This is a genomic window from Leptolyngbya subtilissima AS-A7 (assembly GCF_039962255.1).
Classification (GTDB): domain Bacteria; phylum Cyanobacteriota; class Cyanobacteriia; order Phormidesmidales; family Phormidesmidaceae; genus Nodosilinea.
In genome coordinates this window covers 172,103-287,445 of the sequence record NZ_JAMPKY010000005.1, presented here as the reverse complement: position 1 = coordinate 287,445, position 115,343 = coordinate 172,103, and the positions used below count along the sequence as shown (strand labels likewise).

Below are 115,343 nucleotides of genomic sequence, written 5' to 3'. Positions count from 1 at the left end.
CTTGGCGGCAATTCTGAATCCCCCTACCCTTAAGGGCGAAAGTCAGCTGCGTGACTGGCTCAAGCGGGTACAATCCCTTCATTACCCCGGCAACACCACAGGAGACACCAGCGGGCCATGACCGAGCGCCAAACTGATCGACAGAGTGAGCTCCAGGGGGCGATCGCACGCATTGGCAAAACCCTCAGCGGCGTGGTGGTAGGGCAAGAACCCCTGGTGCAGGAGCTGTTAGTGGCCCTGCTGGCGGGGGGGCATGTCATTCTCGAAGGGGTGCCCGGCACCGGCAAAACCTTGATGGTGCGAGCCCTGTCGCGGCTGATCCAAGCCGACTTTGGCCGCATTCAGCTCACCCCCGACATTCTGCCGTCGGATATTTCGGGCACCAATGTCTTTGATCTTACCAGCCGCACCTTTACCCTTAAAAAAGGCCCGGTGTTCACCCAAGTCCTTTTAGCGGATGAAATCAACCGCACCCCGCCCAAAACTCAGTCGGCCCTGCTCGAAGCCATGGAAGAACAGCAGGTGACGCTGGATGGCACTAGCCATCCTTTACCCGACCTGTTTTGGGTAGTGGCTACCCAGAATCCGCTGGAGTTTGAAGGCACCTATCCCCTACCCGAGGCCCAGCTCGATCGCTTTCTCTTCAAGCTCGTGGTCGGCTACCCGGCCCCAGCGGCAGAAAAGCAAATGCTGCTCAACGCCCAGTCCGGGTTTGAGGCCAAACGGCTGGATATTGGCCAACTCAAACCGATCGCCGCCGCCAACCACATTCTCGCCGCTCGTCAGGCCGTCAAAGCCATGACCGTTCAGGAAAATATCCTCGACTACCTGCTGGCTCTGGCTCACAAAACCCGCCAGCACGCGGATCTGGAGCTGGGCACCTCCCCCCGATCCACTGTGCAGTGGCTGGCCGCTAGCAAAGCTCACGCCTGGATCAACGGGCAAGAATTTGTCACCCCCGACAACGTCAAGGCCGTGGCCATGCCCTTGCTGCGCCACCGATTAATGTTAGGGGCCGAGGCGCAACTGGATGGATTGACCTGCGATCGCGTCATTCAGGGCGTACTCGACAGCGTAGCGGTGCCTCGCTAATGGCAATCATCCCCACCGGGCGCACCTACGGATTACTGCTGGGGGGTGGGCTCGTCGTCACCCTGCTCACCAATTTTTTTGACAGTCCCAACCGGCTTGCAGCAGCCCTGCTCGCCCTGCTGCTGTTCGATGTCGCAGTCCTAGCGGTGATGTTTTGGGATGGGTTCCGAGTCAAATCTCGGCGCGCCACAATCAAGCGGGATCCGCTCCACCGCCTATCGATCGGACGCGATAACCCTATTTCTTTACATGGGGAATCTTCTACTCCTGTGCGCCTGCGTCTGTTCGACAACTACCCCACCGCCTTCGACGGCACCACCATGCCTCTTGAGATTTTCCTCAGCGGCCGGGAACCCGAAACCCTCACCTTTACCGTCAACCCCAAGCAGCGGGGCGAATATCCTTGGGGCGACCTGCAAATCCAGCAGCGCAGTCCCTTAGGCCTGGCCTGGACAGACTGGACGATACCAGCTGCCGAAACTGTCGCCGTATACCCCGATCTGATTGGCCTCAATCAACTTTCCGTCAAACTCGCCCTCCAAGCCACCGGCACCCTCAAACAAAAGCGGCGCATGGGTGTGGGCACCGAGTTTGCCGAGCTGCGCGAGTACGGCACTGGCGACGACCCCCGCTTCATCGACTGGAAGGCTACCGCCCGCCTCAGTCAGCCCCTAGTGCGGGTACTAGAGCCAGAGCGCGAGCAAACGTTATTAATCCTTTTAGATCGCGGTCGATTGATGACCGCCCAGGTACAAGGGCTCAATCGCTTCGACTGGGGCATGAATGCGGCGCTATCGCTGGCGCTGGCGGGAGCGAGCCGGGGCGATCGCGTTGGTCTGGGCATATTCGATCGCACCCTGCACACATGGCTTCCTCCCAAGGGCGGGCGAGCCAACTTTCAGCAGATGATCGATCGCCTCACCCCCATTCAGCCCGTGCTCGAAGAATCGGACTATCTGGCCGCCGCCACCCAAGCCGCCCAGCAGCAGCACCGCCGCTCCCTGATTGTGCTGATCACCGACATTGTGGATGAAACCGCCAGCGCCGAACTGCTCTCGGCCCTGGCCCGGCTGCGCCCACGTCACCTGCCCTTCTGTATTACGCTGCGGGATCCGGCGATCGATCGCCAAGCCCACCAATCCACTACCGAAGTCGATGCTGCCTACCAGCGGGCCGTTGCGTTAGATTTGCTCAACCAGCGCGAGGCCGCCTTCGCTCGCCTAAAACGGCGCGGGGTGCTAGTGCTCGACGCCCCAGCCCACCAAATTTCAGACCCGCTGGTCGAAAGCTACCTACGCATCAAAAGCCAGGGCAAGCTATAAGACACATCTAAACCTCAAAAATTCATGTAGGGCGCACCGACATCCAGCTCAATGCTCTATGACCTGTGGCTCAACCCTACAGCGTCGGCGATGCTAGACAGCTGATGCTCCTCTAGTTTGGCCAACAGTCCTGCTAAGACCCGCCTCACCATCCAGGGGCCTTCATAGATCCAGCCGGTATAAACCTGGAGCAGCGTAGCCCCGGCGGTGATTTTCTCCCAGGCATCAGCGGCGGTAAAAATTCCCCCCACCCCCACAATCGGTAGGGTGCCCCCAGTGCACTGGTAGATATAGCGAATCACCTCGGTCGAGCGCGATCGCAGTGGAGCGCCGCTAATGCCCCCCGCCTCGTCTACAACGGCGTTACCGGTCTGTAGCAGGGTCTTGGTTTTGAGGCTCTCCTTGGCGATCGTGGTGTTGGTGGCGATAATGCCCGCCAATCCGTAGGATTGGGCTAGCTCGACAACGGCGTCAATGTCGGGCCAGGCGAGGTCGGGGGCAATTTTAACGAGCAGAGGTTTGCGATCGCTGTTCTCCTCCTGTAGCGCCGCCAAAATGGGGCCGAGCTGGTCGGCCGCCTGTAGCGACCTGAGCCCCGGTGTATTGGGTGACGACACATTCACCACAAAATAGTCGCCGTAGGGGTAGAGCTGTTGGAAGCTAAACCGATAGTCTTCAGCGGCATCGGCCAGCTCAGTTACCTTCGACTTACCCAGGTTGATACCGATCGGAATTGTAGGCCGCTGGGTGCTCCAGTAGGATCCTAGGCGATTGGCTAGAGCCGCTGCCCCTTGGTTGTTGAAGCCCATGCGGTTGAGCACGGCCTCATCCTTCACCAGGCGAAACAGACGGGGCTGGGGGTTGCCCGACTGAGGGTGGCAGGTGACGGTGCCCAATTCGGCCAAGCCAAAGCCGAGCTGAGCCCAGGCCCGTGCCGCTAAACCATCTTTATCAAAACCCGCCGCTAGACCCAAGGGATTGGTAAAGTCTAACCCCCAGCAAGTCTGGGTCAGGCGCGCGTCAGTGAGGCAAAATTGCTGCCGTAGCCAAGGATGGAGTTGGGCGACTACTGCTCTCTCCCTCGGCCGCCCTAACCGGCTGAGCAAATCCATGGTGCGGTGATGCAAAAACTCTGGGTCGAGCGTCACCCCGTGAAACAACAGGGGACGCACAAGCTGACGGTAGGGATCTTTCACAAACGACAGTGGTGTATGCAAATAGAGGGCGGGTAGACTAATATTCTGGCTAGGGGTGAGATCTGGTGATGCCCACAACCTGCGCATTACAGAGCACGCCAGGAGCACATGGTCAACGGTCTTTGGGTTAGCAGCACCGCGTCGTCTGTGGTTGGCTTTCCCCATTAAAGCAGCCCTGGACGGCTGCTAGGACTAATTGGCAGATCTGGGTGGAGTCTACAGAGATTAAGTCACTGCACTCGGCAGGTTATGGCTCTAGCCAGTATCCTGGCCGAGGGGTAGCCCGGCGACTCGGTTAGCTCCCTGGGCACCTAGGGATCGGCCTGGTGGGCCAGATATCTGTTTCTAACCCCCTTTCCTGCAACCGAGGAGATTGTTGACGCCCATGGCGCAATCCCAACCCCACGATTCTTCCTCTGACCGGCACGACCATCAAATTATGGCCCTGTCGCGCATTCTCAAATCGCTGCGGGGCAGCACCACCGCCGAGGAAGCGGTGACCCTGGCCCTCGACCATGTGCGCCAGGAGATGGATTTTGAAGTGGCCTGGGTGGGTTTGTACGATCGCATCAACCACCGCCTGGTCACCAAGGGATGCCACAGCCCTCGACCGATGCGAGCGATTCGCACCATGATCAACCTCACCCCTGGGGATGTGATGGAGCAGGTGGTGGTGCAGCAGCGCCCCCTAATTGTGGCCGACCTGCAAAACGAAATTCGCGCCGGGGAGTGGGGCACGATCGCCAAGCAGCTGGCCCTGCAAAGCGCCATCATCTTCCCCATCAAGCGTCAGGATGTTTGCTTTGGCCTACTGGTGCTGGCGTCTCCCGACTGGGGCAAGAGTGCCTCCCTAGGGGAACGCTCCTACCTAGCCATCGTGATGGGGGAACTGGCTGAGGCGCTGCACCAGTTCGAGTCTGAGCAGCAGCGGCAGCAGACCAAGCGCCTTGAGCAACCTCTACTGGCTCTAATTGGCCGTTTGGGCAGTTTGCCCGATATTGATAGCCAGCTCAAGGAGGTGGTGCGCGAAACCCAGCGGTTTGTTGCGCCCCAGCGCACCCGCGTCTTTTGGTTTGAGCCCAAGGGCAACTACTTTTGGCAGCGCACGCCGGGGTTAGCGCCCCGCCCTACATCACTCGAAGACGAGCGATCGCTGCACATTGCCGTCGATGAGGTGCGCGGTCTCTACCAGGCCCTCTGTAACCAGCAGCTCGTGGTGGTGGGCGAGAGCCGGGGCGCCCTTAAAACCATCATCTCCGATCGCCTGATGCAGCAGCTCAAGGCCGAATCTCTAATGATTGCCCCCATTAGCCGCCAGGGCGACCTGATGGGCTTTGTCTCGGTAGAGGGCACCACCCCCCGCATTTGGAAGGAGCCCGAAAAGCAGTTTTTAATTGGCGCGGCGCAATTGCTTACCGTGGCGCTACCCGCCGCCACCGCCAGAGAAACCGTGCGCCAAACCGAGCTCGATCAGCACCTCACCACCGGCGTTATCCAGGGCATCCATGGCGATGTCGATTGGCACCACACCCTACAGACCTGCTTTGAGGTGCTGCAAGACCGGTTGAGCATTCAGCAGTTTTTTGTGCTGCTGTTTAACCCCGATCGCAACGGCTACGATCTTTGCTTTCAGAGCCAGGCCAACCGTCCTCGGGGGGTGCCGATGCTGTGGCCGTGTCTCGACGATATCGACTGGGAAATGCTCGAGCGCAGCTCCTCGGCCATCAGCATTGATAACCTCTCCCACGATCTCAAGCTCATGGCCTGGCGACCCTCCCTGCTGGAGCTGGGTGCCCAGGCGGTGCTGGCGGGCAACGTGGCCCCGGGCAACGCCCCCGAGGGCATGGTGCTAATCTGCGACACCATTAGCCGCCAGTGGACCACGACTGAGCAGTCCTTGTTTGAGGCCGTAGCCCGTCAGATCGGCGTGATTTTGCACCAGTGGCAGCTCCAGCGCCAGCTCGACCAGCAACAGCACATTTACGAATCGATTCAGTGGGGCCTACAGGCGCTGCACAAAGGCCTGCACCCGGACCAGCTTGAGCAAACTACTCTCCAGCACGTCATGCAGCTGCTGCACGGATCGGCAGTGCTGCTGCTCAGCTGGCCGCCCGGTAGCCCTACCGCTGCCGTTACTCAATTTGTCAGCCAAGACACCAGCGTCAGCGTTAAGAGCAACCATCCAATTCCGGTGGGCTCTGACGCTGTGATCAATTGGGCGCTTCAGACCGATGGCATGCTGCCCCTGACGGTCAACGAGCTGCCCACCGAAACGACCGACTGGTTTATTGCGCCTCTGGGCAGCCGCCTGCTCATTACCGCCTTGAGAACGGCTCCGTCCCATGTGGTTACGGGCGTAGTAGTCGCCGTATCACCCGCTCACCGGCAGTGGGCCAACCACCACCTCACCATCTTCAAGCTGCTTACCAGTCAGCTGGCCTGGTCACGTCGACACTTAGCCATGACAGCAATGCTGACTCAGCAGCGCCAGGATCTCGAAAATCTCAATTGGTACAAACACCACCGCTTGGAGGATCTCTACCGAGTGTTGGGGCAGACGGCCCAAAATTTAGCCCATCTTCAGGCCAAAGACACAGCGATCGCGGGTGAGCTTCAGCTGCTCCACGATCAGCTTACCGCCGTGATGGAAAATGCCGAAACCATTCTAGTAGGCGAGCGCTGGCAGCTGCACCAACAGCACCAGACCATGCCATTAATTAGCTTGCTTAACCGCCTGATCGATCGAGTCAACCCGATTCTAGAGACCCGTCAGCTCTGGTCTAAGGTGCACAACGAGAGCAACGTCGTGCTGGGCGGCGACATGCTCAAGCTAGAGCTGATTCTCTATGAGGTGATGGTGGCCGCCTGCAACCGCTCCCCGGTGGGAGGACGCATTGATCTCTGGTGCCGGGTGCTCAACCTCGACTGGCTCGAGCTGTCGGTCACCGATGACGGCCAGTGCTCACCGCGCCTGCTCGCAGAACTCAGCCAGAGCAATCCCGCCGATGTGCTGGCCCCCTCGGCTCTAGACGGCCCCCCAGGGCTGCATCTGGCAATCTGCAAACTGCTGATCGCTCAGCTGGGGGGTGAAATTAGCTTTTCGATTCTTGACGATGGTCGTACCCACAGCCGGCTGCTGCTGCCCCTCGCCGCCTATCCTGAGGCGCACAAACCAAAGCCTCAGCTCAATTCGGTGATGCCTACAGAAGCTAGCTCCACGAGTCTAACCTGATCCATTTGACCAGATTGGGCTGCGTAGTGGAGAGAACAACAAAAGCAAAAGAATGGGAATAGAAGAGCGAAGAAATGCCCAAGAAGCTTGAATTCGAATCTTTCGGGGCTGTCCTAACCCAGACTTTACCTGGCTTACCCTAAGCAATTGCCGCCCTGCCTTGAGCAGGGCGGCAATCAACCAGATACTTAGTCAACCTTTTTCCATCGGCTAAGGGTTCAAGGATGTGCTCTACACCTTGTACCCTTAACCCTACACTTCAACCCTTAGTTTTGCGCAGTATCGGCGATCGGGCTCACAGCTACCTGCGCACCATGGTTTTGCAGCATGGGTGTCTGAATAACCGCGTTATTAGCAATGGTAAACAAGGGGTTCGACAAGATACCCGCCAGAGACGTTGCCACTACCGCCAAAATCAGACTCACCTGCATGGGGCGCAGACCCGGCAGATCCCAGCGAATGGCGGGATAGTTCTTCACCGCATCAGACATTTCCTGGGGTTCTTTGACCACCATCATCTTGATAACGCGGATGTAGTAGTAGATGGAGATCACGCTGGTCACTAGGCCTACCAGCACCAGACCGTAGGCTCCAGCTTGCCAACCCGCCCAAAATATGTAGATTTTGCCAAAGAACCCGGCCATGGGCGGGATGCCCCCAAGAGAGAGGAGGCAAACGCTGAGACCTAGGGTGAGCAAGGGATCTTTTTGGTAGAGGCCACCGTACTCACTGATTTGGTCAGTGCCCGTGCGCAACGAGAACAAGATCACGCAGGTGAAACCACCCAGGTTCATAAACAGGTAGACCAAAAGGTAGTAGAGCATGCTGGCGTAGCCCGCGTCGGTGTCTACCACCAGACCAATCATCAAAAACCCAGCCTGGCCAATGGATGAGTAGGCCAGCAGACGCTTCATGCTGGTTTGCGCCAGGGCCACCACATTACCCAGCACCATACTGAGAATAGCCAGGGCGGTGAAGACAAAGTGCCACTGCTCCGACACCAGCGGGAAGGCAGTAACCAGCAGACGAATGGCGAGGGCAAAGCCAGCGGTCTTGGAACCTACCGACAGAAACGCTACTACTGGGGTCGGGGAGCCTTCGTAAACGTCGGGAGTCCACTGGTGGAAGGGAACGGCGGCAATTTTGAAGGCAATACCGGCAATCACAAACACCAGGGCAACCACTAGGCCAATGGGGGCTTGGGTGCCATCGCCAACGATGCTGGTGGCGATCGCCTCTAACCGCGTTTCACCCCCCGACAGGCCGTACAGCAGGGATGAGCCATAGAGAAAAATTGCCGAACTCGCCGCCCCAATCAGCAGGTACTTGAGCGCCGCCTCGTTGGAACGGGGGTCGCGCTTCATGTAGCCGGTCAGCAGGTATGACGAAATACTGAGGGTCTCTAGGGCGACAAAAATCATCACCAGCTCGCTGGCCCCCGAGAGAAACATGCCTCCCAGAGTAGCGGTGAGCAAAATTACCAGAAATTCAGCGAGGGAGGTGCCCGACTGCTCGACGTAGCGAATCGCCATTGGCACCGTCACCACCGCTGAGAGGGCGATAATGCCGCGAAATACGATGCTCAAATCGTCAGCGTTAAAGGCCCCTAAGAAGCCAACGGGGTTGACCATTGACCACTGCAGCACGAGGGCAGCGGTGGCCCCCAGCCCTCCGGCCATCGCCGCATAGGGGGTCCATGAGGAAGAGGAGCGACCCTGGATCAGATCGCCGACTAGAATCACCAAGATCGTGACTACCAGAACGGCCTCTGGCCAGATAGTGCCAGCGTTGAGCTGTGCCCCGAGGTTGACGAGATCCATGGGTTCTTTTTCCCGCAAGATTATTTTTTACCGTACCAGGTCAACCGTACGGTGACCAGGGGCTAAGACTCAATGATCATCCTCAGGTTGACGATCGCCCATCGTCCCAATTCCACTCAACATGCGAGGGAATTGATGGCGTGCCCTGGGCCGATGGTAACGCGATCGCAGCCCTCCGACCAGAGAACTTTTCCTTTGCGCTGCCCTAAGCCGCAAATTGAGTAGGGCTGGACGATAGCTAACAGAATGATCTATTTATGTAGCTTATGGTTGATTCGCTCAACCTTAAGCACTGCTGAAGGCTGCCAATGATTAAGTTTTCATGGCTAAACACACCAGCAGTTCGGTAGGTGTGCAGTACAGTGTTGATCATCTGGCCACCACACCTGCGCCGCAAACTATATAGATAGGTTTGCCAAAAGCCGCTATAAAGCTGTAGGTTACCGAGCCCGCCCGCGATTGCTAACGATTATCACCGAAGCGCCAGCAGACCTATGTCAACCCTTGTCATTGTCGAGTCACCCACTAAGGCTAAAACGATTCGCAACTACCTGCCGTCGGGGTATCGGGTTGAGGCATCTATGGGGCACGTGCGCGACCTGCCGCGATCGGCCAGCGAGATTCCCGCTAACGTCAAGGGCGAGAAGTGGGCGCAGCTCGGGGTGAATCCTGAGGATGATTTTGCGCCGCTGTACATCGTGCCCAGCGACAAGAAAAAGGTGGTCAAAACCCTCAAAGACGCCCTCAAGCAGGCCGACGAACTGCTGCTAGCCACTGACGAAGACCGCGAGGGCGAAAGCATCAGCTGGCACCTGCTCCAGGTGCTCAACCCCAAGGTGCCGACCCGGCGCATGGTGTTCCACGAAATTACCCAAGAGGCGATTCAGGACTCCCTCAACAACTGCCGCGACATCGACAGCCAGCTAGTCCATGCCCAGGAGACCCGGCGCATCCTTGACCGCTTGGTGGGCTATACCCTCTCGCCCCTACTGTGGAAGAAGATTGCTGGTGGCCTGTCCGCCGGTCGGGTGCAGTCGGTAGCAGTCAAGGTGGTGGTCAAGCGGGAGCAAGAACGCCGCGCCTTCCGCCGGGGCTCCTACTGGGATCTCAAGGCTAGCCTGCTCAAGGATAAAAACGCTTTTGAAGCCAAGCTTTACTCTCTGGGCGGCACCCGCCTGGCCAACGGCAGCGACTTTGACGAAGCCACCGGCCGCGTAGCCGAGGGCCGCGACGTGGTACTACTCGACGAAACTCAAGCCCGCGAGCTGCAAACCCGTCTGCAAGCCGGCCTGTGGACGGTCAGCAATCTGGAAGAGCGACCCAACAACCGCAAGCCCGCCCCGCCGTTTACCACCTCTACCCTCCAGCAGGAGGCCAACCGCAAGCTCAGGCTCTCGGCCCGCGACACCATGCGGGTGGCCCAAAACCTCTACGAGCAGGGCTACATCACCTACATGCGTACCGACTCGGTGCACCTGTCAGAGCAGGCGATCGCCGCTGCCCGCGCCTGTGTCACTACCAAGTACGGCACCGACTACCTCAGCCCCAAACCCCGCCAGTACGCCACCAAATCGAAGGGTGCCCAGGAGGCCCACGAGGCCATTCGCCCCGCTGGCAGCACCTTTAGAACCCCCAAAGAAACGGGGCTAACTGGCCGCGAGGCCTCCCTCTATGACCTGATCTGGAAGCGCACCGTCGCCAGCCAGATGGCCGAGGCTCGCCAAACCAACATCACCGCCTCCATTGAGGTGGAAAACGCCCTCTTTCGCGCCACGGGCAAGCGCATCGACTTCCCCGGCTTCTTTCGAGCCTATGTGGAGGGCTCTGACGACCCCAATGCGGCGATCGAAGACCAAGAGGTGCTGCTGCCTGCCCTAGCCACGGGCGATGCCCTCAGCTGTACGGATTTGGAGGCGATCGGTCATGAAACCCAGCCCCCCGCCCGATACACTGAGGCCACCCTGGTCAAAGTGCTTGAGAGCGAAGGCATTGGCCGGCCTAGCACCTACGCTACGGTGATCAGCACGATCATCGATCGCGGCTACGTCAACCTGGTCAACAACAGCCTGATCCCCACCTTCACAGCTTTTGCAGTGACCGAGCTGCTAGAGCAAAACTTCCCCGACCTGGTGGATGTGCACTTCACTGCCCGCATGGAGCAGACCCTCGACGACATTTCCACCGGCGAAGTCGAATGGCTGCCATACCTGAAGGCGTTTTACTCCGGTGACCAGGGCCTAGAGACCCTGGTGCAGGAGCGCGAAACCCAGATTGACCCCACCGCCGCCCGCACGGTGCTGCTCGAAGATCTAGATGCCAAAATCCGCATTGGTCGCTATGGCCCCTACGTCGAGATTGGTACTGGCGAAGAGTCGGTGAAGGCCTCCATTCCTGCCGATGTGCCCCCCGCTGACCTCGATAGCGAGCAGATCGAGCGCATCATCAAGCAGAAGGTCGAAGGCCCTGACAAAGTGGGCCTGCACCCTGATACTGGGGAACCGATCTTTCTGCGCATTGGCCCCTACGGCCCCTACGTGCAGCTGGGCGAGCCCACGGACGACAACCCCAACCCCAAGCGGGCTTCCCTGCCCAAGGGCACCCAGATGGAGGCCGTCACCCTGGAAATGGCGGTGGGACTGCTGCAGCTTCCCCGCAACCTGGGTGCCCATCCAGAAACGGGCAAGTCCATCAAGGCCGGCCAGGGCCGCTTTGGCCCCTACATCGTCCACGACCAGGGCAAAGAGGGCCGCGACTATCGCTCCCTCAAGGGCGACGACGACGTGCTCACCGTCACCCTTGAGCGCGCTCTAGAACTGCTGGCCCAGCCCAAGGCCGGGCGCGGGCGCAAGAAGGTCGATCCGCTCAAGGAGCTGGGCGCCCACCCCGACGACAATGAGCAGGTGGCGGTGTTTAATGGCCCCTACGGCCTCTACGTGAAGCACGGTAAGGTTAATGCCTCGGTGCCCGAAGGGGTCGAGGTCGAAGCGGTCACCCTAGAGGAGGCGATCGGCTGGATCAACGCCAAGGCATCGACCAAAAAAGGCAAGGGTGGCAAGGGCAAGGCGACTACCTCACGCACTACCAAGACGGCAGCAGCCAGCAAAGCCAGCGGGGCCAAGAAGACCACTAGAACGACTACCGCCAAGTCGTCTACGGACACCAAGTCTACTGGCACGAAAAAGTCTGCGGCCTCAAAGACCACTAAGACCACAACTAAGACCACAACCAAGCGATCGCCCTCCAAGTCTGCGTCTAAAAAAGCCGACTCAGCCTCTGAAGCCGACGCTTAACTGCGGCAACCAACCAACAAAATCGGCAGAGATTCGATAAATCTCTGCCGATTTTGTTGGTGATGGCGACATCCAGATTTAAGGACGAACTCAACGCTTCAGGCTACGCTGGCGAGCGTTAGTAAACCACTCCCCGGTAGCGGCGCACGGTACTACCATCGGCTAGTTTCTCGTCGGTAGATAAGGACTTGGGTAATGCGCTCGGCTTGGGTAGCGCGCTCGACTTGACCGCTGGTGGGGGTGCGAACGACTCTTTGGCAGCCTTGCGAGTTAACCCATCGCTCAGGGCACGGAGACCAGAAGCGACCCAGTCAACATCGTTTAGAGGATCGGGGGCCGTAGACGGAGTTGCTGGACTGCTAGGCACATTTGGAGACGGCTTAGCACCGGCCAGGGTAAGCCCAGCACCCTTGACCTGAGCGCGCTCTGAACGATTGGCAAGAGCTCCAGTGGCTTGGGTAGTACCCAACTGACGACGAATATTGAGCAGCACCGTGAGTAGCGCCTTCTCGTTGAGAAAGGGGTAGTCAAGGCTGGTCAAAATGCGTTTGACATTGTCGGTGGCACCGCTCATCAGGGTGTCGCGATCAAACCCACAGAGAAAGTCTGTGGCTCCCTGCTGCTTAGCCCAGCGCCGCTCAGTATCCGAGATGTGAAGCTGACGGCACCGGGTCAAAAAAATGTGCATGGTGGGGAAGGTGGCGCGGCACCAGCGACAAAACTCGTAGGGGTTGAGCTCCGCTGCTTCGGCGTCTAGCACAATAACATCGGGCAAGGTCAGCCCAGCGCTAGCGATTTGGCTAATGCAGTCGGCTAGGTCACCCTTGGCAGGCTCTAGAATAACGGCCAGCTTTTGGGACTTCAGCAGCGCCTGCCACATGAGCCCCTGCAAGCGGTTGGATTGAACAATAAAGGCCAGCTTCTGCGGTGCGTCCACGGTGTGTAAAATCCCCTAAATGTGCGTCCAAATTAATTTGTAAAGGCTTGATTATGTTTATCTCGGTTCGGGCCAGACGCCAAGTATGAGGCTTAAAAAGCCCTAATTTTTGCCACCTCAGGCAGCATCTAGCTGGGGGCAAGCTAGCTAAAGCTCGATTTCAAAATCGGTTTGTCGGGGCTTTAAAGTCAACACCTTGGCGATTCGCGAAGCGACTCCAGTGGGAATTACAGCCCCAAGCAAAGTTTAGGTGGCGTAATCAGGAATATTAAATAAATGTACGGGCGGCTTGTCCTTCAAAAAAGACAACCGCGCTACATAATCAAAAGATTTGTGGAAAACAAGGCTCGACAGGCATAGTTTTTAGGAAACAGCCCTCACCTAGCGCAAATTAAGCGTGACTCTGCTTGGCGGGCTGGAGCTGCTCACCCTGTCGAGCGGTAGTGTTTACGCCCAAAACTGCATCAGATCGATAGGCGCAAATAAAGGTTTCAAACTGGTCAACTAGTACTGGGTCGCGCCAGCCTCGCTCTACTTCCTGGCGTATGATCTGGAGCGATTCTTCCATGGAGAAGGCGGGTTTGTAGGGGCGATCGTGGGTGAGCGCATCAAAAATGTCGATCAGCTGAAAAATCTGAGCCAGTCGCGGAATAGCCGCCCCGACCAGGCCATCGGGATAGCCGCTGCCATTCCAGCGCTCGTGGTGGTGACGAATGATCGGCAGTACTCCCTGCATGGTGCGTAAGGGACAGCAGATGGTCTCGCCAATGGCGACATGCTGCTCCATAATGGTGCGCTCGGCCACGGTGAGGGGGCCGGTTTTGAGCAGCACGGCATCGGGAATGCCCACCTTGCCAATGTCGTGTAGGTAGCCTGCCCAGGCGAGATCGCGAATGTGGCTTGGGCAAAGCCCCAGATATTCGCCAAAGGCGCGCCCGAGGCTAACCAGGCGATCGCAGTGATCCCCCGTATTTGGGTCGCGGCTCTCAATGGTGCGAGCAATGGAAAACAACACCTTTTCGGCATGGTCGAGATCTTCGTTGAGGCGCTTTTGGTGAATCAGCGACTTGACTCGGGCCGAGAGTTCGAGCTGATCAAAGGGTTTTGTTAAAAAGTCGTCGCCTCCCGATTCAATGCCTTGCAATCGGGCTTCGCGATCGCCCAAGGCCGTGACAAACACCACCGGAATCAGCCGCGTGTTTTCGTTCTCTTTGAGCTGACGACACACCTCAAACCCGTCGAGGCCGGGCATCATCACATCCAGCAAGATCAAGTCAGGCTGGTGCTGTAAGACTCGGTTTAGGGCACTCTGCCCGCAGCTAGCCTGCTCTACTTGGTAGCCATCGATGGTCAGCAGCGCTACAGCAGTCATGCGGCTAGGGGCGTGGTCGTCGACCACAAGCACGCGGGGTGGCAGAGGGTTTCGGTAGGGCACAGCAAGAACCTTAAAAATGGCGACAACCGATCAACAGAGCGAACCTACAGCCTATCGAGGGGACAGCTTTTTTTCATATGGGGGCAGCCACCGCTTGCGCCAGCGCGACGTTGGTACTAGGTTTGACGCAGCCTGCTCCCGCTGGCGGCGCTGCCGAATCGCATCGGCGCTGGCGCCCAGGGTAGGGTCGCGATAGGGGACTGCGGCACGAGTCAGCAAATGCTCCTGCTCTTGCAGCGACAGCGGCATTAAGCCCTCGGGGTTTACCTGAACCAGAGTACCCGGCCAGCGGCGGCCAAGAGCATTCACCGGCCCAATGGAGAGCCCGGCTAGCTGAAAAGCCACCCGCACCGCAGCAGCGCTGGAATAGGTGACCAGGCGACCCTGAGGATGCAAACAGGTCGCTACCTGCTCAATAAACTCTACCGTCCACAATTCGGGACAGCGGGGCGGCGAAAACGGGTCAAAGAAAATCGCGTCGGCTTTAAACCCCGACGAGGCGATCGCTTGAATGCGCTGGCGGGCATCGCCCCACAATAGGGTGGCATCGAGCCCAGGGCGAGTCGCTTTGCCAGTAGCGGCCAGCTCCCGCAGGCAGGTTTGCACGGTTGTAGGCCACCCGTTAATTAAACCGGCCTCTATAGCCTGACGTGGCACGCGAGCATCGAGCTCTAGAGCCACCAACCGCACTTGGCAGGCAGGGTTGACCTGAGCAACGGTGGATAGAGCGGCGGCGGTGTTATAGCCGAGCCCGTAGCAGACATCGAGCACGGTCAGGGTTGGGTTTAAGGCCAGACTGGCTAAGTTGGTGGCGTCTACATAGGTGGTTTTAGCCTCGGCGTAGGCCCCGTCGCGGCTGTGGAACCACTCGCCAAAATCTTCTGAAAACAGCGTCATCGACCCATCGGCGGTGGGTTCAAGAACTAGAGCTCCAGTGGGAAGTGACATGGGCTGCTAAGTAGGGGAATAGAGAAAACAACCGAGTTGGCAAGCTCTCAGCCGGACTCTGGAGCAAATTGAGGACTATTCTGCAAAAGCTATTTTGCTCTGGAAGCGCTCCAGGTTGGCAGCCAGTCTGGGCGCCAGGGCGACGAGGGTAGATGTCCTATAGGCTTAATTCTAAGGTATTCAAAATTTGCCTTTTCTCTATTGTCAATGGTTACCGATCGCAATCAAAGCGATAAGGGATTTTGACCCCAAGCCTCGCGGTTTTAAGCGAGAATACCTATAGTTAAGAAACGTTTTTGTTGCTAAACCCCTGGCTTGCACTCCGGGTTGGCAGCACCTAGATTTTGCAGGAGGTTCTCCATGGTTGTAGCGGCACCAGCGCAAAAGCGCCTCACGGTTCAAGTCGAAGGGGTAGCTGACGACACCACCACCATTCGCTCGCTAGACTGGGATCGCGATCGCTTCGACATCGAGTTTGGCCTGCAAAATGGCACCACCTACAACTCTTTCATTGTTCGCGGCGAGAAAGTCGCCCTGGTCGATACTTCCCACGCTAAGTTTCGGGAGCTATATCTCAAGACTCTGACCGGCGAAATCGACCCTAAAACCATCGATTACCTGATCATCAGCCACACCGAGCCCGACCACAGCGGCCTGGTGCGCGACGTGCTAGAGCTGGCTCCCCAGGCGGTGGTGGTGGGCGCTAAGGTGGCGATCGCCTTCCTCGAAGATCTGGTGCACCGCCCCTTTGAGCGCCTGATCGTCAAAAACGGCGACACTCTGGAGCTAGGCAATGGCCACACCCTGGAGTTTATCAGCGCCCCCAACCTGCACTGGCCCGATACCATCTTTACCTACGACCACAAAACTGGCGTGCTGTTCACCTGCGACGCCTTCGGCATGCACTTTTGCAGCGATGCCCCCTACGACGAAAATCTAGAGCTGGTTTCCCCCGATTTTCGCTTTTACTACGAGTGCCTGATGGCCCCCAACGCCAGGTCGGTGCTCGGGGCGATGAAGCGCATGGAAGCCCTACCTCCAGTGAGAATGGTGGCCACGGGGCACGGCCCTCTGTTGCGCTACAACGTGGCGGAGCTGACTGGCCGCTACCAGCGCTGGAGCCAGGAGAAGACTAAGGCCGAAGACCTGGTGGCGGTGTTCTACGTATCGGATTACGGGTATAGCGATCGCCTCTCCCAATCCATTGCGCGCGGCATCACCAAAACTGGCGTCGCCGTTGAAATGATGGACATGCGCTCTGCCGACCCTCAAGAGGTGACGGAGCTGGTGGCCCGGGCCAAGGGCTTAGTCGTCGGCATGCCCCCCGCCTCTGGGGTCGGGGCCAGAGAAACCCAGACCACCCTGGGCACCATTCTGGCAGCGGTGCACGGTAAGCAAACCATTGGGCTCTACGAGTCCTATGGTGGTGACGATGAGCCGATCGATCCCCTCGCCAACAAGTTTCAAGATCTGGAGCTAATTCAGTCTTTTGCGCCCATTCGCATTAAAGACAACCCCACCGAGGGCACCTATCAGTCCTGCGAAGAGGCCGGCACTGACCTGGGCCAAGGCCTCGCCCAGGCGGGCAAGCTGAAAAAGCTGAAATCCCTCGATGTCGACCTAGAGAAAGCGCTAGGCCGTATCAGCAGCGGGCTGTACATCATCACCGCTAAAAAGGGTCAGGTCTCCAGCGCGATGCTAGCCTCTTGGGTGGCCCAGGTTAGCTTTCAGCCCCTGGGCTTTTCGGTGGCGGTGGCGAAAGACCGCGCCATTGAGTCGCTGATGCAGGTGGGCGACACCTTTGTGCTCAACATTCTCGAAGAGGGCAACCACCTGGGCCTGATGAAGCACTTTCTCAAGCGGTTTGCCCCCGGTGCCGATCGCTTTGCCGGAGTGCGCACTCGCCCCGCCAACAACGGCTCGCCGCTGCTGGCCGATGCCTTGGCTTACATAGAGTGCGAAGTCACCAGCCGCATGGAGGTGAGCGACCACTGGATCGTCTACTGCACGGTGCAGGACGGCAAGGTGTCCGACCCTGATGGCCAGACCGCTATCCACCACCGCAAGGTTGGCAACTACTACTAAGCCGAGATCGGTATGAGCTAGGACAGGCGGGATGCCTATCCCACAAGAGCTAGAAGATATTCAAAGTTTTGTGGGATAGCCGTCTAGGCTGTCCTACCCCTAGCTGTCTACCGTTATGTGCAGAGCAAAGCTACAGACAACTCGACCTTGCACTGCCCTGGGGCAATGATGTCTTCTAAGATGAAGTACTCCAGGTTCTTTGAGGTCTATTGTTGCCGTCCTTTGCTGCGATCGCTGTCACCCCCGCCGGGCTCAAATCCCTGCTGCCCCTGGTTACAGGTCTCCCCGCTGACCTATGGCTACCTCGCAGCCTAGCCGCCGAAGCAGAGTCTTTAGCGATCCAAGCTCGGGTTTACGAAGGTTCCTTGCCCGAGACCATTGCCGAACTCTGGCCTACTCAGGATGGGCTCATCTTCGCCCTGGCTAGCGGGGCGGTGGTGCGGCTAATTGCGCCGCTATTGGCCGATAAAGCAACCGATCCCGCAGTGGTGGTGGTGGCTGAAACAGGTAACCAGGTGATCAGTCTCTGCGGTGGTCACCAGGGTGGTGCAGATGCGCTGGCTCATCGGATCGCCCAACTGCTGGGGGCAGAGCCAGTAATTACTGGATCCGCTTCAACTCACGGACTGCCAGGGATGGATGTGCTGGGGGTGCCCTTCGCCTGGAGCAAGGGTAGCGGCGATTGGACGGGAGTGAGTGCCGCCCTGGCCCACAGCAAACCCATTGAGGTGCTTCAGGACTGCGGCACCACCCTCTGGCAAGACCACCTGCCTGCCACCCATCCCTTTGTTTTTGAGTCGGTCCGCAATCCTGCGGCCCGGCTGTGGATCAGCCCGATTCAGCGGCAGTTTGCCCCCGACAGCGATTTTCCTAAAGCTCAGTGGCACCCAAGAGTGCTGTGGGTGGGCATCGGCTGCGAGCGCGGTACGCCCCAGGCGGTGATTGAGGCGGCGATCGCGCGGATCTGCCGGGCCGGGCACTTTGCCGAAGGGGCAATCGCCGGTATCGCCAGCCTTGACCTCAAATCTGACGAAGTTGGGTTAGTTGCCCTCTGCAAAGAACGTCAGTGGCCCCTGCGCTGCTTTACCGCTGAAGAATTGAAAACCATCCCTGTGCCCAACCCTTCCACAGTGGTGGAACAGGCGGTGCAGACCCCCAGCGTGGCAGAGGCAGCAGCGATGTTGGCGGCGGGGGGCGATCTGCGGGTGGCCAAGCAGGTGGTACGGGTTGAAGGGCAGTCGGGGGCGGTGACAGTGGCGATCGCTCAATCCGAGCGCGAATATATTCCCCACGCCGGGCACCTAGCGCTGGTGGGCACCGGCCCCGGCGATTTGAATCAGATTACGCCGGCGGCTAAGGGGGCGATCGCCCGCGCCGACGTCGTCATTGGCTATGGGCTCTACATTGACCAAATTCGTTCTCTCTGCCGCCCTGGTCAAATTGTTGAACCCTGGCCCATTACCCAAGAGCGCCAGCGGGCCGATCGCGCCATTGACCTGGCTCGCTGGGGCTTGAGCGTAGCGGTGGTGTCCTCCGGTGACTGCGGCATCTACGGCATGGCCGGGCTGGTGTTAGAGCAGCTCCAGGGCACCGGCTGGGATGGCGAAACGCCCTCGGTAGAAGTGTTCCCCGGCATTTCAGCCCTGCAGTCTGCCGCTGCTCGGGTAGGAGCACCGCTGATGCACGACTTCTGCGCCATTAGCCTCAGCGACCTGCTCACCCCCTGGCCGGTAATTGTGAAGCGGCTAGAGGCAGCGGCCCAGGCCGACTTTGTGGTGGCGCTCTACAACCCCAAATCAAAAACCCGTACCGAGCAGATCGCGGCCGCCCACAGCATCTTTATGGCCCACCGATCGCCCGATACACCGGTGGCAGTGGTGAAGTCGGTCTATCGTCCTGACGAGATGATTCACCGCACCACGCTGGCCAACCTGCTAGAGGCCCCCATCGATATGCTGACGGTGGTGCTGATCGGCAACCAGAGCACCCAGCGCCACGGCCCCTGGCTGATTACCCCCCGTGGCTACAACGGCAATCAGAGCAGACCATTTAGCACACCTGTAGATTACCCGCAGAGGTGAGGCGACCCGGGCCAATCTGCAATTAGGATTGGGAAAGATGCCTAGGCAATAGTCGATAGTCCCTTCACTCCCCCCGAGGAGGTTGACAATGCCGCCTGAGGATCTGACCTCTGCTTCCCGTAACTCCGAGGTGAACGCAACGCTGATTAGCGGTCTCAGCGCCTACGGACGACTGTATGGGTTACCCAATTCTCCCGAGCAGGTGCAGGGCCTGCTCGGCACCCTGTTACGGCTATATCTGCCCGAAGAGCCCGCCGCCCTAATCGACGTCGTAGCTCAACAGGTGCTCGATGGTCTCACCGCTGATGATCTCAAAAATGCCATTGTCGATCGCGCTACCAGTGCTCTAGCTAAAGAAACCCACCGCTGGCAGCAGCGTCTGGAGCAAGAGGCGCAGAATATTCTCACAGCCTACGTGCAGCGCTATAGGCCCGATCTCGCTCCAGACGCTCTAAGGACAATAGTCACCGCTGTCATGCCGCTGCTAGGCAAGGCAATTGCCGACCATCGGCCCCTGACCCGTTCAGAAACCTTGGGTCTAATCAGTCAGCTAGTGCAATTCTTTAATGCCAGTAGAGCGATCGCTGCCACCATCGACCCTGCCTACTTCGCGATCGCCGAAACCCTAGCCACTGCCCTAGCCCAGCGGCCCATGGCCGAGGCGGTAGGCGAAACCGTGACCGTTTACGTCAAAAGTCAAGCCCCAACCCTGATCAATATCGGAGCTGACCTGATTGCTGCGGCTCTGAGCGCGGTGCTGAAAAATCAGGTCGATTTCAACATTGACACCCAACTCAGCGTCATCGATGAAAAACTGCTGATTGAGCAGGTTTATTTTCAGCTGAATATTTTGCAGCAGTCGCCGCCCCCTTCAAAGGCCGCCTGGGCGATCGCCGACCAGGTCAACACCGCCGTCGAGCAGTACCGATACCGCAAACGCGAGGACAGCGTTGATGTCACCACTGGCCTGGTTAGTGAGGATGGCCTCTTCATCTCCAGTCCACTGACCTCCACCCGTCAACTGGGCGAGCGGCCGCCCACCGACTCACCAATCTCGGGATAGTTTGGCATCTGCCCGCAGCGCCCCCAGGCTGTGCCAAAGCTCCCCGCTGTGCAGCCAACCCACATAGCCCGAGTACAGGCAGTCATCCTCGGCAGAGGCCAAAAATACGTGATGAATGCCAAAGGGGCTGAGCCATAGACGAATATTGGTGCCGTCGGCAAAGGTGTGCCAGGGGGTGGCGCGGGCAAAATCGCGCTGGTGGGCGTCGGTCATACCAGGGATTTGACGCAGCTGCTCCACCAGGGGATGGGGCGATAGCAGCGCACTCAAGCTGTCGCCCTTCCAAAATTGTTGAATCTGCTCCACCACACGTGGGTGACAGCGCAGGGCCGCGTGGCTGATGCCCCCCAGACAGACAAATTGCCCGTTGGGCACCCGCGTACTCTCAATGGTGATGGTGCCATCGCTACCCCTATCCACATCGCCTGCAATCGATAGGGTGGTGATGGCAGCAGCGATGCGGGCGGCTAGGGGGCGGCGATCGCGCCCCAAGTCAGCGGCAATGCCAACTCCCAGCTTTAGCGGATCAAGAAGGCGACCCAAATCGGCCCCACCCACAGGGGAGCCCACCAACGTCAAAAATTCTACCCTTGGCCACCAGTCTGGATGGCGATTTAGCACCTCTAGCCAGATCAAGCCACCCATCGAGTGGCCCACAATCCGGACCGGTAGGTCGGGCTGTCGGGCCAGGGTCGCCGAAGCCAGAGCATCGACCTCATCTACCAGGGGGGAAATCCGCAGCCAGGTCATGGCGTAGTTGAGGCAGGGAGCCACAATTTGCGCGCGATCGCCCGCCAGTTGCTCCGCTAGGGTCATCATCGACTGGTTGGTGTCGGCCCAGCCGTGCTGAGCAAAGAGAATGTAGTCTCCGGGCATGGACGGTCCTAGGCAACTTCCCTGCGGGCGGCCGCCGCTGCCCCGAGCAGCGAAGCCCCGCTAAACAATAGGCTAACGCCAACATAAAAGCCAATTAGCCAAAGCGAGCCAAACGGCCAGCGATTAATGACCAAGATCCCTAGAATCAGCGTGACAATACCATTGATAGCCACAAACCACGACATAGTGCGCCCAGCCCGGTAGGTAAACGCCATGACGATGGTAAAAATGCCCTCAGCAATAAACAGTAGACCAAAAGCCAACGTCAGTGCCGCCGTCGCTTTGGCCAGGTTAAACAAAATATAGAGCCCCGCCACGAGGTAAAACACGCCCACCCCTAAGCTCAACCACAGCGCTCTAATCGCTTGTGCCTGAAACGCCTGTAAAACCTGCAAAATTCCGCTGACTACGGCTATCCACCCCAGGGCGGAGGTGAAAACAGCAGCAGCGATCGCCGGCATTAAAACAGCCGAAATACCTAAAATAATCAAGCCTATACTGAGGGCCATGACCCAGCCCGTTGCTGTTTTAGTCTCAGTACTCGGTTGAGTGTCCATAGTCATAACAGCGCCTCGTTAAATAGGATCTGCTGGTTAAAAAGGTTGACTGTACTCTATTTGAACACCCACATTTCGTACCGCCCGCATTCCGCACCAATCGGTCCTACGACGACTAGTGTTGCCAGTTCAGCAACCTTATACCCTACTTCTACGATGCACCGCTATCTCTCGCTAGGCCAGACTTTAACCCCTCAAGCCATCCCGTTCATCTAATCTATGAACTATCCTCGCGATCTAGTAACCGCCGATTGGCTAGCCCAGCACCTGGATGACCCCAAAGTTGTGGTCGCCGACTGTCGCTTTGCCCTAGCCGATGCCGAGCAGGGTCAGCAGCAGTATGCCGCTGGCCACATTCCTGGAGCTTGGTACCTCGACCTCACCCGAGATCTATCGAGCCCGGTGCAGCGCCACGGGGGTCGCCACCCGCTGCCCGATTGGGACACTTTCAGCCAGCGGCTCACAGCGATGGGGGTAGAGTCTAACGGTCCAGAGCCTACCCTTGTCGTCGCCTATGACGATAGCCGCTTTGCCTTTGCCTCGCGCCTCTGGTGGCTGCTGCGCTACCTGAGCCACGACAATGTAGCCGTGCTCGATGGCGGCTGGTCAGGCTGGGTAGAGGGTGGCTATCCTACCAGTACTGAGATCCCTGCACCTCGCTCGGGCCACTTTGTGCCTGCGCCGCGCCAAGATTGGATTGTTGATATTGAGACGGTGCGCCACTGCCGGGAAGGCACGCTACTGATCGATGCGCGATCGCCCGATCGCTATCGGGGTGAGGTCGAACCCATCGACCCAGTAGCAGGCAGCATTCCCGGCGCGGTGAACTACTTTTGGCAAGATGTTTCTGCCGAGAACGGGCACATGAAACCCGCTGATGAGCTGAGCCAACACTGGGCCGGTTTGAACGATGCCGAGGAGGTGATCGTCTACTGCGGCTCAGGGGTGACGGCCTGCGTCAACCTGCTGGCTCAAACCGTGGCGGGTCGGCCCATGGCTAAGCTCTACCCCGGTGGCTGGAGCGACTGGTGCTCCTATCTTTAACGGCTTGGTGCGGCTGACGACAGGGCTTTTTAGTCTTGCTGAAGGGGTAATGCCGGGGTGGCCTTTTCCTGATTGGAGGCAGCTTCCGAAGAAATACTGCCCTGGGCCTCTAACTCAGCAACAGTGGGCATTTTGCCATTGCCTAAATGAGCTGATTCAACACTGGCACTTTCCTCCACGCGCTTTGAGAAGCCCCAAGCAAACACCAGGGCAATCACCAGCACCATCGTCCACTCTGGGGGCACTAAATTGGAGTCAATCACCCGCACCAGCAGACGAACGCCCACAAAGGCCACGGTGATAAAGCCCGCGTCTTCTAAATGCTCAAACTCCTCGAGCCAGCGAATGAACAGCCCTGCCATAAACCGCAGAGTGATAATACCGATGGTGCCGCCTAGCAAAATTACCACCACATCCTTGGATAAAGCCAGGGCGGTGGTGACGCTATCGAGTGAAAAGGCTAGATCGGTGAAGGCAATCACCGGAATTGCCTGCAAAACAGTGGCAAATCTCGGGGCGTGGTGCTGGTCTGCGTCGTCGGTTGCAGCGGTGAAGTGCTTATACACTAGCCACAGCAGATAGGCCGCTCCCATCACTTCAAACTGCCAGAACTGAAGCACCCAGCCTGCCGTCAAAATTAGCCCAACCCGCAAAACGAAAGCGATCAGCAACCCAAAGTTGAGCGCCCGGCGCTGCATGGTTTCGCTCTCTAAGCCTTGGGCGATCGCCGCCAGGGCGATCGCGTTGTCGGCCGACAGCACCGCCTCCAGGGCAATCAGCACCGGCAGCAGTAGTAGGGTATCGACCCCAAAGTTATTAGAGATATCGAGTAATCGGTCTAGCATTAGCTCAGTTCAGCCGCCTAGAGTAGCAATTAAAATATTCAGGGTAAAAGCACCGGCTTGTCAGCCAGCCTGACCCACGGTCGCACGCCATTGAGGGAATTCCCTCGCCGCCCTCAAGCAGGCCAGCGTCACAATGGCTTTAGTCTAACGTGCCCTACTTCCTTAGAATAGTACGGTTACCATCCACCCGCAGGGGAGACCGCCTGAGTGCTAAGTTCACTGCTGACGCAATTTCGCCACCAGTATCCCCAGGGCAGCCTGACGTCAGATTTGCTCACCATCCACGACGGAATCTACGTTGTGCGGGTCTACGCGGGAGTAGACAACATAATTCTGGCCAGCGGGCTGGGGGCAAACACTGCCCTAGAGATGGCTGAAGATATAGCCACTACCCGCGCCCTAGAGCGCCTGAGCTTGACAGCTGAACTGCCCAACCTACCCCTTCCTGTGGAGGTCGATAGGGTTGAGGCGCCTGAACCAGCGATCGCCAAGCCCAGCCCGGGCTTAGCTAACCTAGAGACGATCGCCCCTCCAAACGGGTCCAACAGCGAGCCCTTGCCAACGACTCATCCGGAGCTTGCCCCACCGCCGCTCAGCCTAGTTCCCCCCGTTTTAGACCAGGGAAATATCCTAGAGCAACCGGCTGCTGAGCTACCCCTGGCGGCCGTGGCAGCTCCCACCCTGCCCCCACCAGTCGCCCCATTTCAAGCCGATCTGCCCGCTACCATCGAGGCCTCAGCCGACGAGTTGGTGGATCTAGGCGCAGAACCAGCAGCGGTCGATTTATCGGACATCATTGCCCAAACCGACGTAGAACTCCAGCGGTTAGGCTGGAGCGTTGCCCAGGGGCGTGAGTTTTTGAAGAAGACCTACGGCAAGCTATCGCGCCACGACCTCACCGACGACGAACTGTTGGAGTTCTTGCTGTTCTTAGAAACCCAATCTCCGCAGGGCAGAGCCTAACTTCCAAGGCATCAAGCCTTGGAAGTTAGAGAGATTTACATTGCTGTAAGGGGGCGAGAACCAACAGAGGTGCGATCGATCACTTGGTCGATGAGACCGTACTCCACCGCTTCTTGAGGGCTCATAAAGAAGTCGCGCTCGGTGTCTTGGGCGATTTTGTCGATAGGCTGGCCGGTATTTTTGGCGATCGCATCGTTCAGCTGCTTCTTCAGGTAAAGAATTTCCTTCGCCTGAATCTCAATATCAGTAGCCTGGCCCTGGGCACCGCCTAAGGGCTGGTGAATCATAATGCGAGAGTTAGGCAGGCTCATACGCTTGCCCTTTTCGCCTGCGGTGAGCAAAAACGCCCCCATGCTAGCCGCCAGCCCCACGCAAATAGTGCAGATCTGGGGCCGAATGTGGTTCATGGTGTCGTAGATGCCCAGGCCCGCCGATACCGACCCACCGGGAGAGTTGATGTAGAGATAGATATCTTTGTCGGGGTCTTCTGCTTCAAGAAACAGCATCTGGGCCACAATCAAGTTGGCCGAGTCAGCCGTGACCTCTTGGCCGAGGAAGATAATACGCTCCCGCAAAAGTCGGGAATAAATGTCAAACGCGCGCTCGCCACGCCCGGATTGCTCAATAACGGTTGGGATCATCGTGATAAGCCACTTCGTACGGGTTTACCTGATTCTAGCGAGTTGTGTTCCTCAGAGGGGCGGCAGATTGGAGGGATAGCCGAATCAGGGTTTGTTATCCTGACAACCATATCCCTTTCCAGGCGCAGCCATGGCCGTTAGCGTTGATCGAATTTTGCGGTGGAAGCAAACGGGCACACCCGCCCAACCCATTACCGTACTGACCGCCTGGGATGTGATGTCGGGGCAAATTGTTGACCAGGCCGGGGCCGACATTGTACTGGTGGGCGATTCGTTGGCGATGGTCGCATTGGGCTACGACACCACCTTGCCGCTAACCACAGAGGACATGCTGATCTGCGCCAAGGCGGTGCGGCGGGGGGTCAAAAATGCTCTCCTAGTGGTCGATCTACCCTTTCTGAGCTACCAGACTAGCGTTGAAGATGCCATTCGCGCCGCAGGGCAAATGCTCAAGGAAGCCGGAGCCCAGGCAGTAAAGCTGGAGGGCGGCCACGAAGGTATGGTTGAAACCGTGCGCCGACTGGTGCAGTGGGGCATTCCGGTGATGGGGCACGTGGGGCTGACACCCCAATCGATCAACCAGTTTGGTGGTTTTCGCAAGCAGGGCAAAACCGAGGCCGAGGCCGATCGCATCCTGGCAGAGGCCAAAGCCCTAGAGCAGGCCGGAGCGTTTTCCATCGTTTTAGAGCACATTCCTGTAGAGCTAGCTCGCGATATTACTAAGGCGCTGCGCATTCCCACCATTGGCATTGGCGCGGGGGTGCACTGCGATGGCCAGGTGCTGGTCACCGCCGACGTTCTTGGACTTTCGGCTTGGCAGCCACCCTTTGCCAAGGTCTACGCCAACCTCAGGCAGCAGGCCGTTGAAGCTGCCCAACAGTTTTGTACCGAGGTGCGATCGGGCCAGTACCCGGCATGAAATTCGGGGCCGTACAAATTCCTGCCAAAGCATTACGACGGTAGCCCCTATACAATATCGGGGCAGTCCCCTGCGTGAAATTCCGTTAAGCTAGAAACGCTGGCAACTGGCACAGAGACGATTTATTACGGTTGATACCCTCGCTATGACCACAACTCTTCAATTTAAGTACGACGTTAAGGATATTTCCCTGGCGGCCCAGGGCAAACAGCGGATTGAGTGGGCCGGGCGCGAGATGCCCGTGCTGCGCCAGATTCAAGACCGCTTTGCCCAGGAAAAGCCCCTGGCAGGCATTCGCATTTCGGCCTGCTGCCACGTCACTACTGAGACAGCTCATTTGGCGATCGCCCTCAAAGCCGGCGGTGCCGACGCTGTGCTCATTGCCAGTAACCCCCTCTCAACTCAAGATGATGTTGCTGCCAGCCTAGTAGTTGACTACGGCATTCCCGTGTTTGCCCTGCGCGGTGAAGACAGCGCCACCTACCACCGCCACGTCGAGACCGCCCTCGACCACCGCCCCAACATCATCATCGACGACGGCAGCGACGTGGTCGCCACCCTAGTCAAAGAGCGTCAGGCACAGCTTTCCGACATCATCGGCACCACCGAAGAAACCACCACCGGCATCGTGCGCCTGCGGGCCATGTTCAAGGATGGGGTGCTCAGCTTCCCCGCTATGAATGTCAACGACGCCGACACCAAGCACTTCTTCGACAACCGCTACGGCACTGGCCAATCGACCCTCGACGGCATTATCCGCGCCACCAATGTACTGCTGGCCGGTAAGACTGTGGTTGTGGCTGGCTACGGCTGGTGCGGCAAAGGCACTGCCATGCGGGCTAAGGGTATGGGGGCTAACGTCATCGTCACCGAAATTGACCCGGTGCGGGCGATCGAGGCTGTCATGGACGGCTTCCGGGTGATGCCCATGGCTGAGGCTGCTACCGTAGGCGATCTGTTTATTACCGTCACCGGCAACAAGCATGTCATTCGTCGCGAGCACTTTGACACGATGAAAGATGGTGCCATGGTGTGCAACTCCGGCCACTTCGATATCGAGATTGACTTGGAATCTCTGGGCGCAATGGCTAGCGAAGTCAAGCAGGTGCGCAACTTTACCCAGCAGTACATGCTCACCAGCGGCAAGTCGGTGATTGTGCTGGGTGAAGGCCGCTTGGTCAACCTAGCCGCCGCCGAAGGCCATCCCAGTGCCGTTATGGACATGAGCTTTGCCAACCAGGCCATGGCCTGCGAATACCTGGTGAAGAACCGAGGTTCCCTGGAACCCGGTCTGCACTCCATCCCCGTTGAGGTGGATAAGGAGATTGCTCGTCTGAAGCTGGTCGCCATGGGTATCGAAGTCGATAGCCTGACCCCCGAGCAAGAGATCTACATCAACTCTTGGACTGTTGGCACCTAAGCCATCGTCTCCCTCAACTAAAGCCCCAGGACGCTCGCAGCATCCCGGGGCTTTTCCATTAAATAACCCCCGATGCCGAGGCACCAGGGGCTGCTTAGAATAGGGAGTTAGTTATATTTGCGAAGCTCGTCTTATCTGTACTTAGAATGCCTCAAGGGCACGGCTGAGTCATCCCTTACACCCGCATCTTCATGGCAGGTTGTTTGAGGGGAAGATGCTCTCAAGAGTTTTGCGAACTGTGACGCCTGTCACTTACAAAGCTCCGCAAGCAAGTGTTATAAAGGTCGGCTGGCTATGGGAATATTCCAGCAGCTAAGCAAATGGGGAAACATCTAGGATGAAGCCCGGCAGCACGGACTCTCCAAAGAGCTGAGTAGGCAGCGATCGCATCTCCGCTTCCTGCCCAGGCCGATAGATTTCCACCTGCTGATCCTTTGGGTTAATTAGCCAGCCTAGACGAACACCGCTAGCCATGTATTCCTGCATCTTCTCGCGCAGAGTTGTTAGGTTATCGGTGCTCGATCGCACCTCCATCACAAAATCAGGCGCAATGGGAGGGAATCTACGCCGCTGCTCTGGGGTCAGCGCCTCCCAACGGGATAGTTCGACCCAGGCAGCATCGGGCGATCGCTTGCTGCCGACCGGCAGCTGAAAAACAGTGGACGAGCTAAAGACTTTGCCAAGTTTGCTTTGTCGATTCCACAACGCTAGGTCAGTCCCCAACTCCATTTCTTGATTGCCGTTCTCACCGCCAACAGGGGGCATAACGATCAACACTCCTTGGGCATTTTGCTCGATCGCCATCTCCGGGTTGTGAATGCAGAGTTGATAAAACTGCTCATCGGTAAAATGAACAGCCTCAAGGTTGAGTTCAAGGGGCAAATCCAGGGTGGTCATAGGATGCTCCGAAGGGACTGGGCAATCTCTAACTGACGGCGGTGTCTCTTAATAGTAGCGCTCGTCTATTTTGTAGAAATCGTCAAAAACCGTTGCAGGCGAACAACTTCACTGAGTGAACTGTCTAAACTGTTCACTAACTTGCGTCATCGGTATTGACTCTGCACGCGATTCATTGCCGATTTCAGCTTAATCTGCTTAGCTTTATCCTCCGGTTAAACCATGAGCTATAGCTTTGACATCATTGGCATTGCCCCAGTACTGCAATTCTTCAACCACCAGCAGCAGGTGGAGGCGCGGCGCGATCGCAGCCAAGCCTTCCTCGGCAGCTATTGCTGCACCCTCGATGCCTTTATCGACGCCACCGAGGCCGTGCACCGCAAGCCCGATTGGGATTGGGATGCGATCGTCAGCACCATTGTCGCCTTCTGGCTGAGCCAAGAGCACGACGTGCGTCACTGGAAACAGCAGTTCGCCGCCGCCCAGGGTAACCAAAATCTAATTGTGGCCCGTGTGGTCAACTACGATAGTCTGCGCCACGAGTTTGAAACCCTCTTCGAAGACTAGCGCTAGGGCTAAGATGCGAAGAACATGCCAGAATAAAGGCTGAATTCAACATTCAGTATTCCATAGGTTCCGTTGATCAGGCTTCTGGCTAAAATTCGCGATATCTTCCTGCACTGGTGGGGCGACTTCACCCTCCAAACCCGGCTGATGGCTGGGGCAACGCTGGTGGTGTCCATGATTACGAGTGCCCTTACCTTCTGGGCCGTCAACACCATCCAGATGGATGCCCGACTCAACGACACCCGTTTTGCCCGAGATCTGGGCCTGCTGTTAGCCGCCAACGTCGCCCCTCTGGTCAAAGAAGCCGACCGGACTGAGCTAGCCCGCTTCTCTTACAGCTTTTACCAGAGCACCTCCAGCGTGCGCTACATGCTGTACGCTGACGAGAATGGCGACATTTTCTTCGGTATCCCCTTTTCCGAAGCAGCGGTCCAAAACTCTCTCACGCTGCGGCGGCGCATGCAGCTGCCCGAGGGCTATGCCCAAAACACCGATCGCCCCCTGGTGCGCCAGCACCTGACCCCAGCGGGTGAAGTTACCGACGTCTTTGTGCCCCTCAACTACAACGGCATTCACCTAGGCGTCTTGGCCATGGGCATCAACCCCAACCCCACGGTGGTTGCCTCCTCACACCTGACCCGCGATGTCACCATTGCGGTGTTCGTCTCCATCTGGGTGATGGTGATTTTAGGGGCTGTGTTCAACGCCCTCACCATCACTCAGCCGATCAAAGAGCTCTCGCTGGGGGTGAAAAACATCGCCGATGGCAACTTTAGGCAGCGTATCGACCTGCCTTTGGGGGGCGAACTCGGTGAGCTGATCTACAGCTTTAACGACATGGCTGAGCGCCTAGAAAGCTACGAAGAGCAAAACATCGAAGAGCTTACCGCCGAAAAAGCCAAGCTCGAAACCCTAGTTTCTACTATCGCTGACGGGGCCATTTTGCTCGACAGCGATATGCATGCCGTGCTGGTCAACCCCACCGCCCGCCGCATCTTTGGCTGGGATGATCAGATTTTGGACGGGAAAAACATCCTGGAGCACTTCCCCAACGCCGTGCGGGTGCAGCTCACCCGGCCGCTGTTTCAGGCTGTCAAAGGCGACTCAGAGGCGATGGAATTTCGGGTGCCGATCACCGAGCCCAGCCATCGCACCCTGCGGATCTTGCTCAACACCGTGCTCGACCAGGCCAAAGAGAACGTCAAAGGTCTGGCCATCACCGTGCAGGATATTACCCGTGAGGTGGCCCTCAACGAAGCCAAGGCCCAGTTCATCAGCAATGTCTCCCACGAGCTGCGCACACCGCTGTTTAACATCAAGTCGTTCATTGAAACCCTGCACGAGTACGGCGAAGACCTCAGCGACGGCGAGCGCAAGGAATTTCTCGAAACCGCCAACCACGAAACCGATCGCCTCACCCGTTTGGTCAACGATGTGCTCGACCTGTCGCGCCTCGAGTCGAGCCGCCAGTACCAGCTCGACGCGGTGGATATCATTCAACCAATTGAGCAGACCCTGCGCACTCACCGTCTCAACGCTCGTGATAAGAAGATCGAGCTGCTACAGGATGTGGAGCCCAACCTTCCGCCGGTGATTGGTAACTACGACCTGCTGCTCCAGGTGTTTAGCAACTTGGTGGGCAATGCGCTCAAATTTACCGAGTCAGGTGGCCAGGTGATGCTGCGGGCCCACCAGATTGTGCCCCCTAGCGACGACCCCAACGAGGGCGGCTACATTCGCATTGAGATCTCTGACACCGGCATTGGCATTGCCCCCGAAGACCAGCAGGCCATCTTCGATCGCTTCTTCCGCGTTGAGAACCGTGTCCACACCCTGGAGGGCACCGGCCTGGGCCTCTCCATTGTCAAAAACATTATTGAAAAGCACAGCAGCCAGGTACACCTGGTCAGCGAAGTGGGCATCGGCACCACCTTCTGGTTTGATGTGGCCGCCTACCAACCTGAGGCGATCACGGTGTCAGCCAAAGACAGCACCCATCACGCAGCGGACAGCAAGGATCTGGCAATCGCCGCCGTCAGCCCTGCAACTCCCAGTGCGTCACTGATTGCTCCCCAAGCTGACCAAAGCTAGCCTTGGTCTACACCTCAGCACTGATCGGTAGCCAGGGCTGTAGCTGCTCAAACAGGTGTTGAACCAAAGCCAGATCCTTAACGCCAGGATGCTGTTCTACTCCACTGGAGAGGTCTATTCCGTCAGGGTTGAGGGTTGCAAGAGCCGTTGGGATATTCTCAGGAGTTAACCCGCCGGCCAGCATCCAGGGACATGCGGGCTTAAACGACACCAGAGCATCCCAATCGAGCGTCAGGCCGGTGCCGCCGAGCTGCTGGGGGTGGTAGGCATCGAGCAGCAGCGCATCAACGTAGGGCGCGTAGGTTTCGGCCCGCAGCAGGTCGGCGGCGGTACGCACTCGAATAGCTTTGATCAGGAAGATACCGGGTAGCTCAGCCAATAGCTGCTGGCAATGCTCAGGGGTTTCCTGGCCGTGCAGCTGAATGTGGCTGAGGTTAGCCCGGCGAACGATGGCTGCCATCTCCGCCAGAGAGGCATCGGCAAAGACTCCCACGGTTTTAGTTACCACCCCAGCAGCATCTAGGGCCTGGGTAATCTCGGCGAGGGCGGCAGGAGTGAGGTAGCGGGGCGACTGGGGCACGCAGATAAAGCCCAGGTGGGTGGCACCGTGGCGGGCGATCGCGATCGCCTGCTCAGTCTGGGTAATGCCACAAATCTTGACCCGCATGTTAACTCTGTTGAACATTCCGTTGGAGGGGCGTCGCCAGATTTTTATAATCCAACAATGGTTGAATGCCTAAATTAAGCGCTTAGCGATCGCCTGAGATTCTGTTTCTTTAAGACTCGATTTAATTTTCAAGACTCAATTTCGATTCTCAAGACCTAATTTTAGACCTCTAGCGGAGAAATAACATTGCTGTTTTCTACCCTGCTTGCTGCCTACACCGTGCCCACCACCCCGGAGTGGTCGTATAAAGTGGCGCTGATTATGATTACCTGCAACCTATTCGTGCTGGCCATTGGCAAGTACGCCATCCGTCGGCCTGGGGCCGGACCAGCGCTGCCTGTGGGCTTGCCAATGTTGTTTGAAGGCTTTGGCCTGCCTGAGCTGTTGGCGATCGCTAGCTTTGGCCACATTCTCGGCGCTGGCATGATTTTGGGGCTGGGCAACGCCGGGCTGCTCTAGCTGCCACCCACGCCTAGACCAACGACTTTGTAGGGTGATTGATAGAATAGAACCAGACCCCAGACCCAGGTGCCCTAGCTTTGCTAGTCACTCTTGGGTCTGGGTTGGTATTTGACAGCATTCATAGGAGCTAGGCAATGCAATCCAACTGGCGCGTTGGGGCCATTTTAGGAATTCCCCTATTTGTCGATAGCTCCTGGTTCATCATTTTGCTGCTGGTGACTGTGTCCTATGGGTTGGAACCCAGCTGGCACTCGGCCTGGGGCAACCTAGCTTGGGTGATGGGCTTTGGCCTGGCGCTGCTGCTGTTTGCTTCGGTGCTGCTGCACGAGCTGGGCCACAGCCTTGCCGCTAAGGGGCAGGGCATTGCGGTCAACTCCATTACGCTGTTTTTGTTTGGCGGCATTGCCTCCATCGACAAAGAATCGAAAACGCCGGAAGACGCGCTCAAGGTGGCGATCGCCGGCCCGTTGGTCAGCTTTGGGCTGTTCTTGCTGCTCACCGGCATCTCCCAAATTCCATCGCTACCGACCCCGGTGGGCGTGATCACCGGCAGCGTGGCTCAGATCAACCTGGTGCTGACGCTGTTCAATATGATTCCCGGCCTGCCACTCGACGGAGGTCAGGTGCTCAAAGCCGTGGTGTGGAAGGTGACCGACAGCCGCATCAAGGGCATTCGCTGGGCGGCGCGCTCCGGGCAGCTCTTAGGCTGGTTGGCAATTACCTTTGGCCTGGTGATGGCCCTGTTCTATCAGGCATTTTCTGGCTTTTGGATTGCCGCGATCGGTTGGTTTGCCCTGCGCAACGCCGCTGCCTACAACCAGGTGACTAATCTGCAAGAGGCCATGCTGGCCCTCACCGCTGCCGACGCTATGGCCCGCGACTTTAAGGTCGTTGATGCTGGCATGTCGCTGCGACAGTTTGCCGACACCTATTTACTCGAAGAGAACCGCCCTCCGGCCTACTTCGCGGCCTCTGAAGGGCGCTATCGGGGTTTGGTCACGGTTGAAGATATGCGAGCGATCGAGCGCAGCCAGTGGGAAACTTTGCCCCTGAGCCACATTGCCAAGCCGCTGCTGAGTATTCCTTCGGTGCGCGAGGGCACACCGCTGACCGAGGCCATCGACCAGCTCGAAGACTTGCAGCTGCCTCGGCTGACGGTGCTCACTCCCGCTGATGCCGTGGCCGGCACGATCGATCGCGGTGACGTGGTACGCGCGATCGCCGATCGCCTTGGACTGCGAGTCTCTCCCGCCATGATTCAGCGCATCAAAGAAGAAGGCCAGTACCCCCCAGGGTTACAGCTGTCCTCGATCGCAAAATCAGTTATTGAAGAGGCGCGGGCCTAGGGCTGCAAGGTGTAGGGTGTAAGGCTTAGGACTGCTCTTACACCCTACACCTCATACCTTATACCCCTCTAGCTCATGCCAAATTCGGAAACTAGCGCCTCATCGGAATCGTCGGCGATGGTGGCCACAATGGTCATCAGGCGAGAGATTTCGGCGGGGGAAATGTCCTTCAAAATACGGCTTGAGATCACCAACACCTGATTACCCGAGATGCCAAAGCGAGCTTCGAGGGTTTCGTTGCAGTTCTTCTCAAGCAGCAGCTTCATCATACGAGGCTCGTCTTTGGCAGGCAGCACGAGTACGGGGGACCATACGGTTAGCGTATCGGTCTCAGTTTCGCCAGTTAGCTGCGCATACACATCGACACTGCCGTACTTAAATCGCCACAGATGGCCCTCATCGGTTTGGCTAACCATAGCCCCATCCCCTTGATCCAAAGAGGCAATAACTGCCTCAATGGTGTCCACGTAGGACACAATATCCAACCCATCCTCAGCGGGTGGGGGGGAACAGGATAGATCCATATCTATTGCGTCGTCAGCCATAACAGACCCTTAGTAGCTATTGATCAACAATTCAATTGTGCGGCCGATCTGCGGTGAGGGGCGTAGTTCCTCAACTGTTAAAGCGATCGGCGTTCAACAACCGTCAAAACGTTGCGGCGATGGTCAGAGACCAGCCCTAAGCCATCGCTGCGCCTCCCCAACTGTAGCCCCTTGCGCTATCGCTGACTATCCCCCAATCGACTTTCTCGCGGCTTAACGGCAGCTGTAGACCAAGTGCAAATTATTTGAGCAAATCGCCCTCGTCAGCCCGATCAGATCCACCACCTCACCGCTGGAGTAGATATTAAATAATTGTGGTTGCTCAACACGTCGTCCCGAGGCAAGAGATTTGTAGCCACCGCCAGATGGTTAGGACGTTTTACATAACTCCTTAGAGCGATGACGATAAGCAGTGCACTGCCCCAGTTTTTGCGCGTGGTGGTGACTCGTGTTCTAAGCGCAGTGGCCAACGCTATACCCGATTCACCCCGTCGTTTCGACTTCCTGAAACTGGTCCTCTAGAGTGTCGAAGCTGTAGTCGCGCACCTTGGGCATCTCGACCGGCACCTCAAACCCCGTAACGGTGCAGGCCTGGCGGCGCTCAGGCCGCGACGAATAGCGGCAGAGGTGTTCGATAAAGTGGAACACCACTTTGGGGTCAGACCACTTCATCTCGGCCCGCTGCTTGAGAATTATTAGCGCCTCTTTGTCACTCATCGAGCTGCGCCAGCCCTTGCGCTGACGGCACGACACCCAGGCGTTGAGCACCTGAAAAATTCGGGCTAGATGATTGTGAGGAATGGCTCGCAGGTGGTACTCATCGAGAACGTCGGCGACCTCCTGGAGGCCAGCATCTTTGGCCAGCTGGGCGCTGGCGTTAAACAGCACCTCCATCTGGACGATGGCCTCACGATGGTCTCGGTACTCTTGTCTGAGGTGATGGTCTTCGAGGTAGATGGCCCCCAGGTTTTTGAAGTGGGCAGCCAGAAAGAGGGTTTTTTTGTCGCGATCGCCCAGGCCGGCGATGGTGCCATAGGCGAGGCACAGATCAGCCAAAAAAATGGATTCTTCAAACAGCAGAGGCTGCCTGCGCTTGAGCAGACTGCGCAGCAGTTTAATAAAGCTGTGGAAGCTTGGGTAGCTCATGGGTAAATGGTTCCCTGAAACAGCTGGCGGCAAACAGAAAGTTCACCACTAGATGAAGTGTTGTGGACTACGCAGACCAACCGTAGACTATCAACCGGTTAGATGTTAAGCATCGCCAAACTGACCGATCTTGCTACATCTGGCTGCACCCAATCTCTATGGCCGAATCAGCAGAGCCAGGGCGGTATTTTCAGGGAACACCCCAAGTCTAAGTCAAAACTATGAGGCCAAGACACCCTTGACCAGGTCTTCAAACAATAGCGAGCTGCCCCTCAGGCCTAAGGAGCAGCAAGCAAGTTTAATGAGGTCAACCAGTCGGCTAACCCGTTCAAAATCAGCTGTACCCCAATGGCCATGACAAATAGGCCCAGCAGGCGGCTCATCGCCTGAATGCCGCTCGCCCCCAAGGCTTTTAGCAGCAGCGTAGACGATCGCAGCGACAGAAAAATTACAACACCGATCAGCCCAATCGCGACGGCGATCGCCAGCATATTCATCACGGTGGGCACGGATAGATCGCTGCCCGCCTGAGCAGCTAGGCCAAGGGTGACAGCGATCGCCCCCGGCCCCCCCAGCAGCGGAATGGTCATCGGCATGAACGAAATATCTTTGTGCTCGCCAATGCGGTAGGCAGCATCTTGATTGTCCACCTCGTTGAGTTTGGGGTCAGAGTTCATCGCCTTCCATGCAGCGTGGAACACCACAATGCCTCCGGCGATGCGCACCACTGCTAGGGACACGCCAAAAAACCGCAGCACGCTGCCCCCAACCAGGAGGGTACTGATCAGCAGCAGCACGACATTGCGGGCAATATTCAGGGCGTACTGGTTGCGCAGCGCGGCGGGCACCCCAGTAGTCAGCACTAAGAAGATCGGCACCGACCCAATCGGATCAACCACCGGAAACAGAGCCGCAATGCCGCCCACCGTAAAGTCAAGAAAGCTTCGCACCGCTGGTTAGCCTGAGAAAACCTGGTTTTACTCTACGGCTATTTTTCTTCTCGTAGCGGTGGCTGGGCTACAGATAACCAGACTATTTCCAGGCGCGATTTTCTAGATCTCTGACCTGGCGCTCTAGGCGATCGAGCCGTCCGCGCAGCTCGTCCATTTCGGCCTGACGGGGTACGCCCAGGTCTTGCAGCGTATTGCGAAACAGCCGCTGAAACTGCTCTTCGAGCGCACCGTTGCCCTCGTTAAGCTGAGCCATCACCTCATCCATCAGAGTACGGGCCTGCTCGGGGTTAAACTTGCCCTCGCGCACCCACTCCTCGCTGACCTGCTTGACCCGCTCAGCGACCAGGGAGGTGGTGCCCACGCCAATCATCAGCAACTGGCGTAAAAGGTTGTTGGTATCCATTAAAATCTCCTTGCTATTTGCGGGGCGCGATCGATGGCGGCATCAGGCGATCGATCCAGGGGTATGACCAAGGCTGAGGGCATTCAGAGCCATGCCTTGAACCTTAACCTTTGACCTTGCATCCAATTAGCCACCCATTCATTCTGTCAGAGATCTTGTTGGCCCCTGGGTATTGAAAGCCGAACTCAACCTGACGGATGCCCTCAGCTGCCTGACAGTTCATTGACTTTGGCCCGCACCGCCTGAATGTCTTGCCACATCAACCACTTGGGACTGCCCTTATCGCGCGACGGGTTGCGCAGTAGGTAGGCCGGGTGGAAAATGGGCATACACAGGCGACCTTCCCACTCCATCCATTGGCCGCGCACTTTGCTAATGCCCGACTTCACCCCCAAAAGCGCCTTTAGAGCGGTTGCCCCGGTGAGAAGAATAATTTTAGGATCCACCATACGAATTTGCTCTAGCAGATAGCCCTTGCAGGCGGCTACCTCCGCCGTGGTGGGCACTCGGTTCTCAGGCGGGCGACACTTCACGATGTTGCAAATGTATACATCGGTCTCAGTGTTAAAGCGCACTGATTCGAGAATCTTCTCCAGCAGCTGGCCCGACTTACCCACAAAAGGTATCCCCTGCTCGTCCTCCTGCTGACCCGGGCCTTCACCAATAATCAGCACCGGGGCGGTGGGGCTACCCCGACTGACCACCACATTAGTGCGCGTTTCTGACAGGTCGCAGCGTACACAGCCCCGACAGTGGGTGCCTAGAGTCTCCAGGTCGGGGTAGATGCCTGTGGGAATGGGCACCGTGCCATCAGTGGGAATGGCATCAAAATCTACGGTGCTGGGGTCTGCGATCGCGCCTTCGGTAGCGCCAATGCCAGCGTTAAATAAGCTAAATTGCTCGTCGGCCATCGATTCTTGGGGGCAACATCATCCGCTTGGCATTTATTGTAAAGGGTCTCGGCCTGCCTTGCCGGGGCCATTGCTCAGCAGTGCCCCAGGCAAGGCGTTGTATAGTAGAAAGCTAGTTAAATTATGTTTGTTGTCCAGGAGCCTCACCCTTGACTTTCTCCGCCGAAGATTTTGCCAAAGCCCTTGAGGCCCACGACTACGACTTTCAGGTGGGCAGCACCGTGCGGGGCACCGTCATCTCCTTTGCTCCCGATGGGGCCACAGTGGATATTGGCGGCAAGTCAGCGGCCTTTTTGCCCATTCGTGAAGCAGCGGTGCGCGCCATCACCTCCTTTGAGGGCGTGCTCGAACCGGGGGGCGAATACTCATTTCAAGTGATTCGCGACCAGGATGCCGACGGTCAGGTGCTGCTATCCATCCGCAAGCTCCAGCTCAAGCAGCTGTGGAATAAGCTAGCCCAGCAGGCCGAAGAGGGCGCCGTCATGGATGTCAAAGTCACCGGCTTCAACAAGGGCGGTGTGACCGTCGATGTTGAAGGCCTGCGAGGATTTGTGCCGCGATCGCACATAGGCCGCACCTACGAAAATCTAGAAGATGCAGTGGGCCAGCGCCTCACAGTGGGCTTCTTAGAGGTCAACCCCGCCGCCAACAAGCTAGTAATGTCGGCCCGCACCGCCGCCCGCAGCCAGGTGATGAGCACCCTAGCGCTGGGTCAGCTCGTCGAGGGCACCGTCGCCAGCCTCAAGCCCTTTGGCGCTTTTGTGGAGTTTGACGGCATTAGCGGCTTGCTGCACATCAAGCAGATCAGCAAAAACTATGTCGAGTCGCTGCCCTCGGTGCTACAGGTGGGCCAGTCAATCAAAGCGGTAGTGGTGGGCCTCGACCCCGAGCGCAACCGCATTTCCCTCTCGACCAAGGTGTTAGAAAAATATCCTGGCGAGATCATTAAAGAAGCTGAAGCCGTGTTTGAAGACGCTGAGAACCGTTTGGCCGACGTCAGCCGTATGCTGAACGACAGCGAGGCCTAGGCGCTATGGGCACCGTGTGGGAACTCGACTTTTACTCCCGGCCCGTGCTGGATGAAAATGGCAAAAAACTCTGGGAAGTGCTGCTCTGCGAAGGGTTAGTTGGCACCGGAGCGAAGGCCGCTCAGCTGTTTCGCTACAGCAAGTTTCTGCCCAGCAGTGACGTCAACTCTATTGTGCTGAAGGGAGCGATTGAGGAGGCGATCGCTGAGGCCACCAGTCAGGGCATCGTTCCCCCTAGCCGCATTCGGTACTTTCGCTACCAAATGCAGAACATGATTCTGCGAGCTTGTGAAGACGCAGGCATTCCGGCTCGGCCCAGCCGTCGTACCGTGGCCTTGCAGCGGTGGTTGAGCGATCGCAACCAAACCGTGTACCCCCAGATGGACGGCTACACCAGCGCTCCTTCCCCCTCCGTAGCAGCGCCACCTCCTAGCCCCCAGGCGCTGCCCGATGCCCTGCTGGGGCAGCAGTGGACCTTTGTCACCCTTGAAGCCGCCGCCTTTGCCGATCTACCCGATTGGGAGATTGGCTTTGGGGAATCCTTTCCCCTAGACATGGCGAATCTAGCCCCCAATACCCCGATCCCCGGGCTGCTGATTTTCTCCCCCCGCGCCACCGCCCTCGCCGCTTGGATGTCGGGCCTAGAGTTAGCCTACTGGCGCATAGAATCCAGCAAAACTCCCCAAATCATCCTCGAAACCGGAGCCTCCGATAGCTGGGTTTTGGCAGGTCTGCCTGGCCCTAAGCTGCTGGCCGAAGCCCAAGCCTTTGAAGCCGCCAAAGCCAAGGCCAACCAGGTACACTTCATTGGCATCCAAGACAGCCGCGACAGCGAATCCTTCGCCGGATTCTGGCTGCTGCAAGAGCTGCTTTTGGGGTAGTTAGAAGAGGCCCCATCTCAAACGTTTCTCGCTCCCCGTCTCAAAGGTTCTTTAGAATTCTTTGGCTCTAGTCTCCCAATGCTTCAGGCAGGTCTACCCATGCCCAATCGTAAGCAGCAACCCATAGTTCAATCCCTTACCCGGTGGCCCCACTGGCGCAACCTGGGTATTTATGTGTTGCTGTTGGCGATCGCCGTGATCATGGTCTTCCCGCTGCTGTGGCTGCTCAGCACATCCTTCAAAGGATCAGCGGAGAATCTGCTAGCAAACCCACCCCAGATCCTGCCCCAGCAGCCGACCTTGGCTAACTACCGACAGGTATGGCAGTCAAACCCCTTTGGCCAATATTTTCTCAACAGCACCGTGGTGGCGGTTCTGACGGTAGCGGCAAACCTGCTACTGTGCTCGCTAGCGGCCTATCCTTTGGCGCGGCTATCGTTTTTGGGCCGCGATACCTTGCTGGCACTGATTGTGGCCACCATCATGATTCCGTTTCAGGTGGTGATGATACCGCTGTATATTTTGGCGGTTAATTTAGGGCTGCGGAACACCTACTTGGGGCTAGTGCTGCCCTACTTAGCCTCGGCCTTTGGCATTTTTCTCATGCGCCAAGCGTTTCAGGGCGTTCCTAAAGAGCTAGAAGAAGCCGCCCGCATGGATGGCTGCTCTGACCTCGGCATCTGGTGGAATGTGATGCTGCCCGCCACTCGCCCTGCCTTAGTAACGCTGGGGATCTTTGTGTTCATTGGTACCTGGAGCGAGTTTCTCTGGCCCCTGATTTTGCTCGATCGCCCCGAGCGTTACACCCTACCTCTAGGTGTCGCTCGTCTGGCGGGTAGTTTTTCCCTCGACTGGCGGCTGATTGCGGCGGGGTCGATTTTGTCGGTGCTGCCCGCCATAGTGGTGTTTGTGCTGCTACAGCGCTACATTGTGCCCACAGAAACAGGAAGTGGGGTCAAGGGGTAGTTGGGGCGGCCCTCCGGTATACGTAATTACAGCTTTATTGGTTCCTTAGATTCATCACTTAGATTGGTGCGGGCGATTTATTCACCATCGCTTCATCAGGGCCGTTGTCTAAGGGCTGCGGCACCCTTTTTCTCAGTGAGACTCTACCAACTATGAAACTTAAAACCCTGGCTGTTGCCCTGCTCTCTACCGCTGCTGCCGTTGGCCTATCCATGTCTGCGGCCTTTGCCCAAGTCGCCGAGGTCAACATCGACAGTCTTAACGTGCGCTCTGGTCCCGGCCTTAACCACGGCGTTCGCGGCACCATACCCAGGGGTGCTCAGGCCAAGATCATTCAAACCCAGGGAGACTGGCTCTATGTTGTTACCGGCCCGATTGAGGGTTGGGTTTACGCCCCCTACGTCATCGTTTTGAATCAGCCAGGGCCGGGGGTCGACTCTCCGGTAACCACCGTCATGGTCTGCAATGGCACTAACCGCACGACGGCCCGCGTGTACCGCCAAAACGGCGAACTCAAGCTGCGGGTGCACGATCGCCTCGACAACCTCACCTGGCTCGATGTTCCCGCCCGGTTGGAAACTGGCTCTGGGGCCACAACTTACGTCAACATTCGCGGTGAGCAAACGACTCGGGTGCTCCAAAGCCAAAGCTCCCCCGCCAACTGCTCGATTCAAACTACCAATCGCCCCATAGAGGCTGGGGTGGTGACCGAAATAGAGCAGCCCTAACATCAGATGCTCAAGTCCAGTTTGAGCCGCTAAAACTCTACAGCTACACTACTGCTTTAGCAACCGCTACAAGCTTGCCGAGCTTGAATGGAGAGTAAATCTGAACTCTGGACAAAACAAAGTTGCTCAGATGCAAGGTTCAAATATTTGAACCTCGCATCCGAGCAACTTAAATAGCGTATCTAGGAGTTCGCCCCAGCTAAAAACTTTAGCAAAAGTATTGGCCTAGGCTGAAAATCTCTCGCTCTATTTGTCGCCTGTGGCTTTTTCGACTAGGTCTTTGGCACCTTCAACTAGGCTCTTTTGATCAGGGTTTTCCTGCTTGTACTGCTTTAGATTTTTCTCATAAGCTTTTTGCACGCCGTTGGGATCATCAATGACCTCTACAGCCTCTTCATAGGCTTGGTCACGGGGTTCTTCGGTCATGGTTTGATCGACCGGTGGGGTTGCAGTTGCCTTGTTGTTAGCGGCGAAAGCAGGCTGGGTAGCCAATGTGAGCCAGCTCATTAGCCCAACTAGGCAAACTAGGGCGATCGCGCGTAAGCGGCGGCTAATAAATTTTTTTGAGAGCATTATGAGACTTTGCATAAAGTTCTTGAAGTCCTTAGTAATAGATAGGGAAAATCCGATTCTGTAAGGAAGCGACGGAATAGAGTCGCTGACAACTAATAACAGATGAACTGTATAATATGAGACTTAATGCTGGCGACTCTCTACCCCCAGGCACATCTTATGGGCTGAGTTTTGGCGGCAGATAGGACTTGCTTGAACAACTTAAGACTTACAGTTTCAAATCCGTTCCTAACACAGGACTTGGAATCGAGAGAAACCCATAGCACGGTTTTTACCGAGACACTCCAGTCATTTACGTTGGGGGAGCGACTGCTGTAGGATGGGTGCCTATGTAAAATTTCGGCTAGGTTCAGGCATTAGCGCTAGGTTCTTAGTGCGCTCTAGGGCTCGGGCTACCGGAATGCTTGGTGTATTGCGCCGGTGCCATGATTCCCCCATCCCAATTGCAAAAGCTCGAGCCTTGCCCCAGCGGCCCATTGCAAATTGAGCCGTTGCCAGCTCTAGCTGGGAATGATGGGGTTGCGCTACAAGCCCTAACCTTGTCCTTGGCCATACCCACCTACAACGAAGGCCAGAACATTGGCCCCCTAGTGGAACGCCTGGTCGCACTACTCGACAGCGCGATTCCCCAGGACTACGAGCTAATTGTGGTTGACGACAACAGCCCTGACCTCACCTGGAATACAGCTCTAGAATTGCAGGCTACCTATCCCCAGGTGCGGGTGCTGCGACGGCAGGATGAGCGAGGCCTGTCTTCAGCGGTGATTCGCGGCTGGCAGAGCGCCCGAGGGCGCATTTTAGGGGTTATTGACGCCGATTTACAGCATCCCCCAGAGGTGCTGCTTGGACTGTTGAAAGCCATTCAGCAAGGGGCTGATTTAGCGGTGGGCAGTCGCCACGTAGAGGGCGGCGGTGTCAGCGAGTGGAGCCTGGCGCGGCGAGTGCTGTCACGAGGGGCGCAAACGGTGGGCCTGCTACTGCTGCCTCGAGTGGTGGGTCGGGTGAGCGACCCCATGAGCGGCTATTTTATGGTGCAGCGGAAGGCGATCGCCGGTCCCCTGCTCAACCCCAAGGGCTATAAAATTTTGCTAGAGGTGCTGGGGCGTGGCACCATCGACACCATTGCCGAGGTGGGCTACGTCTTTCAAGAGCGGCAGGAGGGGGCCAGCAAGGTCACTTGGCGGCAGTACATTGACTACATTCACCACCTGCTGCGGCTGCGACTAGGGGGGCGGCTGTCGCAGCTGCACCAGCGCTTCCCCATGCAGCGATTTGTGCGCTTTGGCGTGGTGGGGCTCAGCGGCGTAGTGGTAGATATGGTGATTCTCTACCTGTTGCACAGCACCCTAGGACTACCCCTGACCCGCAGCAAAATTGGGGCGGCTGAAGTAGCAATTATCAACAACTTTATTTGGAACGACGCCTGGACCTTTGCCGATGTCAGCATGCTGCAACGGGGTTGGTCGGCTCGGCTAAAGCGGTTTTTTAAGTTCAACCTGGTATGTCTAGCAGGGCTGGTGCTTAACGTGCTGGTGCTCAACGTGATCTATAACCTGGTGTTTGGTCAGCGCTGGCCCTACCTGGCGAATTTGGTGGCGATCGCGATCGTCACCTTCTGGAATTTCTGGCTCAACCTCAAGCTGAGCTGGCGGGTGACGCAGGTGAAGTAGAGGGTTTAGGGATTGGAGGTATAGAGTACAGGGTCTTAGGCCAAGCCCTTGAACCCTATACCTTTTACCTTGAATCAGCCTTTCAACGGCAGTCGAGGGTAGCAAACACCTGGTCGGCGGTGGTCTGGGGTGCATCGCCGTGGGCCAGCACCCACACAAAACGAGCATCGTTGTTGTGCTCGACTAAGGTCAACAGGCTGGCGGCATTGTAGGTTGTGGTTCCGTCTTCAAAGCTGCCTGTCTGAATCACGACCGATACGGGTTGGTCGCAGAGGGTGCGCTCTTCAACCCGTTGCTCAGTGAGTTGATAATTGCCCTCAGTAGTAATGCTGTTTTGAAACTCCTCGACAAAGCTTTGTTGAGCGTCGTTGCCTTTGAGGTAGCTGGGTAGCTGGCCCATAGTTAGCAGTATCGAGGGCGGCGAGTCGGTGTTTGCCACCTGAATCATCTGCATACCAAACATGCCCATGTTCAAAATAGTTTGAGTCTCGCCGGGAATGGTGTAGGTAAACAGCTCTTGGCTATCGACTGAGCCTTGGTCGGGGCCAACGGTAAACCGCATAGTGCGGTTGATGAAAAACGCTAAGGTTAGCCCAGCTAACACCGTCACGCCGAGGCAGCCACCGCAGCCCAGCGCCACCCATTTAGCTGTGTTGCTTCCACCTGAAAGGTTTGGGGGGACAGGGGCAGCCTGGGTCATCAGTTAAACGCTATACAAAATGCGGTATTGCCATCATATCGCCCCAGTTTTGGGGCACTGCCGCCGATGATGAATCTTTGCGATCGCGCGATCGCAGAGATAACCCTGCCTTTGCACCATCCAGCCTGCGGGCGAGCGGCCAAGCGGGTAACAAAACGGCATAGCCAGCAGAGATTTTTGAGCAAAAAAGCCCTAACTGGGCCAAAAATGTACCTTTAGTGACTTAAAAAATCCATCGTAAGAGTGTTTATAATGCTCAATGCTCAAAAGTACTCTCTCGATAGGTAGTTTTGCTATGGCTTTTTCTCGTCTACTTGGTACTAAATTGTCGGCCTCTGTCTGGGGTCGCCTGGGTGCAGCAGCACTTTGCCTTGTGGGTGCCGTAGGCTGCACCACACCCGTAGAAGTCATGGATCCCTATGAAGAGGCTCCCTCTACCGAGCAGCCCACGCCCGAAGAGCCTGGAGCCACGATTGATGTATTTTTCGGTGATGTCGAGAGCCCAGAGGGCGGTACGGTGAAACAGCTTCGGCTGCCCGGCCCCGAGACTGGCGTGATGGTGGCCTGCGACCAAGAGGGCTTTGTGCCCTTTGCCTACAGCGACATGGGCATGGATTGGGTGGGCTGCGAAGTACCTAACCCCGATGATGCCGTCGGCCCCGAGTCGGCACTGACCGAGCCTGAGCTATCTGATGTGCCCAGCCCCGTCGGCGGCACGGTTTCTATGGTGACTATTCCTGGCCCCCAGAGCGCTGTTTCTGTACTCTGCGAAACCGGCACTCCCTTTATCTACGAAGACCAGGGCACCTGGGTTGGCTGTCAGGGCAGCTAGTCTTTCAAGCTGCAAAAGCGTTTGAATCAATTAACCCCCAGACTCTTCCAACGGGAAAAGTCTGGGGGCTATTGTTTGAAGTTGAGCCCTGCCTCAACCAGGTGGGCCTGTAGGGGCGAACGGTGTTCACCCTGATCGGGCAAGAAACCCGCTGAGCAAACAACCGTTTGCCCCTACAGAGACGGGATGCACTTGCGGTTACGCGCCCACTGCTTCCTTCGCGGCGTACAGCACCTCGGCGGTGATGCTGCCGACGCCCTGCTCGCGGGCGAACTTCTCGGTGTTGCGCTTCACCTTGCCACGCACAAAGCCGGGGATCTTTTGCAGCTCGGCCAGGCCATCGGCGCTCCAGCCCAGGCCCGCCTCAACAGCAGCATCGGCGCTCATGGTTTTGGTAAGAATCTCTTTGGTGTCGTGACCGCCAAAGAACTCTAGCAGGTGGTCTTCCATGCCCAGGGTGAAGGAGTTGTAGACCAGGTCAACAATCTGGTTGGCCCCTTCATAGCCCATGAATGGGCGATAGCCCACCGGGAAGTTTTGAATGTGAATGGGGGCAGCAATCACACCGCAGGGGATGTCGAGCCGCTTGCCCACGTGGCGCTCCATCTGGGTGCCGAAGATGGCGGCAGGTTCGAGCTGGGCAATGCGATCGCCAATTTCGCCGTTGTCTTCGCTGACCAAAATCTCGTCGCAGTACTCACCCACCCCAGCGGCAAACCACTCGGCGTCGTACTTGCAATAAGTGCCCGCCAGCACCACGTGGATGCCCATCTCGCGGGCCAGGATTTTGACCATGGCGGCGGCGTGGGTGCTGTCGCCAAACACCACGGCCTTTTTGCCGGTCAGATTCTGACAGTCAATCGATCGCGAGAACCAGGCTGCCTGGGAAACAAACCGGGTCTGCTCGTCGATGAAAGCATCGTAGTTAACATCAGCCCCCTGCTCGTTCAGCACCGTTTGAATGGCGCGAATGCAGCGGGCGGTTTCGACAATGCCCATGGGGGTAATGTCGACGTAGGGCATCCCTAGCTCTTCTTTGAGATACTCTGCCGTCAGTGGCCCCACTTCGCGGTAGGGCACCAGGTTGAACCAGGCCCGGCCCATGTCTTTAATTTGGGTCACCAGTGCGCCCTCGGGCATCACCAGGTTTACCTCAATGCCGAGCTGAGCCATCAGGGTGCGCAGTTCGCGGCAGTCGTGGTTGTTGTGGAAGCCCAGGGTGGTCATGCCAATGATATTCACCGAAGGCTTTTCGGTTTTGCCTTCGGGAAGGGTGCCCTGCTTGCGGGCTTTGGCTAGGTAAAACTGCACGATCTGCTGAAGGGTGCGATCGGCGGCTTGCAACTCGTTGACGCGGTAATGGTTCACATCCGCTAGCAGCACATCGCCCTGGGAGTCTAGGCTGGCGCGCTGCACGAAGTTAGCCAGATCCTCTTGCAGAATGCTGGAAGTGCAGGTGGGGGTGAGCACGATTAAATCGGGCTGCTCTTCTTTGTCTTTGCGGACGATGTTATCGACCACCTTTTCTTGGGAGCCGCGCGCGAGGACATTGCGATCGACAATGCTGGCGGTGACGGGGGTGAAGTCACGCTCCCGCTCTAGCATCGATCGCATCACATTAAAATAGTCATCCCCCAGCGGCGCGTGCATGATTGCGTGCACGTTCTTAAACGAGCTCGCAATGCGCAGGGTGCCAATGTGCGCCGGGCCGGCATACATCCAGTAGGCCAGTTTCATCGGGTGAGTCTCCTTGGTGGCGGTGGTCAGCGTGAGTTTGCCGAAACACCCTGAGCCGCGCAGCCCTGGTAGACCCAACGGTCTTGATTGTCGCCAACATAGGGGTGAGCCGGGGAACTCTGAGAGAATTCTTTACCTGACCGCTAAAGAAAAGCTCTACAGACTATTAGGCTCTCTAATGGTTAAGCCCAGTCTAGCGATCGCTCAACGTTCTGCCCTCACGAAAGGTGAGTTCTTGGCAACAGATTGTTGCGTTCAGTAGTTCAGCCACTTGCACAGCAGGGCTAGGATCCAAGCCCGGATAATCCGTTTGCAGATAGTCAATCACCGCATCGACTGGCCAAGGCCCCAGCGAAGTTTTGTAGTCTGAAAATTCTGCCTGAATCTCTTGCCAAGATCCATACTGCTTTTTAGATATCAGCATCTCGGTCTCGGTATAAATGATCTGAAGTTCCATCTACAAAACCGCTTCTAGGGCTTGGGCAAAGGCCTCTGGGGCATCGAGCATGAGCCAGTGGCTGGTGTTGGGTATGGCTGTCGTCGGTAGCGCTGGCCGCAACACGTGTAGGCTAAGGGGCATCGCATTGGATGGAGCCAGAACGGCATGGGCCTGAGCACCGGGCGAAGCCAGATACTTGTCGAGGGCGGCTGTAGCCTCAAAGGTGAATAGCTCACCTCCGGCACCGATCAGGGCTGCCTTTGCAGTGCGATTCAGGCGGGCCAGGATGTTGGCTTGGGTTTCAGAGGTGCCACCGGTCAGAGCGTTGCGAAAGGATTGCTCAAGCACCGATCGCCAGTCTTCCCCGACCATGGCTTGCTGCATCGGGGCCATCTGTGCCTCGTAGACCTCCGGCGGACACTGGGTACAGTCAATCGGCGGATCCACCAAGATGAGCTTGGCGATGCGGCGAGGTTGAGCGGCGGCAGCAGCAAGGGCAACGCAGCTACCGTAGCTGTGGCCAATCAGGACGATGCTTTCTAGCTGCAACGCATCCATCACTGCGAACAAAGCATTTGCACAAGCGGCAGGGGAATAGTCGTTGTCGGATGGAGGGGCAGACGCACCATGACCTGGTAGAGAAATTGCGAGCGCTGTTCTCTGCTGAACCGTCTGCTCTAGCTGTGGTTGCCACAGATCGGCGGCGCAGGCCATGCCGTGAACAAACACCGCTGGCAGAGCTGGAGTTTCGGTAGCGGCGTCAGCCACCAGCACCTCAATACTGCCGGTAGCACTGGCAATGGTGATGGAGCGCATTCCTCGGTCCTCATCTAGTGCCGGGCAAATATCGCCCTTGTCTAACCCGATGGTATGGCCTCAACTAGGCTTATGTGGGCTCGATCTCAAGCTATTCAGCAAACATTTCGGCCAGGGTTTCAAGCAGCATTCTCTGTTCCCCGACGCTGATTTGCCCGAGGCGCTTGACCAACCGGGCCTTGTCGACGGTGCGAATTTGGTCTAAAACAATTTGGCCGTTTTTGCCCTCAAAACGGCAGGCAATGCGGGTGGGATAAAGCCTGCCCTTGGTTGTCATTGGAGCCACGATCGCAGTGGTAATGTAGCGATTCATCTCGTCTGGCGAGATCACCACGCAGGGTCGTGTTTTTTTAATTTCGTTACCAACAGTGGGGTCGAGGTTGACGAGAAAAACGTCGAAGCGGTTAACTACCATTCCCATTCAGCGTCGTCCCAGTCGGTGGGGTTGAGGTCGTCGAGCAGGTGGCCATCGCGACTGTCTGCCATGGTGGCAAAGGCGGCATCCCATCCGGCTCGCTGGCGAGGGGCGGTGCGAATGACTAGGTGATCGCCCTCTACCTCTACTTCTACGTCTGCATTCAGCCCGCTCTGCTCTAGCAGCAGTTTGGGAATGCGAATGCCCTGGGAATTGCCAATCTTGACAATGCGAGTTCTAATGGCGGTGCCCATAGACGGTGTGTGCCCAGACGCGAAGTAATTACATTGTAGATACACCTACTGAGGTCGTCAAGGGAAGAATCATTGCAAATATCCGTTGAGGTAAAGATAGGTTCGACGTAGGGGCATTGCACTGCAATGCCCCTACCAGAGGATTCCGCTTGTCGAAGTGTCCTAACTAAATCAGCTGTTGCAATAGTTACAAACGTTTCTCCGTAACACTGCACCCTAGAGCATTTGAGAAAGTGTCTCCACTTTGGATGACGCAGCGGAAGGCTCGCCTAGGGTTGACGTAGTCATTCACACCGTTAAGGAGTCAGCCGATGAATTCTGTGCAGCCGCCATCTAGTCATAGTCAAGCCTGGGTTGTGCAAACCTGGCTCGCCTTTTTGCTGTCGGTGGGCAGCCTGTCGCTGGGTATCTTTTGCCTGCCGGTAGATGCCTGGGTGAAGGGCTACATGGGCATGGGCACCTTGTTTGCCCTGGGGTCTACCGCCAGCCTCTCTAAAACAGTGCGCGACCTGCACGAGGCCAGGCAGGTTACCGCCCGCATCGACGAAGCCAAGGTTGAGAAACTGTTGGCCGAACACCACCCGCTGCGCTAGAGCCTGTAACCGCTGACGACCCAAGAATTAGGGTTACAGCCCCTAGCCTGTTTTTGGGTCGGACGTGGTAACGCTGATGAGATCAGGATTGTGGCGAGAATTGATGACAGCCTTAAGGCGATCGCTTATCGCAGGCGGCAAAGTAAAACCCCAGCAAAACCTCTCTAGCGTGCCACCGCTTAAAGGAGACTGAGCGAACAAATGCAATGTAGGACAACACTAAAGCCCCAAGGAACAACGCCACCTGCTCAAAAGATGCTGCTCCGACGCGGAAAATGTTGGCCCAAAACACCCCGCCTAAGATCAGCAACCCAAACGACAGGTTGCGATACATGATATGGGTAGCCTGGTACAAATCTGCGGTAATTAGAGAGGGCCTGTTATTTTCTTTTAGATATGAGCAGACCCTCGAATAGAGATGATTCATCGTTTTTGGCATGCCAACTTTATCGTGCAGCAGCAGCACTAAGCGGTTCTCAAAATCGAGAGTTTTGGGATCAGTATCTTTGGCCAACCCTTGCAGCCACTCGCCTCTGTTGAGAAGAATTTCAGCTGGGAAATAATGAAATTCCCGCTTCGATAGGTTACATAGGGCCAAAAAAAACTTCCAGGTTACGCCCTGCGCTAGGCCCCCCAAGAGATAGCTAGCGAACGCCAGCGCAATTAACACCTGAAGGGAGAGACTAGTTGGAATCAAACTAGCAAAATCCTGCACGCTAGTTGCCGGGTTATAGAGCAAGAAGATCGCCAGCACAAGGGGCACACCCCCAAGGATGGCGGCAAAAAACTCGTAGGGCCCCAGCGCAAACTTGAATAGATCCATAACCCCAGGATGGCTAAATCAACGGCGGATAAGTTTTAGAAAAAACCCTCAAAGGCTTCCAGAGCCTCGTCTTCGAGCACGGGGCCAACCACTTCAACCGGGCGTTTGCCGTGCTTGAGCACCTCGCGGCTGCCCAAGGTCAGCTGAAAGGGAGATTCGCCCTGAAAATTGTAGAGTCGATCGCTGCCCAGCGCATACACCAGCCGCCCCACCCCGCTCCAAAAGATCGCCCCGGCGCACATAGGGCAAGGTTCAGTGCTGGCGTAGAGGGTGCAGTCTTTGAGGGTGTCTGGGCTGAGGCTTTTATCCATCTGCCGCAGCAGCACGGTTTCGGCGTGGCCAGTGCAGTCGCGCTCGGTGATTTGGTTGTTTTCGGCTTCGGCTAGCACCTGGCCTGAGGCATCAGCCAGCACGGCACCAAAGGGACGGTTGCCGGCCTCGCGGGCGCTATGGGAAAGGGCGATCGCTCGCCGCACATGGTTCAAATCCTGCTCACTCACATCGCTCATCCGCCGCCCTCCGATTGATCGCTCACCCAATCATGCCACTAGACCGGGGGCTACTTAGGGAAGCCGTTGGGAATCTCAAAGCGATCGCCCGTACGGCAATATTCGTAGCCCGCCATGCGCCCGATCGCCCCTACTTTATCGACATCGATGCGGTTATTCTCGCCCAGCACGTCGTCGCGCACAAACAGGTGCACCACCTGGCCAATCACAATGTGAAACTCGCCCACCGGCACAATTTGCAGGGTGCGGCACTCAAAGGCCACCGGCGACTCGGCCACGCGGGGCGGTTTGATCACTCGGCTGGGGGCTGGCGAGAGACTTACGTAGTCAAACTCTGACTCGCCGTAGGGCAACGGCTCGGCACTTTCTGCCACCTGGTGAGCGTAGGACTCAACCGCCAGGTTAATTACGTATTCGCCAGTGCCGCCTTCGCTGGCAGGGCGCACGTTGCGCAGGGTGTCTTTTTCGCTGCCGTCGGGCTTGAGGCTGATGCTAAACATCAGCGCCAGAGGCTTGTGGCCCGCCGCGTTGAAGTAGGAGAAGGGGGCCAAGTTGGCCACGCCCTCAGGCGACAGGCTGGAGACAAAGGCGATCGGTCGGGGCACGACACTGCCGATCAGCAGCTTGTAGCGAGTCGAGGGGTCTAGCAGTTCGGGGTCAATTTCCATGGGGGTCGGGGTGCAACAAAGGCAATCGCAGGCATTCTGCCACGTTTCGCCCGCTGTAGCTGCGCCCTACGTAGCTAACCCCGACCTATCCACCATGAATCTGGCTGTTTTAGCCAAACAACCCCACCGCTATCAAAGGCCACTCGGCATTGCTATCAGTGACCCAGCGATTGCCGCTTACGAACCGCGCTGTTCGACCTGCAGGACCAGGATGTGAACATCAGCGGGCTCTTTGACCGGTGTTTCTGGAGGAGTTACCGTAGGCCAAACTGTCTTTAACTCTTGCAAACTTTTGGTGATCGCAGTGTGGTCCTCAGCGCGGGTCTCTTCCATCTCCTGGGCAATGGTTTGGTACAGCTGGTCGGCATAGACCACGAATCCGCGCGAGTCTTGATACTCAACTGCTTCCACGATTTTGCCATCCACCACGGCAGCCTCATATTCTTCAGCAGCGGTTTTGAGAACCTGGGTGATGACTCCCAGCACAAAGTCAGGGGATTGGCGCTGGTCAGCGGGTAAGGCCTCGATCGCACCATCAATCGCTGCAGTCGACTCGTCGAACTCGGTTTTGAGCTGATCGCTCTCGGGGGCAGACTTGGTCAAATCAAGCAGCTCATTGAGCTGGTCTTTAAAGGGCGGCACATTGCGCTCGGCAAGCTGAGCCTCGACCCCACCGTAGAGTTCTTCAACTGGATGGCCAATATGAGGTTCAGCTTCCTCATAGTTACCGGCGGCGATCAGCTCTTCTGCCACCATCAAGTGGCCTTTCATCAGCGCCAGGCTGGTCATATAGTCAGCATCAGGATTGCTAGTGGCCCCAGCTTCGCCGCCCTCGCCACCTTCGCCGCCCTCGCCGCCGCCATGGGCCGCATCTGCGGTAGGAGAGGGTTCGGTACTGGCTTCACCACCTTCAGATGTTGGCCCGCCACAGGCTCCTAACGTCGCCGCTAAACCAACCGCCAGGAACAGCTCTACAGGCTTGAGTTGCTTTGCCATATCAGTGTCAATTGAGAATAAATTGCGTTTAGTCTTATCTCTATGAGCCTAGGGCTATCTGAGATCGCATGTCAATAAGATCCGAGGCGGTGGCGAAGAGCAAGACTTAAAACCTAGGCCGGCAAGACATCAAACAGCCCCATGCAGCCGTGCTCTGCGATCGCATCCTGATGGGGATGAAACATATATTGACCGGGATAGGGGTAGGCAAACTCCAGAATGTGGCGCTCGGCGGTGCCCATGGTGATCACGTCAGAATCGCCGGTTGAGGTGAGGGTGCGCCCCGTCGGAAAAATTTGAAACAAGTTGGCATGGATGTGGAAGGTCACCGCCACGTCAAACTCGACCATGTTGAGCAGATACAGCCGCACCCGCTGGTTTTGGTAGATGGGAATTGGGTGATCGCGGTAGTAGTTGGGAATGCCGTTAAAGGCATACAGCTCGTTGTGCCCATCGTTGTCAATGTCAAAGCCACCCATCACCAGCACCATCTCGTCCGCAGGTGGACGGCCCTCGGGTGGATCCACAATAAACAGGCCATAGAGCCCCTTGCTGATATGGCGCGTTACCGGGGCGACGTGGCAATGGTAGGGATGTACGCCAAATGGGCCAGCCTCAAACTCGTACACCATCGTCTGCCCATGGCGAATTGGCTGAACGCCGTCCATCTCAGCGGGGTGAATGCCGTGAAAGTGCATGCTGTGGGAATGCCCGTCTTGGTTATGAAAGATAATCCGCACCCGTTCCCCGGCTTTGGCCCGCATGGTAGGGCCTGGAACTCTGCCGTTGAGGTTCCAGCTCATGAAGGTAATGGCACTGTTGAGCTGGAGGGGTGAGCTGTTAGCCGTCACCTCAAACTCGCGCACAGGGCGGCCGTTTTCTGACTTGAGAGTGCCGTAGTCAAAGTCTCGCAGCAGGGCCATAGGGTCAAAGCTATTGTCGGTCGGCGGCCCGTAACCCTCGGGCAATGGGGGAATGCGCGCGGCCTGCGTTCGTCCCACCCAGGTTGACCCCACCACTGCCGCTGTCGCGACGGCCCCAACGCCCCCAGCCCCCCAGCCCAGAAACTGACGCCGCGACCAGGCCGTCGGAAATTTTGCGAAGGGTTGTTTAGCCATGCCAGAGAGAAAAAGCCATCTTCTTGAGAATAGTTCTTAATCACTAAAGTTGTCAGTTTCCTAGTGCCTTGAGCCCTGACCCTTTGGCGACAGCAATTGTCAACACGCTGCGCTGCCTTGAGGACGATCAGTCTGGCGGCTCACAAACTCGCTTACGTCCAGGCGGTTTAGGTCAAAGGCGGCGCGATCGCAGTACAGCAACACCATAGGTTGGCAAAGCGTTAGCGGAACCTAACCAAGCCGAGTCTCATGCTAAGTTGCATTCTCGTTAGCCTAATCCAGTGTTATTCGACTACATACGCTTTGTATATAGTCGTTGCAGTAGTACCACTATCAACGTGATTAGGAAGGTAATAGGAAGAGCGAATTTAAAGCCTTCTATGACCGAAGTATAAAGGCGAGGAGATGGGAGACAAGCATATGCATCTGTAACCAGATCGCCGCAGACTAGAAACCGCAGAACCCTGTTTCTCAGAAAAAAGCTAAATAACGAGAAAATAGCAATACTAATCCAGCCGGCCTTTTGTGACGATAAAATATCGCCCAAATATCGCTTCAGCTTCTGCAAAGAGTTTGCACCAGACGAAGTTTGTCTAATTACTGATTTATGCTGAGCAGCTAGACTTTTTTGTTCATACCACTGGGCAATGTTTTGCCCCGCCAGCCCGCCAGCCCAACCAGCAATAATAGACGCTATTACAGAGCCAAAGCCAATTGTCACAGCTGAATTAGGCGTCATTGCTTGCGATGAAAAATACCAAGGCCCAAAGACAGCAGCCCCACCCCCAGCTATCAAAGCACCTATCACTTTGGCTATGAGGTGATAGAGCCCAACTGACCGTAGTGGGTAAAAAAACAGGCACGTTGTAGCACTCAATAGTAGCCCATTAATCAACCCCAATCCCAATCCCAAGCCAGCACCGACTATTCCTGTCAAGATCAAGAGAAGCGGAAGTGGAAAAAAGCCAAAAAGAGACCCCAGTATGGCCCCTGACATCAGCCCTATTACAGTGCTTCGTAAGATGATATATTTTGCCAGTTGCCGTCTCGAGGTTGGTCGTTGACCTTTTGGACCTAATGTACCGTTGAGAGCCATGGCTTTGTTCTCAAGATGTGCCTTCGATGTATCACACAAAGTAGTGACACACCTTGCTGACTAATAGCAAAATTGTACTCTTTCAGATATCTAATATCTGCCTAGCTGTTTCAGCAGAACCGTAAGTTGGGTAGAACGCTAGCGAAACCCAATGTTGAGTTTTATTTTATTTCACCTTAATCACTTACTAACACTTTGTCTGGCCCTTGTTTGAGCCAAAGACTTTCGATACTCAGATGCCTCAGCTACTTTAGTCATTTTTATTTCGGATGTGCAAGTGCTAAGCTCTTCATCGATACGGCTCACAGCTCTAGTTATTTCTTCCAAGGATACTCTGAAAAACTCTTTTCTTGAATTGATGCTGTTCACGCGTCTGTCGTCAAACATCTTATGAAGCCTTCCTTCCAATTCTGGAGCATTGCTGCACGAAATCATCGCATGAATGTCAAACGGGAACGGTACGGATGCGGCGCTCAGCTCTCTAATGCGTTCTTCTGGATTTAGCCGTCTTGTCATACCGATTTTGTACACATCCTCACCAAATGAGCCAATGTTTGAAATGACGTAGACATGGCCTGTCTTGGTTAATTGAGCCTGTGAAACAGCTCTTTCTCTATTGGCTTCCGCCTCAGCAACTCTCTTTTCTAACTCCTCAATTTTAGACAGGAGGTTCTGCTGAAGCTTACCAGTAGCATTTTCTGCTTCTTTCTTGGCTTTCTCCAGAGCATCTTGATATTGACGCTCTTCCTTTTCCGCATCCAACCTTGCTTTTTCTAATTCTTTCTGAGCTTTTTCCTCCTCGCGCATCTGTTCACGGATCTGTCGCTGCTCCTCTTGCTCCTGATATCGCTTTTCCTGATATTCGTGTGTGAGCTGTAATTCTTGAATCTTTAAATCCAGATATTTCGGTGTAATCTCGCAATGTGTTGTTTGCGAGAGCTTATTCAAAGCCTCGTAAGCTTTTCGAATACGATTCTCCATAGTCTGTATATTGTTATATTTGACCTTGCCAACGGCAGCATCACATTCGCCGTTGAATGCTCTAAGAACTAGCTTCAAAAAGCTATCAACCATCTTGCGGCCTTCTTTCTTACTGCCAGAAACAGTCCACTCTGTATCACATATTGCCGCTTGCCTATCTTTTATAAGCCTCTTCTGGTTAGAGCGAATTTCGTCCAGTTTTTGCTTGTATTCTAAAGCTTCTTTGAAATCATATTTTGATTCATAGAAGCCAAAATCCTCAACAAAGTCTTTCTCTTCAAGCTCTGAAAGCTTCTCAGTTAAGGCTTCAATTTTACAGCTAATTTCTTGCTCTTGAATATCGGCTTGTTGCTGAAGTACCTTTATTCGATCTCGAAGTACAGTCGTTTGCGACTCTAGCTTTCTAATCTCTTCTTCCTTTGAAATTAGGCCACTATATTTTTTATCAGCGGCTTGAAGCCTTTTACTAGCCTCTTGAACACGCTGCTGAGCTATTTTGTTCTCATCTTTACTTTTCTGTAGCTGGCTGTAGAGTAATCCAGTGGCAGTAGCAAGACCAATCGAAAGAAAAAATAGTAAGAATGACATGAGCCTAAAGTTTCAATAATTCTTTTCTCTCTTCAAAGGGTTCCCCCTTAAATCAGAAAAGAAGCCAGACCTTGAAGATTTGCAAACACTCCAGAGTGGTTACATACTCGCGTCAAGGGGCTACTGGGTAACGCAGCATAAACAGAATCCCGATTCTTTGAAAAAGCTGGGATTCTCGAGTTTTGTACCCCTAGCGGCAGTAATCGTCAATTGGCTGCGCGGCTTGGACTGCGATCGGCGACCACTGACGAATCACGAACTCGCTTAGGCCCACATTGTCTGGGCGATTTGGGTCAAGCATAGCCCAGTCGGCGCGATCGCCCCAATCATACGTATAGCCCAACTGAGTCCACGGGTAGGGCAAGGCGCTAAGAGGTTCTGCGCCATTGATTGCGATCGGCTGCCCCTGATATTGATAGCGCTGATCGTACTGAGCATAAAACCAGTGCTGATAGCTAATTGGCACCGAGATAAACTCATTGGCAGTGCGAAAGCGCAGTTCAGCCTCGTGGTCAGTAATTTCGGGGTCGGGGCTAGGGCGAAAGAGAAACTGTGGATCGACCCAGATCTCAACCATTCGACGATTAGCTGCCTGGGCAGCCGGTTCAGGTGGTAAGCCGAGCACCTGGCCAAGGCGCGCCGCTAAGGGAACCTCGGCGGTTGGCGTATAGGCTTTGCAGAAGCTTTGCAGGTCGGGGATGGCCGTCACCCAGACATCGCGAGTGACAATCAGTTGATGCCCCACATTTTGGGTATAGCCCACCCAATCGGCCCAGGTCGCGACTAAAACTTGGCCCTGCTCATTCCAGGTCAGAGCGTTGTTTTGGCGCGTAATGGCGGTCAGATCTCTAAAGACTTCGTTGGGTTCTGGCGTTTTGGCGTCTTCAACGGCATCCCAATAGGCCGGTGGTGGTGCGATCGCCCCTGCTTGAGCCCGCACTGGGCTAACGCTTGCCCCACAGACTTCAACCAGGCCCAGCAACATGACCCCAACAGAAATCCGCACCGTTTTTCCAGGGATGACGACCATGCAAGACACCATAGGTATGCTCTAGCGACAGAATTTTGTCGTGTTTAGAGTACCCAGTTGCGATCGCAGGGATTGTGCCTAGTTTTGTAGGATAGCCGTCTCGGCTGTCCGCTTAGGACAGCCCTTCTACCAATACTCAGCCCCACTACAGCGGGCGATAGACGCGGTAGTTGATGTTGGGGAAGATGTTGTCTACTATCTCAATCTTTTCTAGCCAGCCGGAGTCAATTTTTTCGCGCAGAATGTCATCCCACAGCTTTTGGAAACGCATCAGGTGCGACCTGGTCCGCCGCACCGCATAAGGCACCATCGTCCCCGTACGCATAATGAAAGCCCAGTCAGACGACTGCGCCAGCAGCAGTTCCCGCGCCGCCTGGTTGAGGGCGCGCCACTCTAACTCGTCGGCAGGTTCGCGCTTGGCCAGGTCGATCATGCGCTCGGCAGCTTTGTGCAGATGGGGGTAAATCCAGGAGTTGGTCTCGTTCAGCCAGTATTCGTGGAAACCCTTGTAGCCCCAGCTCGACTGGGAGGGGCGACACACCTGCTGGGTGGGGTGACCTTGCAAATAGTCGGTCAGGTGAGTCATTTCGTAGGTGCTTTGGTCAAACCAGCTCTTGCGGAACAGGTAGTCGAGGAACCAGGGGCCTTCATACCACCAGTGACCAAACAGCTCGGCGTCGTAGGGCGACACAATAATTGGCGGGCGCTGCATCAGGCCGTGGAGGTGGCCAATCTGCTTCTCGCGGTTGTACATAAAATTAGCGGCGTGCTCGGCGGCTTTTTCTTTGGCCCAGTAGGGGTCATAGAGCTGCTTGTCGGAGAGGCCCAAGCCCTTGCCGGTGATCTTGTGATATTTGATGCCCACATTCTTGCGCTGACCGTTGGGCATGATGTAGGGCTTGATGTATTCGTATTCGGCATCCCAGCCCAGGTCGCGGTAGAACTCGCGGTACTCGGGCGCGCCGGGGTAGCCCACTTGAGATGACCACACCTGCTGCGACGACTCGTGGTCGCGGCCAAAGGCGGCGACGCCGCTCTCGGTGAAGATGGGGGAGTAGCTGCCAAATCGGGGCCGGGGTCGAGCGTAGAGAATGCCGTGGCCATCCGTTAAGAAGTAGCGCAGGCCAGCGTCGGCGACCATGCGCTCGAGACCCTCGTAGTAAGCGCACTCGGGTAGCCAGATGCCCTTTGGAGGCTGACCAAAGGTGTCTTCGTAGTGCTCAGCGGCAACCTGAATTTGCGCCCACACCGCTTCGGGATACATTTTCATCAGCGGCAGGTAGCCATGGGTGGCCCCGCAGGTGATGATGTCGAGGTTGTTGCTGTCTTGGTACTGCTTAAAGGCGGTGACCAGGTCGCCGCTGTAGCTCTCCCACACGTTGCGGACGTGGTTGAACTCTTTAGCGTAGGTTTCAGCTAAATATTGCAGGTGTCCGTTGTGGACGTGGCGCTCAACCTCCAGCTCGGTGAGTTCTTCGAGCATGGCCAGGTGGGCGTCGAAGCGCTCTTGCAGCAGCGGATCGCGCAGCATGGAAATCAAGGGCGGCGTCATGCTCATGGTGAGCTTGAAGTCGATACCGTCGCGCTTTAGCCCCTCAAACATGGTGAGCAGAGGCACGTAGGTCTCGATAATTGCCTCGTAGAGCCACTCTTCCTCCAGCACGTAGTCACTCTCGGGGTGACGCACATAGGGCAGGTGGGCATGGAGTACGAGTGCGAGATATCCAGTAGCCATAAGGTGCCGTTGAGGGAAATGAACTAAGAGCCGAGCTGTCGGGAGGGTAACCGCCGTGACCAAATTCTAGAGCAAAAGGTAAGCGCTAACGGCTGGCTGGGCTGCATCCACCATCTGGGGCTGCTTGAGGGAGTTATTTATAGGCGATCGCAGAGCCGGCACTGGTATGCCATGAAACGGTAACCCCAAAAAGTTCAGGGAGAACTCTCTGGGGAAAAGGCCAATTGCTAGGGCCAGTTCCAGGAAGCCGCTGTTGGGCTTTCACCCTGATGGATTATGGGCAACCCAAGGCTACGCTACAGCAGGGATGCGGGGCTGGCGTGCTGCATGGAATACATCGAATAAGAACCAGAGTAGTGGTGAGCAGATGGGGAGTAGAACGGTTTGGGGCAGGAGCCTATAGAGTATTAACCCAAGCCCCTCAACAAATCCAGCAAACACGGTCTATGGGAAAAGTCTCTGGTTGGATACTCTGCACGGCTTTAGTTCTGGCGGGCTGCCAGCGGGAGACGGCGGTGCCGTGGCAGTCCGCTATACTTTCGACCGAGGCGCTGGACAATCTGGCGTTGCCGACCTTCCTGGTGGATGTGGCGACAGCGGCTCGCTACCGCCAGGAGGGGCTAGCCTTTCGGCAGCAGGGAGATATGGAGCGGGCGATCGCCACCCTCAAGATTGCCGCCGCCCTCGACCCCCGCAACCCCGAAGGCCAAGTCTTGCTGGGCTGGACTCAGCACCTCGCCGGGTTTGCGGCCCCCGCCGTTTCGGCACTACAAACCGCCCTGAGCTATAGCCCAGAGCACGTGCCCGCCCTCAACGCCCTAGGCATTGTCTATCTGGTGGATGGGCAGCTAGAGGCGGCGGTAGAGACCCACACCCGCGCCGCCGAACTTGAGCCCCGCAATGAAATCGCCCACTATAACCTCAGCTTGGCCTACCAGCGGTTAGGACAGGTCGAGCAGGCCGTAGCTGAAGCCCAAACCGCCACCGAGCTAGAGCCGGGCAACCCCCACCCCTGGGTAGCGCTGGCGTTGGCCCACTGGTCAGCCGAGAACAATGCTGAGGCGATCGCCAACTACCGTCAGGCATTAGCGATCGACAGTCGCTACACAAGCCGCGACTACCTAGACCACTTAGAACAAGCCGGGTTTAGCCAGGAGCAGATCGAAGCAACCGAGGAAATTCGTCAGGCGGCGGGGCTGTAGGGGTTTCAGGGTATAAGGTGTAGGGTTTAAGAAGTGCCTTATACCTTGAACCCTACACCCTCTGTCTTTAGATAGGGATGTGCCCAGCCACGCTGTGCGACGCTTCTGTAAGTAACCCCGGTGCCCCCATGACCGCTGCGACCCTGCCTAAGCTATCGGCCCAAAACGTGCTCCATGCCCGCGCTCGCCTGGGAGAAGGCCCTCTGTGGGATGGCGACAAGCAGGTGCTCTACTGGGTCGATATTCTCAACCACCGCGTCCATGTGTTTGAGCCCAGCAGCGGCGACGACTGCCACTGGGATGTGGGCGATATGGGCAGCGCCATAGCCTTGATGGCAGGCGAGAGGCTGCTGGTGGCCATGGGCGATCGCATCACCCAGCTCGATCTCACCTCGGGTGAGGTCGAAACCCTCCACACCTTTGAGTTTGATGCCCCGGGCACCCGCTTTAACGACGGCAAGTGCGACCCCCAGGGCCGCTTTTGGATTGGCTCTATGAGCCCAGACTATCCTGGCCATGCGGCCCTCTACCGCTACGACCCCGATGGCTCAGTGCGCACCATGGAAACCGAACTGACGATCTCCAACGGGCTGGGCTGGAGCCCCGACGGCCATACCTTTTATTTGACTGACTCACCCCAGCGCAAAATTTTTGCCTACAGATTCGATGGGGCAACGGGGGAAATTAGCGATCGCACCGTTGCCATTGACCTGGGCAAAGAAGATGAATTCATCGAACCCGACGGCCTAGCGATCGACAACGACGGCAATATCTGGACGGCGCTTTGGAATGGCAGCTGCGTGGCCTGCTTTAGCCCCTCTGGAGAATCCTTGGGCCGGGTGAAACTGCCCGTGCAGCGCCCCACTTGCCCCACCTTTGGCGGCCCTAACCGACAGACCCTCTACGTCACTACCGCCTCCGTAGGGCTGAGCCAAAAGGAGATTCAGCAGGGGTTTTATTCGGGGGATTTGTTTGCGATCGCAGCCCCTGTGCCCGGCCTGCCCACCAACCCCTTTGGAGCTTAAGCCTCTGTTCATAACGTTGACCTACTGCTGGTGAGCGGTACCCACCCTGAAATCCGAACCCAAGACCAGATCGCTCTCACCATGGTCTACGTGCTGCACGTCACGACGGTCGGAAAGACGAAACTGGCTATGTGAATAAAGACCTACCCCGGTACCATGTTCCTCGCCACTGGTGCAGCTGCCAATACGTCACCTGGGCACGCCTGTCATGATGGATGCAGTGGAGCACGCGCTATTTAAGCTGAAGGTACCCGTCACTCTCATGTTCATAGGGAGGATTTCAACCTAGCCTAGTAAAGGATAGGGCGATCGCAAACGACAGCAGCCTGAGCTCTTTGCCAATGTCACTCGCTCCACACCGCTGTATAGCTCTGTGAAATCTAATTGGGAGACTCCAGAGATGAATACCGTACTGATCGTCAACCCCACCTCTGGGCCAAGTGAAAACTCTCAGCTAGTGCCCGATCTTACCAACGCTTTACACAGCCAGGGCATCCACGCCGAAATCTGCCCTACAACAGCCGAGGAAAATGGCCAAGGGTTAGCGGCCGCAGCCGCAAAATCGGGAGCAAAGCTGGTGGTTGTCGCCGGGGGCGACGGCACAATTGAAGCTGTCGCTCGGGGATTGGTGCATACTCAAACGACATTGGGCATTATTCCCCTTGGCACGCGCAATAATATTGCGGCCAGCCTAAATATTCCGACGGATATGGCACAGGCTGTGCAAGTTCTCACAGAGGGAAAGCGCAGCCAATTTGACCTAGGCAAAGCCAATAACCACTATTTTATGGAAGTAGTGGGCATAGGCTTAGAAGCCTCACTTTTTCCCTGTGGAGATGACGTCAAGGAAGGCATTAAGAGCAACTATTGGGCAGCTATTAAAAGCTTTTTTGCTGGCTTCAAAACCTTCTTGCAGTTTAAGCCACACCGTTTGGCCTTGCGCTTTGATGGCAAAAGGGCGCGGCTGAGCACCTTACAAGTCAATGTCTGCAACAGCCCTCGCTATGGTGTCGAGTTTGCTCTAGCACCCGAGGCCAAAATGAATGACGGCAAGCTTGACCTTATCTATATCAACAAGCCCTCTAAGTGGGATCATTTCCGCCAGTTTTTTGCGGCTATGCGGGGCAAACAGCTACCCCATGAACGGCTCAAAATGCATCAGGCCTCTACGATTGAAGTGAGAGCGTACCCAGCGCTAGATGTTCATGCCGATGGGGAATGTATCGGCACAACGCCGGTCGTCGTTGAGGTTGTTCCTAAAGCCCTCTGGATCTATGTGCCCACACCTGAGCTAGCGGTCACATTCACTGAACAAAACAGTGCTGCTGAGAAAAATAGCATTTTTGATTTCATCCAGCACCCTCAAGACTCTGAGCCTCAAGACTTTGAGCCTCAAACTCCTAGTTCTGAAGCCCTTGATTTTTAAGGACTTCACCGAAAGACTTACGCCCTCAAAGGCCGCCAATTCGCACTAGCCCTAGCAGGCAAACCCCGAGCCAGATACCGCCAGCAACCCAGCCGCTCAACACATCGGTTGGCCAATGCACACCCAAATATACCCGGCTAAACCCCACCCCCAGGGTCAAAATCAGAGCTAACGTAGCCGTAATCTCTAGCGGAATGTTGAGAGAGGTTAGAGCAGCGGCCAAAAGACCGTAAAACGAAATCGCGCTCATGGCGTGGCCGCTGGGGTAGCTGTAGTCCATCGGGCGTTTAGAGGAAGACCACAGGTCGGGCCTTTCCCGGCGGAAGAAAGATTTAAAAATCCCATTCAGTAACCACGACCCGCCCAACCCAATGGCCAGAACTAGGGCCGCGATCGCCCGGTCGCGGTAAACCAAAATTCCACCAACCACGATCAGCACAGGGATGGTAATCTCGCCCTGAGCTAGCCGGGTTACAGCCGTCATAACGCTATCGAGGATTGGGTTAGCTTGCGCCTTGAGCGTTAACAGGCAAAGCTCTTCAACCGGTCGCAACCAGTCTACAAACAAAATCCGGGCTAGAAAAGCGCCCGCCGTTAAAATAAATGCGCCTGAAAAAAGACCTAGAAACAGATAGGGGATAAAGGCAATGAGAGACTGGAACAACCAGTAAAGGCGGGGGCTAACCTCTGCCATTAATAATCTCCTAGGAGGGTGGATAGGCGTTGGTTAGTATTGTATGCCGTTCCCCCTTGGCACCAGACCGCTACCTTGCATGCAGCCGTCAGCTCGTACCGTTGAGCAACGTCGTGCTTAAGCCTTAGGAAATCGGTCTATTGCTCTATAATCTGACATTTTTATATCTAACATCTGGTACATCCCCGGCAGCGGGCAACAGCACTACCATGAATCCTCAGCCGTTTTCCAATTAGGTATATACCTCTCATGAACCGCAATTTAGAGACTTCTGGGGCGCAGTACCCATCCTTGTTCGATCGCATCTTTCGCGACGGCGAAGGCAACCTGGTTATCGCTCAACCGCCAAACTTACCAATTCTAGTGGCAGTGACGGCAACTGTTTTACAAGCCGTTCTTCCCGATGGCCCATTGCAAACCACCGTTGAACTGGTGGCCTTTGGCACCTGGTTCACTTGGGCCTGGCTAGAACTGTTCACTGGGGTAAACTACTTCCGCCAGTCCCTTGGGCTAATCACGTTGATTGGCTTGATTGCCCTCAAGCTCAACTTGGGATAGTAGACTGCCAGGCTAGAGATCGCCAGTTAAGGGGGGTGCAGGGTTTAAGGTGCAAGGCAAACCTTAAGCCGTATACCTTATACCAAATCGCCTTGGGAAGCCCCAGTTCAAAACAGAGATCTCGTAGGGGCATTGCAGTGCAATGCCCCTACAAACCGGGTGTAACCAAATAGGATTTGGTATTAAACCCTGAACCCTAAACGGCTCCTGTCACAATCAGCTTTGTCAAGTAGTAGCCTAAGGGCGATCAGCGCCATCCCCCTCACCAGCTGGCTCCTCTTGCTGCTGCCGCATTAGATCGACCCCGCGCGAGGTGCCTAGGCGGGTTGCCCCTACCTGCACCAGGGCCACCGCTTGGGCGGCCGTGCCAATGCCGCCAGAGGCTTTAATGCCCACCTGGCCTTGGGTCAGTTCCCACAGCTGGCGCACAACTTCGACGGTAGCGCCCCCCTGCCAGCCGGTACTGGTCTTTAAGAATGAAACCCCAGCATCCATACAAACTTCGGCAGCGAGAGCGATTTCTGGTGGGGTAAGCACGGCGGTTTCGAGAATGGCTTTGACCAGCAGACCCGTCTCTTCACAAATAGTGGCAATTTCTCGGTGAATGGCATCGGTATTGCCCGTTTTCAGCCACCCCAAGTTAATTACAACATCAAGCTCGTCGGCTCCCCGCTCAGCCGCTTCCTGAGCCTCGTAAAGCTTAGTGCCTGAGGTCGTTGCCCCGGTGGGAAAGCCAATTACCGTACAGACCTTCACCTTAGTATTGTGCAGAAGCTCCACGGCCTGGGGCACATAGCAGGGGGCAATGCAAACCGAGGCAAACCCGTAGCGATCGCCCTCAGCACACCATTGGGCCACCTGCTCAGCCGTAGTCGTAGGGCTAAGCAAAGAGTGGTCGATATAGGGCGCCAGATCTACCCCGTCATCTGCCGTTGGTCGTCGGGCCATGGGTCTAACTGCCTTTAGGTGCCGAAAATTGGTTGGGCTAGCGAGCGCTGCGGCCTTTAGCGAAGGGTAGCTGGTTGCCCATCTGAGCTATGGTGCTGCGATCGCATCTCACTATATAGCCTTCTGACAGCAGATCAGGACTCAACTGCCCGCCTACGCCATGCTGTTTGAAGAAATGTATCACCAATTTCCGCAATCTTACGCAGTCTGCAGTTGAGCAGACCAAGCCTTTTCTTTATATAGCTTAATGCTGTTGACAAATGGTCCCGGTTTAGAGATCGCTAACCAAGGAAGAGCCCGTAGTTCAAATCAGAGTTTTCTGAGAAAAAGCAATCTTTATCTATAAATACATCTATAAGTACAAAATCCAGTTGCACGATCCTGAAATAAACAATTTAGGGGTTCCTAAAGTGCAATCGCTTAAACATTAGCTTTAGCATTACTTTACTGATATTAACAGTCTCAGTGTTGTTTAAGTCAGTTACAACACTTTACTTATGTGGATGGGTTGCTGACACTGCCTTTAAGCAATAAGGGTGTTCCCCGTCTCAAAAAATACCCGCCAAAGTTGTGATTAAAGTTCAAACAAACGGTCATGTTTTGAACTCTCTACAAAATCTCTAAGATTCAAAATCTTAGGTATTCACGCCATGTTGATTCCTAGGGCTAAAGCGATAAAACAAGGATGTTGAAACAAAGTCCTACTTTAAGGATTCGCCAAATGAGCCTTGAGCCCAATGAGTTTATGTCTAAGATGGTGTCGCGCATTGGCCTCACTGCCGACGACCGTAAAGTACTTCAATCCACAGCTGATTGGGGTTTAGAAATTGCCCCCGAAATGGCCGACTATTTCTATGATTATTTAGGTCGCGATGCCGAAATGAGCACCATTCTCAATGAGTCTGAGGGCAGAATTCATCGGCTGCGCGAAACCTTTGTGGCCTGGTTCCACGAAATGTTCACCGGCATGGATAACTGGGGCGATGCCTACGCCGAGCGGCGCTGGCGCATTGGTTTAATTCACGTGCGCATTGGCATTGGCCCCCAGCACGTGGTGCCTGCCATGGCCGTGGTTGTGCATGAGGCCAGCAAGCGCGCCCTGGCAGACGGCAAAGATGAGCAGCTGCGCGATGCCCTAGCCAAAATTTGCATGGTAGATCTGGCCTTTATTGAGCAAGCCTATATCGAAGTTTCTTCGGCAGCGGTGCTGAAAGAAACAGGTTGGTCTGAGGGTCTCTTTAGACGACTTGTTGCAACCGGCGCTGGGGCAATGTAGCGCTCAGCCACACGCTTTTTCTTCAGCTTAATTCAATTTAATTCACTTCATTTTTCCTAACCAAAGAGAGAACTAACCATGGCTATTAGCACCGAAAAACTCACCAACATTTTGCAGAGCTTTGTCACCTCTACCACCGACATTCAAGGGGCAGCAGTGGTCACTCCCGACGGTCTGCCTTTGGCGGCCAGCCTGCCTGGCGGCATGGATGAAGAACGGGTTTCAGCTATGTCGGCCGCCATGCTGTCCCTAGGCGATCGCATCGGCAGCGAGCTGGCCCGCGGCGGCATCGATCGCATTTTTGTCGAGGGCGACAAAGGCTACGGCATTCTCACCAGCTGCGGCGAAGACGCCGTGTTCCTGGTGCTGGCCGACAAAGCGGCCAAGCAAGGCCTGCTGATGCTCGAAATCAAGCGCACCCTAGCCGATCTGAAAGCCGTTTTGATGTAGCGCCCCACGGCGGAGAGCACGCCCCCTTCAAAAAGGGGGTTTAGGGGGGATCTTTCACCATTGCTAGTCCCCAGACTTGCTCTGAACGCTCGTATTTGTGGTGTGCCCCCACGACGTTTCACCTTATTCTTCATTGCCTCCGCCCACCCATGGAAATCATGCGTTTAGTGGTCACCGGCCCTGTGGGGGCCGGCAAGTCCACCTTCATTCGATCCGTCAGCGAAATTGAGGTGGTAGACACCGATCGCCGCGCCACCGACGACACCCTGCTGATCAAAAAGCGCACCACCGTTGCCTTCGACTTTGGTCGCCTCCAGTTTGGCCCCGACATGGCCCTGCACCTCTACGGCACCCCCGGCCAGTCGCGCTTCGACTTTATGTGGGACATTCTGATTCAAAAGGCCCACGCCTACATTTTGCTAGTAGCGGCCCATCGACCCCACGAGTTTCGAGAAGCTCGCCGCATCATGACCTTCATGAAGCAGCGATCGCCCGCGCCCATGATCATCGGCCTTACCCACACCGACTGTTCCGGTGCCTGGGATGCCGCCAACATTGCCCTGGCCCTTGGCTACCCCGACCCCGCTCGCCGTCCGCCTATAGTTGCCGTCAACGCCAACGAAACTGCATCGGTGGCCCAGGCAGTGATTTCCCTAGTGCAGTTTACCTGGGCGGGCAGCTTAGCCCCTACGACCTAGAGCCTGCCAATGCAACGCCATTGAAATTCATTTAAACATGCGGGATTTACGGATGCGGCGTTGAAGCTAGCGGTACAAACCGTCAACTCCCCAGGCCCAACCCCACTCTTTTACTTCCCCACTTCCAACTTCCAACCCACTCACTCGCCCGCAGAAAGGGATAACACCCATGACTGTCACTGGATACCTCGCCGATTTCTCTTTGCCCGAACTGTTTCAGCTAGTAGAACAGGGCAATAAAACCGGCCTGTTAACAATCTGCACCCTAAGCGACCCCACCACCGTTGCTCGCCACAACCACCACATCTGGCTGAGTCAGGGGCAAATTGTTGCCGCTGGCAACAGCCTCGACCAGCAGGGCCTGATGCGGCTAATTGCCCAGCGGGGCTGGATGGGCGATCGCGCCGTCTCCCGGCTGGCCCAAACCTGCCAAATTCACACCCCCTTGGGCCTGTGCCTCAAAAACCAGGGCGTGCTCACTGCCGAACAGCTCAAACTGCTGTTTTACACCCAGGTAATGCGTCAGGTGTGCGCCCTGTTTGCCCTTCCCGACGGCTGGTTTCAGTTTGACCCCAAAGCCCCGCTGCCCGTCTCCGAAATGACCGGCCTGATCGCCACCGCTACCGATGTCACCCTGTCTGGGCTGCGCGCGCTCAAAGACTGGGACGCCCTCGACGAAAAACTGCCCGACCCCTCCTCAGCCTTAATCAGCGTGGTCGAGAGCAAGCCCAGCCTGCGCCTCAACCCGAATGAATGGCAGGTGTGGGAGTTTACCAACGGCACCATGGCCATCAAGGATATTGCCCAGCAGCTTAACCTACCCGTGGCTAAGGCCCAGCAGATTGCCTTTCGTCTGATTGTCACTGGCCTGGCTGAAGAGATGCCGATGGTAGCCGCCCCACCCCCCGCCGCCTTCGACCTCGCTGCCTCAACCCCGCTAGAGCAAGGGTTTGCCACCAGCGTCACTGCCGATACTGCGGGTGCCGCCCCGGTCAGCCAGTCTTTTTTGCAAAACCTCGTCGGATTTCTCAAAGGCAAGGTGTAGCCATGACCCACGATGCCCTGCGACTCCTCCAAGGCTTTCTCGGCCTGCTCAAGCTGGCCGACCTGCTTACCAGCCTCCCGGGCCTAGCCGTCATGCTCTGGCTTTGGCTCTATCACACCCTGTCCTACGACAGTGCCCTTGCCCTCTGGCTCCTCGCCCTGCTTCCCCTCTTAGAACTGAGCCGCCAGGAAGTAAACGAGTAACGCTCCGTCACCCCCAATTACCTCACCTTACTTAACCCCCTGACCCGCCATGGAAAACATTGCCCTCCAGCCTTTCACTTGGAACGACTCCCTCAGCACCGGCGTGCCGATGATTGACGCCCACCACAAAGAGCTGATTGCCGCTGTCAACGATCTAGGACTGGCGATCGCCCACCACAAAGGCAGCACCGCCATTAAAAAGCTCTTCGCCTTTCTTAAGTTCTACGCTGAGTGGCACTTTGAGCATGAAGAAGCCTGCGCCGCCAAACACAAGTGCCCCATTGCCGAAGTCAACCAGCAGGCCCACGCCACCTTTATCGAGAACTTTGGCCAACTGCACGATCGCTACAAAGCCAGCGACGCCAACGAGGCGGTCGCCATCGAAATTTATCAGCAGCTGGCCGACTGGCTGACCAGCCACATTCTCAAAATCGACACCAACATTGGCCGCTGCATTCGCAGTGCAACCCAAGGGGCATAAGCCCGGCGTTGCTGAATTGAGCAATGAGTCTGTAAATGCGATGTCCTCTCGTCGCTCTCCAAAGTCCCCCAGAAGTGGAGGACTTTGAGTTGTTTCCCCCAGAATGGGGGCTTAGCTGCGGCTCCCTCAGGGGCAGGGAGGATTGCCCTGGCTACCGGTGGTGGCCCCAGCGTTGTTGATCTGGGTAAAGGTGCCGTTGTTCAACTGATTGAGCTGGGCCAAATCGACCACTTGCAGCGTACTATTTGCCCCAACGAACAGGTTGGCGTCGAGATTGGTAGTAGCAATGCTCTGGTTGTTGGTGATTTGGGCACAGAGGGGTTGAGCTGATTCGCTACCGAGTTCTACGGCGTGATTGCCCGACTCCTGAATTTGGTTGCCCACCACGGTGAGCGTGGAAAAACGACTGGTGCCATCGGCGAAGCCAAAGATGCCGTTATTGCCAACTGTTTGGGTTTGGTTGTTGACGAGAGCAGCTCGGTCGATGGTGCCACCATCCGTGGCAAAGAGGCTCAGGCCATCTTGGGCAACTTGGCTAACTCGGTTGCTATCAGCGGTGACGGTGGCGAGCTGCCCCCCCGTTGCAGCAAAGGCGACGATGCCGTCTGTGCCGATGGTTTCGAGGGTGTTGTCGCTAATTTGCGTAGCCGAGATCTGCCCCTGGTTGAGCGCCAAAACCTGAATACCGGCTTGGTCAATGGTTTGGAGCTGGTTGCCGGTAATAGTGTTCTGGCTGATTTGGCTTTGGCCCTCGGTCAGCACAAAAATGCCGTCGCCGTCGATCGCATTGAGCTGGTTACCGCTAATGCGAGCTGTACCCACCTGACTTTGACCGCTGGCAATTAGCTCAATACCGGCAGCGCCCACCCCAGTTAATTGGTTGCCATTTACGGTAGCAGTTCCGATGCGGCTGCCCTGAGCAGACAGGATGAGAATGCCATTGGCTGCGATCGCAGTGGCCGAACCCTCGCTGCCTATCTCCGTGTTGGTAACCGCTAGGGATTGGATTTGGCCACCACTATTAGCTAGCACCAACACTCCATTTTCACTAGCCTGCTGAATGTCGCCGCCATTGAGAGTGACGGTGGCGATCTGGCCGCTATTATTGGCCAACACCAGCACTCCGTTTGCGCCAGCGCTGGCTACTTGGGGGGCGCTCAGCGTGGCGGCGGCAATTTGGGAACCACTGTCGGCAATTACAACCAGGCCATTGCTGTCGGCCTGGTTTACCGCTAGGTCATTGACCGTGACCGTCGCTAGGCTAGAGCCATTTTGGCCCAAAACCAGCAGGCCGTTGGCCCCAGCCGACTGAATCGCGACGGCGTCTAGAGTAGTGTCGGCCAGGGCGCTATTGGTGTCGGCCAGCACCAGCACCCCGTTGCTACCCACCTGGCCCAGGTTGCTCTGGCTGAGCATGAGTGGCCCCAAGCGACTGCCCTCAAAGGCCAGCACGGCCACTCCGTTTTCGGCGGTAGCCGCTAGCTGAAGTTGGGTCAGGTCAACGGGCCCCATGTAAGCGCCGTTTTCGGCCAGCAGCAGCACCCCGTTGGCTTGGCTTTGCTCCAGGGTGACGTCGGCGACAGTGGTAGCGGCGATGGTGCCACCGTCCTCCGCTAGTAGCAGCAGGCCATTGGTGCCGGTGGTGCCGAGGTCAAGCTGGCTGAGCGCTAGGTTGTCAATTTGGCCACCGGCACCGGCCAAAACTAATACGCCATTTTCTCCGGCGGCGGTGATCTGGGTTTGGGCGATCGCCACAGTTCCTACGCGGCTGTTGTCAGACAGCACGGCAATGCCGTTTTCGCCGGTGCTGCCGATGCGATTTTGGCTGAGTTGCAGACTGTTGATCTGGCTGCCGTCAGCGGCTCTCACCAACAGACCGTCGTCCGCCGCCCGATGAATGTCGTTGTTGCTGAGGTCAGCAGTGTCTACCGTCTGGCCTGAGATATTGAGCAAAATTCCGCTTTCGCTAGCATCCTGAATTTGGTTGCGGCGAACGATCAGGTTGCCGCTGACGTCATTCAGCAAAATGCCGTTGCGGGCCGACAGAACTTGGTTGTCTAAAATCGTTACTGACCTGACCCCCTGAGCCTGAATCCCGTCTTGACCAGGTTCTGGGGCCACAGCAAACCCCGACAGCAGACTGTCGTGACCCATAACCACGGTGCCGGGCACGTGGGGCAGCAGGCCGCTGCCCGATCCCGGCAGGGCCAAGGTGCCGATCTGGGTACGCAGGGGCTGAATGGGGCCGGTGGATAACACCTGCACCCCGGTGGGAATGGTGAAACCGCTGGCCAAACTGCCTGGCTGAACGTAAACGCGATCGCCGCTGTTGGCTACGCCTAACGCCGGATCGATCGCGCCATAGGGAGCGGCGGCGGTGCCATCGCCAGCGACATTGGAGCCCGGCTGCACATGGTAAAACCGATAGGCCTGGTTGGTATCAGGGTCGATCGCCGCCTGAACCCGGGCTTCGGCACCCAAGGTGATGCCCATGGTGCGTTGTATTGGTTGTCCTAGAGCCAGACCTGTCGCCGCCGTTTGGGGACCAGCTCCACCCCAGCTAAAGCCCGTTTGCAGCAGCACATTGGTCCCAAAATAGTCGTCGTGCTGCAAGCCCAGCCGCAGATTTAGACCCGAGGTGGGGCTGGCGGCCAGCCAGGCCCGACCTCCAAAAAAGCCCGGCTGGTCAGGAGGGCTGTAGTAGTAGAGTCCTCCATAGGCATTGAGCGTGCCTAGGGATCCTAAGGTGGCGATCGCCCCGCCCACGCTCACGTCTCCACCGGCCATAGCAACTTGCCGAGTCGTGGGCAGCAGTAGCTGATTGCCCTCAAAAAAGGGCGTGCTGAGCAAGCTGGTGGCGGTGCTGCGATCGCCTAGCGGCCAATAGACATTGCCCCGCAGCTCCCACCCATTGTTGATGTGTTCTAGGCCAGCCCCTGCCTGATAAAACGTTCCTCCCCCATGGGCCTGGGTATCGAGCCCGACGTATCCTCCGGTGAGACTGGTGCGATCGCCGCCCAGGGTGCGGTAGCCCAGCATCAGATTGCTGCCCAAAAAGCCAGCGGTATCCAGCCGCGCTCGGCCCTGCAAAAACAAAATCTGCTGTCCCGGCACTTGCCCTAGGGGCAAAAATCCTTCCAGGCTGCCGAAGTCCCGGCTTCCCCCGGTGGTCTCGAAGCTAATACCTGCCCAAGGCTGCACAGCCAGCGCCTCTGCCGGCGGTACCCCTGGCTCAGCCCAAGCCGGGCTAGCTAACAGGCAGGCTACAGCAGCCAAACTTCCTGCCCAGTGCTGCCGCTTCACGAAACCAAAGCTATTTTCAGTCGAGTTCAGTCTCAGCCTCAGCGTTTTGCTGTGCATTGGTTTTAGCGTCATCTTCCCGCGTGTGCTCTCTTATCTATCCCTTATCTACAAGGGCTAAGAACGGTCGCCCGTCCCGGCACATTAAAGAAATGACAAACCTTGCCTTAGATTTGTAGGCGTTGTCTGAGGACGCAGGAGCGCCGAACCGCTGGAGGAGCCTAGTTCTCGGCTACTGTTCTACGGAGTCGCCCTTTTCCAAGGGTTTGCTTTCGTTGAACTGAGTCTGATCGAACAGGTGTACCGTGCGAATTGGGTAGGGAATGGCAATACCGGCCTCGTCGCAGCCAGCCTTGAGAGCGATCGCCACCCGCGATTTAACCCGGCGCACTTCAGCAATCTGGGGCGTCGTCCAGTAGCGCAGCTTAAAGTCAATGGAACTTTCGCCAAAGCCCACCACATCGACTTCGGGCTCTGGGGCGCTGAGCACGCCATCGGTACGGGCAATGATATCTAGAAAAGTCTGCTTGGCCAGGGGCAGCGGAGTTGTGTAGTCAACCCCAATATCGAGGTCGGTGCGGCGGCTGCGAAAGGCAGTCAGCACCCGTACCGGGTTAGTAAACACGATCGCATTGGGAATTTCTACCAGCTCTCCGTTGTAGGTGCGTAGCTGGGTCGAGCGAATCTTGACCGACTCTACCGTGCCCTCATAGTCGCCCATCACCACCTGATCGCCCAAGCGAAAGGGCTCTTCCACCAGCAGCAAAATGCCCGCCAAAAAGTTCTTAAAGATGTCTTGAAAGGCAAAGCCGATCGCCACCGAACCCAAACCCAGCAGCCCAATAACGTCGCCCAATCGCAGATCCGGAAAGGCAATCACCGCCGCAATAATGATTCCCACCGCCCAGGTGCCAATGCGAGTGACTTGCACGGCCAGCAGTTGCAGCGATCGGCTGGGCACTAGGCGCTTGACCATTTTGCCCACCATCTTTTGGGTCACCTTGGCGGCATACCCTGTCAGCAGCAGTAGCACCAGCGCGATCGCCAGCCCCGGCAAGAGCTGAATAAACTGCCCCACCAAATCGAGCAGGCTGGTTTGAATGCGCTCAAGCAGAAGGTTCATGGGCAATAAAAGTCAATGACGACGGGCTTTTCGCAGCCTATCACCGAGGGGTGCGATCGTCATCTGCCCCAGTGGGCTTGCCTACCCCCTTAGGTAGACGTTGAGCTGCCCTGGAGTGAACACCCCAGAAATTGCTCGTACCCCCGCTGGAATTGCTGCTTGCCCCCCTGCTCAACAATGCTGCCGTGGGCCACAATTACCCGCTCAAAATCCCAGCGCAAAACCTGCTCAGCCGAAGCTTTGACTTTCTCCTTATCCCGAGTTGCAACTCGCTCTAACAACGACGGACTAAGGTTTTTGTAGCCGCCCCCAAGTTTAGTGACTAGCTGCGTCAGCCACGGAGAACTCTCGTCAAAACAAAAAGCCGTATCCGTCAAGATCAGCGTCCCGCTGGCAGCATGAAAGAACACCCATTCCTCAAGCGGATCTGGGCCACTGGGGCTAAGGGTTTTGAACCCATCAAAGAACAGACGCTCAATGCCTTCCCATGGACTGTTCGAGCCGTCGGATATAGCTTGGTCGATGGTTAGCTCTGGCTTTTTGGCGCTCAGCCCCGCCGTCGCCCAAACCGTTGCCGCTGGGTACGTCGCTTTGAACCCTGTGACAAATTGGTAGTGATACAGGTTAGGAGCAATGATATGCGTGACTGTTCCCAGCTTATTCAGTTCGTCTACCAACTCCTCGCTCACCTGAATGGGCGAAATAACTACCAGCTGATTGCCCACCAGCCTAATCACCGTCATACGAGTACCGATGCCCAGCCCAAAATATCGTAAGGGCTGCTCGGCCACCCAAAGATCCCGATCGATCGCTCTAAGCAACATTCGGCCTCACCCATCCACCCACTTACTCATCCACTCCCCTAGGGCAGCCAGGGATATTGGCGAAAATCGGGCTCTCGCTTTTCCAGAAATGCCTGCCTACCCTCAGAGCCTTCTTCGGTCATGTAGTAGAGCAGAGTGGCGTTGCCCGCCAGCTCTTGCAGCCCCGCCTGACCATCGCAGTCGGCGTTAAAGGCAGCCTTGAGGCAGCGAATAGCGATCGGGCTTTTTTGCAGAATTTCCTGCGCCCACTGTACGCCTTCGGCCTCGAGCTGATCCACCGGCACCACGCAGTTGACCATGCCCATATCGAGAGCTTCCTGGGCGCTATATTGGCGACAGAGGTACCAGATTTCGCGGGCTTTCTTTTGACCCACCATGCGAGATAGGTAGCTAGCTCCAAAGCCGCCGTCAAAACTGCCTACTTTAGGGCCAGTTTGGCCAAAAACAGCATTATCAGCAGCAATGGTGAGATCGCACACCACGTGCAGCACGTGGCCACCGCCGATCGCATAGCCCGCCACCAGCGCAATCACCACCTTGGGCATTGAGCGAATCAGCCGCTGCAAGTCGAGCACATTGAGTCGGGGCACACCGCCCTCATCCACATAGCCACCGTGGCCGCGCACGCTCTGATCGCCGCCAGAGCAAAAGGCGTATTTGCCGTCGGTGTGGGGGCCAGCCCCGGTCAGCAGCACCACGCCAATGCGGCTGTCTTCGCGGGCGTTAGAGAAAGCCTCATACAGCTCAACAATGGTTTTGGGGCGAAAGGCATTGCGCTTGTGGGGTCGATTGATGGTGATCTTAGCGATGCCATCAGCCTTTTGGTAAATGATGTCTTCGTAGGGCTTAACGTCTTGCCAGGCAACCTGCATAGGGAGCGAGTCCAGATAACACTGGTTTATAGCGTCTCACATCGGGGCGAAGCTATGCGATCGCCCTGAAAGCGACTCATGAGATGCCTGAGTTGGATTTCCTCCACCCCGTTTTAAGTGACTTCTTTGGCTCGATGAAGGCGGTTCTCAAAGTAACCAATGCCCTTGAATGCCGCTTAAGAACGTCGAAGCTGAGGTCAGTGTGGGAAAGCGGCTTTAAAGATGTGTTTAACCCTGAGACTTCTGCTTCCCAGCGATGGAGTTCTTTCTCACGCCAGAGGACGGCACGGGTGAAGCGCAGTATGCTGCAACCAGCAATGTGAAAAAACATAAAGGAAACTCTATGGGATTGGGCCTGCTTGTGAACGGTCAGTGGCAGAAAGAGCGCAGTCAAGAAGACGATAAAGGCCGCTTTGTACGACCCGAAACCGACTTTCACCATTTCACGAAGGCAGACGGCTCTAGCGAGTTTAAACCAGAGGCCGATCGCTACCACCTCTACGTCTCACTAGCCTGCCCCTGGGCACACCGCACGCTGATCATGCGCGAGCTGAAGGGGCTCACCGATGCGATTTCAGTATCGGTAGTGGATCCTTATATGGGTGAGGAAGGCTGGGCCTTTAGCGACTACCCCGGAGCAATTCCTGACGTGGTGAACGGGGCGCAGTATTTGCGAGAGATTTATGTCAAGGCCAAGCCTGACATTTCTGGCCGCGTGACGGTGCCTATTCTGTGGGATAAGCAGACCAACACCATTGTCAACAACGAGTCGCGCGAGATCATTCGCATGCTCGACACCGAGTGGAATGGGGTGGCCACCAACGACGTTGACCTCTACCCCGCCAATCTGCAAGACAAAATCGATAGCGCCATCGATGCGATCTATCAGCCCATCAACAATGGCGTCTATCGGGCCGGATTTGCCACCAAACAGTCGGCTTACGAAGAGGCGGTGACCGAGCTGTTCGACGCCCTCGACCATTGGGAAGGCGTGCTCGATCGCCAGCGCTACCTGTGCGGCGATCGCCTCACTGAGGCCGATATCTGCCTATTCACCACCCTCTATCGCTTCGATGCGGTCTACTACGTGCATTTCAAGTGCAACCTGCGCCGCATTGTCGATTACCCCAACCTGTGGGGCTACCTGCGCGATCTGTACCAGCAGCCCGCCTTTAAAAACACCTGCAATATGGACCACATTAAGCGCCATTACTACATGAGCCATCCTGGCGTGAACCCGCACCAGATCGTGCCTCTGGGGCCGGTGATCGACTTTGAGGAAAAGAGCGATCGCGCCAAGCGCTTTAGCTTGACCGCCGGTAGTGCCCGGTAGGGGCCAGTCCTAGGCCAAAACCGCCTTGCCGTTGCTGGGCAAAGAGTTTAGCCTGTGCAAAACGTAATTCAAACGGTGAAACAATGGATTTAATGGGTATAGTCAACCAGGCGATCGCCTCCTCCGATACCGAAGCTAACGGTAGCCTGATCGGCACGCTGCTGGGGAACCTCAACAACGCTCCGGTGGACAACAACAAAATTGGCGGCATCGCCAGCAGCCTGCAGGGTGTGCTGCAAGATAAAGGCAGAGGCAATCCGGGAGGGTTGATGGGGACGCTGAAAACCGTCGCCGCGACCGGTGCCGTGGATCGCTTGCTGGCCAATGAGCAGATTAGCGCGATCGCCCAGCGGGTCGGGGCCGATCCGGCCATGGTCAGAAGCTTGACCCCGCTGATCGCTCAATTTTTGGTCAAAGGGTCGAACAGCCAGGGCGGCGGACTGCTGCAAAAGGTGCTCTCCGGCGAGGTTGATCTGGGTCAAATGGCCGGGCTGATCGGCATGGCCAACAAATTTTTGTAGGGCGAGACTCCTCAACTCAGGCGTCTCGGCTGAGGGATCGGGTATCTGAGCTGGTGCCAGCGTTGGCGGCCTGTCAGATACCCGGTCCTTTTTAAGGTGCCGTTACGGTGCCAGGGTTTGCTGGAGGCGATCGCGCAGGGCCGCCAGGATTGACAGGTCAGCATCAACGCTCGATCGCCCATCGTATTGAAATGGGTTATCTAAATCGCGAATTAACAGCAGCAAATAGGTAAAGGCAGTAAACAGCAAGCACGACACCACTAGGGTTTCGCTAAAGCTGGCAGCCCCAATTAGCAGCAGGGCGCACAAGACTCCCACCAAAAATAGCTCTAGCAGCACGTAGGCCGGGCCGATAAAGTCGGTATCGCGATTGATGCCAATGTAAGCGAGCAGCAGGCGAATTTTGGCCTGTTCGGCCTGGGTGCGGCTGATGATGGGGCCACTGGTGTAGGGCAGCATCCCCACCAGGGAGACGTTGAGCTGGTCGAGGGCAGGAGCGATCGCAGCCTGGGGTTTTTCTTGCTCTAGCCAGTCGAGGGTGGCCTGCAAAATAGCCACCAGATTTTGAGTTAGGGGGATAGGGTCATACTCTCCGTTGGCCTTAGCCACCAATAAATTGCTGTCTTGAATGGCCTCGATGGCATTGGCCACCTGCACCGGCATATCGGCACTGGCCTTAAAGTCGCTTAAGGTGCCGTTGAGCACAAAGGCAATCACAAAAGTTGCCGCCCCAAATAGCGACCCAGTGAGGGGGTCAAAGGCCCACGGTTCCCAGTTCAAGCGGTGTACGGCCACCTTAGCCAGCCCGTACAGGCCCGTCAGCGGTAGCACCGTCAGCAATATTCGCCACTTCGTTGGCAACACCATGGTTGCGATCGCTCCTAGAGCAGCCCTCTACATAACCCTCAACCCATAGCTTGGGCTGTCGTTATGGTAAGCGCTGGGCTGAGACCTGGCCTACCCGGCGAATTATGCAAATCCTACATGTCGCTCATGCGATAAGAGGATGGCTTGCTACAAAGCGTAACCAAAAATACAAAACACGTTGCAAAGTTTGAATAATTTAATCTCAAATACCGCAGTGTAAGACCGCATAAACGCCGGCTTTTCCCTCAGTATTTTAATAAGTCAAAAATCGTGGAGCTACGGCTTTGTAAATCCTAAACATTGCTTTGCCGAAACGGTTTAACCAGACAGAGAAGTTCTTCTTTTTGCAGCAGCCAACCTGGAGCTTGGCTGCCCTGGGGACGAATCCTAGCCCAAAGCCTACTAATCAATCACCTATTTTTTGTTTGTTCTGCCAACATTGCCACAGTTTGTTTAGGCAATTTCTGATTCTATAGAGAGCTAAACACCGGCATCTGTGAGCAGCAATTTGGGTTGAGATTCAGGTTTTCTTAGGGACGACTATAACGGTGAGACGCCGCTACCCGATCATTTTTCCAATTCATTGCATTGCCTAACGTTGGAGTGAGCGCAACTATGACTCGACTAAATCGCCGTAGATTTTTGATGACCGCCGGCACCGCAGCAGCCGGTACTGTGCTGCTCCACGCTTGCAGTCAGGAATCTGACTCAGTTTCGTCAGATACCCCAGCCGCAGCGCCCACCAACTCGGCCGAGGCCCCAGAAACGACTACCGCCAAGCTGGGCTTTATTGCGCTAACCGACTCTGCCCCGCTGATCATCGCCAAGGTCAAAGGCTTCTTTGATAAGTACGGCATGACCGACGTATCGGTCGAGAAGCAGGCCTCTTGGGGCACCACCCGCGACAACCTGGTGCTGGGCTCTGGCGGCGGCGGCATCGACGGGGCGCACATTCTCACCCCCATGCCCTACCTGATCTCTGAGGGTATTGTCACCGACGGCAAAAAGGTGCCGATGTACATTTTGGCCCGCCTCAACACCAACGGCCAGGGCATCTCGCTCTCGAACGACTACCTCGATCTTAAGGTCACCAAAGACAGCAGCCCGCTCAAAGAAGTGTTTGCCAAGCGCAAGGCCGAAGGCAAAGAACTCAAGGCAGCGGTGACCTTCCCCGGTGGCACTCACGACATGTGGATGCGCTACTGGCTAGCCGCTGGCGGCATTGACCCTGACCAAGATATCTCGACCATTGTGGTGCCGCCGCCTCAGATGGTGGCCAACATCAAGGTGGGCAATATGGATGCCTTCTGCGTAGGCGAACCCTGGCCCCTGCAATTGGTGAACCAAAAGATTGGCTACAACGCTCTGACTACGGGCGAAATCTGGAAAGACCACCCCGAGAAAGCTCTGGGTATGCGGGCTGACTGGGTCGATGCTAATCCCAAGGCCGCTAAGGCGCTGCTGATGGGCGTGCTAGAGGGCGCGATGTGGTGTGATCAGCCTGAGAACAAGGAGGAAATGTGCAATATTCTCTCTGAACGGGCCTGGTTTAACGTGCCCTTTGAAGACATCATCGATCGCTCCCAAGGGAAGTTCGACTTTGGCACAGACCGGGTCGAAGATTTGCCCGACTTGATGCAGAAATACTGGGCTGACAATGCCTCCTACCCCTTCAAGAGCCACGATCTGTGGTTCTTAACTGAGAATATTCGCTGGGGTAAGCTGCCCGCCGATACCGACACCAAGGCCTGGGTCGATGCGGTCAACCGCGAAGACCTCTGGCGCGAAGCGGCCACCGCCCTGGGCCAAGAAGCCATGATTCCCAAGAGCACCTCTCGCGGAGTTGAGACCTTCTTCGACGGCATTACCTTCGACCCCGAAGATCCTCAGGCGTACCTCGACAGCCTGAAGATCAAGCGGGTGTAGATCTCTGTAGGGCGCTGCCCGCCGTTCCCTCTCCCCCAACCCCTCTCCCGGTGGGAGAGGGGGCCGGAGAAGGCCTTCATCTTTACCTGCTTTGCCTGTTTAATTAGCTCGCTCGGTTCTCTGCCATAAGTCTGGAGATATATTGCAATGACGGCACCTCTCGATATTCGTCCGGCGCGATCGCGCTTTAACCTGCAAAAGCTTGCCAACTCGTCTCTAGACTCGCTCAAGGCACTGATTCCGCCGGTGGTGGCGATTCTAATCTTCTTGGTGATCTGGCAAGTGCTCACTATGGGGCCTGACGCCAACCTGCCCACCCCAGTGCGCACGGTGCAAGACACCTGGGAGCTGATCATCAACCCCTTCTTCAACTACGGTGGCACCGACAAAGGCCTGTTTTGGCAGGTGTGGACCAGTCTGCAACGGGTAGCCTTGGGCTTTACCCTGGCGGCGGTTGTGGGCATCGCTCTGGGCATTTTGGTAGGCACCAGCTCATTGATGTATAGCGCCCTCGACCCGCTCTTTCAAATCCTGCGGACGGTGCCGCCCCTAGCCTGGCTGCCAATTTCGCTGGCGGCGTTTCAGCAGGCCAATCCTTCCGCTATTTTCGTGATTTTCATCACGGCAATCTGGCCCATCATCATCAACACCACCGAGGGTGTGCGCCAAATTCCCCAGGACTACAACAACGTAGCGCGGGTGCTCCAGCTGTCTAAGTCGCAGTACTTCTTTAAGATTCTGTTTCCTGCTACCGTGCCATACATTTTCACGGGCCTCAGAATAGGCATTGGTCTGTCTTGGCTGGCGATCGTGGCGGCTGAGATGCTGATTGGCGGCGTGGGCATCGGCTTCTTCATCTGGGATGCCTGGAACAGCTCCCGCATCAGCGACATTATCATCGCCATTCTCTACGTCGGCATTGTCGGCCTGCTGCTCGATCGCCTGATTGTGTTTATTGGCGGCCTAGTGCTGCCCGAAGAGGAAAAGCAGTAGAGGCCTCTCCCCCAACCCCTCTCCCTCGAGGAGAGGGGAGCCAAAACCCCTCCTATTGCGGCAATAGTTCACTGCTCATTAAACGCCGCATCAAACCTGTGATTCTGCCAAGGGTTTGTAGTGGGCAGTGCCCACCCTACGGCCCTCTCCTCCTGGAAGAGGGGAGCCGGAACCCTCCCAAGTTCAAAATTGCCAAGCCAAAATTCTCGCATTCTGCTGCACCTTCACTCCCTGCGCACCATGGCTGTCTTTGTTGAAGTTGACCACATCGATCGCGTCTTTAAGCTGCCCCACGGCGGCGAGTACATTGCCCTCAAAAACATTGACCTGCAAATTCACAAGGGGGAATTTGTCTCGCTAGTTGGCCACTCGGGCTGCGGCAAATCGACCCTGCTCAACATTCTCTCGGGCCTCGACCAGCCCAGCGCGGGCGGCGTTGTGCTCGAGGGGCGGCAGGTCACAGAACCTGGCCCCGATCGCATGGTGGTGTTTCAAAACTACTCGTTGCTGCCCTGGCTGACGGTGCGCGAAAACATCGCCCTGGCGGTAGACCGGGTGATGAAGAAGCACCCCCAGGCGGTGCGCGATCGCATGATCGACCACCACATCGAGATGGTTGGTCTGCAAAAGGCAGCCCACAAGCGCCCTGGCCAAATCTCCGGCGGCATGAAACAGCGGGTGGCGATCGCCCGCGCCCTAGCTATTCGCCCCAAGCTGCTGCTGCTGGATGAACCTTTTGGGGCCTTGGATGCGCTGACCCGCGGCGGGCTGCAAGAGCAGCTGATGCAGATTTGCCAGGAGAACGAAGTTACCTGCGTCATGGTCACCCACGATGTGGATGAGGCGCTACTGCTGAGCGATCGCATCGTGCTAATGACCAACGGCCCCGAGGCCCACGTCGGCCAGATTGTCGATGTGCCCTTTCCCCGGCCCCGCGAGCGCATGGAGGTGGTCAAGCACCCCAACTACTACAGCCTGCGCAACGAGATTGTCTACTTCCTCAACCAGCAGAAGCGGGCCAAGCTGCACAAGGCCAAGCCCGTGGTGGCCGTGGCCGCCAACGGCCTGGAGAAGGTGAATCTGGAGTTGGGCTTTATCCCCCTGGTAGATTGCGCGCCTCTGGTAGTAGCCAAAGAAAAGGGCCTGTTTGAGGCCCACGGCCTGAGCAATGTAACGCTCAACCGCGAGCCGAGCTGGAATGCGATCGCCGACGGCGTGGCCACCGGTCGCCTCGACGCCGCCATGATGGTAGCTGGCATGCCCCTGGGCATGACCCTGGGCTACGGCAACCAGCGCCCCCGACCCATGGTCAGCGCCCTCACCCTCAGCCGCAACGGCAATGCCATTACCTTCAGCAAGCGGCTGTTTGATGCCGGGGTGCGCAGCCTTGCCGACTTCAAAGCAGCGATCGATCGCCGCCCTGACCAGGTGCACACCCTGGCGGCGGTACACCCCACCTCAATGCACAACCTGCTGCTGCGCTACTGGCTGGCCGCTGGCGGCATTGACCCCGATCGCGATGTCAGCGTCACGGTGATTCCGCCGGCGCAGATGGTCTCGACCCTCAAGTCGGGCTCCATCGACGGCTATTGCGTCGGTGAACCCTGGAATGCCCGCGCCGTTAGCGAAGGGCTGGGCGTGGTAATGGCGACCGACAACGACATCTGGCCTGGCCACCTGGAGAAAGTGCTGGGCGTCACCGAAGCCTGGGCCGAACAGTATCCCAAAACCCATGTGGCCCTAGTCAAAGCGCTGCTCGAAGCCTGCGAATACTGCGACGATCGCCGCAACCGCGAAGAAATTGCCGACCTGCTCTGCAAACCCGAGTACGTTGGGGCCGATGAAGCCCACATTCGCCAGGGCTTCCTAGACCCCTACGATCGCGGCGACGGCAGCCAGCCCGAGCAGGTGCTCAACTACATTCAGTTCTTTACCGGCAAGGCCAACTACCCCGATGTCTCTGAGGCGGTGTGGATGATGACCCAGATGGCCCGCTGGGGCATTACCCCCTTTCCCCGCAACTGGCTAGCCGTGGCCGAGCGGGTGAAGCGGGCCGACATCTTTGGCCAGGCTGCCCGCGAGCTGGGGCTGGTGGATACGGGGCGCGATCGCCACCCCATTCATCTGTTCGATGGCCCGGTCTTTGACCCTGACGAGCCGCTGAAATACCTGGATCAGTTCGCCATCAAGCGCGACCTACGCATCGAAGAAGTGCTAATGGATGCCGTGACTATCCGCTAATTCTCTCCCCCTGCCTGTGCAACGAACTCGCCGTAGGGGCTGAGCAGTGCTCAGCCTCCACCACCCACCCATCCACACCCCCCGACCATGCAAGTGCTAAATACTCCTACCCAATCCACCACCCACCTTCAGACTCAGGAACCGTTCCTGATTTTCGACAACCTCTCCAAGGTTTACCCCACCCCCACCGGCGACTTCGTCGTGCTCGACGGCATCGACCTCGCCATCAACGAGGGGGAATTTGTCTGCGTCATTGGCCATTCCGGCTGCGGCAAATCGACCCTGCTCGATATGGTGGCCGGGTTTCGCCAACCCACCAACGGCGAAGTGCGCCTGCAAACCCTGCCGATTCAAGCTCCCGGCCCCGATCGCATGGTGGTGTTTCAAAACTACTCCCTGCTGCCCTGGCTCACCGCCTACGAAAACATTTACCTGGGCGTGAATTCGGTCTTCCCCAAGAAGCCCGAAGCCGCGAAAAAGCACATCGTCATGGAGCACCTGGAGATGGTGGGCCTGGCCGACGTGGCCAACAAAAAGCCCAGTGCCCTCTCTGGCGGCATGAAGCAGCGGGTCTGCATTGCCCGCGCCCTCGCCCTGCGCCCCAAGGTGCTAATTCTTGACGAACCCTTCGGTGCACTGGATCCGATTACCCGAGAAGAGCTCCAAGAGGAGTTGCTGAAAATCTGGCAAGACCACCAGATCACCGTACTGATGATCACTCACGACATCGACGAAGCGCTGTTTTTAAGCGATCGCGTCGTGATGATGACCAACGGCCCCGCCGCCAAAATTGGCGAAGTTATGCTGGTGCCCTTTGCCCGCCCCCGCGATCGCGCCCGCATGATGGAAGACCCCAAATTCTACGAGCTGCGCAACGAAGCCCTCGACTTTCTCTACAACCGCCACGCCCACGCCGACGCCTAGGGCCAAATCCCATTTGCTACCACCAAAGGCTTCAGGACATTCGCCCTGAAGCCTTTGGATTGGCTGCGCCAACGCCTCTACGGATCAATTGAATGGGCGTTGCGGGCCTAGATTCGGGGTTTAACGCCAAAACCCAACGTAGGGGGCAAACGGCATTTGCCCGCTCAAGATTTAGCGCCGCGCCAGCAAAACCTGCTATTGCCCTTGCAACCTCGCCTGATACGGTTCCAAAGCTCTATCCAACGCTGGCAAGAACACTGGTGAGGTGAACAACGGCTCGAAAAATTGCACCACAGGAATGTTTTCTACCCGAGGCAGAAAGTCCGACGGGTTAGGCCCATCAATGTGGCGGCTAAGCACCCCAAAGCCCAGGCGCTGGCTGCGGGGCTGCCAACTGGGTGCCGTACGCTGAAGCCAGTCGGTGAAGTCTGTAGCTGTCTCCATGCTGGCCACAAGCTGGGTAATAATTTGGGGCTCTGGCAAGGCTTGAGCCAGGTCATCAATATCTTCGAGCTGGGTAACCCAGGCTCTCTCTAGCAGCGCTTGGCGCTGATCGGGGGTTTGCCAGGCAAGAATTGCGTACTTGGCTGGGGTTTCGGGCCAGGTGCTGACATCCACGGGCTGCTCTGTCCCCAGGGTGAGAAAGCCCTGCTGGAGGTCGCTGCCGCTGGTCTGCCAGTCTTCGGTCGCCCCCGCCACATCGCCGCGCCACCAGTGCAAACTACCCCGGGCCTGGTGCAAAAAGCTGCTCAAGGTGGGTTCTTTGGCCTGCTGAATCAGTTCGTCGTAGCGCTGTTCAACCTGGTCGAGCATAGCAGGGTAGACATCGGCAAAGCCTTCCACTCGCCACAGAGGGCTGGTGATCAGGGCAGGATGGCGGATGGCCTCCAAGGCGAAGGCCTCTGTGGCGCAGTCGCGGTTGCCAGTTTGCAGGCAAGCGAACCCCAGGCCAAAGAACACGCCCATTTTAGCCGGCACTAGGGCGATCGCCTCCCTAAACGAGGACTCAGCCTCAGCGAACTGACCCTTTTCAACCTGAAGCCAGCCCAGGTTCGATTGGCCAAACTCCTGGTAGGGCACCGCCTGGTTGCCGGTCTTAAACCAGGCGATCGCATCGTCAAGCAGCACCTGACGCAGGGGCGGGTTAGCGGCCGATTGCAGGGCAAACTCGCCTAGGTGGTAGCCCAGCTGATAGGGATAGTAGGGCTCCCAAGGAGCCAGCTTGTGGGCCTGCTCTAGCTGGTTGGCAAAGCGATCGATATCGACAGGTTCGGCAGTGAGGGCCGAGAAGCCACTGCTGGCAGCGCCCCAGGCACGGTAGGCAGGCACGAGCCAGAGGGTCATGGCCAGCGTCAGGCCGAGGCCAACCCCGGCAATAAGCCGATGGCGTCGCGGGGTTGCACCGCTGTCCTCGGTTGTGGAAACGGGGTTAAAGGTGCGAGCGAGCACGGCCAGGTAGAGGGCCAGAGTGCCTGCGATCGCCGGAATATCCAGCTGATAGTCGGTCAAGCTCATCAGCCCAAAAGCAAACAGCCCCGCCAGCGGACTCCACACCAACACCGGGGGCAGCCCAGCGGGGGTATCCTGAGCGCCACGCCGCATCCATCGCACCGTTAGAAGCACCAGCACTAGCACTAGCGTCAGTGCTACGGCAATTCCCCAAAGGCCCAGTTCGCCCCACAACTGCGCCGGGGTACTGTGCAGCTGAAACTGTAGCTCAGCATCGCGCCCAGCCCAGTGGGGACGATACTTTTGGTAGACCAGCGGCACACTGCCCGGTCCCACCCCAGTAAAGGGACGGCTCAGGCCCATGCGCCACCCCGTAGCGTTAGTCACCACTCGATAAGACAGTTCCCCTCCAACAAAGTTACCCTGGGCCAGGCTGCTCAGCACCTGCCGCAGCCGGGGATTGGCGATGACGCCTAAGACTCCTAACCCCAAGGCGGTGCCGCCGATAGCCAACGCCAGGGGCCGAGGCAGACGGTTGTAGAGTAGGGAAATACCCACCGCAATCAATCCGGTCACCATGAGCGCCAGCCAGCCGCCGCGCGAGCTGGTGGTGTAGAGGTTGAGCAAGCCGAGAACCATACCCACCAGCCATAGCCATCGCCGCCAGCCGCGATCGCTCCAAGCCAACCCTGCTAGTAAAGGCAGCACCAGCACCAGATAGCCCGCTACGTAGTTTTGATGGCCAATGGGCTGCCAGTTGCGCAGGCTAGTGAGCTCAAAGTTAAACGTCTGGTTAACGCCGTAGCCTTGAAGCGTTGACAACCGAGCTAGCTCAGGCTGATAGATCTGTGTGGTCCACAGCAACAGACTGAGCAGAATGAACGCCAGAGCTAGGTAGCCCTGAAAGCGCAGCAGGATGTGAAAACGTTGGGGATAGCGGAGCCAGCTGCCGAGGGCGTAGAACGCGGTGATCGCCCCTACCGCCGCCCACCCATACCACCGCGCCTGGGCCGGAAATTCTGCCCCTAGCGTCGAGACTACCAGCCCGGCTATGGCCAGCAGGGCCACCCAGTCAAACCCGTTCCCCAACCGACTAAGGGGCCGGTGCCACAGTTGCCACAGCAGCCAGAGCATCGGTAGAGTCAGCCCTACCTGCCACAAAAATACCCAGGGCCACGACACTATCAGGGTGCTACTGCCCGGTAGCAGGGTGAAAATGGTAAAGAATGCCCCTATCAGCAGGGCCAGTAGGGTGCCGTCGCTGGGGTCTTGGGCAGCGGGTTGGGGTAGGGCATCCTCGGGCATGGCTGGGGTAGATGGGTAAGGGGGTAGATGGGTGGGGGTGGGCAGGTGGCGTTCTTAGCCCATTTACGAAGTCAATGCTTTGCGCTCGGCCTTTTTAGAAAAAAAGGGGCAGAGGAGGGAGGGGCTGAAATGGCGGGCTGTTCGTCAGACTAATCTAAATTTGAGAGGCGAAAGTGGTTGTGGGTGGGGTGGGGTAGCCCCAGGGCCTCGGTGCACAGAGTTTCGATGCGGCGATCGAGGGGTGGAAATTCCCTTGGCCAGGAAGGAAAGAGGTTGAGCTTGGCTACTAGGGTATAGCGCTGGAGGTTTTGCGGCGCCAGCATGAGGGTAATTTGTTTGGCCTGGTAGTTGCGGTAGGCAAAGGTGAGCGACCCTCGATAGCCCTCTTCTGGGTTTGTGACGACGGCGGTAAGCCATAGGCGCAGAGGTTCGATTCCAAGGCTTTCTTGGATGAGCAAGGTGTCTCGGTCGGGTGGGGCACCTTGGAGCGGGGCGGAGCTAGCGGAATAGGTATTGGGGTCAAGCCAGGCGGCGAGCAGCCGTAGCTCAGAGGGCGGCTGCCCTAGGCGCAGGTGGGGCGCGATCGCCTTCAGAGCCGCATCGGGGTCAGAGTCGGCTAGCAGCAACCCCGAGACCACCGGCCGCAGCAAGCTGGGATCGACTTCTACGAGGGGTTGCTCGCTCCACCAGGCGAGTAGGGCGCGGGTTTCGTAAAGGGTGGCAAAGCCTGCCTCGCCAGGAGCAACTTCGGCAAGTAGGGCATCGTATTCGGCGAGGGTAGCCTGCACCACAGAGGCATAAACTGCCTGATATGGCGCGGCTTTCCACTGGGGATAGATCAGCGCGGCGGGGTTAACCAGGGCTTCTAGGGTGAAGGCGGCGATCGCACCCGCTTCATTCCCCGTCTTCAGCAGCAGATCGCCCAATAGCCAGTAGCCGTAGTGGCGGTGGCGCGGCATGAGCTGCACGGCACGGGCGGCGTAGGGCAGAGCGGTTGCCGGGTCAGTAGTCTGGTGTAAAACGGCTAGATTGTGGTTAAACCAGGCATCGTTGGGGGCAGCTTGTTGGGCCTGATGGGCGTAGTCGAGCAGCAGCGATCGCACATTATCTTCAGCGTCAGAGCTGCTTAACACCTGGTCGAGACCCCACAGCGCTTCAGTGGCCACTGCCGAGGCGCTCGGATCCCATGGGCTCAGCCGATAGGCTTTGTACCAGCGCGTGTCGGCTAAGTTGAGCCGCTGGTTGTAGAATGCTCTGTCGGCCAAAGCACTGTAGGCCACGGTAAGGGTAAAGGGCAACCAGATCGTCAGCAGCAGCCCCAGCCATAGAGAAACCGCCAGACGTGATCGCCGTCTAGCATCCCCTCCCAAAGGTGTGGCCATGGGTAGATAGCGATCGCCTAACGGCAGCAGCAGCACGACGATCCCCAGCAGCGCGCCCGCAATGGGGATATTCTCCAGCTGGTAATCGGTCAGGCTAGAGACTCCATAGGCCAGCAGGCTGCCGCCAATGCCCCCCAGTAGCGCTCGATCTGTGGCTTCAAGTGGCTGCCGCCAAAGCCGAATCCACAATCGCAGAATCAGCACAATTCCAGCTAGAAATATCCCTAACCCGACTAGTCCTAGCTCTCCCGCGATCTGCACCGGAGTGTTGTGGAGCTGCTGAATGTGCTCCAGGCCCGCCCCCGTTTCAATCGGGCGGTAGAGGTTTGACACCCGACTCATGACACCGGGGCCAACGCCAAACAGAGGGCGATCGCGCAGAATGTTGCCGCCCAATCGCAGCATAAACCAGCGATCGAGGGTGGGGCCGTCGGTCATGCCGCCCGCGCTAAACCAGGCACGAATGCGAGGATTGCTGGCCAGAGCCAATCCTAGAGCCACGGCTCCCCCCAACCCAGCCAAACCCCAGCGCCAGCGTTGGGAGGGTTTGAGGTATCTAAAGCGGCTCAGCCAAGTGACTAGCAGCCATACCACCAACCCTAGCGCTGCTCCCCGCGACCCACTGACGTATGATGCCACCAAGATCAGTCCGGCGGAAGCTATCCAGATGCCTCGCAGCCAGCCCGTTGTGGCCACCACCGCCGCCACTGCCAGAGGCAGCATCAGTACAAAATAGCCCCCCACAAAATTGTGGTGCCCGAGGGGCTGATGGTTGCGCAGCGCCGTTAGAAAGCTATCTGCCGCCCACATGGCGTTGTCGGGCCGCCATAGGGCCAGGCTTACCACTGCGGCCCCCGCTGCCACCACGACCAGACCCCACCACAGCCGCAGGCGACTCAGCCAGCTGCGATCGACCACGTTGCGGTAGAAGTACAGCACCGCAACGTAGGTCACTACCAGGCTCACATTCCACAGCGCCACTCGGGGAAACGGTGACACCAAGGCCGACAAGGCCAGGACAATGCCCATTCCCAGCGCCACGCAATCTAGCCCGTAGCCCAAGGCATAGAATGCCCGTCCTGGTTCTGAGCTAGATTCTCGCTCTGCATCAGTTCTCAAAGGCTCTGGGCAGCGCAGCCGACGCCACAGCCCCACCAACAGCGCCATGCTGCCCGCCTGCCATAGCAAAATCCAGGCCCAGCCCACCATGCGGTAGTAGCTCAGAGGCAGCCAGCTAAAGGTAAGTAACACCAGTCCTCCAACTAGCCATAGTCCCGGCTTTTGGCTAGCCCAATTTCGACGATGGTTTATCCCTGAGTCCTCTGCATCGCCAGCATCGGTTGCCCCTAGTGGTGGGGAAGAATCGGCGGTCAATAGGCCCCCTTGCCCCAGAGCACAATTCCTAGGGTGGCGGTGAGAATTTCTAGATCCAAATTCAGCGACCAGTTGTCGATGTAGTGCAAGTCAAGGCGGGCCACATCGTCAAAAGTGTCGATGTCAGAACGACCCGAAATTTGCCATAGCCCCGTCACCCCCGGCAGCACCTGATGACGAATGTTGTGCCAACCGTCGAACTTGGCCACATCGCGCACCGGCAACGGGCGCGGCCCCACCAAGCTCATCTGGCCGCAGAGCACGTTAAACAACTGGGGTAACTCATCAAGACTAGTGCGACGCAGCAAGCGACCTACCCGCGTAATGCGCGGATCGTGCTTGACCTTGAACAGCACCCCATCCGCCGACTCGTTGTGCTGCTCTAGCTCGGCCTGAAGCCGAGGCGCATCGACCACCATGGTGCGAAACTTCCACACCTGGAAGATGTTGCCGTGCAGACCCACCCGCTCCTGACGAAAGAATATCGGTCCAGTTGAGTCGAGGCGAATGGCCAAAGCGATGCCCAGCAGCACCGGCCCCAGGGCGATCACGCCTAGGCCTGCCCCCAGGTAATCCATCCAGCGCTTGAAGCGGTAGTCCCAGCCGCCCATCAGGGGGGCATCAAGGCGTAGGGTGGGAAGGCCAGCCACAGTTTCGGGGGTGCCCCGGCGATAGAGCATGTCGCGGCTGGTGGGGAGCAGCTGCATGGCGATACCCGCCCGCCGCAGCTTCCAGTACAGCTCAGAAGCTAGGTCGGCGGAGGGAATGCTTTCGGCCAGCACCAGGGTGGCCCCGGAGGCCAAAATCGCCTGATAGGTGGTGGCAGAATTGGCAGTAGTAGCCAGGGCTGCCCCAATGACCGGCACCTTGGCCCGCTGAGAGAGCACGTCAGCCAGGCGCTTGAGCCGGGGGGCTGGGGCAATCAAAAAGACTGAGGAGGGCACCTTGGCCTGAGTGAGGGGGCGCAGCAGCAGCGTTGCCACTAGCCGTAGCCCCACCACCAGCCCCACCCCGCTGAGCCAAGCCGAGAAAAAGAGCGATCGCGGCAAATCCAGCTTGGGGTCGTAGAAGTACATCAACACCAGCGCGCTCAGGTACACCAGGCTGAGCAGCTTGCCTGCCCGCAGGTGCTTTTGCCCCTGGGAATTAGTGTCGTAGAGGCCGCCGTAGGCAAATAGCCCCACAGCACAGGCCACCAGCACCCAAAACGGACTGGGCAGCCCCAGCCAGGTCCACCATACGAGCTGGGCCGGAATTGGGGAGAAAAACTGATTGAGCGATCGCGCAATGTGCCACGACAGCCCTAGGGAAAGAATATCCGTAGCCAGAAGCACCAGCCCCCGCCGCCCAGGCCCAGTAAAGGCGTCGCGCAGCTGAAGCCTGAGCCTGCGGGGGGCGCGAAGATCTTGACGGTAGCGGGGCCGCTGTTGCATCACGGCGGGTACGGCACGATGACAATCCATAGCAGGGGGCAGACGCATAGGGATGAGGTTGCCCTAGTATTCCGCAATTGTGCTGAGAATCCATCATTGGAGGATGGGTTTAAGGCGCAAGGTCCAGGGTTTAAGGGTATAGACCAACCGTGAACCCTAAACCTTAAATCCTGAACCCTTTTCGTTGTCCCGCGCTCCCCACAACCTATACTTAGCTACCTGCGCCCCAAACAAGATTACAAACATAGGGTTGTTCACTAAATAGCGCTGCCACAGGCGGCGGGGTTCTTGGCCAAAGCGGTAAAGCCACTCCAGGCCCAGGCGCATCATCCACCGGGGAGCCTGGGAGACATCACCACTAAAGAAGCTAAAGGCAGCCCCAACGCCGATCATCACAGCGTTGACCTGGCCCTGGTAGCGGTGCATCCACTGCTCTTGCTTGGGGCAGCCTAGGCCGACAAACACCACCCGCGCCCCCGACTGGTTGATGCGCGCCACATCGGCAGCGGCTTCTTCGGCTGAGAGCGGGCGAAAGGGTGGGGCATGGGTGCCCACAATGGACAGGCCGGGAAATTGCTGCTGCAAGGAAGTGGCCATCTTCTCCAGCATGGGGACAGTGCCGCCATAGAGGTAGATGGGCAGACCTAAGTGGGCAGCGCGATCGCACCAGGCCAGCATCAAATCCGGCCCATACACCCGGCTCTGGCCGGACACCCCCAGCAGCCGCAGCCCCATCACTAGGGGCATGCCGTCGGAAGTGACTAGGGCCGCATCCTCGAGAATGCGCTGGTATTGAGCATCCCAATAGGCGGTCATCACGACGTGGACGTTGGCGGCGACTACGTAGCATGATCGCCCGGTGGTGGCCCAGGTCTGAATGCGATCGCAGGCATCGGTGTAGCTGGTGGCATCCACCCGAGTTTTAAGAATGCGCCTAGCCTGAAGCACTGGCTCCGTCATAGTAGTGACCCTTGCATGGCACCTATTCTAGCGAGGCTTGGGATTTGGCCCTCTTTACCCCTTAATCTCTGCGGGGAGCGAGGCCGAGCTGGCCCTGAAGCTCCATGTGGTTGGCCGTGAGGGCGGTGGTGGCGCTGAGGCTGCGCAGGCTGCCGAGATAGGGTTTGGCGACATTGAAACTAGGGTCGTCATGGAAGCCAAATACCTCGTAGGCCAGGGCCAAGGTCGCGCCCACATTCAAATAAAAGTAGCCGTCGTTGGGAGTGGGAAAGGTCGCTGTTGCCTCGTCAAACAGGAAAAAGTCAGCGAGGGGGTCGTGGGGCGAGGGGGCCAAAACACTCGCCATCGGCACCGCGCCAGAGGTGATCGCCAGAGTATCGTCGGTGACCCAGCCGTGGCTACCCACGCTGAGGTCGGGCACGTAGTCACCGCTCAAGCTAGAAAATAGCTCCCAGCTGGTGGCGAGCCGTTGGTTGACGGTTCTGGGGTTGACGGTCAAGCCAACGTTGGGCAGCAGGTCATCCACTGCTGCTAGAGTGCGGTCGGCGGTGGGGCGAGCGCTCGTTTGCAGCAGCAGCCCTAGCCCCACATATTGCAAGGGGCCACCCTCGGCGGGGAAGGCGGCGATCGCATATTCCCCATCCATCCAGCCGAAGACATCGTCGTCCAGATCAAGTCCGGTGAAGAGGGTAAACCCAGCGCGCACCGTGGCGAGCCCGTCTCGGGTAAAGTCGCTAGCCTGATCCAAAATGCTGGCCACAGTGCGCCAAAAGCCCGCAATGTTGCGACCGCTCATGACTACAAAGGTCGAGGCGGGCAGTAGCTCTAGGGGGCTGTCGGCATTGGCCACCGTGGGGGTGAGGCCAAAGGTAAACGGCACCGCATCGTAGTAGTAGCGGCCCCGAAACTGCATGCCGGTAGCCATGGGGTACACCAGCGCCTCTAGGGTGCCGCCAAAGTTGAGCGATCGCAGGGTTTGCAGCGTCTCGTCATCCAGGCTAGTGGGGGGCGTGGGGAAAGGCAGCGGCAGCTCGGCGGCGGGTAGGGTGGTTGCCGAGAGGTCATAGTTCAGCAACTCAAGGGCGTTGCCGTAGACGGCAAAGAGCGCCTGGGTGCGCTGTCGATTGGCCAAGGTGCGCTGAAACTCTCGGCTATCGCCGAGGGAGTTTTGGGCTTCGCTCTGGCGCAGACGCAGATATTGCTCAAGGGCGGCGGGGTTTTCTGCCGTAATCAGGGCATCGGGCAGAAAGGCCACAGCCAACCCACTGGGGCCAAACTCCGGCAGGGGCACCGGCACCTCGACCTCAAACTCCTCCTCTTCGTGGAAAGATTTGACGGTGAGAGGTAGCCCCACGGCTTCGTTAAAGCGCAGAATTTGCGTCGGCGCAGGGTAGGACTTGAGGGGCACAACCTCGGTCTCCCCCATGTCGGGGCTAGGACCGTCTAGAACTTCTAGATCCGGCTCAGACTCCCAGTCGTCAGATTCCCAATCGCAGGGGTCAGTTTCAGTAGGGGCAAAGGTTTCAGGAATGACTGGCTCAGACCAGTCGTCGAAGTCAGGGGTGGGCCAAAAGTAAATCTCGGTGCCCAAAGCGGAGGTAATCTCAGGGGCCTCACCTTGCAGCTCAAAAAAGGTATCGCGAAAGGCGGCAAAGGCCTCAGCGTTAGCGACCGGGGCCACCATGATCGAGGCATCGGCAATCGTTGTCGTCTCCCCAGGCTGTACCGGCAGCAGAGCCACCACAGCCGTGTCGCCAATCCACGGAGCCACTTCGCTGTCAAAGTCAATTCCGTAGGGCAGGTAGGGCAACCCCGGTAGGGCTGGAGTCAATCCCTGTTCCTCGTCCAACAGCTTGAAGAGCTGGTACTGGCTGAGCTGCCCCCAGGTGTCGGTGGTCGTGTCGATCAGCAGCACTAGGGCGGTGTTGTTGGGCAGGTGCTGCCAAGCTTCGGGTTCGGCGGCGTGGGTAGCCAGGGGCGGCATGGTACTCACGGTCAGTGTGGAGCCGATCAAACCCAAGGTGAGCCTTTGCCCCAGAGGAAAAATCCTCGACCATTGCGCCCACTTGCCCCAACCCAATCCCTGATTCCCAGTGCCCATAGCCACAGCGCTCCACACAATCTTTTCTATCAAAACCGAGGAAAAGAGCGATGTCTGTAAACTATGGCGGTTTATTTACGTTAAAGGCGCAGTTTCGACCACATCCAAGGGTGTTTGCCCCGCCGCGTAGGCCCGTAGAGCATTAATGATGTGGATGTTGGCTTTGGGAAAGGGGTATTCCTCAATGGTGTCTAGGGTGACCCAGCGCACCTCGTCGCACTCGATCGGTTGGGGCTCGCCGCTTAGATGGGTGCAGTGGTGCACGTTGAGGGTGACTTTAAAGTGCGAATAGGCATGAGTGACAGTGCAGAGGCGATCGCCTACCGCAATTTCAATCCCCAGTTCTTCCTGAATTTCTCGCGCGATACAGTCCTCGATTGTCTCGCCGGGCTCGATTTTGCCGCCTGGGAACTCCCACAGCCCGCCCAGAAGCCCTTCTTGCTTGCGGCGATCGATCAGAATTTGGTCTTGCCCATTCCAAATCACAGCGACGCCGATTTGCTTATGGGGCAGGGGGCCTTTGGTTTCTGACATGGGCAGCTCCGATTGAATATTGCGATTATAGGCTTGGCAGTGGGCCTGCCAGGGGCAGCGATCGCACTGCGGATTGCGCCGCGTACACAGGGTTGCGCCCAGATCCATCAACGCCTGGTTAAAGTCGCGGGGGTTCGTCGGATCTAGCAAAACTTCTGAGAGTTGCCAAAGATCCTTGAGCGCTCTGGCTGGGGGCACCGGCAGCGCCACCAGCCGGGCCAGCACCCGCTTCACATTGCCGTCGAGAATGGCGTGGGGCAGGTTAAAGGCTGAGCTGAGAATGCCCCCCGCCGTGGTTTTGCCAATGCCGGGCAGCGTAGTGATGGTGTCAAAATCCTTGGGAATTTCGCCATTGTGCTCGGCCACAATGCGTTGGGCGGCCTGGTGTAGGTTGCGGGCGCGGGCGTAATAGCCCAACCCCTCCCAGGCTTTGAGCACCGTTTGCTGATCGGCAGCGGCCAGCGCCTCCACAGTGGGGAACTGCTCTAGCCACCGCTGGTAGTAGGGCAGTACCGTCTTCACCTGGGTCTGCTGGAGCATGATCTCCGAGATCCAAATGGCGTAGGGGTTGTCGATATTGCGCCAGGGCAGGGTGCGGCCACAGTCGCCATACCAAGCCAACAGCTCTGCCCGCAACGCCTCAACAGGAAAATCCGGCCAGGGCAGAGTCGCCAGGGCCGGATTAGGGGAAAGGGGGGACTGGTTTAGAACCCTCCTTTTGCTCGTTGTGTAAGAACCCTCAGTATCGCGCGCGGTAGAACGGCGATGGCCAAAGGAGGAATTGAAACTTGGCTGATTCGCTGGGACGGGTGGTTGACTATGGCTCACTCAATCTCAGGGACAGATTCGGCCGACATCAGCGAGTCCTCGAAGGCCATGCGCTGTTCGGCACCCCGCAGAAAATACCCGCTCATCATAGCAGAGGCCAGCAGACGACCCAGGTTTTCGCGGTTGGTGGTGATTTCTACGTCAAAGTGCTGAGACGGCAGCCCACCGAGCAAGCCGATAATGTTGTGTTCCATCATCTGCTGCACTTCAGTAGAGGCAGGATTAGAGAGCTGGGCAATCGTCTCAGGGCTCATGCCATGGACGTACTGCATGAGGGAGTTGGGATGCTCAGAGGAGTTTTTGAAGCCGTTGAAAAGGTCTTGGGCTTTACCGGAAGAATTGCTCACAGGAGATACCTCGCTTGGCTAGCAGTGTGCGTGCGGCCTGGGTTTATCGAATTGAGCTGGATAGGGTTATTGTTCCCCATTGGGATTAGAACCCTAACTTTTTGTTGTTTACGTCACTGTTGACTATCTACATGGAGTCGCTCAGTCATTCCTGAAACCCATGTAACTAAGTTAACAGGCTAGGTTTTGTTGTTGGGTAGGCAGAACCGTACCACTCGTGGAGAGGTTTTGCCCTGAAACGGCCATGGGATGTTTCTCCATAGATAGATGTTTGGGTCAACCCTAGGGTTCAAGCTGAAGCAAGACTTTCCACGGGTATTCCATCTAACTGAGAATCCTAGCCCAGGTTACTGAAACCAACCGTTCAGTAGAGCATGGTTTGGAATGAGGCTAGAGCCGAAATACTCTCAGGAAGTTTTCAGACACGTTAAGGTAGTCATCATTTTGTGGCGAGTGCTATCTGTCACAATTGCCAGCAATATCCCCCAAAATCCCCAAAATGACGCTTTCTTCACCCCTTGCACCACCTCTAGACGTCTCCTTGACCGCCACTGATTTGGTTGCTCAATATTGGGCTGTGCGCCACCTCAGCGAGACCCTCTGTGAACCGCTTGAGATTGAAGACTATGGCGTACAGAGCATGGCTGATGTCAGTCCTCCTAAGTGGCATCTAGCCCACACTAGCTGGTTTTTTGAGACCTTTCTGCTGCGCCCCCACCTCGCAGGCTACCGAGAATTTCACCCCGGCTACGGCTACTTGTTTAACTCCTACTATGAGGCAGTGGGCGATCGCCATCCTCGACCTCAGCGCGGCCTGCTGTCGCGCCCCACAGTAAAAGAGGTCTACGAATATCGCGCCCATGTAGATGCAGCAATGGAAAGGCTACTGTGCGATGGTCAAGGACCGGCCCGAGAGGGCCATCGCGCCGACCATCCCGCCGTGGCAGAACTGACCACCCTCGGGCTGCACCACGAGCAGCAACACCAAGAACTCATCCTCACCGACCTCAAATACAACCTAGCAATCAATCCCCTGCGCCCGGTCTACCGTTCAGACGTCGCCTTGGGACAGGTTCAACCCCTAACACCGCTGGCATTCGTGGATTTTCGCGGCGGCCTCTATGACCTTGGCCATCAATCTTCTGGGTTTGCCTTTGACAACGAAAGCCCAGCCCATCGGGTCTATCTCCAAGATTTTGCCCTGGCCAACCGCCTCGTCACCAACGGCGAATATCTAGAATTTATTGCTGACAAAGGCTACCAGACCGCTGCCCACTGGCTCGCTGAGGGCTGGGGCATGGTGCAGAGCGAAGGCTGGCAAGCACCTCTGTACTGGGAGCAGCGCGACGGGGAGTGGTGGGTGTTTACGCTGGGCGGCATGCAGCCCGTGAACCCAGCGGCACCTGTATGCCACCTCAGCTACTTTGAGGCCGATGCCTTTGCCCAGTGGCGGGGCGATCGCCTCCCCACCGAAGCCGAATGGGAAGTCGCTGCCTCAGGAGTTTCTATCCAAGGCAATCTCCTCGCCGCCGACCATCTGCACCCGCAACCCGCATCGAAATCCCAGAAACTTCAGCAGCTCTACGGCGATGTGTGGGAATGGACCCAGAGCGCCTACCTGCCCTACCCCGGCTTTCGCCCCGCCCCTGGCGCCGTGGGAGAATACAACGGCAAGTTTATGTGCAACCAAATGGTGCTACGCGGTGGATCCTGCGTGACTCCGCCCGACCACATTCGCCCCAGCTACCGCAATTTCTTTCCCCCCAGCGCCCGGTGGCAGTTTAGCGGCCTGCGGCTAGCGAAGGGAGTGGATGGGTAGATGGGTGGATGGGTAGGCGGGTATGCGAGTAGGTGGGTAGGCGGGTAAGTTTCACGCCAGCATCGCATCCACCCTCCCACTCATCCACCCATCCACCCTCCCACTCATCCACCCATCCACCCTCCCACTCATCCACCCATCCACCCTCCCACTCATCCACTCCCCTACTCACCCACTCCCCATGCCCCCCACCTCCCAAACCAAGCCCTCTCCCGTCAAGCTCTACGACTTTCATCCGCCAGTGGAAGATTTTCGCGGCGCAGTGCTGCGGGGTCTGAGTCAGCCGCAAAAGACGCTTTCTCCTAAGTTTCTCTACGACAAGCGGGGGTCTGAGCTGTTTGATGCCATCTGTCAGCTGCCGGAGTATTACCTCACCCGCACCGAGATGGCTATTTTGCGTGCCCATGCGGAGGATATTGCGGCGGCTCTAGATCACCGCGTCTTGGTTGAACTGGGCAGCGGCAGTAGCCAGAAGATTCGCATTTTGCTGGGCGCTGCCCCTCAGGTGACGACCTATGTGGGGGTAGACATTTCGCGGCAGCACTTGCAGGAGGCCTGCGCGGCGCTGATGCAGGATTTTGGTGGATTGGATGCGATCGCCGTCTGTGCTGACTACACTCAACCCCTGCCCATCGCCGCCATCCCTGAGCTACAGAATCGCCCCACCATCGGCTTTTTTCCCGGTTCTTCCATTGGCAATCTGGAGCCTGCCGAGGTGATCACTTTCCTCAAAACCGTGGCGGTGCTGGGTGACTTGATTGTTGGCGTAGATCTAAAGAAATCTGCCGCCATTCTCGAACCCGCCTACGACGATGCCCAAGGGGTTTCAGCAGCCTTCGCCCTAAATGTGCTGGAGAGGATCAACCGAGAACTGGAGGCCGATTTTGACCTGTCCCAGTTTGAGTATCGGGCGCACTACAACGAGTCCCAGGGACGGATTGAGATGGCGATCGCCAGCCTCTGCGACCAAACCGTGCGCCTGGGCGATGCCGAGATTTCCTTTCGCCAGGGCGAAACCCTGCGTACTGAGCACTCCTATAAATACACGGTGGATGAGTTTCAGCTTTTGGCGATGGAAGCGGGTTTCAAGCCAGTACAGGTTTGGACGGATGAGAATCAGCTCTTTAGCCTGCACCACTTAAAACAAATATAGGACTAGAGTCTGAGTTAAATCCCCCGGTTTTTGAGGTCAGAGATGCGCTCTGTAGCTCCCTCAAAGGGACAGTAAATCCGTTTTTGAACAGCATTTGGCGACAAAAATGGAATTTTCCTGCGGGCAAGCGCTGCGGAACTGTAACCCATTTGCGCTTGCTGCAAACACCAGTGGTAGGATGCTATCAAGCTAGGGGTGTCCGAGCAATTGGACTGAGATCATACCCTCAGAACCTGACCTGGTTGATACCAGCGGAGGAAAGCGTTGCTTGAGGTCACAGACCGAAACGACGAGCCTATAGGTGTTCTAGAAAGTGTTCTAGAACAATTAGTTGAGGTGTCAGCATAAAACTGATGCTCACTAGCTGTAGCTTTGTAGCGTTCGATTTCACCCGTCCTCACTTACCCAACGACCCGCCCAGGAACGCCCTCTAGCGCCACACCGTTGTTTGTGAGGTGCGTTTCTATGACCATTGGTGCCACAGCGATCGCTGTCATCTTAGTAACCGTGGCTAGCTTTACCCTGCTGGGTTTGCTGCAAGCGAGCCGCCACACCATCACCTTAGAAGATTACGTGGTGAGCCGTAACCGGGTGGGCACCGGCATGGCCTTAGCGACCATCGTCGCCTCGGCCGTAGGCGCTTGGATTTTATTTAGCCCACCCGAGGTGGGAGCCACCAGCGGCATTGCGGGCATTGTGGGCTACTGCATTGGGCAGGCTACCCCAGCGGCAATGCTGGCATTTCTGGGCACCCGCATGCGGTTTTTGATGCCCAACGGTCACTCGCTGAATGAGTACGTGCTTCACCGCTATGGCCAGGCCATGTACTTGCTGACCCTGGGCATTGGGGTGTTTTACATGTTCATTTACCTGGCGGCGGAGCTGACGGCGATCGCCAAAGCGGTCGAACTGATGGCCGGGGTGCCCCTCTGGTTAACTGCCCTGCTCGTCATTACCGGGGTCTTCATCTACACCGTTGTCGGCGGGCTAGAGGCGTCTATCTTTACCGATGCCCTGCAGTTTGTGGTGATCGTGCCGCTGCTGCTGCTCAGCTTTGGCGTAGCGGTAGTTGCCCTAGGAGGATGGGGGAATGCGATCGCCCCCGTGACCCAGTCTGCGCCAGAACTGCTGAGCCTAGCTAACGGCCCCGGCATTAAGTTTGGCGCCACCCTGGTGATCGCCGTGATTGCAGCCGAAATGTTTAACCAGGGCAACTGGCAACGGGTCTATGCCTGCAAAACCAACACCGTTGTGCGGCGGTCTTTTCTAGGGTCGTCTTTAGTCATTTGGCCCATGCTGTTGCTCGCAGGGATGCTGGGCATCTTGGCTATGCACTTTGGCTTCAACGACGATCGCGCCTTTTTCTCGCTGGTTCAGGCCTTGGAGCTGCCTACCTGGGTGGGCATGGGCATTTTGCTGCTGGTGCTAGCCCTGGTGATGAGTACCCTGAGTGCACTACTGAACGGCATCGCGAGTGTTTTTACCCTCGATTTGGTGCGGCTGATGCCGACCACGCCCACGGCGGGCATTTTGCGGGCCTCGCGCATTCTAACCGTGCTAATCGGCATTCCCGCCATTCTGATTGCCTCTCAGGGATACAACGTGCTGTACCTGTTTTTGCTGGCCGACTTGATTTGCGCCGGAGCAGTATTTCCGGTGCTGTTTGGCCTATATTCGCGACGGTTGACGGGAACGATGGCGTTTTGGAGTGCAGTAGTGGCGATCGCAACGGGTGCTCTATTCTTCCCCCGACCCGACTTCAGCCCCTGGAACGGTCTACCCTTTGCAGGCGATCTGCTGGTTAGCTTTGCCGCCCCCGTCGTGGTATCGACGCTAGTCTGCCTGATATGGATCCAGATTAAAGCCCAGAGCGGTAAGACGGAGGTCTTCGACTTCGGCATTCTCAGCCGCGACATCCGCGCTTACGGGGAAAACAATACGCTTGCGGCTGATGGTTTGACCGATACACAGCGCCAGGCGAATGATCCACTGCTATAGGTCTCAACCAAATTCCGAATGAACCCCGTAGGGGCGTAGCATGCTACGCCCCTACGGGGTTCCTGATTATGGATCGGGGTTTACCAAATCGATTTCGTTATCAGTCGTCTTCAAGACCGAGACATTGAGCCCGCAGCTCGTAAACAGGATTAATCTAAGCCTTGCGGTAAGCGACAGCTGAGAACTAAATAAGCGCACGGTCAAAAATCAACCGTGCGCTTAGGGCAAAACCTGACGTCTATAGAGTCAATTTATAGCGCCAGCCAATAGCAAAGCTATTAAACGACTATTGAGTAGAAGGAGCTGTCGATTCGGGATGGCTAGGATGCCAGACGAAGGCGAAGTAAGCCGCGATCGCCCCTGTTACAGCGTTGAACCAAACGTTGTTGCCAAAGATGGGCATGATACCAAAGAGGGTATTTGAGAGCGGAATCAACCCCATAACGGCAAGCAGCAAATAGCTAATAGCAAAGAATCGATTGTATCTAAATGCCCCTTCCTTACCCGTAGCCGAAAACAGACCAAAACCACCGATGGCTAAGTGAACCATGTTGTGAAGTAGGTTAGTCGGGAAGAGCCCAAACAAATAGCCAAAACCTCTTAGGTAAGCAGCTATGTAAGTAGGCCCACCGCTAACTGGAATTGCGCTTGTGTCTACCGGTACACTAGCTCCCATTCCTCCGCCAGGCAGGTTGATAAGAGCGGGAATGAAACCAGCAATTCCTAAAAAGGTAAAGATGATTCCCAGTGCTAATGCACATTTTTGTTCACTATTCATGCTGTTCATATCAAGATACTCCTTGCGACAAAATTTTTCGTAAAAACAGCGTTGTCTATCATTAGCAAATAAAAGCGTTAGCTATATTCCTAGACCATAATGCTGTTAACTATCTAGACTGTAGAACTCGACTGGTTGCTGCTTGTAGTAGCAGGCCTTTCTATTCTTTCGAACTCTATGCTCAGAGAGACTTCATGGTCTCAGCTAGTAGCGTCACTACTCTCGATGAAAAAGATTACGGTGGCACTAGGTGCATCATAGAAACTGCGCGATGCCCCTTCCTCTCCCTGAAGAACTAAGTTGGGGAACGCTTTACCTATCTGTAGGAATACCTAAAGCTAGTGAACGGCTCTAATTGCTATACTTAGCTGCTTACTCGTTGAAATTCGTCATAGATAACCTACAAAACTAGCTATAGCCAGCAAACAATAATTAGGGCAGTTCAGGTTGACGAAAACTCGTTGTAAAGAGCCTTTTTCGTTTTCCCTAGGCCCTCTGTGTCCTGACAGTAGGGGGGTGGCGCGCTCTGTGAGGAACCGTAACTAATTCGCGCTGCCCTTAAATATCGGTGGTACGATGCCAGCAAGCTAGGGGTGTCCGATCGCATCGGACTGAGATCATACCCTCAGAACCTGACCTGGTTAATACCAGCGGAGGAAAGCGTTGCTTGAGGTTACCAACCGAAACGACGGATAAATTGAACGTTCTGGCACTATGCCAGGGATTAGGTGAAGATTCAGCAGATTGCTGAGCTTTGCCTGCGATTGCTCCACCTTTTTCGGTCAAACTCATCCTCACTTAACCCGACGTGATTCATCAGGCAATCCCTCTAGCGCCACATCAGAGGTAAACCATGAGAACTGAATGGATCGCCAAGCGCCAAGGTCACACCAACGTGTCCCAAATGCACTACGCTCGCCAAGGCATCATCACCGAAGAAATGGCCTACGTGGCAAAGCGGGAGAACCTACCCGCCGACCTGATCCGCAATGAGGTGGCGCGGGGCCGCATGATCATCCCGGCCAACATCAATCACCCAAACTTGGAACCGATGGCAATCGGCATCGCCTCGAAGTGCAAGGTGAATGCCAACATCGGCGCGTCGCCCAACTCGTCGGATATCAATGAAGAAGTAGCCAAGCTTCACCTGGCGGTGAAGTACGGGGCCGACACCTTGATGGATCTTTCGACCGGAGGCGGCGATCTCGATGCCATTCGCACCGCCATCATTAATGCCTCGACAATTCCAATCGGCACAGTGCCGGTGTATCAGGCCCTAGAGAGCGTCCACGGCAACATCGAAAACCTCACCGCCGATGACTTTCTCCACATCATCGAGAAGCACGCCCAGCAGGGGGTCGATTACCAGACCATCCACGCCGGAATTTTGATTGAGCACTTGCCCTTGGTACGCGATCGCATCACCGGCATTGTCTCGCGCGGCGGCGGCATTCTTGCCCGCTGGATGCTGCACCACCACAAGCAAAACCCGCTCTACACCCACTTCAACGACATTATCGAGATCTTCAAGCGCTATGACGTGAGCTTTAGTCTAGGGGATTCGCTTCGCCCCGGCTGCCTGCACGATGCCACCGATGCCGCTCAAATGGCCGAACTCAAAACCCTGGGCCAGCTCACCCACCAAGCGTGGGAGCACAACGTGCAGGTAATGGTGGAAGGCCCCGGCCACGTACCGATGGATCAGATCGACTACAACGTCAAAAAGCAAATGGAAGAGTGCGCCGAAGCGCCCTTCTACGTGCTCGGCCCATTGGTCACCGACATCGCCGCCGGCTACGACCACATTAGTTCTGCCATTGGCGCGGCGCTAGCAGGCTGGAGCGGGGCAGCTATGCTCTGCTACGTGACGCCGAAGGAGCACCTGGGTCTACCCAACGCTGAGGATGTGCGGGCGGGGCTAATCGCCTACAAAATTGCGGCTCACGCAGCGGACATTGCCCGGCACAGACCAGGAGCGCGCGATCGCGACGATGCCATGTCCCACGCCCGCTACAACTTCGACTGGAACAAACAGTTCGAGCTATCGCTGGATCCTGAGCGGGCTAAAGAGTACCACGACGAAACCCTGCCTGCCGACATCTACAAAACCGCCGAGTTTTGCTCCATGTGCGGCCCCAAATTCTGCCCCATGCAGACCAAGGTCGATGCTGATGCTCTGACTGAGTTAGAGAAGTTCTTGGCCAAGGAGAAGGCAACAGTGTAAGTAGGTGGGAGGGTAGGGAGTGGGAGAGTAAAGTGGGTAGGGAGTGGGATATCTGGGAATGTAGCAATCAACCACCCATCTACCCCTCACCCATCCACCCCTTACCCTCCCACTCCCTAACCCCCACTCAATCCTAGGTATTTCTCCATCCTCCATTTGTGGGACACGATTTAGGTGAACCAGATTGTGTGACTAGTGCTCCCTAAAACACCGGCCTATCGTAGTGATTAAGCCAATGTGTTTAACCCTTGGAGGGTGTCCCATGGATCAGCCATTTGAGAGCGATGTAATGGATGACTTGGCTGCAGAAACGCCCCTTTCATCTACTCGCGATCTCTACGATAACTATGAGGATACGGAGGATGAGTACGATGGGGAAGACTCGTTTGCAGAGGGTCTAGATGACTATGGCGACTCCCGCGATCACTTGAGTGATCTAGACCATTCATTTGACCAGGCTATTCATCAAGAGTTATCAACGGGTGCCCAGACAAGAGGGGCCGTCAGGAGCTTGCCCAATGCTCTTGAAGCGGCGATCGCAGCAGCTTTGAGCGCTCCTTCAACGGATACATTCTTGCGGCGGCTGAGCCAGGGGCTGCAAGAGATAGCCAGTGAGCCCATCCCAGCTAGAAAGAATGGCCAGCGCTCTACCCACCGCAAGACATCGCCCAAATCGACGATCGCTAGCGGACGGGCGATCACCCCAGTGGCCAATCTAGCGGCCCAGCTTGCCCGCTCAAGAGCCGAACCACAGGATGCCCTAGAGGCCTTTCTCGATCTGGCCGATGCTGAGCCCGACAACCCGTCAGTGGCTCCAGTAATTGCTGGACTGAGTTTGCACAGCACTCTGGCTGATCACCTGGGCGGCACCCGTACCCAGCGTCAGCGGCTAGTGCACAGCGTCAGCCAGGCGACCCAGACCATAGCCCAGCACCACGGTAGCCAAGCCATGGCTGCTATGCCCCGCATTCTGGACGTGGTGCAGCGTAACGCCAGCGCGCAGCAAATCCCTCCCTCAGAGCTACCGGGAGCAATTCAGCGCATTACTCGCCAAGTCGCCGCCAACGACGATCTGGTACATCGCCTGGCCCAAACAACCTTACCCCCTGCTTCCGCACCGACTAAACAGCGCGTCACCGTGACCAAAGGAACCGTGCAGCGGCTGGTATTCGACCGTCCAGTAGAGCTGACGATTCGCTATTTGTAAGTTCCCAGATTTGAGGTTTGCGCTTGCTCCTACGCCTAGCGTGAGCTGGGAGTTTTTCTTCGGGCAAAACTCCACGGCTAAAACTGGATTTGGTCCATGCCAACTCCAGCTCAGGGTTTGTGGTTTTTCACAAGCAAAACTCCGCTTCTAGACATGGCTTTGATTGACTCTGCTTATAACCGACGACATGACGAGGATTCACCATGTACCAAAACTCATTTGAAATGGATGTGATGGACGATCTGTCCTTTGATGCAGCGGAGGGCCCTGCCGTCGCTCAAAATGCCTACGACGAGTACGACGACTACGGCGACGAGTTTGATGACTACGACGCTGCTGAAGATGATGATGATGCCTTTCTCAGCGGCTTGGCCAGGGGCGTTGGTCAAGCCGCTGGCAGCGTTTTGGGCGGTGATGAATTTGATGACTATGACGATGCCTACGATGCCTATGACGATTTTGAGGCCTACGATGCCTATGACGAATTCGACGAATACGATGCGTATGATGCCTACGACGAGTACGACGACTACAGCGCCATGGATAGCTTCGAAGACGCCATGGCCGATGCCCTCGATGCTGAAGATACCGACGAATTTCTGCGGCGGATTCGGCGGGCGGCTCGGGCTGTGGGGAATGTCGCCCGTCGTGTAGCCCCCGTCGTGGGCCGCGTCGCCCGAGCCGTTGCCCCCATTGCCAGCGCCATTCCCTTACCCCAGGCTCAGGCTATTGGCCGCATTGCCAGTGTGGCGGGACGATTGCTAGCCGATGGAGCCGATGAGTTTGAAGTCCTCGATGCCATGATCGATATGGCCGAAGAAGAAGATGCCATTGATGCTGCCGCCCCAATGATTGCTGGTATGGCCCTGCGTACAGCGGCTCCCCGGGTGGCCCGAGCGGCGCTACCTGTCAGACGGCAGGCGGTGCGAGCAGTATCGCAATCCGTACAAACCCTAGCTCGCCAGCAAGGAGCCCCAGCCGCTAGAGCAGCGGTGCGGGTGACCCGAGCGGTAGGTCGCCGCCCCGTGCCGGCCCGGGCAGTAGGACCAGCGGTACGCCGCATTACTCCCCAGGTAGCCCGTCGCCCTGGGGTAGTGCGCCGCCTCTCTCGGCCACTAGCTCCGGGGGCACGGCCTGGAGGAGCCACGGGCCGTCGCCGCCGGATGGGAGCCCCACGGCCACGGCCTGGCATGACCGCTCGGCGACCCCTGCGTCGCCAGGGAGGCATACGGCCTGGGGTAATGCGACCTGGGGCGCGCCCTGGCGTTGTCGGTGGCATTGGTCGCGTGGCTGGCTGCCCCACCTGCGGCAGAGCCCGCCAGTTCAACCTGCGCGGCCCGGTCACACTGACCGTTCGCAGCCACGGTTAGCCGCCTCTAGTGGATGGGCCTGATGGAGTCACAACCTCATTACCCGGTCACCCCATCACCCATCCATCCCCACCCCTTTCCCTGGGTTAATCACCGGAGCTGATCATGGTCACTCGGCAATTCTTAAGGGTCAAAATCAGGGGCTTGGCCGCCCGAGCTAAGCGGTTGACCCGCATCGACTATGCCTCAGTGGGCATTCGCCCCCAAGACCTGCCCTACGCCCCGTCCCCAGCTCACTTTCGGGCCGCCAACCAGCGGCTGAGCAAGATTGGCCGAGAAATTCGGCGGCGGCTGCGCCGGGTGCAGCGCCACAGCTCTGCGGTGCCCGAGCAGCAGATGCTTGTCGACATTGCCTTGGTCGAGCGAGAACTCGATCGCGCCCGACGCGCCTTTGGTCTTTTCTTCGAGGTGTTTGGCCAGCGGGGCACTACCTTTGCCCCAGGGTTGGCAACCCACGATGCGATCGCCGTTGACTGCTACGCCATCATTCGTCAAACCGCCCCCGACCTGTTTCGCGGCCCCCTGCTTAAGCCTTTGAGCTATATGGAGCATGGCTTTTCTCCCGCCACCATTCGGCGTGGGGTGGTGCTCAACCGGCTGCTAGGCGAGCCCAACCCCTTCCCTATCATCCGTATCCCGTGGGATCGGGAGAGCCCCTGGCAGGCCGTCTTCCTTCACGAGGTAGCCCACAACATTCAGGCTGATTTGGGCATCTGGCAAGAGAATCGGCAGGCGGTAGTGCGCCGCGCCCTGCGCTTTAGTGGTAACCCCATGCTCACCCGCATCTACGCCCGCTGGCACAAGGAAATCTTTGCCGATTTGGCCGCAATTTTGCTGGGCGGCCCCGCCGCCGCCTGGGGCATGGCCATATTTCTAGCCAACCCTGCTCCTCGGGTGCTGAGCTTTCGCCCCGGCAGCGCCCACCCTACCGCCTTTTTACGGGTATTTATCTTGGCTGAAATGCTTCAGCGGTTGGGTTTTGGGGGTGAGGCCAGCCGCCTGCGCCGGGTCTGGCAGGGGCTCTATACCCCCCAGGCCCCAGGGCGCATTCCCCCCTATCTAATGACGACCGCCGACCAGCTAATTCCCCAGATTGTGGACGAAATTGTCTTTCAGCCCCGGCGCAATTTGGCCCAGCGTGCCCTGGCAGATGTCATCCCCTTCACCCGCGATGACCAGAGGGCTATCCTCGCTGGTTCGCGAGCCCTGAGCCGGGGGCGGGTGCCCGACGATTTGCCGCCCCGGTTCGTCGTCAGTGCTGCTAGCTACGCCCTGGCCTCGGGTCAAATTTCGTCCCAAGAGTTGTCACAACAGGTGATTCGCCATCTGGCATCCCTCAATGCTCAGCCGATCGCGACCCTGACTGAGGCCCAACAGGCCGTTGCGGCCTAACTCACTAGCAAACCCGATTGACTGTCGGCCCTCAGGCTATTCCCTAGCCTTGCCCAAGCTTCGTTTTCAACCCCTTGTACGCAGGATGTTGTAACCACCATGGCCACTCAACCCACCAACCCGTTCCAAAACAGTTCTGGTGCTGCCTCAGCGGTACCCGCGACCCCGGCGCGAATGGCATTGGATAACCTGCTGCGCCGCGAACTCAAGGTCAGCGACCCCAACGATGCCAAGTTGGTGGCCGAGGCTCTGCTGACTCGCTACAAAGATACACCCAAGGCGATCGCCATCAGCCGCGAAGCCCAGGGTGTACCGTTTCTAACGACATCCACCGCACCGCTCAATCTTGCTCGAGCCTCCACTTCATCCGATGCCGAATTGCAACAGGCTATGGATGATATCGAGCGGGATTTGCAGGAGTTGACCACCAATACCATTTTGAAAGATATCACCCTAGAACTCCAGGGGTGGGCCAGCGCCATCCGTTCAACCTTGGTGGAGGGGTCAATGGCAGCCCGATTTGCCCTCGATCCCCGCCAACGAGATAAAGCCTTTGGGGCCAGGCGATCGCTGGGAGACTACGCACGCATTGCCCGCCTAGTAGGAGCGTTGACTCCAGCGCTCAACATCAACTACCGCAAACTAGCCCAGAGCCTCGACGAAGCCGCCGCCGTGCTGCTGGTCATAATGGGTGAATCGCTGGCCAATGTCAGCTTTAGCGGCGGCCGGTTTTTGCTCCAGGCTCCCTACAGCGAACTCCAGGTACGGCGCGATGCTGCCATCTATGCCCTCCGCAACCTGGTTGGCTCCACCCAAGATGCCTATGGCCCTAATGAATGGCCTCGCGGCCTTGATGCCTACCGCCGTCTTTACGACACCTTAGAGCAGCAGGGGCAGGGCGACCTGCGCGCTTTGCTCGTAGAAGGCGAGCTGTCGCGCATGATGGATGTATTAATTCAACGGGCCGCCCACGGCAATGCCGATGGCCTCAGAGCTTTGGGCGCAACGGCTCAACTCGATCTGGAACGGTTCCGTCGGTTGATCACGATTGGTCAGCGCCTGGTCGTACCTGAGTCGCCCCCCTTGACCACGTTTCTCTCAGCGCTGCAACTGTTTGCCGATTCGTTTAACAGTTCTGGCGGCTTCCGTCTGCTGCGCGTTGCCCGTCCACCTATCCTGTTCTATGGTCTCTACGGCATCGGCGGGCTAGAAGACGCCGACCAACGCCTGTTAGCCTTAATTATCCAGCGCGGCGTGCTGGCAGAACAGCTCGATTGCTTCTTGCAGTGTGGCTGCACCTCCGAGGCCGTACGCTGCCAGATTATTCTCGACAAGATTCTCTACGATGTCGATCGCTCCATCGACCTCTACGCCTTGGGCAACGAAAACTTTGGCGAACCCGAACGGCGGGCGGCAGCCTATGGTTTCTTAATTGAGGTGTTTTTAGGCCAAGTAGAACGTCCATGCATCTTGCCAGAAAACCCGCTCCATCGTGTTTTAGGGTTGAACGGCGGCATTCAAGCCCAGCTATGGCCAACCCTTAGTCAAAATGATCCAATTATTCGGCGGATTGTGGAAGAGGTGACTTGGTTTGGCGAGGGCGTGTTAGCTCAATTAGCTAATTTCCCTAACCAGCAAAGGGAGCTAAATGAGTCTTTAAGCGAACTAAAATCCTCTCCTTTAACGGTTGGGTCGATTGGTCGAGTCTATGGGCTTTCTCATCAGGGTCGTGCTCAGCTTTTGCGATCAAACTCTAGGTTGGCTGACAGACTTGAACCGTCTGCAGTCCTAGCGCCTTATTTAAACATTTTGCATCAGGAGTTGTGCATTCAACGAGAAACCGAATCGCGCTGGCGAGACCTGGTAATGACCATGGCACCTAGCTGCATTACTTACGATGAAGTCTTTACAGGGTTGTCGCAGGTAATTGAGCGCGCCATCGAGATGGTGAGCGGCACTCCTATCTGCGAACAATACAACATTAGCCTGCCGCCTCACTACGAAACTAGTTTAGATGGTCTAGTTAACAATGTGCTGCCCGATGGCCTCAACCGTGATTACTGATCTTTACTGCCGTGAGGTGTTCTTATGCCTTCAACCGCTTTCATTGGCATCTGGGAGGACATTCAAGCGTCCGTTAATTCTCTCAATGCCGGTTTACTTACGTTAAGCGATACCAATACTGCATCTAATGCCACTTTAGCGACTAAGGTTCAGGCTTTAACGGAGGCAGTTGACCTGCTACCTCAGCAAATAGGAGTTCTAATCCGAGAAGTAGCGGGAATTCCTGACTTAATTCTTCTAAAAGATGCAGATGATTTTTGTATTCAGCATGCGTTTACGTTTATGCGTACGCTAAATGAGATTGAAAGCTTGATGACAGATTCAAGCTTCACGGCTAAAAAAGGCAAAGGCAGGGGCAGTAAAGCTAGCAACAATGACACGCTTGCTAGTTATAAAAACTCCGACCACGCTCTCTATAGAAACTGCGTTGAGATTCTAGATGAGCAGAGAAATCTAGACCGTCTTAGCGCAGAACAATATAACCAATTTACGGCTTATTTTAATGCCCTTTTTGAGGACGTTGAGCCTGACTTTAGCGATCGCGCCGAGCGACTGGTAGAGATACATGAGTTTCGCGATCGCATCCTGAAGTTCTTTGCCAAACGGTGCAGCGAGCAGCTAGAAGCACCTAATACTGAACCTACTGAACCCACAGTCAATACCCAAATTTCTTTAGTGCAGGGTGACACAACCAGTAGCTAAAAGCCCTCAGCAACACCAAACCCGTAGTAACTATTCCTTAGGCTAAGGACGAATGCCATGAGCTTTCAAACGACAGAGACAATTCAACGCTTGTGGGCAAACTTTCTGCGAGAGCAGTTGTCCTCAATGCCGCCAGAGGAGCGCCAGCAGTATGAACAGCAGCTTGAAGACCGCTTTGGGGAGCTACTCAAAGATGCTGCTGATGGAACAGGCGCACCCGATGGCTTTCTCGATTTAATTGGCTTTGGCGGCAAAGGCCCCGTGCCCTTTGAAAACGTCACCTACCCCTACATTCAGCCCAACTTTGACGACTCGGTGGTGCCCAGCCAGCTCCACGCGGCGGCAGAGTTGTACTACATCTATCAGCACGAGCGCATGAAAGTGTTCCAGGTAGTGCAGGTGTTGCAGCGGCTGTTTCGCGAGGGTCGTATGCGCATTCAGCGGGGGCCAGGGGCTAGGGGGCTTTACCTGCTAGAGAAATGGAAGCCACTGCGCTACGGGGTGCGCGATCGCATGGTGGCCTACCGCCGCGCCTTCAACTACGGCACTGCTCCGGCTCCGGCGGGGGCGATCGTCAACCAGCAGTTTCACCGCCAGTTTGTGGGCTTTATGGTGGCGGTGGGGCAATACTTTCGCGATTTGTTGATCGGCGAAGTGATCCGCGGCGGGCCGCTGATTGAGCAGCGCCCCTTTGGCAGCATCGGCACAGTGCAGCGGATCGGGTTGGACCTGCGCTATGCCCTCGATCGCTCTACCTATGGCAACATTTTGGCCCTGACGGTCGAGACCGGTCATTACCTCAACTCGGTGCTAGAGCTGCTTGACACCCCTGACATCAAAAAAGCCTTTGACGCCAACACCAAATGGGATGTGATCGAAATTGTGTCGAACCGATACCTGGGGGGCATTTCGGAACCGTCGCAGCGGGCCAAAATGGCCGAGAGCGGGCGGCGCATACTGCAATTTGTGGCCGACAACGACTTCAAGACCGCGATCGACCCCATCCTCTTCCAGTCGGAGCTGCGGCCCATGGGGTCCCATGCAGAAGCCTGGCTTGCCGCCTACCGCATGACCCCCGAAGGCCGGGGGTTTGCGGGGGTAACCCCGGCGCTCAAGCGGGTGATCGGGATCAACTCTGCCCGACTGTAATGCGGTGGTAACGCCTCACGCAACGCTTTAGAGGATGCTAGCTATGAGAAGACCCTACGGTATGGCCTACTTGCCAAGAGCAGTATCAGCCTTCGATGGCCGCGATCGCCTAGACGACTGGCTTCAGGAGAAAGAGGGTGACTACGCCCGAGGAGGGGGTTTTCCGCCTCCCCCAAACCGGGGTCGTTCCGCCCTCAATACTCAGGTGACGCGATGGAACCAAATTATGAGAAGGCTGCAGCAGTGGGGGGTATCTCGAAATACCCTGCGCAACGAGCAGGCCCAGGTCATTCCTCGCCAGCGACCCGTTATTCGGGGACGGGGGCAGCGACGACGCATTGAGCGCCTAGTCACAGCCCGCAATCAACCCGATATTCAAGCGGTCGATCCTCGTAGTGGGCGACGCATCAACATTGAGGTAGATACTAGCCGCCATGACCTGCAGCGTCATCAGCGAGAAGTGATTGGCAACGATCCAGGGGCACGTAGCGTGTTCTTACTCATTGATCCTCAGTCAGGGCGAACCCTCGAAAAGCATGTTTATGACCCACTTACCCGCAGAACCACCGTGAGCAACCAGGATTTAAGGCCTCGGGATGTGTTGGATTTCGATCGCTAGCGATTCGTTCAATCAATAGCAGTTTAAGCAAGGGGTAGAACAATGACAGGAACCCTGGTCTCGGATGTATCGATTACCCTCACCCAGCGGCGGTGGGCCTGTGTGCTTGACCCGGCCCTGGCGCTGTCAATCTACGGCCTGCCCCTAGTCAAACAGCTCAGCGAGCTGATGGAGCTGTGGATTGTGCGGGAGTTTTGGCATATGCTCGACAACCCGCAGTTTTATGTGGAGCAGCCAGAAGCTCTGCTAGGAAAGCAGATTGAGGTGTTGCCCCCAACTGAGCGACAGGAGGTGTCGCAGCAGATGTTGCGATCGCTGCAAGAGTGGGAGCGCCTGCGGCTTCGAGTTGACCCCACCACCCGCAACATCAACTTTTTAGCTGATGTGATTGGCGAATCGTTTGTACCCGCTGGAGCTGATAGCGATTTGATTTGGCGTTGGGAATCCCTGGCCCAAAGTCTTGATGGTCAGATAGGAGAACAGTTGGCCAGGGATGATGTCTTAACCCTAGCCTACCGAGATTTAGCGGCCTTAGCCGCCGCCCGACCTGCCTGCATTTTGACCCACCGAACCACCGCAGAACTAGCTCAGAATCAGCCTCCTCGTGTTTGTAGCACGCTCACCAAATGGGGCATTGCCTGTCAAGAAATTGGATTTGACAATGTAATGGCCGATATTGAGCAAAATTACTTTCGTAGTGTTCTAGTTCATGCTGGGGTCTCTAAATTTCTCTGGTCTGGCTTGAATTTGAGTATTATTCATCTCGTTGTGCCCGCCGCTGCAACTTTGGGCACGACACAAAATTGGTCAGAAAGTTTGCCCTTCACTGCGCTGGAGTCATCGGAGTTTTTGGAGCCCTCTATAGACCTCTGGCAAGGTGCTCAGGGGTTTTGGTATTCCCTGCATTAGCCTAATTCAATAGGTGGCTTTAACTTTACTTGTTACGAAGAGCGATAGCAGCAGGATGTCTATCTTCTTATATTGATAGTCCTTTGTGGTTAATCTGTGGAGATTAAGTCATGTATCGGAAATTCCAGATTGATAATCTAGATCTTGACTTCGACGATTTTACAGATATCGATGAATTCACGAGCACATTTAGAATTCGGGCTCGATTACCCAATTCAAGAATCTTTCCAGTCACTCGTGGTGCTGTTACAGTTAGCAGCTCGGCACGATGGGATCGGCCCGCGAGTTGTCCAGTAGCTGAATATCATATTCAGCTACACAAGAGCGAGTCTTGGTATCGGCCAGATCGAAGTTTTGGATCAGCCAGGTTTCCAATTTCTCGACCTGCTAATTTTACCTGGAATAACTTGCCCTCTGGCAATTACTACCTCGAAATATGGGTAGGTAATACCAATCCAAACTGCATCCTGCTAGGCGATATTACGGTGACTTAAACTCTTACCTTCGCATAGTACCTATTGGGTAGGCATGGACTCATGGCTAAAGTCAGACATACTCTCCGCACCAACCAGCCTGACCTAGTGATGGTGGCGGTGATGGGCCAGGTGGCGCACCCAGTGGGGGCGGTTAACCCTTACCGCATGGGCCACGATGGGGTGTCGCGGGTGCTGCCCGCCACGGGGGGCATTGTGCTCAACCAGCGCATTGGCGATCGCTGCGTCGGCCTGATGGGTGACCACATTGAGCCGGGAGTGGCCCTGCACAACAACAACCGCGAGGTGATCGGCAGCCGCCGGGGACCTAATCTGGCTCTGCTTACCTACTCTTGCGTGGGCAACCTGGCGCGGGTAATCAGCGGCCCCTGTACCGGCCAGCGGGGGTTAGTGACGGGCAAACACGGCGGTGTCGATCATGTCATTGTTGACTTTGCCCCCCCGGTGCTGGGGCGGCTACAAATTGGCGATCGCATTCAAATCTACAGCCACGGCTTGGGGCTGCGGCTGCTCGACTATCCCGAGGTGACCGTCAGCAATTGTTCTCCAGTTTTGCTGCGGCGGTGGGGCTTGCACCCCAGCCAACGGCGATTGCAGGTGCCCGTCACCCACATGATTCCGTCACAGATTATGGGGTCAGGGTTGGGCAAAAATACCGTATGGCGGGGCGATTATGATATTCAGCTGTTCGATGAGGGGATACGCGATCGCTACCGCCTAGGCAGCCTGCGCTTTGGTGATTTTGTTGCAATTTGTGATGGTGACGCCCGGTTTGGACCAGCCTACCGACAAGGGCGGGTTACCCTTGGAATTATTGTGCATGGCGACAGCACCGTCAGTGGTCATGGGCCAGGAGTCACTCCCCTGCTCACCGGGCCGGGTAGCAGCCTACAGCCCGTTTTAGACCCCCAGGCCAACCTGGCCGTTTGGTTTAATCTGCGCACGCTTCCCCCCGCTAGAGTTCATCGCCCTTTAGCCGGGTCATCTATCCCCGCTGCTCCTCATCGTCAGCCGGTTACCCCTCGTGTTCCCTCGATTCGTCATCTTGAGCCCCGCTAACCTGGTCAGGAGTTCCTTCAGTTTCTTGATGGTGTTAAAAATTTGATTTTTAATTTCTCTTTTTGCAGTCAACTCGCTAGGGGAGTCCAGGCCCCAGCCTAGAGGCTAGTGATTGCACTTCTCCCCCCCTGGAGGTTTAAATGCAACCTTTTTCCTCGGTTCAGACGCCAACAGAGTTTAATTTATCAACCCGAATTTTAGACAGCTTTGACATCAATCAGCAGCACTACTGCGTGGTGATGTTGGCAGACTCCGCCAGTGGGGTCAATGGGTCAGAGAGCGAGGATGAGGAAGCCCAATTTATTGAAATCAGCCGCTTTGAAGTTAATGGCTACCTCTGTGCCGTGGTTAAAGTCGAGCCCGAGCTCTCAGCTGCCAATGACCTGACTCGGCTGTTAACCGATCGCGAATTGCAGGTAGCTACCCTGGTAGCTATGGGGCGACCCAATAAACAAATTGCCCGCCAGTTGCGAATCAGTGAATGGACAGTATCGACACACCTGCGACGCATCTTTCTCAAGCTGGGGGTCGATAGCCGGGCAGCCATGGTCTACCGCTGTGCCTCCATGATTCAATGCCAAACCTAAGGGCTGAGTGCTTTAGTAGAAGACCTGGCTTGTTAAACAGTATTGATGCCATTGCCGCATCCTTGCTTGCTGAGGCGGCACAATAGCCCTACGTGGGTAGAGCGGCGTCTATGATGCTTGGTGAGCAGTAATCACAGCACGAACATGACGCAGTTGGGGGCGCGATCGAGCATGACGCAATCGGGGCTTTTGAGAAACTACATCAACGGCCAGTGGTTGCCGTCGGCGGCGGGGGATGTGCTTTCG

101 protein-coding genes and 2 riboswitches (2 of these 103 running past the window's edge) are annotated in these 115,343 nt (G+C 56.8%); of the genes, 54 read left to right on the top strand and 47 right to left on the bottom strand.

Features of this window, described 5'->3' with window-relative positions:
- The 3 genes in view from NC979_RS12975 to NC979_RS12965 are tightly spaced (each overlapping or abutting the next) and all read left to right on the top strand, a layout consistent with a single transcriptional unit that may run on beyond the window.
- Window positions 1–121: the 3' end of a DUF4350 domain-containing protein gene (locus NC979_RS12975; RefSeq protein ID WP_190521959.1), read on the top strand. It extends 1,067 nt beyond the left edge of the window; 121 of the gene's 1,188 nt are visible here — the last part of the coding sequence; the start codon falls outside the window, past its left edge; the stop codon is at window positions 119–121.
- A complete protein-coding gene (locus NC979_RS12970; protein ID WP_190521957.1) occupies window positions 118–1,092 on the top strand; it encodes an AAA family ATPase in 975 nt (324 codons plus the stop codon). Before NC979_RS12975 ends, NC979_RS12970 begins: the two co-directional genes overlap by 4 nt.
- The gene (locus NC979_RS12965) at window positions 1,092–2,414 is read left to right on the top strand and encodes a DUF58 domain-containing protein (protein WP_190521955.1); all 1,323 of its coding nucleotides are present in this window, start codon (window positions 1,092–1,094) and stop codon (window positions 2,412–2,414) included. The genes NC979_RS12970 and NC979_RS12965 overlap by 1 nt, the downstream gene beginning before the upstream one ends.
- Window positions 2,415–2,470: 56 nt before the next feature.
- Here the strand turns inward: NC979_RS12965 and NC979_RS12960 are convergent, their stop codons facing one another.
- Complete coding sequence (locus NC979_RS12960; protein WP_347403962.1) at window positions 2,471–3,610, bottom strand: quinone-dependent dihydroorotate dehydrogenase; 1,140 nt, start codon at window positions 3,608–3,610, stop codon at window positions 2,471–2,473.
- 385 nt (window positions 3,611–3,995) lie between these two features.
- On the opposite strand from NC979_RS12960, the gene NC979_RS12955 reads away from it, so the two are divergent.
- Entirely contained in the window at window positions 3,996–6,842 is a 2,847-nt protein-coding gene (locus NC979_RS12955; protein ID WP_190521951.1) for a GAF domain-containing protein, read from the top strand.
- Between the two features lie 266 nt (window positions 6,843–7,108).
- Here NC979_RS12955 and NC979_RS12950 read toward each other — a convergent pair whose 3' ends face one another.
- Window positions 7,109–8,662: an NAD(P)H-quinone oxidoreductase subunit N gene (locus NC979_RS12950; RefSeq protein ID WP_190521949.1), complete on the bottom strand. Its 1,554-nt coding sequence runs from the start codon at window positions 8,660–8,662 to the stop codon at window positions 7,109–7,111.
- A gap of 494 nt (window positions 8,663–9,156) precedes the next feature.
- Between NC979_RS12950 and topA the strand changes: the two genes are divergently transcribed.
- Entirely contained in the window at window positions 9,157–11,952 is a 2,796-nt protein-coding gene (topA, locus tag NC979_RS12945; protein ID WP_190521947.1) for a type I DNA topoisomerase, read from the top strand.
- Window positions 11,953–12,070: 118 nt separating this feature from the next.
- Here topA and NC979_RS12940 read toward each other — a convergent pair whose 3' ends face one another.
- The 3 genes from NC979_RS12940 to NC979_RS12930 all read right to left on the bottom strand — a co-directional run bounded on the left by NC979_RS12940 (window position 12,071) and on the right by NC979_RS12930 (window position 15,272).
- A complete protein-coding gene (locus tag NC979_RS12940; protein WP_190521946.1) occupies window positions 12,071–12,889 on the bottom strand; it encodes a hypothetical protein in 819 nt (272 codons plus the stop codon).
- A gap of 391 nt (window positions 12,890–13,280) precedes the next feature.
- Window positions 13,281–14,324, bottom strand: a complete 1,044-nt coding sequence (locus NC979_RS12935) for a response regulator (protein WP_347403961.1) — start codon at window positions 14,322–14,324, stop codon at window positions 13,281–13,283.
- A 51-nt stretch (window positions 14,325–14,375) separates the two neighbouring features.
- Window positions 14,376–15,272, bottom strand: a complete 897-nt coding sequence (locus NC979_RS12930) for a tRNA (5-methylaminomethyl-2-thiouridine)(34)-methyltransferase MnmD (protein ID WP_190521944.1) — start codon at window positions 15,270–15,272, stop codon at window positions 14,376–14,378.
- Between the two features lie 360 nt (window positions 15,273–15,632).
- Here NC979_RS12930 and NC979_RS12925 point away from each other — a divergent pair, with 360 nt between their 5' ends.
- The 3 genes from NC979_RS12925 to NC979_RS12915 all read left to right on the top strand — a co-directional run bounded on the left by NC979_RS12925 (window position 15,633) and on the right by NC979_RS12915 (window position 20,501).
- A complete protein-coding gene (locus NC979_RS12925) occupies window positions 15,633–17,357 on the top strand; it encodes a diflavin flavoprotein (protein WP_190521942.1) in 1,725 nt (574 codons plus the stop codon).
- A 212-nt stretch (window positions 17,358–17,569) separates the two neighbouring features.
- Entirely contained in the window at window positions 17,570–19,438 is a 1,869-nt protein-coding gene (gene cobJ, locus NC979_RS12920; RefSeq protein WP_190521940.1) for a precorrin-3B C(17)-methyltransferase, read from the top strand.
- Between the two features lie 88 nt (window positions 19,439–19,526).
- The gene (locus NC979_RS12915; protein ID WP_190521938.1) at window positions 19,527–20,501 is read left to right on the top strand and encodes a hypothetical protein; all 975 of its coding nucleotides are present in this window, start codon (window positions 19,527–19,529) and stop codon (window positions 20,499–20,501) included.
- Here the strand turns inward: NC979_RS12915 and NC979_RS12910 are convergent.
- Together NC979_RS12910 and NC979_RS12905 are read right to left on the bottom strand one after the other, a co-directional pair.
- Entirely contained in the window at window positions 20,484–21,377 is an 894-nt protein-coding gene (locus NC979_RS12910; RefSeq protein WP_190521936.1) for an esterase/lipase family protein, read from the bottom strand. The genes NC979_RS12915 and NC979_RS12910 overlap by 18 nt on opposite strands.
- 8 nt (window positions 21,378–21,385) lie before the next feature.
- Window positions 21,386–21,940, bottom strand: a complete 555-nt coding sequence (locus NC979_RS12905; protein ID WP_190521934.1) for a DUF308 domain-containing protein — start codon at window positions 21,938–21,940, stop codon at window positions 21,386–21,388.
- Window positions 21,941–22,153: 213 nt separating this feature from the next.
- Here NC979_RS12905 and NC979_RS12900 point away from each other — a divergent pair, with 213 nt between their 5' ends.
- Window positions 22,154–22,978 (top strand): sulfurtransferase, encoded by an 825-nt coding sequence (locus NC979_RS12900; RefSeq protein ID WP_190521932.1) that lies wholly within the window; start codon window positions 22,154–22,156, stop codon window positions 22,976–22,978.
- A 29-nt stretch (window positions 22,979–23,007) separates the two neighbouring features.
- Here the strand turns inward: NC979_RS12900 and NC979_RS12895 are convergent, their stop codons facing one another.
- Window positions 23,008–23,823 (bottom strand): TerC family protein, encoded by an 816-nt coding sequence (locus NC979_RS12895; RefSeq protein ID WP_190521930.1) that lies wholly within the window; start codon window positions 23,821–23,823, stop codon window positions 23,008–23,010.
- A 207-nt stretch (window positions 23,824–24,030) separates the two neighbouring features.
- Here NC979_RS12895 and NC979_RS12890 point away from each other — a divergent pair, with 207 nt between their 5' ends.
- A complete protein-coding gene (locus NC979_RS12890; protein ID WP_190521928.1) occupies window positions 24,031–24,786 on the top strand; it encodes a hypothetical protein in 756 nt (251 codons plus the stop codon).
- 35 nt (window positions 24,787–24,821) lie between these two features.
- Here NC979_RS12890 and clpP read toward each other — a convergent pair whose 3' ends face one another.
- On the bottom strand, window positions 24,822–25,427 hold the full coding sequence (clpP, locus tag NC979_RS12885; RefSeq protein WP_190521926.1) for an ATP-dependent Clp endopeptidase proteolytic subunit ClpP: 606 nt from the start codon (window positions 25,425–25,427) through the stop codon (window positions 24,822–24,824).
- A 130-nt stretch (window positions 25,428–25,557) separates the two neighbouring features.
- Here clpP and panB point away from each other — a divergent pair, with 130 nt between their 5' ends.
- Window positions 25,558–26,346, top strand: coding sequence for a 3-methyl-2-oxobutanoate hydroxymethyltransferase (panB, locus tag NC979_RS12880; RefSeq protein WP_190521924.1), 789 nt, complete (start codon window positions 25,558–25,560; stop codon window positions 26,344–26,346).
- A 145-nt stretch (window positions 26,347–26,491) separates the two neighbouring features.
- Window positions 26,492–27,766, top strand: coding sequence for an adenosylhomocysteinase (gene ahcY, locus NC979_RS12875; RefSeq protein ID WP_190521922.1), 1,275 nt, complete (start codon window positions 26,492–26,494; stop codon window positions 27,764–27,766).
- A 312-nt stretch (window positions 27,767–28,078) separates the two neighbouring features.
- On the opposite strand, the gene NC979_RS12870 is transcribed toward ahcY, so the two are convergent.
- Window positions 28,079–28,663, bottom strand: coding sequence for a Uma2 family endonuclease (locus tag NC979_RS12870; protein ID WP_190521919.1), 585 nt, complete (start codon window positions 28,661–28,663; stop codon window positions 28,079–28,081).
- 222 nt (window positions 28,664–28,885) lie between these two features.
- On the opposite strand from NC979_RS12870, the gene NC979_RS12865 reads away from it, so the two are divergent.
- Entirely contained in the window at window positions 28,886–29,230 is a 345-nt protein-coding gene (locus tag NC979_RS12865) for a hypothetical protein (RefSeq protein WP_190521917.1), read from the top strand.
- Between the two features lie 72 nt (window positions 29,231–29,302).
- Window positions 29,303–31,321: a two-component system sensor histidine kinase NblS gene (nblS, locus tag NC979_RS12860; RefSeq protein ID WP_190521915.1), complete on the top strand. Its 2,019-nt coding sequence runs from the start codon at window positions 29,303–29,305 to the stop codon at window positions 31,319–31,321.
- A 7-nt stretch (window positions 31,322–31,328) separates the two neighbouring features.
- Here nblS and NC979_RS12855 read toward each other — a convergent pair whose 3' ends face one another.
- A complete protein-coding gene (locus NC979_RS12855; RefSeq protein ID WP_190521913.1) occupies window positions 31,329–31,988 on the bottom strand; it encodes a phosphoribosylanthranilate isomerase in 660 nt (219 codons plus the stop codon).
- Between the two features lie 186 nt (window positions 31,989–32,174).
- Here NC979_RS12855 and psaK point away from each other — a divergent pair, with 186 nt between their 5' ends.
- A complete protein-coding gene (psaK, locus tag NC979_RS12850) occupies window positions 32,175–32,447 on the top strand; it encodes a photosystem I reaction center subunit PsaK (protein ID WP_190521911.1) in 273 nt (90 codons plus the stop codon).
- A 137-nt stretch (window positions 32,448–32,584) separates the two neighbouring features.
- Window positions 32,585–33,796, top strand: a complete 1,212-nt coding sequence (locus NC979_RS12845) for a site-2 protease family protein (RefSeq protein ID WP_190521909.1) — start codon at window positions 32,585–32,587, stop codon at window positions 33,794–33,796.
- 68 nt (window positions 33,797–33,864) lie between these two features.
- On the opposite strand, the gene NC979_RS12840 is transcribed toward NC979_RS12845, so the two are convergent.
- The 5 genes from NC979_RS12840 to NC979_RS12820 form a co-directional block, all read right to left on the bottom strand.
- Window positions 33,865–34,341 (bottom strand): YbjN domain-containing protein, encoded by a 477-nt coding sequence (locus tag NC979_RS12840; protein ID WP_190521906.1) that lies wholly within the window; start codon window positions 34,339–34,341, stop codon window positions 33,865–33,867.
- Window positions 34,342–34,824: 483 nt separating this feature from the next.
- Complete coding sequence (locus NC979_RS12835) at window positions 34,825–35,487, bottom strand: HD-GYP domain-containing protein (protein ID WP_190521904.1); 663 nt, start codon at window positions 35,485–35,487, stop codon at window positions 34,825–34,827.
- A 278-nt stretch (window positions 35,488–35,765) separates the two neighbouring features.
- Entirely contained in the window at window positions 35,766–36,437 is a 672-nt protein-coding gene (locus NC979_RS12830) for a MarC family protein (protein ID WP_190521902.1), read from the bottom strand.
- 82 nt (window positions 36,438–36,519) lie between these two features.
- Window positions 36,520–36,843, bottom strand: coding sequence for a phasin family protein (locus NC979_RS12825; protein ID WP_073608028.1), 324 nt, complete (start codon window positions 36,841–36,843; stop codon window positions 36,520–36,522).
- Window positions 36,844–37,046: 203 nt separating this feature from the next.
- Window positions 37,047–37,754, bottom strand: coding sequence for a uracil-DNA glycosylase (locus tag NC979_RS12820; RefSeq protein ID WP_190521900.1), 708 nt, complete (start codon window positions 37,752–37,754; stop codon window positions 37,047–37,049).
- Between the two features lie 149 nt (window positions 37,755–37,903).
- Between NC979_RS12820 and NC979_RS12815 the strand changes: the two genes are divergently transcribed.
- The 4 genes from NC979_RS12815 (at window position 37,904) to NC979_RS12800 (ending at window position 41,357) form a co-directional block, all read left to right on the top strand.
- The gene (locus tag NC979_RS12815) at window positions 37,904–38,782 is read left to right on the top strand and encodes a S1 RNA-binding domain-containing protein (RefSeq protein ID WP_190521898.1); all 879 of its coding nucleotides are present in this window, start codon (window positions 37,904–37,906) and stop codon (window positions 38,780–38,782) included.
- 5 nt (window positions 38,783–38,787) lie between these two features.
- A complete protein-coding gene (locus NC979_RS12810; protein WP_190521896.1) occupies window positions 38,788–39,663 on the top strand; it encodes a Tab2/Atab2 family RNA-binding protein in 876 nt (291 codons plus the stop codon).
- 99 nt (window positions 39,664–39,762) lie between these two features.
- Window positions 39,763–40,629: a carbohydrate ABC transporter permease gene (locus NC979_RS12805; RefSeq protein WP_190521894.1), complete on the top strand. Its 867-nt coding sequence runs from the start codon at window positions 39,763–39,765 to the stop codon at window positions 40,627–40,629.
- A gap of 152 nt (window positions 40,630–40,781) precedes the next feature.
- Entirely contained in the window at window positions 40,782–41,357 is a 576-nt protein-coding gene (locus tag NC979_RS12800; protein WP_190521892.1) for an SH3 domain-containing protein, read from the top strand.
- Window positions 41,358–41,603: 246 nt separating this feature from the next.
- Here NC979_RS12800 and NC979_RS12795 read toward each other — a convergent pair whose 3' ends face one another.
- Window positions 41,604–41,930, bottom strand: coding sequence for a hypothetical protein (locus NC979_RS12795; RefSeq protein ID WP_190521890.1), 327 nt, complete (start codon window positions 41,928–41,930; stop codon window positions 41,604–41,606).
- A gap of 425 nt (window positions 41,931–42,355) precedes the next feature.
- Between NC979_RS12795 and NC979_RS12790 the strand changes: the two genes are divergently transcribed.
- Complete coding sequence (locus tag NC979_RS12790) at window positions 42,356–43,600, top strand: glycosyltransferase (RefSeq protein WP_190521888.1); 1,245 nt, start codon at window positions 42,356–42,358, stop codon at window positions 43,598–43,600.
- Window positions 43,601–43,682: 82 nt separating this feature from the next.
- Here the strand turns inward: NC979_RS12790 and NC979_RS12785 are convergent, their stop codons facing one another.
- The gene (locus NC979_RS12785; RefSeq protein ID WP_190521886.1) at window positions 43,683–44,300 is read right to left on the bottom strand and encodes a hypothetical protein; all 618 of its coding nucleotides are present in this window, start codon (window positions 44,298–44,300) and stop codon (window positions 43,683–43,685) included.
- A 409-nt stretch (window positions 44,301–44,709) separates the two neighbouring features.
- Between NC979_RS12785 and NC979_RS12780 the strand changes: the two genes are divergently transcribed.
- Entirely contained in the window at window positions 44,710–45,132 is a 423-nt protein-coding gene (locus NC979_RS12780; protein WP_190521884.1) for a hypothetical protein, read from the top strand.
- A gap of 198 nt (window positions 45,133–45,330) precedes the next feature.
- On the opposite strand, the gene bchB is transcribed toward NC979_RS12780, so the two are convergent.
- The 5 genes from bchB to NC979_RS12755 form a co-directional block, all read right to left on the bottom strand.
- Entirely contained in the window at window positions 45,331–46,869 is a 1,539-nt protein-coding gene (gene bchB, locus NC979_RS12775) for a ferredoxin:protochlorophyllide reductase (ATP-dependent) subunit B (protein WP_190521882.1), read from the bottom strand.
- Between the two features lie 193 nt (window positions 46,870–47,062).
- Window positions 47,063–47,326, bottom strand: a complete 264-nt coding sequence (locus NC979_RS12770) for a hypothetical protein (RefSeq protein WP_199308957.1) — start codon at window positions 47,324–47,326, stop codon at window positions 47,063–47,065.
- Window positions 47,327–48,124, bottom strand: a complete 798-nt coding sequence (locus tag NC979_RS12765) for an alpha/beta fold hydrolase (protein WP_190521880.1) — start codon at window positions 48,122–48,124, stop codon at window positions 47,327–47,329.
- A gap of 91 nt (window positions 48,125–48,215) precedes the next feature.
- On the bottom strand, window positions 48,216–48,545 hold the full coding sequence (locus NC979_RS12760; protein ID WP_190521878.1) for a type II toxin-antitoxin system PemK/MazF family toxin: 330 nt from the start codon (window positions 48,543–48,545) through the stop codon (window positions 48,216–48,218).
- Entirely contained in the window at window positions 48,533–48,793 is a 261-nt protein-coding gene (locus NC979_RS12755; RefSeq protein ID WP_190521875.1) for an AbrB/MazE/SpoVT family DNA-binding domain-containing protein, read from the bottom strand. The genes NC979_RS12760 and NC979_RS12755 overlap by 13 nt, the downstream gene beginning before the upstream one ends.
- A gap of 311 nt (window positions 48,794–49,104) precedes the next feature.
- Between NC979_RS12755 and NC979_RS12750 the strand changes: the two genes are divergently transcribed.
- Entirely contained in the window at window positions 49,105–49,386 is a 282-nt protein-coding gene (locus NC979_RS12750; RefSeq protein ID WP_073608042.1) for a YiaA/YiaB family inner membrane protein, read from the top strand.
- Between the two features lie 112 nt (window positions 49,387–49,498).
- Here NC979_RS12750 and NC979_RS12745 read toward each other — a convergent pair whose 3' ends face one another.
- The 9 genes from NC979_RS12745 to NC979_RS12705 form a co-directional block, all read right to left on the bottom strand.
- Window positions 49,499–50,140, bottom strand: coding sequence for a hypothetical protein (locus NC979_RS12745; RefSeq protein WP_190521873.1), 642 nt, complete (start codon window positions 50,138–50,140; stop codon window positions 49,499–49,501).
- 104 nt (window positions 50,141–50,244) lie between these two features.
- Window positions 50,245–50,718, bottom strand: coding sequence for a nucleoside deaminase (locus tag NC979_RS12740; protein ID WP_190521871.1), 474 nt, complete (start codon window positions 50,716–50,718; stop codon window positions 50,245–50,247).
- 50 nt (window positions 50,719–50,768) lie between these two features.
- Window positions 50,769–51,386 (bottom strand): flavin reductase family protein, encoded by a 618-nt coding sequence (locus tag NC979_RS12735; protein WP_190521870.1) that lies wholly within the window; start codon window positions 51,384–51,386, stop codon window positions 50,769–50,771.
- 177 nt (window positions 51,387–51,563) lie between these two features.
- Entirely contained in the window at window positions 51,564–52,382 is an 819-nt protein-coding gene (locus tag NC979_RS12730; protein ID WP_190521868.1) for a hypothetical protein, read from the bottom strand.
- 113 nt (window positions 52,383–52,495) lie between these two features.
- Window positions 52,496–53,500, bottom strand: a complete 1,005-nt coding sequence (locus NC979_RS12725; RefSeq protein ID WP_190521867.1) for a multicopper oxidase domain-containing protein — start codon at window positions 53,498–53,500, stop codon at window positions 52,496–52,498.
- A gap of 292 nt (window positions 53,501–53,792) precedes the next feature.
- The gene (locus NC979_RS12720) at window positions 53,793–54,596 is read right to left on the bottom strand and encodes a hypothetical protein (protein ID WP_190521866.1); all 804 of its coding nucleotides are present in this window, start codon (window positions 54,594–54,596) and stop codon (window positions 53,793–53,795) included.
- 180 nt (window positions 54,597–54,776) lie between these two features.
- Complete coding sequence (locus NC979_RS12715) at window positions 54,777–56,165, bottom strand: SNIPE associated domain-containing protein (protein ID WP_190521865.1); 1,389 nt, start codon at window positions 56,163–56,165, stop codon at window positions 54,777–54,779.
- A gap of 190 nt (window positions 56,166–56,355) precedes the next feature.
- On the bottom strand, window positions 56,356–57,207 hold the full coding sequence (locus tag NC979_RS12710; protein ID WP_190521864.1) for a hypothetical protein: 852 nt from the start codon (window positions 57,205–57,207) through the stop codon (window positions 56,356–56,358).
- Between the two features lie 133 nt (window positions 57,208–57,340).
- Window positions 57,341–58,930 (bottom strand): glycoside hydrolase family 57 protein, encoded by a 1,590-nt coding sequence (locus tag NC979_RS12705; RefSeq protein ID WP_190521863.1) that lies wholly within the window; start codon window positions 58,928–58,930, stop codon window positions 57,341–57,343.
- Window positions 58,931–59,376: 446 nt separating this feature from the next.
- Here NC979_RS12705 and NC979_RS12700 point away from each other — a divergent pair, with 446 nt between their 5' ends.
- The 3 genes from NC979_RS12700 (at window position 59,377) to NC979_RS12690 (ending at window position 62,583) form a co-directional block, all read left to right on the top strand.
- Window positions 59,377–60,132, top strand: a complete 756-nt coding sequence (locus NC979_RS12700) for a tetratricopeptide repeat protein (RefSeq protein WP_190521862.1) — start codon at window positions 59,377–59,379, stop codon at window positions 60,130–60,132.
- Window positions 60,133–60,260: 128 nt separating this feature from the next.
- Window positions 60,261–61,157, top strand: a complete 897-nt coding sequence (locus NC979_RS12695; protein WP_190521860.1) for an SMP-30/gluconolactonase/LRE family protein — start codon at window positions 60,261–60,263, stop codon at window positions 61,155–61,157.
- Window positions 61,158–61,530: 373 nt separating this feature from the next.
- Window positions 61,531–62,583, top strand: a complete 1,053-nt coding sequence (locus NC979_RS12690; RefSeq protein WP_190521858.1) for a diacylglycerol/lipid kinase family protein — start codon at window positions 61,531–61,533, stop codon at window positions 62,581–62,583.
- Window positions 62,584–62,608: 25 nt separating this feature from the next.
- Here NC979_RS12690 and NC979_RS12685 read toward each other — a convergent pair whose 3' ends face one another.
- Window positions 62,609–63,277, bottom strand: coding sequence for a phosphatase PAP2 family protein (locus NC979_RS12685; protein ID WP_190521856.1), 669 nt, complete (start codon window positions 63,275–63,277; stop codon window positions 62,609–62,611).
- Between the two features lie 249 nt (window positions 63,278–63,526).
- Between NC979_RS12685 and NC979_RS12680 the strand changes: the two genes are divergently transcribed.
- Window positions 63,527–63,835, top strand: a complete 309-nt coding sequence (locus tag NC979_RS12680; protein ID WP_190521854.1) for a hypothetical protein — start codon at window positions 63,527–63,529, stop codon at window positions 63,833–63,835.
- Between the two features lie 237 nt (window positions 63,836–64,072).
- Here NC979_RS12680 and deoC read toward each other — a convergent pair whose 3' ends face one another.
- Window positions 64,073–64,783: a deoxyribose-phosphate aldolase gene (gene deoC, locus NC979_RS12675; protein WP_190521852.1), complete on the bottom strand. Its 711-nt coding sequence runs from the start codon at window positions 64,781–64,783 to the stop codon at window positions 64,073–64,075.
- Window positions 64,784–65,504: 721 nt separating this feature from the next.
- On the opposite strand from deoC, the gene NC979_RS12670 reads away from it, so the two are divergent.
- From NC979_RS12670 to NC979_RS12645, 6 genes are all read left to right on the top strand, one after another.
- A complete protein-coding gene (locus NC979_RS12670) occupies window positions 65,505–66,059 on the top strand; it encodes a protoglobin domain-containing protein (RefSeq protein WP_190521850.1) in 555 nt (184 codons plus the stop codon).
- Window positions 66,060–66,137: 78 nt separating this feature from the next.
- Entirely contained in the window at window positions 66,138–66,509 is a 372-nt protein-coding gene (locus tag NC979_RS12665; protein WP_073608058.1) for a roadblock/LC7 domain-containing protein, read from the top strand.
- 149 nt (window positions 66,510–66,658) lie between these two features.
- Window positions 66,659–67,207, top strand: coding sequence for a GTP-binding protein (locus NC979_RS12660; protein WP_190521848.1), 549 nt, complete (start codon window positions 66,659–66,661; stop codon window positions 67,205–67,207).
- A 169-nt stretch (window positions 67,208–67,376) separates the two neighbouring features.
- A complete protein-coding gene (locus NC979_RS12655; RefSeq protein ID WP_190521846.1) occupies window positions 67,377–68,252 on the top strand; it encodes a DUF4388 domain-containing protein in 876 nt (291 codons plus the stop codon).
- 2 nt (window positions 68,253–68,254) lie between these two features.
- A complete protein-coding gene (locus tag NC979_RS12650) occupies window positions 68,255–68,455 on the top strand; it encodes a hypothetical protein (protein ID WP_190521844.1) in 201 nt (66 codons plus the stop codon).
- Window positions 68,456–68,504: 49 nt separating this feature from the next.
- The gene (locus NC979_RS12645; RefSeq protein ID WP_190521842.1) at window positions 68,505–68,936 is read left to right on the top strand and encodes a bacteriohemerythrin; all 432 of its coding nucleotides are present in this window, start codon (window positions 68,505–68,507) and stop codon (window positions 68,934–68,936) included.
- A 126-nt stretch (window positions 68,937–69,062) separates the two neighbouring features.
- On the opposite strand, the gene NC979_RS12640 is transcribed toward NC979_RS12645, so the two are convergent.
- The 4 genes from NC979_RS12640 to menB form a co-directional block, all read right to left on the bottom strand.
- Entirely contained in the window at window positions 69,063–72,311 is a 3,249-nt protein-coding gene (locus NC979_RS12640; RefSeq protein WP_190521840.1) for a beta strand repeat-containing protein, read from the bottom strand.
- Between the two features lie 157 nt (window positions 72,312–72,468).
- Complete coding sequence (locus NC979_RS12635) at window positions 72,469–73,359, bottom strand: mechanosensitive ion channel family protein (protein ID WP_190521838.1); 891 nt, start codon at window positions 73,357–73,359, stop codon at window positions 72,469–72,471.
- A gap of 89 nt (window positions 73,360–73,448) precedes the next feature.
- Window positions 73,449–74,183, bottom strand: a complete 735-nt coding sequence (locus NC979_RS12630) for a DUF4336 domain-containing protein (RefSeq protein ID WP_242024129.1) — start codon at window positions 74,181–74,183, stop codon at window positions 73,449–73,451.
- A gap of 38 nt (window positions 74,184–74,221) precedes the next feature.
- Window positions 74,222–75,055 (bottom strand): 1,4-dihydroxy-2-naphthoyl-CoA synthase, encoded by an 834-nt coding sequence (menB, locus tag NC979_RS12625; RefSeq protein WP_190521836.1) that lies wholly within the window; start codon window positions 75,053–75,055, stop codon window positions 74,222–74,224.
- A gap of 256 nt (window positions 75,056–75,311) precedes the next feature.
- Between menB and NC979_RS12620 the strand changes: the two genes are divergently transcribed.
- Together NC979_RS12620 and NC979_RS12615 are read left to right on the top strand one after the other, a co-directional pair.
- Window positions 75,312–76,388: a glutathione S-transferase family protein gene (locus tag NC979_RS12620; RefSeq protein ID WP_431191061.1), complete on the top strand. Its 1,077-nt coding sequence runs from the start codon at window positions 75,312–75,314 to the stop codon at window positions 76,386–76,388.
- Window positions 76,389–76,471: 83 nt separating this feature from the next.
- Window positions 76,472–76,909 carry a hypothetical protein gene (locus tag NC979_RS12615; RefSeq protein ID WP_190521834.1) on the top strand — a complete coding sequence of 146 codons (438 nt, stop codon included), beginning with the start codon at window positions 76,472–76,474 and terminating at the stop codon, window positions 76,907–76,909.
- Window positions 76,910–77,011: 102 nt separating this feature from the next.
- On the opposite strand, the gene NC979_RS12610 is transcribed toward NC979_RS12615, so the two are convergent.
- On the bottom strand, window positions 77,012–77,776 hold the full coding sequence (locus tag NC979_RS12610) for a hypothetical protein (protein WP_190521832.1): 765 nt from the start codon (window positions 77,774–77,776) through the stop codon (window positions 77,012–77,014).
- 615 nt (window positions 77,777–78,391) lie between these two features.
- Here NC979_RS12610 and NC979_RS12605 point away from each other — a divergent pair.
- The 4 genes from NC979_RS12605 (at window position 78,392) to NC979_RS12590 (ending at window position 83,860) form a co-directional block, all read left to right on the top strand.
- Window positions 78,392–79,702: a CmpA/NrtA family ABC transporter substrate-binding protein gene (locus NC979_RS12605; protein ID WP_190521830.1), complete on the top strand. Its 1,311-nt coding sequence runs from the start codon at window positions 78,392–78,394 to the stop codon at window positions 79,700–79,702.
- Window positions 79,703–79,849: 147 nt separating this feature from the next.
- Window positions 79,850–80,695, top strand: a complete 846-nt coding sequence (ntrB, locus tag NC979_RS12600; protein WP_190521828.1) for a nitrate ABC transporter permease — start codon at window positions 79,850–79,852, stop codon at window positions 80,693–80,695.
- A gap of 240 nt (window positions 80,696–80,935) precedes the next feature.
- Window positions 80,936–82,936 (top strand): ABC transporter ATP-binding/substrate-binding protein, encoded by a 2,001-nt coding sequence (locus tag NC979_RS12595; protein WP_190521826.1) that lies wholly within the window; start codon window positions 80,936–80,938, stop codon window positions 82,934–82,936.
- Window positions 82,937–83,023: 87 nt separating this feature from the next.
- A complete protein-coding gene (locus NC979_RS12590; protein WP_190521824.1) occupies window positions 83,024–83,860 on the top strand; it encodes an ABC transporter ATP-binding protein in 837 nt (278 codons plus the stop codon).
- Between the two features lie 195 nt (window positions 83,861–84,055).
- Here the strand turns inward: NC979_RS12590 and NC979_RS12585 are convergent, their stop codons facing one another.
- The 7 genes from NC979_RS12585 to NC979_RS12555 all read right to left on the bottom strand — a co-directional run bounded on the left by NC979_RS12585 (window position 84,056) and on the right by NC979_RS12555 (window position 95,573).
- Window positions 84,056–86,614: an O-antigen ligase family protein gene (locus NC979_RS12585; RefSeq protein ID WP_190521822.1), complete on the bottom strand. Its 2,559-nt coding sequence runs from the start codon at window positions 86,612–86,614 to the stop codon at window positions 84,056–84,058.
- A 149-nt stretch (window positions 86,615–86,763) separates the two neighbouring features.
- Complete coding sequence (locus NC979_RS12580; RefSeq protein WP_190521819.1) at window positions 86,764–89,370, bottom strand: O-antigen ligase family protein; 2,607 nt, start codon at window positions 89,368–89,370, stop codon at window positions 86,764–86,766.
- Entirely contained in the window at window positions 89,367–90,833 is a 1,467-nt protein-coding gene (locus NC979_RS12575) for a sugar transferase (RefSeq protein ID WP_190521816.1), read from the bottom strand. Before NC979_RS12575 ends, NC979_RS12580 begins: the two co-directional genes overlap by 4 nt.
- Before the next feature lie 126 nt (window positions 90,834–90,959).
- On the bottom strand, window positions 90,960–91,763 hold the full coding sequence (locus NC979_RS12570) for a WecB/TagA/CpsF family glycosyltransferase (RefSeq protein ID WP_190521814.1): 804 nt from the start codon (window positions 91,761–91,763) through the stop codon (window positions 90,960–90,962).
- A 61-nt stretch (window positions 91,764–91,824) separates the two neighbouring features.
- A complete protein-coding gene (locus tag NC979_RS12565) occupies window positions 91,825–93,747 on the bottom strand; it encodes a DUF3352 domain-containing protein (protein ID WP_242024143.1) in 1,923 nt (640 codons plus the stop codon).
- Between the two features lie 192 nt (window positions 93,748–93,939).
- Window positions 93,940–95,034, bottom strand: coding sequence for an A/G-specific adenine glycosylase (mutY, locus tag NC979_RS12560; RefSeq protein WP_190521809.1), 1,095 nt, complete (start codon window positions 95,032–95,034; stop codon window positions 93,940–93,942).
- Window positions 95,035–95,222: 188 nt separating this feature from the next.
- A complete protein-coding gene (locus NC979_RS12555) occupies window positions 95,223–95,573 on the bottom strand; it encodes a DUF760 domain-containing protein (protein ID WP_347403960.1) in 351 nt (116 codons plus the stop codon).
- Between the two features lie 541 nt (window positions 95,574–96,114).
- Between NC979_RS12555 and egtB the strand changes: the two genes are divergently transcribed.
- The 3 genes from egtB to NC979_RS12540 all read left to right on the top strand — a co-directional run bounded on the left by egtB (window position 96,115) and on the right by NC979_RS12540 (window position 100,543).
- Window positions 96,115–97,392, top strand: coding sequence for an ergothioneine biosynthesis protein EgtB (gene egtB / locus NC979_RS12550; RefSeq protein ID WP_242024128.1), 1,278 nt, complete (start codon window positions 96,115–96,117; stop codon window positions 97,390–97,392).
- Between the two features lie 181 nt (window positions 97,393–97,573).
- The gene (egtD, locus tag NC979_RS12545) at window positions 97,574–98,545 is read left to right on the top strand and encodes an L-histidine N(alpha)-methyltransferase (protein ID WP_190521805.1); all 972 of its coding nucleotides are present in this window, start codon (window positions 97,574–97,576) and stop codon (window positions 98,543–98,545) included.
- 181 nt (window positions 98,546–98,726) lie between these two features.
- Window positions 98,727–98,822: riboswitch (TPP riboswitch) on the top strand.
- A 188-nt stretch (window positions 98,823–99,010) separates the two neighbouring features.
- Window positions 99,011–100,543: a sodium:solute symporter family transporter gene (locus NC979_RS12540; protein ID WP_190521804.1), complete on the top strand. Its 1,533-nt coding sequence runs from the start codon at window positions 99,011–99,013 to the stop codon at window positions 100,541–100,543.
- Window positions 100,544–100,829: 286 nt separating this feature from the next.
- Here the strand turns inward: NC979_RS12540 and NC979_RS12535 are convergent, their stop codons facing one another.
- Window positions 100,830–101,330, bottom strand: a complete 501-nt coding sequence (locus tag NC979_RS12535; protein WP_242024127.1) for a DUF4383 domain-containing protein — start codon at window positions 101,328–101,330, stop codon at window positions 100,830–100,832.
- Window positions 101,331–101,900: 570 nt separating this feature from the next.
- A riboswitch (TPP riboswitch) is annotated at window positions 101,901–101,997 on the top strand.
- Window positions 101,998–102,174: 177 nt separating this feature from the next.
- On the opposite strand from NC979_RS12535, the gene thiC reads away from it, so the two are divergent.
- The 12 genes from thiC to NC979_RS12475 all read left to right on the top strand — a co-directional run.
- A complete protein-coding gene (gene thiC / locus NC979_RS12530; RefSeq protein WP_190521802.1) occupies window positions 102,175–103,545 on the top strand; it encodes a phosphomethylpyrimidine synthase in 1,371 nt (456 codons plus the stop codon).
- Window positions 103,546–103,807: 262 nt separating this feature from the next.
- The gene (locus NC979_RS12525; protein ID WP_190521799.1) at window positions 103,808–104,752 is read left to right on the top strand and encodes a hypothetical protein; all 945 of its coding nucleotides are present in this window, start codon (window positions 103,808–103,810) and stop codon (window positions 104,750–104,752) included.
- Between the two features lie 203 nt (window positions 104,753–104,955).
- Window positions 104,956–106,122, top strand: coding sequence for a serine/threonine-protein kinase (locus tag NC979_RS12520; RefSeq protein WP_190521798.1), 1,167 nt, complete (start codon window positions 104,956–104,958; stop codon window positions 106,120–106,122).
- 105 nt (window positions 106,123–106,227) lie between these two features.
- The gene (locus NC979_RS12515; protein ID WP_190521796.1) at window positions 106,228–107,514 is read left to right on the top strand and encodes a hypothetical protein; all 1,287 of its coding nucleotides are present in this window, start codon (window positions 106,228–106,230) and stop codon (window positions 107,512–107,514) included.
- 99 nt (window positions 107,515–107,613) lie between these two features.
- On the top strand, window positions 107,614–109,578 hold the full coding sequence (locus NC979_RS12510; RefSeq protein ID WP_190521794.1) for a hypothetical protein: 1,965 nt from the start codon (window positions 107,614–107,616) through the stop codon (window positions 109,576–109,578).
- A gap of 24 nt (window positions 109,579–109,602) precedes the next feature.
- Complete coding sequence (locus NC979_RS12505) at window positions 109,603–110,280, top strand: hypothetical protein (RefSeq protein ID WP_190521792.1); 678 nt, start codon at window positions 109,603–109,605, stop codon at window positions 110,278–110,280.
- A gap of 57 nt (window positions 110,281–110,337) precedes the next feature.
- On the top strand, window positions 110,338–111,429 hold the full coding sequence (locus NC979_RS12500; protein ID WP_190521790.1) for a hypothetical protein: 1,092 nt from the start codon (window positions 110,338–110,340) through the stop codon (window positions 111,427–111,429).
- A 43-nt stretch (window positions 111,430–111,472) separates the two neighbouring features.
- Complete coding sequence (locus NC979_RS12495) at window positions 111,473–112,048, top strand: hypothetical protein (protein WP_190521788.1); 576 nt, start codon at window positions 111,473–111,475, stop codon at window positions 112,046–112,048.
- 42 nt (window positions 112,049–112,090) lie between these two features.
- Window positions 112,091–112,957, top strand: a complete 867-nt coding sequence (locus NC979_RS12490; RefSeq protein ID WP_190521786.1) for a hypothetical protein — start codon at window positions 112,091–112,093, stop codon at window positions 112,955–112,957.
- 536 nt (window positions 112,958–113,493) lie between these two features.
- Window positions 113,494–114,510 carry a DUF4438 domain-containing protein gene (locus tag NC979_RS12485; protein ID WP_242024126.1) on the top strand — a complete coding sequence of 339 codons (1,017 nt, stop codon included), beginning with the start codon at window positions 113,494–113,496 and terminating at the stop codon, window positions 114,508–114,510.
- Window positions 114,511–114,650: 140 nt separating this feature from the next.
- Entirely contained in the window at window positions 114,651–115,097 is a 447-nt protein-coding gene (locus NC979_RS12480) for a response regulator transcription factor (protein WP_199308956.1), read from the top strand.
- Window positions 115,098–115,241: 144 nt separating this feature from the next.
- Window positions 115,242–115,343, top strand: partial view of a CoA-acylating methylmalonate-semialdehyde dehydrogenase gene (locus tag NC979_RS12475; protein ID WP_242024125.1) — the beginning only. It continues 1,404 nt past the right edge of the window; the window shows 102 of its 1,506 coding nt (coding positions 1–102); its start codon is at window positions 115,242–115,244; its stop codon lies beyond the right edge, outside the window.

Excerpts from the sequence above, each read along its gene's own strand:
- NC979_RS12695 (WP_190521860.1), top strand. The coding sequence starts at position 60,261 with ATGACCGCTGCGACCCTGCCTAAGCTATCGGCCCAAAACGTGCTCCAT.
- NC979_RS12825 (WP_073608028.1), bottom strand. The coding sequence starts at position 36,843 with ATGGATACCAACAACCTTTTACGCCAGTTGCTGATGATTGGCGTGGGC.
- NC979_RS12950 (WP_190521949.1), bottom strand. The coding sequence starts at position 8,662 with ATGGATCTCGTCAACCTCGGGGCACAGCTCAACGCTGGCACTATCTGG.
- NC979_RS12765 (WP_190521880.1), bottom strand. The coding sequence starts at position 48,124 with ATGCGCTCCATCACCATTGCCAGTGCTACCGGCAGTATTGAGGTGCTG.
- NC979_RS12700 (WP_190521862.1), top strand. The coding sequence starts at position 59,377 with ATGGGAAAAGTCTCTGGTTGGATACTCTGCACGGCTTTAGTTCTGGCG.
- NC979_RS12520 (WP_190521798.1), top strand. The coding sequence starts at position 104,956 with ATGTACCAAAACTCATTTGAAATGGATGTGATGGACGATCTGTCCTTT.
- NC979_RS12510 (WP_190521794.1), top strand. The coding sequence starts at position 107,614 with ATGGCCACTCAACCCACCAACCCGTTCCAAAACAGTTCTGGTGCTGCC.
- NC979_RS12750 (WP_073608042.1), top strand. The coding sequence starts at position 49,105 with ATGAATTCTGTGCAGCCGCCATCTAGTCATAGTCAAGCCTGGGTTGTG.
- NC979_RS12490 (WP_190521786.1), top strand. The coding sequence starts at position 112,091 with ATGACAGGAACCCTGGTCTCGGATGTATCGATTACCCTCACCCAGCGG.
- panB (WP_190521924.1), top strand. The coding sequence starts at position 25,558 with ATGGCCGTTAGCGTTGATCGAATTTTGCGGTGGAAGCAAACGGGCACA.
- NC979_RS12910 (WP_190521936.1), bottom strand. The coding sequence starts at position 21,377 with ATGCCCGGAGACTACATTCTCTTTGCTCAGCACGGCTGGGCCGACACC.
- clpP (WP_190521926.1), bottom strand. The coding sequence starts at position 25,427 with ATGATCCCAACCGTTATTGAGCAATCCGGGCGTGGCGAGCGCGCGTTT.
- NC979_RS12495 (WP_190521788.1), top strand. The coding sequence starts at position 111,473 with ATGAGAAGACCCTACGGTATGGCCTACTTGCCAAGAGCAGTATCAGCC.
- NC979_RS12640 (WP_190521840.1), bottom strand. The coding sequence starts at position 72,311 with ATGACGCTAAAACCAATGCACAGCAAAACGCTGAGGCTGAGACTGAAC.
- NC979_RS12595 (WP_190521826.1), top strand. The coding sequence starts at position 80,936 with ATGGCTGTCTTTGTTGAAGTTGACCACATCGATCGCGTCTTTAAGCTG.
- NC979_RS12605 (WP_190521830.1), top strand. The coding sequence starts at position 78,392 with ATGACTCGACTAAATCGCCGTAGATTTTTGATGACCGCCGGCACCGCA.
- NC979_RS12780 (WP_190521884.1), top strand. The coding sequence starts at position 44,710 with ATGGATCCCTATGAAGAGGCTCCCTCTACCGAGCAGCCCACGCCCGAA.
- NC979_RS12515 (WP_190521796.1), top strand. The coding sequence starts at position 106,228 with ATGGTCACTCGGCAATTCTTAAGGGTCAAAATCAGGGGCTTGGCCGCC.
- NC979_RS12805 (WP_190521894.1), top strand. The coding sequence starts at position 39,763 with ATGCCCAATCGTAAGCAGCAACCCATAGTTCAATCCCTTACCCGGTGG.
- NC979_RS12540 (WP_190521804.1), top strand. The coding sequence starts at position 99,011 with ATGACCATTGGTGCCACAGCGATCGCTGTCATCTTAGTAACCGTGGCT.
- NC979_RS12630 (WP_242024129.1), bottom strand. The coding sequence starts at position 74,183 with ATGTTGCTTAGAGCGATCGATCGGGATCTTTGGGTGGCCGAGCAGCCC.
- ntrB (WP_190521828.1), top strand. The coding sequence starts at position 79,850 with ATGACGGCACCTCTCGATATTCGTCCGGCGCGATCGCGCTTTAACCTG.
- topA (WP_190521947.1), top strand. The coding sequence starts at position 9,157 with ATGTCAACCCTTGTCATTGTCGAGTCACCCACTAAGGCTAAAACGATT.
- NC979_RS12845 (WP_190521909.1), top strand. The coding sequence starts at position 32,585 with ATGCAATCCAACTGGCGCGTTGGGGCCATTTTAGGAATTCCCCTATTT.
- NC979_RS12485 (WP_242024126.1), top strand. The coding sequence starts at position 113,494 with ATGGCTAAAGTCAGACATACTCTCCGCACCAACCAGCCTGACCTAGTG.
- NC979_RS12610 (WP_190521832.1), bottom strand. The coding sequence starts at position 77,776 with ATGGTGTTGCCAACGAAGTGGCGAATATTGCTGACGGTGCTACCGCTG.
- NC979_RS12680 (WP_190521854.1), top strand. The coding sequence starts at position 63,527 with ATGAACCGCAATTTAGAGACTTCTGGGGCGCAGTACCCATCCTTGTTC.
- NC979_RS12590 (WP_190521824.1), top strand. The coding sequence starts at position 83,024 with ATGCAAGTGCTAAATACTCCTACCCAATCCACCACCCACCTTCAGACT.
- NC979_RS12895 (WP_190521930.1), bottom strand. The coding sequence starts at position 23,823 with ATGCTAGACCGATTACTCGATATCTCTAATAACTTTGGGGTCGATACC.
- NC979_RS12790 (WP_190521888.1), top strand. The coding sequence starts at position 42,356 with ATGATTCCCCCATCCCAATTGCAAAAGCTCGAGCCTTGCCCCAGCGGC.
- NC979_RS12900 (WP_190521932.1), top strand. The coding sequence starts at position 22,154 with ATGAACTATCCTCGCGATCTAGTAACCGCCGATTGGCTAGCCCAGCAC.
- NC979_RS12795 (WP_190521890.1), bottom strand. The coding sequence starts at position 41,930 with ATGCTCTCAAAAAAATTTATTAGCCGCCGCTTACGCGCGATCGCCCTA.
- NC979_RS12505 (WP_190521792.1), top strand. The coding sequence starts at position 109,603 with ATGCCTTCAACCGCTTTCATTGGCATCTGGGAGGACATTCAAGCGTCC.
- NC979_RS12915 (WP_190521938.1), top strand. The coding sequence starts at position 19,527 with ATGCCGCCTGAGGATCTGACCTCTGCTTCCCGTAACTCCGAGGTGAAC.
- NC979_RS12585 (WP_190521822.1), bottom strand. The coding sequence starts at position 86,614 with ATGCCCGAGGATGCCCTACCCCAACCCGCTGCCCAAGACCCCAGCGAC.
- NC979_RS12810 (WP_190521896.1), top strand. The coding sequence starts at position 38,788 with ATGGGCACCGTGTGGGAACTCGACTTTTACTCCCGGCCCGTGCTGGAT.
- NC979_RS12615 (WP_190521834.1), top strand. The coding sequence starts at position 76,472 with ATGGATTTAATGGGTATAGTCAACCAGGCGATCGCCTCCTCCGATACC.
- thiC (WP_190521802.1), top strand. The coding sequence starts at position 102,175 with ATGAGAACTGAATGGATCGCCAAGCGCCAAGGTCACACCAACGTGTCC.
- NC979_RS12535 (WP_242024127.1), bottom strand. The coding sequence starts at position 101,330 with ATGAACAGCATGAATAGTGAACAAAAATGTGCATTAGCACTGGGAATC.
- NC979_RS12735 (WP_190521870.1), bottom strand. The coding sequence starts at position 51,386 with ATGGAAATTGACCCCGAACTGCTAGACCCCTCGACTCGCTACAAGCTG.
- NC979_RS12870 (WP_190521919.1), bottom strand. The coding sequence starts at position 28,663 with ATGACCACCCTGGATTTGCCCCTTGAACTCAACCTTGAGGCTGTTCAT.
- NC979_RS12650 (WP_190521844.1), top strand. The coding sequence starts at position 68,255 with ATGACCCACGATGCCCTGCGACTCCTCCAAGGCTTTCTCGGCCTGCTC.
- NC979_RS12785 (WP_190521886.1), bottom strand. The coding sequence starts at position 44,300 with ATGACCCAGGCTGCCCCTGTCCCCCCAAACCTTTCAGGTGGAAGCAAC.
- NC979_RS12710 (WP_190521864.1), bottom strand. The coding sequence starts at position 57,207 with ATGGTGTCTTGCATGGTCGTCATCCCTGGAAAAACGGTGCGGATTTCT.
- NC979_RS12645 (WP_190521842.1), top strand. The coding sequence starts at position 68,505 with ATGGAAAACATTGCCCTCCAGCCTTTCACTTGGAACGACTCCCTCAGC.
- NC979_RS12730 (WP_190521868.1), bottom strand. The coding sequence starts at position 52,382 with ATGGCAAAGCAACTCAAGCCTGTAGAGCTGTTCCTGGCGGTTGGTTTA.
- NC979_RS12665 (WP_073608058.1), top strand. The coding sequence starts at position 66,138 with ATGGCTATTAGCACCGAAAAACTCACCAACATTTTGCAGAGCTTTGTC.
- NC979_RS12835 (WP_190521904.1), bottom strand. The coding sequence starts at position 35,487 with ATGAGCTACCCAAGCTTCCACAGCTTTATTAAACTGCTGCGCAGTCTG.
- NC979_RS12760 (WP_190521878.1), bottom strand. The coding sequence starts at position 48,545 with ATGGGAATGGTAGTTAACCGCTTCGACGTTTTTCTCGTCAACCTCGAC.
- NC979_RS12970 (WP_190521957.1), top strand. The coding sequence starts at position 118 with ATGACCGAGCGCCAAACTGATCGACAGAGTGAGCTCCAGGGGGCGATC.
- NC979_RS12575 (WP_190521816.1), bottom strand. The coding sequence starts at position 90,833 with ATGGATTGTCATCGTGCCGTACCCGCCGTGATGCAACAGCGGCCCCGC.
- NC979_RS12635 (WP_190521838.1), bottom strand. The coding sequence starts at position 73,359 with ATGAACCTTCTGCTTGAGCGCATTCAAACCAGCCTGCTCGATTTGGTG.
- NC979_RS12820 (WP_190521900.1), bottom strand. The coding sequence starts at position 37,754 with ATGGCCGACGAGCAATTTAGCTTATTTAACGCTGGCATTGGCGCTACC.
- menB (WP_190521836.1), bottom strand. The coding sequence starts at position 75,055 with ATGCAGGTTGCCTGGCAAGACGTTAAGCCCTACGAAGACATCATTTAC.
- NC979_RS12740 (WP_190521871.1), bottom strand. The coding sequence starts at position 50,718 with ATGAGCGATGTGAGTGAGCAGGATTTGAACCATGTGCGGCGAGCGATC.
- NC979_RS12720 (WP_190521866.1), bottom strand. The coding sequence starts at position 54,596 with ATGGCTCTCAACGGTACATTAGGTCCAAAAGGTCAACGACCAACCTCG.
- NC979_RS12855 (WP_190521913.1), bottom strand. The coding sequence starts at position 31,988 with ATGCGGGTCAAGATTTGTGGCATTACCCAGACTGAGCAGGCGATCGCG.
- NC979_RS12955 (WP_190521951.1), top strand. The coding sequence starts at position 3,996 with ATGGCGCAATCCCAACCCCACGATTCTTCCTCTGACCGGCACGACCAT.
- NC979_RS12620 (WP_431191061.1), top strand. The coding sequence starts at position 75,312 with ATGGAGTTCTTTCTCACGCCAGAGGACGGCACGGGTGAAGCGCAGTAT.
- NC979_RS12655 (WP_190521846.1), top strand. The coding sequence starts at position 67,377 with ATGACTGTCACTGGATACCTCGCCGATTTCTCTTTGCCCGAACTGTTT.
- NC979_RS12840 (WP_190521906.1), bottom strand. The coding sequence starts at position 34,341 with ATGGCTGACGACGCAATAGATATGGATCTATCCTGTTCCCCCCCACCC.
- NC979_RS12755 (WP_190521875.1), bottom strand. The coding sequence starts at position 48,793 with ATGGGCACCGCCATTAGAACTCGCATTGTCAAGATTGGCAATTCCCAG.
- NC979_RS12565 (WP_242024143.1), bottom strand. The coding sequence starts at position 93,747 with ATGCCGCCCCTGGCTACCCACGCCGCCGAACCCGAAGCTTGGCAGCAC.
- NC979_RS12670 (WP_190521850.1), top strand. The coding sequence starts at position 65,505 with ATGAGCCTTGAGCCCAATGAGTTTATGTCTAAGATGGTGTCGCGCATT.
- NC979_RS12500 (WP_190521790.1), top strand. The coding sequence starts at position 110,338 with ATGAGCTTTCAAACGACAGAGACAATTCAACGCTTGTGGGCAAACTTT.
- NC979_RS12770 (WP_199308957.1), bottom strand. The coding sequence starts at position 47,326 with ATGGAACTTCAGATCATTTATACCGAGACCGAGATGCTGATATCTAAA.
- NC979_RS12865 (WP_190521917.1), top strand. The coding sequence starts at position 28,886 with ATGAGCTATAGCTTTGACATCATTGGCATTGCCCCAGTACTGCAATTC.
- NC979_RS12480 (WP_199308956.1), top strand. The coding sequence starts at position 114,651 with ATGCAACCTTTTTCCTCGGTTCAGACGCCAACAGAGTTTAATTTATCA.
- NC979_RS12905 (WP_190521934.1), bottom strand. The coding sequence starts at position 21,940 with ATGACTATGGACACTCAACCGAGTACTGAGACTAAAACAGCAACGGGC.
- NC979_RS12705 (WP_190521863.1), bottom strand. The coding sequence starts at position 58,930 with ATGGCTACTGGATATCTCGCACTCGTACTCCATGCCCACCTGCCCTAT.
- NC979_RS12660 (WP_190521848.1), top strand. The coding sequence starts at position 66,659 with ATGGAAATCATGCGTTTAGTGGTCACCGGCCCTGTGGGGGCCGGCAAG.
- egtD (WP_190521805.1), top strand. The coding sequence starts at position 97,574 with ATGCCCCCCACCTCCCAAACCAAGCCCTCTCCCGTCAAGCTCTACGAC.
- NC979_RS12715 (WP_190521865.1), bottom strand. The coding sequence starts at position 56,165 with ATGTCATTCTTACTATTTTTTCTTTCGATTGGTCTTGCTACTGCCACT.
- NC979_RS12525 (WP_190521799.1), top strand. The coding sequence starts at position 103,808 with ATGGATCAGCCATTTGAGAGCGATGTAATGGATGACTTGGCTGCAGAA.
- NC979_RS12725 (WP_190521867.1), bottom strand. The coding sequence starts at position 53,500 with ATGGCTAAACAACCCTTCGCAAAATTTCCGACGGCCTGGTCGCGGCGT.
- NC979_RS12685 (WP_190521856.1), bottom strand. The coding sequence starts at position 63,277 with ATGGCAGAGGTTAGCCCCCGCCTTTACTGGTTGTTCCAGTCTCTCATT.
- NC979_RS12930 (WP_190521944.1), bottom strand. The coding sequence starts at position 15,272 with ATGTCACTTCCCACTGGAGCTCTAGTTCTTGAACCCACCGCCGATGGG.
- bchB (WP_190521882.1), bottom strand. The coding sequence starts at position 46,869 with ATGAAACTGGCCTACTGGATGTATGCCGGCCCGGCGCACATTGGCACC.
- deoC (WP_190521852.1), bottom strand. The coding sequence starts at position 64,783 with ATGGCCCGACGACCAACGGCAGATGACGGGGTAGATCTGGCGCCCTAT.
- NC979_RS12570 (WP_190521814.1), bottom strand. The coding sequence starts at position 91,763 with ATGACGGAGCCAGTGCTTCAGGCTAGGCGCATTCTTAAAACTCGGGTG.
- NC979_RS12965 (WP_190521955.1), top strand. The coding sequence starts at position 1,092 with ATGGCAATCATCCCCACCGGGCGCACCTACGGATTACTGCTGGGGGGT.
- NC979_RS12800 (WP_190521892.1), top strand. The coding sequence starts at position 40,782 with ATGAAACTTAAAACCCTGGCTGTTGCCCTGCTCTCTACCGCTGCTGCC.
- NC979_RS12925 (WP_190521942.1), top strand. The coding sequence starts at position 15,633 with ATGGTTGTAGCGGCACCAGCGCAAAAGCGCCTCACGGTTCAAGTCGAA.
- ahcY (WP_190521922.1), top strand. The coding sequence starts at position 26,492 with ATGACCACAACTCTTCAATTTAAGTACGACGTTAAGGATATTTCCCTG.